General features: G+C 42.6%; 119 protein-coding genes and 1 pseudogene (1 of these 120 running past the window's edge). 13 read left to right on the top strand and 107 right to left on the bottom strand.

The genetic code is table 11. The features are described from left to right. Positions 1–3 precede the first annotated feature (3 nt). From rpmD to thiD, 21 genes are all read right to left on the bottom strand, one after another. Positions 4–183: a 50S ribosomal protein L30 gene (gene rpmD, locus IGI77_RS01410; protein ID WP_003128015.1), complete on the bottom strand. Its 180-nt coding sequence runs from the start codon at positions 181–183 to the stop codon at positions 4–6. 13 nt (positions 184–196) lie between these two features. Then, positions 197–697 (bottom strand): 30S ribosomal protein S5, encoded by a 501-nt coding sequence (rpsE, locus tag IGI77_RS01405; protein ID WP_003128014.1) that lies wholly within the window; start codon positions 695–697, stop codon positions 197–199. Positions 698–717: 20 nt separating this feature from the next. Further along, the gene (rplR, locus tag IGI77_RS01400) at positions 718–1,074 is read right to left on the bottom strand and encodes a 50S ribosomal protein L18 (protein WP_005227097.1); all 357 of its coding nucleotides are present in this window, start codon (positions 1,072–1,074) and stop codon (positions 718–720) included. A 57-nt stretch (positions 1,075–1,131) separates the two neighbouring features. Then, a complete protein-coding gene (gene rplF / locus IGI77_RS01395) occupies positions 1,132–1,668 on the bottom strand; it encodes a 50S ribosomal protein L6 (RefSeq protein ID WP_005227095.1) in 537 nt (178 codons plus the stop codon). Between the two features lie 31 nt (positions 1,669–1,699). Further along, positions 1,700–2,098 (bottom strand): 30S ribosomal protein S8, encoded by a 399-nt coding sequence (rpsH, locus tag IGI77_RS01390; RefSeq protein WP_005227093.1) that lies wholly within the window; start codon positions 2,096–2,098, stop codon positions 1,700–1,702. 32 nt (positions 2,099–2,130) lie between these two features. Next, positions 2,131–2,316 (bottom strand): type Z 30S ribosomal protein S14, encoded by a 186-nt coding sequence (locus tag IGI77_RS01385; RefSeq protein WP_003128010.1) that lies wholly within the window; start codon positions 2,314–2,316, stop codon positions 2,131–2,133. 18 nt (positions 2,317–2,334) lie between these two features. Beyond that, entirely contained in the window at positions 2,335–2,874 is a 540-nt protein-coding gene (gene rplE / locus IGI77_RS01380) for a 50S ribosomal protein L5 (RefSeq protein WP_005227088.1), read from the bottom strand. A gap of 27 nt (positions 2,875–2,901) precedes the next feature. Then, a complete protein-coding gene (rplX, locus tag IGI77_RS01375) occupies positions 2,902–3,213 on the bottom strand; it encodes a 50S ribosomal protein L24 (RefSeq protein ID WP_003128007.1) in 312 nt (103 codons plus the stop codon). Between the two features lie 35 nt (positions 3,214–3,248). Then, positions 3,249–3,617 (bottom strand): 50S ribosomal protein L14, encoded by a 369-nt coding sequence (gene rplN / locus IGI77_RS01370; RefSeq protein ID WP_003128006.1) that lies wholly within the window; start codon positions 3,615–3,617, stop codon positions 3,249–3,251. 60 nt (positions 3,618–3,677) lie between these two features. Next, positions 3,678–3,944, bottom strand: a complete 267-nt coding sequence (rpsQ, locus tag IGI77_RS01365; RefSeq protein WP_003128005.1) for a 30S ribosomal protein S17 — start codon at positions 3,942–3,944, stop codon at positions 3,678–3,680. 24 nt (positions 3,945–3,968) lie between these two features. Further along, complete coding sequence (gene rpmC / locus IGI77_RS01360; RefSeq protein ID WP_002288664.1) at positions 3,969–4,157, bottom strand: 50S ribosomal protein L29; 189 nt, start codon at positions 4,155–4,157, stop codon at positions 3,969–3,971. Beyond that, positions 4,147–4,581: a 50S ribosomal protein L16 gene (gene rplP, locus IGI77_RS01355; protein ID WP_005226918.1), complete on the bottom strand. Its 435-nt coding sequence runs from the start codon at positions 4,579–4,581 to the stop codon at positions 4,147–4,149. Before rplP ends, rpmC begins: the two co-directional genes overlap by 11 nt. Before the next feature lie 2 nt (positions 4,582–4,583). Next, complete coding sequence (rpsC, locus tag IGI77_RS01350) at positions 4,584–5,240, bottom strand: 30S ribosomal protein S3 (protein ID WP_005226916.1); 657 nt, start codon at positions 5,238–5,240, stop codon at positions 4,584–4,586. A gap of 13 nt (positions 5,241–5,253) precedes the next feature. Then, a complete protein-coding gene (rplV, locus tag IGI77_RS01345) occupies positions 5,254–5,601 on the bottom strand; it encodes a 50S ribosomal protein L22 (protein WP_003127973.1) in 348 nt (115 codons plus the stop codon). A 23-nt stretch (positions 5,602–5,624) separates the two neighbouring features. After that, entirely contained in the window at positions 5,625–5,903 is a 279-nt protein-coding gene (rpsS, locus tag IGI77_RS01340) for a 30S ribosomal protein S19 (protein ID WP_005226914.1), read from the bottom strand. Between the two features lie 42 nt (positions 5,904–5,945). After that, positions 5,946–6,779 carry a 50S ribosomal protein L2 gene (gene rplB / locus IGI77_RS01335; RefSeq protein ID WP_005226912.1) on the bottom strand — a complete coding sequence of 278 codons (834 nt, stop codon included), beginning with the start codon at positions 6,777–6,779 and terminating at the stop codon, positions 5,946–5,948. Between the two features lie 39 nt (positions 6,780–6,818). After that, positions 6,819–7,112, bottom strand: coding sequence for a 50S ribosomal protein L23 (locus IGI77_RS01330; protein WP_005226911.1), 294 nt, complete (start codon positions 7,110–7,112; stop codon positions 6,819–6,821). After that, positions 7,112–7,735, bottom strand: a complete 624-nt coding sequence (gene rplD, locus IGI77_RS01325; protein WP_005226910.1) for a 50S ribosomal protein L4 — start codon at positions 7,733–7,735, stop codon at positions 7,112–7,114. The genes IGI77_RS01330 and rplD overlap by 1 nt, the downstream gene beginning before the upstream one ends. Positions 7,736–7,764: 29 nt before the next feature. After that, a complete protein-coding gene (gene rplC / locus IGI77_RS01320; RefSeq protein WP_003127967.1) occupies positions 7,765–8,394 on the bottom strand; it encodes a 50S ribosomal protein L3 in 630 nt (209 codons plus the stop codon). 22 nt (positions 8,395–8,416) lie between these two features. After that, on the bottom strand, positions 8,417–8,725 hold the full coding sequence (gene rpsJ, locus IGI77_RS01315; RefSeq protein WP_003127966.1) for a 30S ribosomal protein S10: 309 nt from the start codon (positions 8,723–8,725) through the stop codon (positions 8,417–8,419). Positions 8,726–9,066: 341 nt separating this feature from the next. Beyond that, on the bottom strand, positions 9,067–9,897 hold the full coding sequence (gene thiD, locus IGI77_RS01310; RefSeq protein ID WP_428216427.1) for a bifunctional hydroxymethylpyrimidine kinase/phosphomethylpyrimidine kinase: 831 nt from the start codon (positions 9,895–9,897) through the stop codon (positions 9,067–9,069). A 107-nt stretch (positions 9,898–10,004) separates the two neighbouring features. Here thiD and IGI77_RS01305 point away from each other — a divergent pair, with 107 nt between their 5' ends. Next, the gene (locus tag IGI77_RS01305; RefSeq protein ID WP_438769263.1) at positions 10,005–11,450 is read left to right on the top strand and encodes a PLP-dependent aminotransferase family protein; all 1,446 of its coding nucleotides are present in this window, start codon (positions 10,005–10,007) and stop codon (positions 11,448–11,450) included. Further along, the gene (locus IGI77_RS01300) at positions 11,434–12,159 is read left to right on the top strand and encodes a nitroreductase family protein (RefSeq protein WP_159161106.1); all 726 of its coding nucleotides are present in this window, start codon (positions 11,434–11,436) and stop codon (positions 12,157–12,159) included. Before IGI77_RS01305 ends, IGI77_RS01300 begins: the two co-directional genes overlap by 17 nt. Positions 12,160–12,287: 128 nt before the next feature. Here IGI77_RS01300 and tuf read toward each other — a convergent pair whose 3' ends face one another. The 4 genes from tuf to rpsL form a co-directional block, all read right to left on the bottom strand. Next, positions 12,288–13,475 carry an elongation factor Tu gene (tuf, locus tag IGI77_RS01295; RefSeq protein ID WP_005226902.1) on the bottom strand — a complete coding sequence of 396 codons (1,188 nt, stop codon included), beginning with the start codon at positions 13,473–13,475 and terminating at the stop codon, positions 12,288–12,290. A gap of 148 nt (positions 13,476–13,623) precedes the next feature. Continuing rightward, positions 13,624–15,708: an elongation factor G gene (fusA, locus tag IGI77_RS01290; RefSeq protein WP_005226900.1), complete on the bottom strand. Its 2,085-nt coding sequence runs from the start codon at positions 15,706–15,708 to the stop codon at positions 13,624–13,626. Positions 15,709–15,788: 80 nt separating this feature from the next. After that, positions 15,789–16,259, bottom strand: coding sequence for a 30S ribosomal protein S7 (gene rpsG / locus IGI77_RS01285; RefSeq protein WP_003127957.1), 471 nt, complete (start codon positions 16,257–16,259; stop codon positions 15,789–15,791). Between the two features lie 70 nt (positions 16,260–16,329). After that, on the bottom strand, positions 16,330–16,743 hold the full coding sequence (rpsL, locus tag IGI77_RS01280) for a 30S ribosomal protein S12 (protein WP_003127956.1): 414 nt from the start codon (positions 16,741–16,743) through the stop codon (positions 16,330–16,332). Positions 16,744–17,047: 304 nt separating this feature from the next. Between rpsL and rpiA the strand changes: the two genes are divergently transcribed. The 4 genes from rpiA (at position 17,048) to IGI77_RS01260 (ending at position 20,084) form a co-directional block, all read left to right on the top strand. After that, on the top strand, positions 17,048–17,722 hold the full coding sequence (gene rpiA, locus IGI77_RS01275; RefSeq protein WP_005226875.1) for a ribose-5-phosphate isomerase RpiA: 675 nt from the start codon (positions 17,048–17,050) through the stop codon (positions 17,720–17,722). A 150-nt stretch (positions 17,723–17,872) separates the two neighbouring features. After that, positions 17,873–18,454, top strand: a complete 582-nt coding sequence (locus tag IGI77_RS01270; protein WP_005226873.1) for a recombinase family protein — start codon at positions 17,873–17,875, stop codon at positions 18,452–18,454. 194 nt (positions 18,455–18,648) lie between these two features. After that, positions 18,649–19,335: a 2,3-diphosphoglycerate-dependent phosphoglycerate mutase gene (gene gpmA, locus IGI77_RS01265; protein WP_005226871.1), complete on the top strand. Its 687-nt coding sequence runs from the start codon at positions 18,649–18,651 to the stop codon at positions 19,333–19,335. Positions 19,336–19,436: 101 nt separating this feature from the next. Beyond that, a complete protein-coding gene (locus IGI77_RS01260) occupies positions 19,437–20,084 on the top strand; it encodes an SGNH/GDSL hydrolase family protein (RefSeq protein ID WP_438769262.1) in 648 nt (215 codons plus the stop codon). Positions 20,085–20,136: 52 nt separating this feature from the next. Here the strand turns inward: IGI77_RS01260 and IGI77_RS01255 are convergent, their stop codons facing one another. The 13 genes from IGI77_RS01255 to IGI77_RS01195 all read right to left on the bottom strand — a co-directional run bounded on the left by IGI77_RS01255 (position 20,137) and on the right by IGI77_RS01195 (position 33,892). Continuing rightward, positions 20,137–21,324: an iron-containing alcohol dehydrogenase gene (locus tag IGI77_RS01255; protein WP_010748609.1), complete on the bottom strand. Its 1,188-nt coding sequence runs from the start codon at positions 21,322–21,324 to the stop codon at positions 20,137–20,139. A 198-nt stretch (positions 21,325–21,522) separates the two neighbouring features. Then, a complete protein-coding gene (deoD, locus tag IGI77_RS01250; protein ID WP_005226852.1) occupies positions 21,523–22,227 on the bottom strand; it encodes a purine-nucleoside phosphorylase in 705 nt (234 codons plus the stop codon). Between the two features lie 25 nt (positions 22,228–22,252). Next, positions 22,253–23,071 carry a purine-nucleoside phosphorylase gene (locus IGI77_RS01245; RefSeq protein ID WP_005226849.1) on the bottom strand — a complete coding sequence of 273 codons (819 nt, stop codon included), beginning with the start codon at positions 23,069–23,071 and terminating at the stop codon, positions 22,253–22,255. Positions 23,072–23,081: 10 nt separating this feature from the next. Beyond that, the gene (deoB, locus tag IGI77_RS01240; protein ID WP_159161110.1) at positions 23,082–24,248 is read right to left on the bottom strand and encodes a phosphopentomutase; all 1,167 of its coding nucleotides are present in this window, start codon (positions 24,246–24,248) and stop codon (positions 23,082–23,084) included. A 194-nt stretch (positions 24,249–24,442) separates the two neighbouring features. Next, on the bottom strand, positions 24,443–25,396 hold the full coding sequence (locus IGI77_RS01235; protein ID WP_005232556.1) for an ABC transporter permease: 954 nt from the start codon (positions 25,394–25,396) through the stop codon (positions 24,443–24,445). Continuing rightward, positions 25,396–26,547 carry an ABC transporter permease gene (locus tag IGI77_RS01230; protein ID WP_005226844.1) on the bottom strand — a complete coding sequence of 384 codons (1,152 nt, stop codon included), beginning with the start codon at positions 26,545–26,547 and terminating at the stop codon, positions 25,396–25,398. The genes IGI77_RS01235 and IGI77_RS01230 overlap by 1 nt, the downstream gene beginning before the upstream one ends. Then, the gene (locus IGI77_RS01225) at positions 26,540–28,150 is read right to left on the bottom strand and encodes an ABC transporter ATP-binding protein (protein WP_005232559.1); all 1,611 of its coding nucleotides are present in this window, start codon (positions 28,148–28,150) and stop codon (positions 26,540–26,542) included. Before IGI77_RS01225 ends, IGI77_RS01230 begins: the two co-directional genes overlap by 8 nt. A 137-nt stretch (positions 28,151–28,287) precedes the next feature. Next, a complete protein-coding gene (locus tag IGI77_RS01220) occupies positions 28,288–29,406 on the bottom strand; it encodes a BMP family lipoprotein (RefSeq protein WP_015508805.1) in 1,119 nt (372 codons plus the stop codon). A gap of 63 nt (positions 29,407–29,469) precedes the next feature. Beyond that, positions 29,470–29,868 carry a cytidine deaminase gene (locus IGI77_RS01215; protein WP_005226837.1) on the bottom strand — a complete coding sequence of 133 codons (399 nt, stop codon included), beginning with the start codon at positions 29,866–29,868 and terminating at the stop codon, positions 29,470–29,472. A gap of 46 nt (positions 29,869–29,914) precedes the next feature. Next, positions 29,915–30,577, bottom strand: a complete 663-nt coding sequence (deoC, locus tag IGI77_RS01210; RefSeq protein WP_005226835.1) for a deoxyribose-phosphate aldolase — start codon at positions 30,575–30,577, stop codon at positions 29,915–29,917. 13 nt (positions 30,578–30,590) lie between these two features. Further along, entirely contained in the window at positions 30,591–31,892 is a 1,302-nt protein-coding gene (locus IGI77_RS01205) for a pyrimidine-nucleoside phosphorylase (protein ID WP_438769261.1), read from the bottom strand. Between the two features lie 123 nt (positions 31,893–32,015). Next, positions 32,016–33,035, bottom strand: a complete 1,020-nt coding sequence (locus tag IGI77_RS01200; RefSeq protein WP_005226832.1) for a LacI family DNA-binding transcriptional regulator — start codon at positions 33,033–33,035, stop codon at positions 32,016–32,018. A gap of 251 nt (positions 33,036–33,286) precedes the next feature. After that, the gene (locus tag IGI77_RS01195) at positions 33,287–33,892 is read right to left on the bottom strand and encodes a class I SAM-dependent methyltransferase (RefSeq protein ID WP_008376416.1); all 606 of its coding nucleotides are present in this window, start codon (positions 33,890–33,892) and stop codon (positions 33,287–33,289) included. A gap of 346 nt (positions 33,893–34,238) precedes the next feature. Here IGI77_RS01195 and coaA point away from each other — a divergent pair, with 346 nt between their 5' ends. Then, positions 34,239–35,162, top strand: a complete 924-nt coding sequence (coaA, locus tag IGI77_RS01190) for a type I pantothenate kinase (protein WP_005226828.1) — start codon at positions 34,239–34,241, stop codon at positions 35,160–35,162. A gap of 80 nt (positions 35,163–35,242) precedes the next feature. Continuing rightward, positions 35,243–36,808, top strand: coding sequence for a glutamine-hydrolyzing GMP synthase (guaA, locus tag IGI77_RS01185; protein ID WP_008376418.1), 1,566 nt, complete (start codon positions 35,243–35,245; stop codon positions 36,806–36,808). A 74-nt stretch (positions 36,809–36,882) separates the two neighbouring features. Here guaA and IGI77_RS01180 read toward each other — a convergent pair whose 3' ends face one another. The 14 genes and pseudogenes from IGI77_RS01180 to IGI77_RS01115 form a co-directional block, all read right to left on the bottom strand. Further along, a complete protein-coding gene (locus tag IGI77_RS01180; RefSeq protein WP_121260291.1) occupies positions 36,883–37,179 on the bottom strand; it encodes a hypothetical protein in 297 nt (98 codons plus the stop codon). Positions 37,180–37,294: 115 nt separating this feature from the next. Further along, on the bottom strand, positions 37,295–38,095 hold the full coding sequence (locus IGI77_RS01175) for a metallophosphoesterase family protein (protein WP_087626773.1): 801 nt from the start codon (positions 38,093–38,095) through the stop codon (positions 37,295–37,297). A gap of 6 nt (positions 38,096–38,101) precedes the next feature. After that, positions 38,102–38,542, bottom strand: coding sequence for an HD domain-containing protein (locus tag IGI77_RS01170; protein ID WP_438769259.1), 441 nt, complete (start codon positions 38,540–38,542; stop codon positions 38,102–38,104). After that, complete coding sequence (locus IGI77_RS01165) at positions 38,529–38,894, bottom strand: hypothetical protein (RefSeq protein WP_438769258.1); 366 nt, start codon at positions 38,892–38,894, stop codon at positions 38,529–38,531. The genes IGI77_RS01170 and IGI77_RS01165 overlap by 14 nt, the downstream gene beginning before the upstream one ends. 11 nt (positions 38,895–38,905) lie before the next feature. Continuing rightward, positions 38,906–39,091, bottom strand: a pseudogene (locus IGI77_RS01160) (site-specific integrase); the annotation flags it as partial. A gap of 14 nt (positions 39,092–39,105) precedes the next feature. Further along, on the bottom strand, positions 39,106–39,318 hold the full coding sequence (locus tag IGI77_RS01155; RefSeq protein ID WP_236596103.1) for a hypothetical protein: 213 nt from the start codon (positions 39,316–39,318) through the stop codon (positions 39,106–39,108). A 518-nt stretch (positions 39,319–39,836) separates the two neighbouring features. Continuing rightward, positions 39,837–40,313: a hypothetical protein gene (locus IGI77_RS01150; RefSeq protein WP_060791603.1), complete on the bottom strand. Its 477-nt coding sequence runs from the start codon at positions 40,311–40,313 to the stop codon at positions 39,837–39,839. A 16-nt stretch (positions 40,314–40,329) separates the two neighbouring features. Next, positions 40,330–41,217, bottom strand: coding sequence for a hypothetical protein (locus IGI77_RS01145; RefSeq protein WP_005226808.1), 888 nt, complete (start codon positions 41,215–41,217; stop codon positions 40,330–40,332). A gap of 19 nt (positions 41,218–41,236) precedes the next feature. Further along, the gene (locus IGI77_RS01140) at positions 41,237–41,530 is read right to left on the bottom strand and encodes a hypothetical protein (RefSeq protein ID WP_438769257.1); all 294 of its coding nucleotides are present in this window, start codon (positions 41,528–41,530) and stop codon (positions 41,237–41,239) included. Between the two features lie 312 nt (positions 41,531–41,842). Next, on the bottom strand, positions 41,843–43,840 hold the full coding sequence (locus IGI77_RS01135; RefSeq protein WP_438769255.1) for an NERD domain-containing protein: 1,998 nt from the start codon (positions 43,838–43,840) through the stop codon (positions 41,843–41,845). 430 nt (positions 43,841–44,270) lie between these two features. After that, positions 44,271–44,882, bottom strand: a complete 612-nt coding sequence (locus IGI77_RS01130; protein ID WP_438769254.1) for a class I SAM-dependent methyltransferase — start codon at positions 44,880–44,882, stop codon at positions 44,271–44,273. A 358-nt stretch (positions 44,883–45,240) separates the two neighbouring features. Continuing rightward, positions 45,241–46,050: a PTS system mannose/fructose/sorbose family transporter subunit IID gene (locus IGI77_RS01125; RefSeq protein WP_034695281.1), complete on the bottom strand. Its 810-nt coding sequence runs from the start codon at positions 46,048–46,050 to the stop codon at positions 45,241–45,243. Then, positions 46,034–46,822, bottom strand: a complete 789-nt coding sequence (locus IGI77_RS01120; protein ID WP_005226797.1) for a PTS mannose/fructose/sorbose/N-acetylgalactosamine transporter subunit IIC — start codon at positions 46,820–46,822, stop codon at positions 46,034–46,036. The genes IGI77_RS01125 and IGI77_RS01120 overlap by 17 nt, the downstream gene beginning before the upstream one ends. Positions 46,823–46,962: 140 nt before the next feature. Then, positions 46,963–47,925 carry a PTS mannose/fructose/sorbose transporter subunit IIAB gene (locus IGI77_RS01115; RefSeq protein WP_438769253.1) on the bottom strand — a complete coding sequence of 321 codons (963 nt, stop codon included), beginning with the start codon at positions 47,923–47,925 and terminating at the stop codon, positions 46,963–46,965. A 190-nt stretch (positions 47,926–48,115) separates the two neighbouring features. Here IGI77_RS01115 and IGI77_RS01110 point away from each other — a divergent pair, with 190 nt between their 5' ends. Then, a complete protein-coding gene (locus IGI77_RS01110; protein WP_060791605.1) occupies positions 48,116–48,823 on the top strand; it encodes a GntR family transcriptional regulator in 708 nt (235 codons plus the stop codon). 24 nt (positions 48,824–48,847) lie between these two features. On the opposite strand, the gene IGI77_RS01105 is transcribed toward IGI77_RS01110, so the two are convergent. The 9 genes from IGI77_RS01105 to IGI77_RS01065 form a co-directional block, all read right to left on the bottom strand. After that, positions 48,848–50,623: a glycoside hydrolase family 35 protein gene (locus IGI77_RS01105; protein WP_438769252.1), complete on the bottom strand. Its 1,776-nt coding sequence runs from the start codon at positions 50,621–50,623 to the stop codon at positions 48,848–48,850. Positions 50,624–50,636: 13 nt separating this feature from the next. Next, positions 50,637–51,800, bottom strand: a complete 1,164-nt coding sequence (locus IGI77_RS01100) for a glycoside hydrolase family 88 protein (protein ID WP_438769251.1) — start codon at positions 51,798–51,800, stop codon at positions 50,637–50,639. A gap of 149 nt (positions 51,801–51,949) precedes the next feature. After that, complete coding sequence (locus IGI77_RS01095; protein WP_438769250.1) at positions 51,950–52,777, bottom strand: hypothetical protein; 828 nt, start codon at positions 52,775–52,777, stop codon at positions 51,950–51,952. Next, positions 52,752–54,518, bottom strand: coding sequence for a DUF2264 domain-containing protein (locus tag IGI77_RS01090; protein WP_438769249.1), 1,767 nt, complete (start codon positions 54,516–54,518; stop codon positions 52,752–52,754). The genes IGI77_RS01095 and IGI77_RS01090 overlap by 26 nt, the downstream gene beginning before the upstream one ends. Before the next feature lie 726 nt (positions 54,519–55,244). Then, positions 55,245–56,702, bottom strand: a complete 1,458-nt coding sequence (locus IGI77_RS01085) for a PTS mannitol transporter subunit IICB (RefSeq protein ID WP_368742019.1) — start codon at positions 56,700–56,702, stop codon at positions 55,245–55,247. A gap of 24 nt (positions 56,703–56,726) precedes the next feature. Continuing rightward, positions 56,727–57,173 carry a PTS sugar transporter subunit IIA gene (locus tag IGI77_RS01080; protein WP_368742020.1) on the bottom strand — a complete coding sequence of 149 codons (447 nt, stop codon included), beginning with the start codon at positions 57,171–57,173 and terminating at the stop codon, positions 56,727–56,729. Then, the gene (locus IGI77_RS01075; protein ID WP_438769248.1) at positions 57,148–58,356 is read right to left on the bottom strand and encodes a mannitol-1-phosphate 5-dehydrogenase; all 1,209 of its coding nucleotides are present in this window, start codon (positions 58,354–58,356) and stop codon (positions 57,148–57,150) included. Before IGI77_RS01075 ends, IGI77_RS01080 begins: the two co-directional genes overlap by 26 nt. Positions 58,357–58,365: 9 nt before the next feature. Next, on the bottom strand, positions 58,366–58,923 hold the full coding sequence (hxlB, locus tag IGI77_RS01070) for a 6-phospho-3-hexuloisomerase (protein WP_438769246.1): 558 nt from the start codon (positions 58,921–58,923) through the stop codon (positions 58,366–58,368). After that, a complete protein-coding gene (locus tag IGI77_RS01065) occupies positions 58,923–59,621 on the bottom strand; it encodes a ribulose-phosphate 3-epimerase (RefSeq protein WP_438769245.1) in 699 nt (232 codons plus the stop codon). The genes hxlB and IGI77_RS01065 overlap by 1 nt, the downstream gene beginning before the upstream one ends. Before the next feature lie 185 nt (positions 59,622–59,806). Here IGI77_RS01065 and IGI77_RS01060 point away from each other — a divergent pair, with 185 nt between their 5' ends. Next, positions 59,807–60,556, top strand: coding sequence for a DeoR/GlpR family DNA-binding transcription regulator (locus IGI77_RS01060; protein ID WP_368742024.1), 750 nt, complete (start codon positions 59,807–59,809; stop codon positions 60,554–60,556). A 196-nt stretch (positions 60,557–60,752) separates the two neighbouring features. On the opposite strand, the gene IGI77_RS01055 is transcribed toward IGI77_RS01060, so the two are convergent. The 27 genes from IGI77_RS01055 to IGI77_RS00925 all read right to left on the bottom strand — a co-directional run bounded on the left by IGI77_RS01055 (position 60,753) and on the right by IGI77_RS00925 (position 88,129). Beyond that, positions 60,753–62,210, bottom strand: a complete 1,458-nt coding sequence (locus IGI77_RS01055) for a glycoside hydrolase family 1 protein (protein ID WP_438769244.1) — start codon at positions 62,208–62,210, stop codon at positions 60,753–60,755. A 20-nt stretch (positions 62,211–62,230) separates the two neighbouring features. Continuing rightward, positions 62,231–64,087 carry a beta-glucoside-specific PTS transporter subunit IIABC gene (locus IGI77_RS01050; RefSeq protein ID WP_438769243.1) on the bottom strand — a complete coding sequence of 619 codons (1,857 nt, stop codon included), beginning with the start codon at positions 64,085–64,087 and terminating at the stop codon, positions 62,231–62,233. Positions 64,088–64,174: 87 nt separating this feature from the next. Continuing rightward, complete coding sequence (locus tag IGI77_RS01045) at positions 64,175–64,990, bottom strand: PRD domain-containing protein (protein WP_270788007.1); 816 nt, start codon at positions 64,988–64,990, stop codon at positions 64,175–64,177. A gap of 382 nt (positions 64,991–65,372) precedes the next feature. Next, the gene (locus IGI77_RS01040; protein WP_270788006.1) at positions 65,373–65,867 is read right to left on the bottom strand and encodes a GNAT family N-acetyltransferase; all 495 of its coding nucleotides are present in this window, start codon (positions 65,865–65,867) and stop codon (positions 65,373–65,375) included. Positions 65,868–66,144: 277 nt separating this feature from the next. Continuing rightward, positions 66,145–67,140, bottom strand: coding sequence for a tagatose-bisphosphate aldolase (gene lacD / locus IGI77_RS01035; protein ID WP_438769240.1), 996 nt, complete (start codon positions 67,138–67,140; stop codon positions 66,145–66,147). Between the two features lie 185 nt (positions 67,141–67,325). Further along, positions 67,326–68,495: an SIS domain-containing protein gene (locus IGI77_RS01030; protein WP_438769238.1), complete on the bottom strand. Its 1,170-nt coding sequence runs from the start codon at positions 68,493–68,495 to the stop codon at positions 67,326–67,328. Between the two features lie 179 nt (positions 68,496–68,674). Then, on the bottom strand, positions 68,675–69,409 hold the full coding sequence (locus tag IGI77_RS01025) for a GntR family transcriptional regulator (RefSeq protein WP_005226773.1): 735 nt from the start codon (positions 69,407–69,409) through the stop codon (positions 68,675–68,677). A gap of 214 nt (positions 69,410–69,623) precedes the next feature. After that, positions 69,624–70,652, bottom strand: a complete 1,029-nt coding sequence (locus IGI77_RS01020; protein ID WP_005226771.1) for a PTS system mannose/fructose/sorbose family transporter subunit IID — start codon at positions 70,650–70,652, stop codon at positions 69,624–69,626. Beyond that, the gene (locus IGI77_RS01015) at positions 70,642–71,448 is read right to left on the bottom strand and encodes a PTS mannose/fructose/sorbose/N-acetylgalactosamine transporter subunit IIC (protein ID WP_005226770.1); all 807 of its coding nucleotides are present in this window, start codon (positions 71,446–71,448) and stop codon (positions 70,642–70,644) included. Before IGI77_RS01015 ends, IGI77_RS01020 begins: the two co-directional genes overlap by 11 nt. 26 nt (positions 71,449–71,474) lie before the next feature. Continuing rightward, positions 71,475–71,957: a PTS N-acetylgalactosamine transporter subunit IIB gene (gene agaV, locus IGI77_RS01010; protein ID WP_005226769.1), complete on the bottom strand. Its 483-nt coding sequence runs from the start codon at positions 71,955–71,957 to the stop codon at positions 71,475–71,477. 19 nt (positions 71,958–71,976) lie between these two features. Then, a complete protein-coding gene (yajC, locus tag IGI77_RS01005) occupies positions 71,977–72,252 on the bottom strand; it encodes a preprotein translocase subunit YajC (RefSeq protein ID WP_008376459.1) in 276 nt (91 codons plus the stop codon). Positions 72,253–72,254: 2 nt separating this feature from the next. Continuing rightward, the gene (locus IGI77_RS01000) at positions 72,255–72,686 is read right to left on the bottom strand and encodes a PTS sugar transporter subunit IIA (protein ID WP_438769237.1); all 432 of its coding nucleotides are present in this window, start codon (positions 72,684–72,686) and stop codon (positions 72,255–72,257) included. A 495-nt stretch (positions 72,687–73,181) separates the two neighbouring features. Continuing rightward, entirely contained in the window at positions 73,182–75,302 is a 2,121-nt protein-coding gene (locus IGI77_RS00995; RefSeq protein ID WP_438769236.1) for a BglG family transcription antiterminator, read from the bottom strand. 113 nt (positions 75,303–75,415) lie between these two features. Continuing rightward, positions 75,416–76,462 carry a 2-hydroxyacid dehydrogenase gene (locus tag IGI77_RS00990; protein ID WP_081117716.1) on the bottom strand — a complete coding sequence of 349 codons (1,047 nt, stop codon included), beginning with the start codon at positions 76,460–76,462 and terminating at the stop codon, positions 75,416–75,418. Next, positions 76,462–77,883 (bottom strand): PTS galactitol transporter subunit IIC, encoded by a 1,422-nt coding sequence (locus tag IGI77_RS00985; RefSeq protein WP_081117715.1) that lies wholly within the window; start codon positions 77,881–77,883, stop codon positions 76,462–76,464. The genes IGI77_RS00990 and IGI77_RS00985 overlap by 1 nt, the downstream gene beginning before the upstream one ends. A 32-nt stretch (positions 77,884–77,915) precedes the next feature. Continuing rightward, complete coding sequence (locus IGI77_RS00980) at positions 77,916–78,215, bottom strand: PTS sugar transporter subunit IIB (protein ID WP_086338927.1); 300 nt, start codon at positions 78,213–78,215, stop codon at positions 77,916–77,918. A gap of 16 nt (positions 78,216–78,231) precedes the next feature. Continuing rightward, positions 78,232–79,065 carry a rhamnulose-1-phosphate aldolase gene (rhaD, locus tag IGI77_RS00975; protein ID WP_438770484.1) on the bottom strand — a complete coding sequence of 278 codons (834 nt, stop codon included), beginning with the start codon at positions 79,063–79,065 and terminating at the stop codon, positions 78,232–78,234. 13 nt (positions 79,066–79,078) lie between these two features. Continuing rightward, positions 79,079–79,543 carry a PTS sugar transporter subunit IIA gene (locus IGI77_RS00970; protein WP_438769233.1) on the bottom strand — a complete coding sequence of 155 codons (465 nt, stop codon included), beginning with the start codon at positions 79,541–79,543 and terminating at the stop codon, positions 79,079–79,081. Positions 79,544–79,795: 252 nt separating this feature from the next. Continuing rightward, the gene (locus tag IGI77_RS00965; RefSeq protein WP_438769231.1) at positions 79,796–80,392 is read right to left on the bottom strand and encodes an alpha/beta hydrolase; all 597 of its coding nucleotides are present in this window, start codon (positions 80,390–80,392) and stop codon (positions 79,796–79,798) included. A 13-nt stretch (positions 80,393–80,405) separates the two neighbouring features. After that, complete coding sequence (locus tag IGI77_RS00960) at positions 80,406–81,014, bottom strand: flavin reductase family protein (RefSeq protein ID WP_438769230.1); 609 nt, start codon at positions 81,012–81,014, stop codon at positions 80,406–80,408. A 15-nt stretch (positions 81,015–81,029) separates the two neighbouring features. Continuing rightward, positions 81,030–81,923, bottom strand: coding sequence for a VOC family protein (locus IGI77_RS00955; RefSeq protein WP_005232639.1), 894 nt, complete (start codon positions 81,921–81,923; stop codon positions 81,030–81,032). A 13-nt stretch (positions 81,924–81,936) separates the two neighbouring features. Further along, positions 81,937–82,899, bottom strand: a complete 963-nt coding sequence (locus IGI77_RS00950) for a ring-cleaving dioxygenase (protein WP_074536639.1) — start codon at positions 82,897–82,899, stop codon at positions 81,937–81,939. 10 nt (positions 82,900–82,909) lie between these two features. Further along, positions 82,910–83,338 carry a MarR family winged helix-turn-helix transcriptional regulator gene (locus tag IGI77_RS00945; protein ID WP_010748593.1) on the bottom strand — a complete coding sequence of 143 codons (429 nt, stop codon included), beginning with the start codon at positions 83,336–83,338 and terminating at the stop codon, positions 82,910–82,912. A 300-nt stretch (positions 83,339–83,638) separates the two neighbouring features. Next, entirely contained in the window at positions 83,639–84,703 is a 1,065-nt protein-coding gene (locus IGI77_RS00940) for a bifunctional transcriptional activator/DNA repair enzyme AdaA (RefSeq protein WP_074934350.1), read from the bottom strand. Positions 84,704–84,998: 295 nt separating this feature from the next. After that, positions 84,999–85,511, bottom strand: a complete 513-nt coding sequence (locus IGI77_RS00935) for a hypothetical protein (RefSeq protein ID WP_015508786.1) — start codon at positions 85,509–85,511, stop codon at positions 84,999–85,001. A 12-nt stretch (positions 85,512–85,523) separates the two neighbouring features. Then, positions 85,524–86,630 (bottom strand): glycosyltransferase, encoded by a 1,107-nt coding sequence (locus tag IGI77_RS00930; protein WP_438769228.1) that lies wholly within the window; start codon positions 86,628–86,630, stop codon positions 85,524–85,526. Between the two features lie 11 nt (positions 86,631–86,641). Continuing rightward, positions 86,642–88,129 carry a phytoene desaturase family protein gene (locus IGI77_RS00925; RefSeq protein ID WP_128432072.1) on the bottom strand — a complete coding sequence of 496 codons (1,488 nt, stop codon included), beginning with the start codon at positions 88,127–88,129 and terminating at the stop codon, positions 86,642–86,644. A 555-nt stretch (positions 88,130–88,684) separates the two neighbouring features. On the opposite strand from IGI77_RS00925, the gene IGI77_RS00920 reads away from it, so the two are divergent. After that, positions 88,685–89,062: a DUF7006 family protein gene (locus IGI77_RS00920; RefSeq protein ID WP_015508783.1), complete on the top strand. Its 378-nt coding sequence runs from the start codon at positions 88,685–88,687 to the stop codon at positions 89,060–89,062. Positions 89,063–89,294: 232 nt separating this feature from the next. Here the strand turns inward: IGI77_RS00920 and IGI77_RS00915 are convergent, their stop codons facing one another. From IGI77_RS00915 to IGI77_RS00880, 8 genes are all read right to left on the bottom strand, one after another. Continuing rightward, entirely contained in the window at positions 89,295–90,788 is a 1,494-nt protein-coding gene (locus tag IGI77_RS00915) for a helix-turn-helix domain-containing protein (RefSeq protein WP_284591508.1), read from the bottom strand. Positions 90,789–91,236: 448 nt separating this feature from the next. Next, on the bottom strand, positions 91,237–91,584 hold the full coding sequence (locus tag IGI77_RS00910) for an LPXTG cell wall anchor domain-containing protein (protein WP_428206960.1): 348 nt from the start codon (positions 91,582–91,584) through the stop codon (positions 91,237–91,239). A gap of 29 nt (positions 91,585–91,613) precedes the next feature. Then, positions 91,614–92,168: a hypothetical protein gene (locus tag IGI77_RS00905; protein WP_325844810.1), complete on the bottom strand. Its 555-nt coding sequence runs from the start codon at positions 92,166–92,168 to the stop codon at positions 91,614–91,616. A gap of 24 nt (positions 92,169–92,192) precedes the next feature. Further along, positions 92,193–92,699: a hypothetical protein gene (locus IGI77_RS00900; RefSeq protein ID WP_428206961.1), complete on the bottom strand. Its 507-nt coding sequence runs from the start codon at positions 92,697–92,699 to the stop codon at positions 92,193–92,195. Between the two features lie 18 nt (positions 92,700–92,717). Beyond that, on the bottom strand, positions 92,718–97,247 hold the full coding sequence (locus tag IGI77_RS00895; RefSeq protein WP_438769226.1) for a hypothetical protein: 4,530 nt from the start codon (positions 97,245–97,247) through the stop codon (positions 92,718–92,720). A 385-nt stretch (positions 97,248–97,632) separates the two neighbouring features. Then, on the bottom strand, positions 97,633–99,147 hold the full coding sequence (locus IGI77_RS00890; RefSeq protein ID WP_438752711.1) for a peptidoglycan DD-metalloendopeptidase family protein: 1,515 nt from the start codon (positions 99,145–99,147) through the stop codon (positions 97,633–97,635). A gap of 371 nt (positions 99,148–99,518) precedes the next feature. Continuing rightward, on the bottom strand, positions 99,519–100,883 hold the full coding sequence (locus IGI77_RS00885) for a helix-turn-helix domain-containing protein (RefSeq protein WP_438769225.1): 1,365 nt from the start codon (positions 100,881–100,883) through the stop codon (positions 99,519–99,521). Between the two features lie 52 nt (positions 100,884–100,935). Then, a complete protein-coding gene (locus IGI77_RS00880; protein ID WP_118215836.1) occupies positions 100,936–101,364 on the bottom strand; it encodes a hypothetical protein in 429 nt (142 codons plus the stop codon). 211 nt (positions 101,365–101,575) lie between these two features. On the opposite strand from IGI77_RS00880, the gene IGI77_RS00875 reads away from it, so the two are divergent. Further along, positions 101,576–103,069, top strand: coding sequence for a helix-turn-helix domain-containing protein (locus IGI77_RS00875; RefSeq protein ID WP_325844816.1), 1,494 nt, complete (start codon positions 101,576–101,578; stop codon positions 103,067–103,069). Positions 103,070–103,238: 169 nt separating this feature from the next. On the opposite strand, the gene IGI77_RS00870 is transcribed toward IGI77_RS00875, so the two are convergent. The 5 genes from IGI77_RS00870 to IGI77_RS00850 form a co-directional block, all read right to left on the bottom strand. Next, positions 103,239–103,502 (bottom strand): hypothetical protein, encoded by a 264-nt coding sequence (locus tag IGI77_RS00870; RefSeq protein ID WP_194193598.1) that lies wholly within the window; start codon positions 103,500–103,502, stop codon positions 103,239–103,241. 16 nt (positions 103,503–103,518) lie between these two features. Continuing rightward, positions 103,519–104,949: a catalase gene (locus tag IGI77_RS00865; protein WP_325844818.1), complete on the bottom strand. Its 1,431-nt coding sequence runs from the start codon at positions 104,947–104,949 to the stop codon at positions 103,519–103,521. Between the two features lie 301 nt (positions 104,950–105,250). Further along, entirely contained in the window at positions 105,251–105,967 is a 717-nt protein-coding gene (gene budA, locus IGI77_RS00860; RefSeq protein WP_016609092.1) for an acetolactate decarboxylase, read from the bottom strand. Between the two features lie 18 nt (positions 105,968–105,985). After that, positions 105,986–107,638, bottom strand: coding sequence for an acetolactate synthase AlsS (alsS, locus tag IGI77_RS00855; protein ID WP_081116132.1), 1,653 nt, complete (start codon positions 107,636–107,638; stop codon positions 105,986–105,988). A 255-nt stretch (positions 107,639–107,893) separates the two neighbouring features. Beyond that, positions 107,894–108,853, bottom strand: a complete 960-nt coding sequence (locus IGI77_RS00850; protein WP_015508776.1) for an alpha/beta hydrolase — start codon at positions 108,851–108,853, stop codon at positions 107,894–107,896. Positions 108,854–109,071: 218 nt separating this feature from the next. On the opposite strand from IGI77_RS00850, the gene IGI77_RS00845 reads away from it, so the two are divergent. Beyond that, complete coding sequence (locus IGI77_RS00845; RefSeq protein ID WP_438769222.1) at positions 109,072–110,001, top strand: methyl-accepting chemotaxis protein; 930 nt, start codon at positions 109,072–109,074, stop codon at positions 109,999–110,001. Positions 110,002–110,088: 87 nt separating this feature from the next. Here IGI77_RS00845 and IGI77_RS00840 read toward each other — a convergent pair whose 3' ends face one another. The 6 genes from IGI77_RS00840 to IGI77_RS00815 form a co-directional block, all read right to left on the bottom strand. Next, a complete protein-coding gene (locus IGI77_RS00840) occupies positions 110,089–110,862 on the bottom strand; it encodes a hypothetical protein (protein ID WP_438769220.1) in 774 nt (257 codons plus the stop codon). Positions 110,863–110,866: 4 nt separating this feature from the next. After that, a complete protein-coding gene (locus IGI77_RS00835) occupies positions 110,867–112,252 on the bottom strand; it encodes a hypothetical protein (protein WP_438769219.1) in 1,386 nt (461 codons plus the stop codon). A 45-nt stretch (positions 112,253–112,297) separates the two neighbouring features. Further along, positions 112,298–113,602: a hypothetical protein gene (locus tag IGI77_RS00830; RefSeq protein WP_438769218.1), complete on the bottom strand. Its 1,305-nt coding sequence runs from the start codon at positions 113,600–113,602 to the stop codon at positions 112,298–112,300. A gap of 443 nt (positions 113,603–114,045) precedes the next feature. Further along, the gene (locus IGI77_RS00825; RefSeq protein ID WP_438769217.1) at positions 114,046–114,546 is read right to left on the bottom strand and encodes a hypothetical protein; all 501 of its coding nucleotides are present in this window, start codon (positions 114,544–114,546) and stop codon (positions 114,046–114,048) included. Positions 114,547–114,786: 240 nt separating this feature from the next. Then, positions 114,787–115,215, bottom strand: a complete 429-nt coding sequence (locus IGI77_RS00820) for a DUF1761 domain-containing protein (protein WP_005226702.1) — start codon at positions 115,213–115,215, stop codon at positions 114,787–114,789. A gap of 107 nt (positions 115,216–115,322) precedes the next feature. Next, a protein-coding gene (locus IGI77_RS00815; protein ID WP_167826600.1) for an amino acid permease crosses the window boundary here: on the bottom strand, positions 115,323–115,343 show its end. 1,326 nt of this gene lie beyond the right edge of the window; the window shows 21 of its 1,347 coding nt (coding positions 1,327–1,347); the start codon falls outside the window, past its right edge; it ends in the stop codon at positions 115,323–115,325.

Here is a 115,343-nt window from a genome sequence, read left to right as displayed (position 1 = left end):
TCCTTAGACCTCTTCAACGTCCACTAAGTGAGAAACAGTGTTAACCATGCCTTTGATTGCATCATTAGCAGGTTTTACAACTGTTGAATTCAACTTTGTAAGACCTAACGCTTTTACAGTATCACGTTGGTTTTGGGGACGTCCGATAATACTGCGTTTTAAAGTAATTTTCAATTCAGCCATTATAGTGTCCTCCTTAACCGATTAATTCTTCTACTGATTTGCCGCGAAGTGCTGCCACTTCTTCAGCGCGTTTTAATTGTTTTAAACCTTCAACTGTTGCGCGAACAACGTTGATTGGTGTGTTAGAACCTAAAGATTTAGATGTGATATCAGCTACCCCAGCTAATTCCAATACGGCACGAACTGGTCCACCAGCAGCTACCCCAGAACCTTCTACAGCAGGTTTCATAAGGATGCGTCCGCCGCCGAATACACCGATAACTTCGTGAGGGATTGTAGAACCAACCATTGGTACTTCCACCAAGTTTTTCTTCGCGTCTTCGATTGCTTTACGGATTGCTTCTGGTACTTCTTGTGCTTTACCAGTACCGAAACCTACGTGTCCGTTTTTGTCACCGACAACAACTAATGCAGCAAAACGTAGACGACGTCCACCTTTAACAACTTTAGTTACACGGTTGATCGCAACAACGCGGTCTTCTAATTCCAAATGTTTTGGATCAATATAAACCATGAATGGTGTTCCTCCTTCTCTTAAAATTCCAGTCCATTTTCGCGAGCTGCTTCAGCTAAAGCTGCTACACGGCCATGGTAAAGGTATCCACCACGGTCAAAGACTACTACTTTAATACCTTTTGCTGCTGCACGTTCTGCGACTAATTTACCGACAGCTTGTGCTTGTTCAGTTTTTGTTGCACCTGAAACTTCTTTGTCTAAGGCAGAGGCACTTGCTAGCGTCACACCCGCTACGTCATCAATTACTTGTGCGTAGATGTTTTTGTTCGAACGGAACACGTTTAAGCGTGGGCACTCAGCAGTACCAGAGATTTTGTTACGTACACGACGATGTCTTTTCTGACGTGTCTTGTTTTTATCTGGTTTTGTAATCACAATTTGTCACCTCTTTTAATTTTGCTAGCCTAAGCTGCTAGTCGTAAAGAATTACGACTATTTACCAGTTTTACCTTCTTTACGGCGTACAAATTCGCCAACATAACGAATTCCTTTGCCTTTATAAGGTTCTGGAGGACGAACGCCACGGATATTGGCAGCCAATTCGCCAACGACTTCTTTATCTGATCCTTTAACGATCACAGAAGTGTTTGAAGGAACTTCGATTTCGATTCCAGCTGGCGCTTCGATTTCAACTGGATGAGAGTAACCAACGTTCAATACAAGTTTTTTCCCTTGTAATTGAGCACGGTACCCAACCCCGATTAATTCTAACGCTTTTTGGAAACCTTCAGAAACACCAACAACCATGTTGTTGAAGTTTGCACGGGTAGTTCCGTGGATAGTTTTCATTTCTTTACTATCATTTGGACGAGTGAATGTTACTTCGTTTCCTTCGATATTCATTGTGATATCAGAAGAGAAAGTACGTGTTAATTCACCTTTAGGTCCTTTAACTGTAATGTCGTTTCCGTTTTGCTTGATTTCAACACCAGCAGGAAGAACGACGATCTTATTACCGATACGACTCACTTAGAGGCACCTCCTTGTGGAATATTTTAAATTACCATACATAAGCGACTACTTCGCCGCCAACATTTTTTGCTCTAGCTTCTTTGTCAGTGATTACACCGTCAGAAGTTGAGATAATCGCGATTCCTAGACCATTCAATACTTTTGGTACTTCGTCAGCTTTGACATAAGCACGCAAGCCTGGTTTAGAGATACGTTTTAAGTTTGTGATAACACGTTCACCGTTTTTACCGTATTTAAGAAATACGCGGATCACGCCTTGTTTGTCATCTTCAATGTATTCAACATCGCGGACGAAACCTTCACGTTTCAAGATTTCAGCGATATCACGTTTGATTTTTGAAGCAGGTACTTCTAGGCTTTCGTGTTTAACCATGTTTGCGTTACGCACGCGCGTTAGAAAATCTGCAATTGGATCTGTCATGACCATGGGATAATTTACCTCCTTTATGCGAGTATAGTTTACCAGCTAGCTTTCTTCACGCCGGGAATTTGTCCTTTATAGGCAAGTTCGCGGAAGCAAATACGGCAAAGATGAAATTTACGATAAACTGAATGTGGACGTCCGCAACGTTCACAACGAGTGTATTCTTGCGTTGAGAATTTAGCAGGGCGTTTGTTTTTAGCAATCATTGATTTTTTAGCCACGTAGTTCGCCTCCTTTTTTTATTTTTGGAATGGCATGCCTAATTGTGTCAACAATTCACGAGATTCTTCATCTGTGTTTGCTGTTGTTACAATCACGATATCCATACCACGTACTTTGTCGATCAAATCATAATCTACTTCAGGGAAAATCAATTGTTCTTTGATACCTAAAGTGTAGTTTCCGCGTCCGTCGAACGCTTTTTTGCTCACACCGTGGAAGTCACGGACACGTGGCAATGACACACTTACTAGTTTATCTAAGAATTCATACATTCTTTCGCCGCGTAGTGTTACTTTCGCACCGATTGGCATTCCTTCACGTAAACGGAATCCTGCGATAGATTTTTTCGCTTTTGTGATCAATGGTTTTTGACCTGAGATCAATTGTAATTCTTCAACAGCTTTGTCTAAGTTTTTAGCATTAGAAACAGCGTCACCGACACCCATGTTGATAACGATTTTATCAACTTTTGGTGCTTCCATGATTGAGCTGTAGTTAAATTTGTCCATTAATGATGGGACAACTTCTTTTGAATATTTTTCTTTAAGGCGGTTCATCTGTTAGCCCCTCCTTCCTTCATCAGATTATTTATCAAGAACTTCTCCGGTTTTCTTAGAAACGCGGACTTTTTTGCCGTCAACTTCTTTGTAACCGACACGCGTAGCTTCACCGTTCGATGGATCAACCACCATCACGTTAGAAACATGAATTGGTGCTTCCATTTCAACGATTCCGCCTTGAGGAGCAGTTTGAGAAGGTTTTTGGTGTTTTTTGACAACATTGACACCTTCAACAACGACTTTGTCTTTTTTAGGAAACGCTGCTAGCACAACGCCTTCTTTGTTTTTGTCTTTACCAGTGATAACTTTAACTTTATCGCCTTTTTTAACAAACATGTTTGTTTCGCACCTCCTTTAGATAAGAATCACTATTACAATACTTCTGGTGCTAGGGAAACGATCTTCATAAAGTTGCCTTCACGCAATTCGCGGGCAACTGGGCCAAAGATACGAGTTCCACGAGGGCTCTTATCGTCACGGATAATAACCGCAGCATTTTCATCGAATTTGATGTATGAACCGTCTGTACGACGAGCTCCTGATTTAGTACGAACGATAACGGCTTTAACGACGTCACCTTTTTTGACAACCCCACCTGGCGTTGCTTGTTTAACCGTAGCAACAATCACGTCACCAATATTGGCAGTTTTACGACCAGATCCGCCAAGGACTTTGATCGTTAGAATTTCACGGGCACCTGAGTTGTCCGCCACTCTTAATCGGCTTTCTGCTTGGATCACGATGTGTATCCTCCTTTCAGATTTTGCAATTCACAATCTATATAGGAAAATCTCGTGTGATTAGATAATCACTGCCTTTTCAACAATCTCTACTAGACGGAAACGTTTCGTAGCTGATAATGGACGAGTTTCCATAATTTTCACGATATCGCCAACTTTTGCTTCGTTGTTTTCATCGTGTGCTTTGTATTTCTTAGAATAGTTCAGACGTTTGCCGTAGATAGGGTGGTTTTTCTTTGTTTCAACGACAACAGTGATAGTTTTATCCATTTTGTCTGATACCACGCGACCTTGGTAAACTTTGCGTTGATTTCTTTCTTCAGTCATACGCTAAATGGCCTCCTTCCACTATTACTTAGCTTGTTCACGCAATACTGTTTTAATGCGTGCAATCGATTTACGTACTTCTTTGATACGTGCAGTGTTTTCTAATTGACCTGTTGCTAATTGGAATCTAAGATTGAACAATTCTTCTTTCAATTGTTTTTCTTGATCTAGCATTTCGGCAGTGGTTAATTCTCTGATTTCTTTAACCTTCATTCGATTCACCACCCATTTCCTCACGTTTTACGATCTTCGTTTTCACTGGTAATTTGTGAGAAGCAAGACGTAGCGCTTCGCGCGCAACTTCTTCAGGTACACCGGCAATTTCAAACATGATTTTACCACGTTTAACTGGTGATACCCATCCTTCAGGAGCCCCTTTACCAGAACCCATACGTACCCCGATAGCTTTGGCAGTATAAGATTTGTGAGGGAAAATTTTGATCCATACTTTCCCGCCACGTTTCATATAACGAGTCATTGCGATACGGGCAGCTTCGATTTGACGGTTTGTGATCCAGTGTGATTCAACAGCTTGTAAGCCGTATTCACCGAATGCTACTTCTTTTCCGCCTTTCGCTTCGCCACGCATTTTTCCGCGGAACTCACGACGGTGTTTTACACGTTTAGGTACTAACATGTTTATTTCCCTCCTTTCTCAGTGTTCTTTTTAGTTGGAAGAACTTCTCCACGATAAATCCACACTTTAACTCCTAGTTTTCCGTATGTTGTATCTGCTTCTTCCCATGCGTAATCAATGTCCGCACGTAATGTATGAAGTGGAACGGTTCCTTCTGAGTAACCTTCTGAACGAGCGATATCCGCACCATTTAGACGGCCAGAAACTTGTGTTTTGATTCCTTTAGCGCCAGAACGCATTGTGCGTTGGATCGCTTGTTTTTGAGCACGACGGAAAGCAACACGGTTTTCTAATTGACGTGCGATTCCTTCGCCTACTAATTTAGCATCTAAATCTGGTTTTTTGATTTCAACGATGTTGATGTGAACTCGTTTGCCAGTTAGGCTATTTAATTCTTTTCTTAGGTTTTCGACTTCAGATCCGCCTTTACCGATAACCATACCTGGTTTAGCTGTGTGGATTGAAATATTCACGCGGTTTGCTGCACGCTCGATCTCAACTGTAGACACAGCGGCATCAGCAAGTTTAGATGCGATAAATTTACGGATTTTCAAATCTTCATGTAGAAATTCAGCATACTCTTTTTCAGCATACCATTTAGCATCCCAGTCACGGATGATGCCTACACGCATTCCAATTGGATGTACTTTTTGACCCACTGATTGTCCCTCCTTATTTTTCTGATACGACTACAGTAATATGACTTGTACGTTTGTTGATCGGTGAAGCTGAACCTTTCGCACGTGGACGGAAACGTTTCATCGTTGGTCCTTCGTTTACGAATGCTTCAGAAACAATCAAGTTTTCAACATCTAAGTCAAAATTATTTTCTGCATTGGCAATAGCTGACATCAAGACTTTCTCGATGATTCCAGCTGCTTTATTTGGTGTGAACTTTAAGATCGCGATTGCTTCAGCAACGCTTTTCCCTCTGATTAAGTCAATAACTAGACGAGATTTACGAGGAGAAACGCGGACTGTTTTAGCAGTTGCTTTCGCTGATGTGATTTGTTCTGCCATTTTTGGATATCCTCCCCTCAAAATTAGCGTCTTGTTTTCTTATCATCGGCAGCATGTCCGCGATAAGTTCTTGTTGGTGCAAATTCACCTAATTTGTGTCCTACCATGTCTTCTTGGATGTAAACTGGTACATGTTTCCGTCCATCATACACAGCAATTGTAAATCCGATAAAATTAGGGAAAATTGTAGAACGACGTGACCAAGTTTTGATCACTTTTTTCTTTTCAGCGCCTTCTTGTGCTTCGACCTTTTTCATCAAATGGTCATCGACAAAAGGTCCTTTTTTCAAACTACGACCCATGGTGTACCTCCTCTCAAAATGTGCGACACACGGTCAAGTATATTACTTAGTTTTACGACGACGAACGATAAGTTTGTCTGATTTTGCTTTTTTGTTACGTGTTTTGTAACCAAGTGCAGGTTGTCCCCAAGGAGAAACTGGTGCTTTACGTCCGATTGGTGCTTTACCTTCACCACCACCGTGTGGGTGATCATTAGGGTTCATTACGCTACCACGTACAGTTGGGCGTTTGCGCATCCAACGAGAACGACCGGCTTTACCGATGTTGATCAATTCGTGTTGTTCATTACCAACAGAACCGATTGTTGCACGACATGATGCTAAGATCATCCGTACTTCACCAGAGTTCAAGCGGATCAATACGTATTTGCCTTCTTTACCAAGTACTTGAGCACTTGTTCCAGCTGAACGAATCAATTGTCCACCTTTACCAGGTTTCATTTCGATGTTGTGGATAACAGTACCGACTGGAATGTTTTCTAGTGGTAATGCATTCCCTACTTTAATATCTGCATCTGGACCAGAAACGACAGTCATGCCAACTTCTAATCCTTTAGGTGCTAAGATGTATGCTTTTACTCCATCCTCGTAATGTACTAACGCAATGTTAGCAGAACGGTTTGGATCATATTCAATCGTTTTAACCGTAGCAACGACGTTGTCTTTGTTACGTTTGAAATCGATCAAACGGTATTGACGTTTGTGACCGCCACCTTGATGACGAACCGTGATACGTCCGTTGTTGTTACGACCAGCATTGTTTTTCAAAGGAGCTAACAATGTTTTTTCTGGTGTTGAAGTTGTGATTTCAGCGAAATCAGAACTTGTCATATTACGACGGCCGTTCGTGGTAGGTTTGTACTTTTTAATCGCCACGTCTTTTTCCCTCCCATGTAAAGTTTATGCGTGAGTTGCTTATTCAGCAGCTTCGAAAATTTGGATTTCTTTAGAATCTTCAGTTAAAGTCACAACAGCTTTGCGACGTTTTTTTGTATATCCTGCATATTTACCCATGCGTTTGAATTTCGGACGAACGTTGATGATGTTCACGTTTGCCACTTTCACTCCGTCAAAGGCAGCTTCTACAGCTTGTTTTACTAAAGTTTTGTTAGCTTTTGTGTCCACTTCAAAAGTGTATTTCTTGTCATCCATGGCAAGCATTGATTTTTCAGTGATCACTGGGCGTTTAATAACGTCTAGTAAGTTCATTATGCAAGCACCTCCTCGATCTGAGTAAGAGCAGTTTGTGTCACTAACATTTTGTCGTTAGAAACGATGTCTAAAACACTAATGTTATCAGCAGTAACTACAGAAACTTTTGGCAAGTTGCGCGCAGATAAAGCGGCAAAGTCGTTTTCAGATTCTAAAACTACCAATACTTTAGAGTCAATTGTCAAGTTAGCTAAAACTTGTTTGAATTCTTTTGTTTTTGGAGCATCAAAGCTTAATCCTTCTACTGCTACCAAGTTATTTGAAGCAACTTTTTCTGACAATACAGATTTCATTGCTAAGCGACGAACTTTTTTAGGAAGTTTGTAGCTGTATGAACGTGGTGTTGGTCCGAAGACTACGCCACCGCCACGCCATTGTGGTGAACGGATTGAACCTTGACGGGCACGTCCAGTTCCTTTTTGGCGCCATGGTTTACGGCCACCGCCACGAACGGCACTGCGGTTTTTCACAGCGTGTGTTCCTTGTCTTAATGAAGCGCGTTGCATGATGATTGCATCATAGACAACTGATTCATTTGGTTCGATTCCGAAGATTTCTTCGTTCAATGTAATTTCGCCATTTTGGCTTCCATCTTGTTTGAATAATGCTACATTCGGCATTCCTTAGTTCCTCCTTTCTTCCTATCTACTTATTTAGCTTTCACAGCTGATTTGATTGTAATCAATGATTTTTTCGCGCCAGGTACATTACCTTTGATCAAGATAACGTTGCGTTCTGCGTCTACGCGTACGATTTCCAAGTTTTGGATCGTGATGCGATTTCCGCCCATACGTCCAGCAAGACGTTTGTTTTTGAATACACGGTTAGGTGCAACTGGACCCATTGATCCAGGACGACGGTGGTAACGAGAACCGTGAGCCATTGGTCCGCGGCTTTGTCCGTGACGTTTGATAACGCCTTGGAATCCTTTACCTTTCGAAGTGCCGGTTACATCGATGATGTCTCCTGCTTCAAAAATATCAACTTTGATTTCTGATCCTACTTCTAAGCCCTCTAGCTCTACATTCTTGAATTCGCGAATGAAGCGCTTAGGAGCCGTGTTTGCTTTTGCAACATGACCTTTCGCAGGTTTGTTAGACAAAACTTCACGCATATCTTGGTAGCCGACTTGAATTGCTTCGTAGCCGTCATTTTCGATTGTTTTCACTTGTAGCACTACGTTTGGTGTAGCTTCTACTACAGTTACTGGAATCAATTCGCCAGATTCAGTGAAGATTTGAGTCATTCCCACTTTTTTCCCTAAGATTCCTTTGGTCATGATTACACCTCCATCTTAATTATTATAGTTTGATTTCGATATTAACACCGCTTGGCAAGTCTAGCTTCATTAAAGCATCAACAGTTTTTGGTGTTGGATTCACAATGTCGATTAGACGTTTGTGTGTACGCATTTCGAATTGTTCGCGTGAATCTTTGTATTTGTGCGTCGCACGGATGATCGTGTACAAGCTGCGTTCAGTTGGTAATGGAATTGGACCAGATACGCCAGCTCCAGTTCTCTTTGCAGTTTCTACGATTTTATCCGCTGATTGATCTAAAATACGATGTTCATACGCTTTTAAACGGATACGAATTTTTTGTTTTGCCATTGTTTTCCCTCCTTCGCCTATTTTGAAAAGTAGACATAGCTCCACGAAAATTTTCCGTCACGCTCGTCCATGGCAAAGCGTCCGGGCGTGTCGCAACCTCTCGTTTCGTAGCCGGCAGAAAATTTCTTTGCTGCCAGTGTGACTTACGTATTTACGTAAACAGCACCTTTATGATTATATTACGGATAAACATTGATTGCAAGCTTTTTTTATGGAAAAACCGGGATTCTTTTGCATTTCTTTCAGAAAATTTTCTTTTGGTTTCGTAACACAAAAAAAGAAGCGTTGACCGCTTCTTTTAAGCACTTCTTCATTTCCTATTTATTATAGAAGAAAACCTGCTATTGCGGCGCTTCCTCCTGCATACGGTCTTGGGCCTGGGTATAGGCACCATGCCACACATGACCCACATAAGGATTGATCACCACTCCTTCTTTGATTGCCGCTGTGACAAAGGCTTTCGCTAACCGAACGCTTTCCACGACGGGTTTGCCTTTTGCAAGACCCGCAGCGATCGCAGCTGAAAAGGTGCAGCCTGCCCCGTGATTGAAATCGGTAGCGATTTTTTCACTTTCTAACAAGAGGAAGGATTGCCCATCATAAACGAGGTCAACGGCTTTTGCTCCTGGCAAGCGATGCCCCCCTTTGATCACGACGTATTTAGCACCTAATTCATGGATTTTTTCAGCAGCTTGCTTCATGGCCTCCACACTCGTCAAATCACCCAAACCCGAAAGAATCCCCGCTTCTACTAAATTAGGGGTGACAACATCTGCTAACGGCAACAAATGCGTGATGATGGCATCGACGCTTTTTGGCTGTAAGATTTCTGCAGTCCCTTTGCAAGCAATGACAGGATCGATCACCACATTTTTGACTTGCTGCTGTTGGATCATCTGCGCAGCTTGGACAATATTGTCTTCATTGCCTAACATGCCCGTTTTTAGAGCATCCATCGGATCACCTGCAAAAGCAGAGATCATTTGTTTTTCGACAAGCGCTGTTTCCATCGCCGTTACTTCATGGCTCCAACCTGCTTGTGGGTCCATCGTGACGATCGAAGCGATCGTGGCAAAACCAAAGACACCATATTCCTGAAATGTTTTTAAATCTGCTTCGATACCGGCACCTCCGGTTGAATCCGACCCAGCAATTGATAGGACTTTTTCCATCTCCCTCATCTCCTTGTGCTTTTTGCTAAGTATAGTCAATCTTCCCCTTGACGAAAAGAGCCATTTGGCTTATTTTTAAACCATCCAATTGAAAAAGGTGGTGCAGGATGGCTTCATCAAGTATCGACAAACAGAAGAAACAACCGATTTACCAGCAGATCGTGACTCATTTTATCGAAGAGATCCAAGCGGGAATCTATGGACCTGGGGATCGTTTGCCACCAGAGCGCAGCCTCGCCCAGACTTTTGGCGTCAATCGTTCCACCGTCGTCAAAGCGTTAGATGAATTGAAAAGCTTAGGATGGATCGAACGAAAACAAGGCAGCGGCTCTCGTGTATTGGAAGGTCGTTGGGGGAACCGCCAAACGCCACTTTCTTATTTGCGCTCGTCTTTAAGCAGCCCTTATCTGCAGCAAGACCCTTACGTTCAACAGATTCAGCATTTGCGCACTGAGAAGGATGTGCTGGATCTGTACACAGGTGATCTACCTGCCGATCTGATCCCCGATTTCACGTTTCCTGCCTTTACCTGGGAAGAGATTCGCAAAGAAAGCACCAAAGTATTACCGACGGGTTATGAACCTTTGCAAGAAATCTTATTGCAGCACCTTGCTGATTCCTTCAATTTGCCCACCAACGGACAAAAACTAGTGATCACTGCTGGATCGACACAAGGAATCACCTTGCTAATGCAAGTCTTATTGCATGCGGGGGATTATATCGCGACAGAGGACCCTTCTTTCTTGTTCTCTCTCCCCTTGTTTTCCACGATGAATGTCCAGTTGATCGGGATCAAGCAAGATAGCGAAGGAATGCGGCCTGCGGCATTGGAAAAAGTGTTGAAGGAAAAGAAGATCAAATTCGTCTATCTGAATCCTACCTTCCAAAATCCAACGGGACATACTATGAGTGACCATCGGCGCCAAGCGATCATCCGCCTTTGCCAGACCTACCAAGTACCGATCATAGAAGACGATGTTTTTAGCGAGTTGGCTTTTGAGAAAGTACCACCCAAGCTAAAATCCATGGCTCCCGAAACCGTCATTTATTTAGGCTCGCTTTCAAAATTACTAGGATCATCCATCAAAATCGGCTGGCTTTTGGTGCCAGAAGCGTTAGCCGACCAATTTGCCCAAGCGAAAAAACGGATGGCGATCGATACCACGATCTTCCCGCAAGTCCTTGCCAACATCGCCTTACGCTCCTCTGATTACCACCAGCAGCAGCGGACACTGCTTGCAGAAATGGCCCAGCGCCAGCAAGACTTACTCCAACTCTTGCAGGCATTTCAGGAGGATTGGCAATGGCAGCCGACGAAAGGTGGTCTTTACCTGTGGTTGACTTGGCGTCACCGCACATTGACTCGCAAAGATTGGTCACTCTTTTTGGCGAACGATTGCTTAGTAGCACCTGCGTTTCTTTTCAGTAACGATACGAATGGCTTGCGTTTGAACTATACCCGCTTAGCCAAAGATGATTTACCGCTATTTCAAGAACGATTCACAAAAATCACCCAACAGTTAAAGGAGCAAACCTATGAACGAAACCATTGAGCTTTTGCACAATCACCGCACTTACCGACAATTTGACCCTGACTACCGCTTGAGCCAAGAGCAAGTAACCGCGATTTTGACTGCGGCTCGTCAAGCACCTAGCTGGATGAACGGGCAAGCCTATTCGATCTTAGTGATCGACGACCCGCGGATTCGCCAACAAATGGTCGAATGGAATCCTGGCAATCCTCATATCGCAGCAAGTTCACTCTTTCTGCTATTTTTAGCTGATTTAAATCGAACCAAAAAAGTTGCTGACGAAAAACAGACTCCCTATCCAATCGATGAGGGCTATCAGCCACTATTGATCGCCACCACTGATGCCAGCATCGCTTTGCAATCTGGTGCGATCGCTGCTGAATCACTGGGCTTAGGCACCGTCATTTCTGGCAGTGTCCGCAAAGACAGCGCCAAAATCGCTGAATTGTTGCACTTACCAGAATATGTCTATCCTGTGGCTGGCTTGAGCATCGGTAAACCAATCGTAGAAATGAAGGTCAAACCTCGCTTGCCAGAAGAAGCGGTCATTCATTACAACCATTATCAGGACTATTCTTATGAGGCGATCGAAGCGTACGATCAAACGATGACTGCTTTTGGAGAAGCCCGCGAGACCAAACCATGGTCAGAAAAATTCGCTGGCTTTTACAGCAATCGTCCTGACCAAGGATTTGACGCCTTCTTGAAGAAGCAAAATCTAATAAAATAAAAAGCACCGCTCTCTTTAGCTTCGATGAACCGTAACGGATTCATCCACGCTAGAGAGAGCGGCTTTTTTTCTACAAGAGTCAAAAAAAGAGCAAAAGCGCGTACGCTTTTGCTCTTCGATCAATCAAATTAAGCTTGGATTGAAGTTACAACGCCTGAACCAACAGTACGTCCGCCTTCACGAATTGAGAAACGAGTTCCGTCTTCGATAGCGATTGGGTGGATCAATTCAACGTCGATTGTTACGTTATCACCAGGCATAACCATTTCAGTTCCTTCTGGTAATTCAACAACACCAGTTACGTCAGTTGTACGGAAGTAGAACTGAGGACGGTAGTTAGTGAAGAATGGTGTGTGACGTCCACCTTCTTCTTTTGTTAAAACGTAAACTTCAGCTTTAAATTTTGTATGAGGTGTGATTGTACCAGCTTTAGCCAATACTTGTCCACGTTGGATGTCTTCACGAGCAACACCACGTAGCAATGCACCAATGTTATCCCCTGCTTCAGCATAGTCTAACAATTTACGGAACATTTCAACACCAGTTACAGTTGTTTTAGCAGTTTCTTCAGCAATACCAACGATTTCAACTTCGTCACCAACGCGAACTTGTCCACGTTCAACACGGCCTGTAGCAACAGTACCACGTCCAGTGATTGAGAATACGTCTTCGACTGGCATCATGAATGGTTTGTCAGTGTCACGTTCTGGAGTTGGAACGTATTCGTCAACTGCAGCCATTAATTCCATGATTTTTTCTTCGTATGAAGCATCGCCTTCAAGAGCTTTCAAAGCAGAACCAGCGATTACAGGAACATCGTCGCCTGGGAAGTCATATTCTGACAATAAGTCACGAACTTCCATTTCAACTAATTCTAGTAATTCTTCGTCATCAACCATATCCATTTTGTTTAAGAAAACAACGATGTATGGTACACCAACGTTACGTGATAACAAGATGTGTTCACGTGTTTGAGGCATAGGACCATCAGCAGCAGATACTACTAAGATCGCGCCGTCCATTTGAGCAGCACCAGTGATCATGTTTTTAACGTAGTCCGCGTGTCCTGGGCAGTCAACGTGAGCATAGTGACGTGCTTCAGTTTCGTACTCAACGTGAGCAGTTGAGATAGTGATTCCGCGTTCGCGTTCTTCTGGAGCGCCATCGATTTGGTCGTAAGCTGAAGCTTGAGCCAAACCTTTTTTAGATAATACAGTTGTGATAGCAGCTGTAAGTGTAGTTTTACCATGGTCAACGTGTCCGATCGTACCAATGTTTACGTGGGGTTTAGAACGGTCAAATTTTTCTTTTGCCATTTTAAAATGTTCCTCCTAAAAATGCAGTTTATTTTTTATATTTGATAGGTAGGGAGCCGCAGCTCCCCATCCCTTATCATCGATAATATTGTACACGAAACTCAGAAAAAAATATAGCTTTTTACTTAATTTCCTATACTTCCATCAATTATTCAGCTTTGCCGCCGTTTTTCTTGATGATTTCTTCTTGAACAGATTTAGGTACATCTTCATAGTGATCAAATGTCATCATGAACGTACCGCGACCTTGTGTTGATGAACGAAGTGTTGTTGCGTAACCGAACATTTCAGCTAATGGCACGATTGCGTTCACGATTTGTGAGTTACCGTGTGCTTCCATTCCTTCTACGCGTCCACGACGAGCAGTTACGTGACCCATAACATCACCTAAGTAATCTTCTGGTACAGTGATAACTACTTTCATCATTGGTTCAAGAATTACTGGGTTTGCTTTCTTCGCTGCAGCACGTAAAGCCATAGAAGCTGCAACACGGAAGGCAGTTTCACTTGAATCGACATCATGGTATGAACCATCATAAAGTTTTGCTTTGATGTCTACTAATGGGTAACCGGCTAAGACACCGTTCGCCATTGAGTCTTCAAGTCCTTTTTCAACTGCTGGGATGTATTCACGAGGAACCACACCACCGACAATCGCGTTTTCGAATTCGAAGCCTTTACCTTCTTCGTTTGGTGTAAATTCGACCCATACGTGACCGTATTGACCTTTACCACCAGACTGACGTACAAATTTACCTTCCGCTTGTGTTGCTGCACGGAATGTTTCACGATAAGAAACTTGAGGCGCACCTACGTTTGCTTCAACTTTAAATTCGCGACGCATACGGTCAACTAAGACGTCCAAGTGAAGTTCTCCCATACCAGCGATAACAGTTTCGCCTGTTTCAGCGTTTGTTTCCACACGGAATGATGGATCTTCTTCAGCAAGTTTTTGTAAAGCAACCCCCATTTTATCTTGGTCAGCTTTTGATTTAGGCTCAACAGCGACTTCGATAACTGGTTCTGGGAATTCGATTGATTCAAGGATTACTGGTGATTTTTCATCACATAGTGTATCCCCAGTTGTTGTGTCTTTCAAACCAACAGCAGCGGCGATATCGCCTGAGTATACTGTTTGGATTTCAGCACGAGTGTTGGCGTGCATTTGTAGGATACGACCGATACGTTCGCGTTTGCCTTTTGAAGCATTCAATACGTATGATCCAGAGTTCAAGATACCTGAATACACACGGAAGAATGTCAAACGACCTACGAATGGGTCAGTCATTACTTTAAATGCTAATGAAGCAAATGGTGCTTCATCGTCAGCCGGACGATCAGTTTCTTCGTCTGTTTTAGGATTGATCCCTTTAATCGCAGGAACATCAAGTGGTGAAGGCAAGTAGTCGATGACTGCATCCAACATCAATTGAACCCCTTTGTTTTTAAAGGCAGATCCGCAAAGAACAGGGAAAAAGTCAACAGTCAATGTTGCTTGACGAATACCAGCTTTCAATTCTTCTTCAGTGATTTCTTCACCTTCCAAGAATTTCATCATTAGTTCTTCATCAGTATCAGCAACAGCTTCGATTAATTTTTCGCGCCATTCTTCAGCTAATTCTACGTATTCTTCAGGAATTTCAGTCTCTTGGATTTCAGTTCCTAAGTCATTTGTGTAGATTTCAGCTTTCATTTTTACTAAGTCGATAATACCAGTAAAGTCATCTTCCGCACCAATTGGTAATTGGATTGGGTGAGCATTTGCTTGTAAACGATCATGTAAAGTTGATACAGAGTATAAGAAGTCTGCACCAATTTTGTCCATTTTGTTACAGAATACAACACGCGGTACGCGGTAATCTGTCGCTTGACGCCAAACTGTTTCTGTTTGAGGTTCTACACCTGATTGTGAGTCCAACACAGTTACAGCACCATCAAGTACACGCAATGAACGTTGCACTTCGATTGTGAAGTCCACGTGTCCTGGTGTGTCGATGATATTTACGCGGTTTTCTTTCCATTGCGCAGTTGTCGCAGCAGAAGTGATTGTGATCCCACGTTCTTGTTCTTGTTCCATCCAGTCCATTTGAGAAGCACCTTCATGTGTTTCACCAATTTTATGGATTTTACCTGTGTAATAAAGGATACGTTCAGTTGTCGTTGTTTTACCAGCGTCAACGTGGGCCATGATCCCGATATTACGAGTTTTTTCTAGCGAAAATTCTCTTGCCATTCTAGGTTGTTCCCCTCTCATTCTTACTTAACTTAAGCTAAGGTTGTCTCAGTACCTTCCAATAAAAAGCAGTGAGGATCTTACCAACGATAGTGAGCAAATGCGCGGTTGGCTTCCGCCATTTTGTGTGTGTCTTCGCGTTTTTTCACAGAAGCACCAGTGTTGTTCGCTGCATCCATGATTTCTTTTGCAAGACGTTCTTCCATTGTGTGTTCGCCACGCAAACGAGCGTAGTTTACCACCCAACGAAGACCTAGAGTTGTACGACGTTCAGGACGTACTTCTACTGGTACTTGGTAGTTAGAACCACCGACACGGCGAGCTTTAACTTCCAATACAGGCATAATGTTTTTCATTGCTTGTTCGAAAACTTCCAATGGATCATTTCCTGTAGATTCTTTGATAATGCCAAAAGCATTGTAGATAATATTTGCAGCAACACCGCGTTTACCATCAACCATTACACGGTTGATCAAACGAGTTACTAATTTTGAGTTATAAATAGGATCTGGTAAAACATCACGTTTTGCAACAGGACCTTTACGAGGCATCCGTAACTCCTCCTTCCGAGATATCAGTTCTGATTTAAATAAGATTCATTTGATCTGTTTGTCTTAAAGATTAAGCTTTAGGACGTTTTGTACCATATTTAGAACGAGATTGTTTACGATCGTTAACACCGGCAGTATCCAATGCACCACGAACGATATGGTAACGTACCCCTGGTAAGTCTTTTACACGTCCACCACGTAACAAGACCACGCTGTGTTCTTGTAAGTTGTGTCCGATACCTGGAATATAAGCTGTCACTTCAATCAAGTTTGACAAACGAACACGCGCATATTTACGTAGAGCTGAGTTCGGTTTTTTCGGTGTCATAGTTCCCACACGAGTAGCTACCCCACGCTTTTGAGGTGAGTTAACATTCGTTTGAGCTTTCTTGAAACTGTTATATCCTTTGTTCAATGCTGGTGAATTTGATTTTTCAACCTTGGATTTACGAGGTTTACGTACTAATTGATTAATTGTAGGCATCCCTAGTTGTCCTCCTTCCTTGATTCGCTTTATAGTCCCACACATCCAGGTGGTTCTTTTTTTGCGATAAAAAATAATGCATTCTCTGCATTCATATCAACTATGCTTTGATAGACAGTCAGCACGTCTCCAACGAGAGACCTGTAGATAAAGCACCTTTGATAGAATATCATGCTTATTCTTACCTGTCAAGTATCCTCCTAAGCTTTTTTCAAAAGAAATCTGTTACGAAAAAATCCGCAAATTTTGCGCTTCTTCCTATATAATAGAGACAAAGCATTTATTTAAAAAAGGCGGGAAGAAAATGAACCTAAAAGAAATGGTCGGCATTGAAGCGGCTAGTTATGTAAAAGATGGCATGGTGGTTGGCTTGGGCACTGGCTCAACAGCCTACTACATGATTGAAGAACTGGGTCGACGTGTAAAAGAAGAAGGTCTATCGATCACGGGTGTCCCAACTTCTTGGGCATCGAAAAAACAAGCAGAAGGATTAGGTATCCCGATTCGCACCATCGATGAAGTGGACGCTGTGGATCTAACGATCGACGGTGCAGATGAGATCAGCAAGGATTATCATGGCATCAAAGGCGGCGGTGCAGCCCTTTTATTCGAAAAAATCGTGGCGTCTAACTCCAAGAAAGTCTTGTGGATCGTTGATGAATCGAAAATGGTCGAAACACTTGGTGCCTTCCCGTTGCCAGTGGAAGTGATCCCTTATGGCAGCCAACAGCTGTTGCGTCTGTTCGAGAAGAAAAACTACCATCCAAAACTGCGTCTGAATGAAGAAGGCGAACCGTTAAAAACCGATTGTAGCAATTACATCATCGATCTTCATCTAGAAACGATCACCGCCCCTACTGAGTTGGCACAGGAATTAGATGCTACAGTGGGCGTGGTTGAACACGGTCTGTTTTTGGATATGGTCCACACGATCATTGTCGGATTGCCTGAAGGCCCGAGTACCAAGCACGTTAGATAAAGGAAACAAAAAAGAGGAGCGATATCGCTTCTCTTTTTTTCGTTATTTTTCTTCAATCGACTTAATTTTTATTATTTTTTGTGCAAATTACCCTATCATTTAAGAAATAATTATGATACATTCAATAAAAAGGGAAAGGTAGGAGGGTTTATGAAAATCATAGGCTATGCTCGTTCAACGATCACCGACAACTCAACAAGTGAACAATTAAACAAGCTCGAAGAATTCGGGTGTCATGAATTTTTCCATGAGACATTTAGCGTGGAAGAAAGTGAAGAAAATCATTCATTGGAGTCAGTGGTGGCACAAATGCAACCCGGCGACACCTTAGTCGTTACGGAACTGCATCGTTTAGGGAAAACCACCAGACAGCTGACCGATCTCACTGATCTATTAAAACAGCGAGAGCTTCATCTGGTTTCACTGGCAGAACAAATCGATACCCGCGGTCCGATGGGACAGGTTTACTTCAATTTAATGGAAGGACTTGCAATCATGGAACGCTCACTCATCAAAGAGCGCACGCTGGTCGGCTTAAATAAAGCCCGCAAAAAAGGCAAAATTGGCGGTCGTCCAAAAATCGATCCGAAAACGATCAAAAAAATCCGTCAATTGTACTACGAGAAAAAAGAAACGATTCAATATATTTCTGAAAAATGCGGTGTTTCTGTAGGTACATGCTATAAATACATAAAATTATCCGAAGAAGAATGGAACAAGTTACGTTCATAGTTGTCGACTCCCCCTAGAACAGCATGAAACAAAAGCGGTCCTCTTTTTAATGATCCCCTTTTGTTTTTCCTTAAGAATGGCGTTTTCCCCCAGCTTTTCCTCCAAAACCATGGAAATTCTTTGAGAAAGAGTGTACAATAAATACGGAATTGAAAATTTCAGAAAAATATCGAATATCTAAAGGAGAGTTTTACATGCCAAAATTAGTATTTTCTCGTCATGGACTAAGCGAATGGAACAAATTAAACCAGTTTACCGGTTGGGCTGATGTTGATCTAGCGCCAGAAGGTGTCGAAGAAGCAATCGAAGGCGGACGTAAAATCAAAGAAGCAGGCATCGAATTTGACGTTGCTTACACATCTGTTTTAACTCGTGCCATCAAAACTTGTAATTACATTTTAGAATATTCTGATCAACTTTGGGTACCAACGATCAAATCATGGCGCTTAAACGAACGTCATTACGGTAAATTACAAGGTTTAAATAAAAAAGAAACTGCTGAAAAATACGGTGACGAACAAGTACACATCTGGCGTCGTTCTTACGATGTTTTACCTCCATTGATGGAAGCTTCAGATGAAGGTTCTGCTGCAAACGACCGTCGTTATGCAATGCTTGACCCTCGCGACGTACCTGGTGGAGAAAACTTAAAAGTTACTTTAGAACGTGCATTGCCTTTCTGGCAAGATGAAATCGCCCCAGCATTAAAAGACGACAAAACTGTCTTAGTTGCGGCTCACGGAAACTCTCTACGTGCATTAGCAAAACATATCGAAGGTATTTCTGACGAAGATATCATGGATCTTGAGATCCCAACTGGTCAACCACTTGTTTATGAATTGAACGATGATTTGACTGTTGCGAAAAAATACTACTTATAAGCCTCGCTTATCGCTGCCCTTTTTTAAAAAAGGGCAGTTTTTTTATTGGCATTTCCTCCCCCCTCTTTTATAATTGAGGGCGTACTCGAAAGGAGCTTATTATGAAACTAGTCAAAAATGATACCGTTTTATTTTTAGGTGACAGCATCACAGATTGCGATCGTGATCGCCAAGATCCCCACGATTTAGGACATGGGTTTGCCCGTCTCGTTGCCGATCAGCTGGCAGAGAAATTCCCCACTGCGGACTTTACCTTTTATAACCGCGGGATCGGCGGCAATAAAGCTGCCGATGTCTTAGCCCGTCTCCAAGAAGATTGCCTTCAATTAGCGCCTGACGTCTTGGTCTTTATGATTGGGATCAACGACACGTGGCACAATGCCGGTGGTCCCGATTTTGGTTCAGAAGAGGCCGCAACGTCCTTTGAGGCAACCTACCGTCAAATTCTGGAACAAGTGACCCAACAGGGGATCACGCGTATTTTCTTGCTGGAACCTTTTGTTTTGCCATATCCTGAAGATCGTCAAACCTGGCGGATCGATCTTGATCCGAAAATCCAAATCGTTCGTCGCTTAGCTGCCGCCTTTCATTGTCAGCTGCTGCCGCTGGATGGCTTGTTTGCCGAAGCAGCCGTTGCTAGCTCCCCGCAGGCACTGACAGGCGATGACGGGGTGCACCCCACTCCTGCTGGACACGCCTTGATTGCGAATCAGCTAATGGCCCGTTTGGCTTTTTCTTCTGAAGGGTAAATAAACAGACCGCTCCGCGACAACCAAGTCGCAGGAACGGTCTTTTTTATGATTAAAGATAGGTTGAAGGAGTCAAGGAATCTTGGTAGATTGCGATCACGTCTTCTTCTTGCAGCGGTACATACGCATTTGTTGCAATAGAGCTGAATTGAACTGCTTGAGCCGCCATTTCAGCAAAATGGGTGTCATCGGCGATCCCTACTTCTGGCAAAGTCATTGGAATATCGCAAGAAGCAAAAAAGTCATACAGTTTTTGAATCCCCATTCGGGCAGCTAATTCTGGCACTGCTTCTTGGACACCAAAGACTTCTCTGGCAAACCGCGCAAATTTCGGCGCCGTTTCTTCATTCAATACATGAAGCATCCAGCGTGGGGTCAGGATCGCTAAGCCGATGCCATGGGTAATGTCATAAAACGCACTCAACTCATGCTCCATCGCATGACAAGACCAAGCACCACCCTTGCCGCTTCCAGTCAAACCATTTAAGGCTAAGGTGCTCGCCCACATCAAATTCGCCCGCGCATCATAGTCTGTGGGGTCATTTAATGCGATGGGCAGATTTTTAATGACTGCTTTTAGCAATCCTTCTGCTACACCGTCTTGGACATCTGTTCCTTCTGTTTTACTGAAATAATTTTCAATCAGATGGCTCATGATATCCGCTGAACCGGCAGCCGTTTGATAGCGACTGACACTAAAGGTCGTTGTTGGATCTAAAAAAGATACTTTCGGTAAAAATTCGGGTCCGTGAACACCAAGTTTTTGTTTCGTTTCTAGATTAGAGATCACCGCACCGCGATTCATTTCACTGCCAGTAGCCGCAAGGGTCAAGATCGTTACTAATGGAATCGCTGGTCCTTGATAGCTTCTGGAAAGAACTAAGTCCCAAGGCTCTTGCTCACTGCAAGCCGCCCCAGCGATCACTTTGCTGCAATCAATTACAGAACCGCCGCCAACAGCTAAAATGACGTCGATCTTTTCTGAACGACAAAGAGCGGCTCCTTGACGAACGGTTTCGATTCGTGGATTTGGATCGACACCAGTCAATTCAGTGACTTGATTGCCGTTGGCAGTCAATTGCGCCATGACTGCATCGTACAAGCCGTTTTTCTTGATACTGCCGCCACCATAGACTAGCAAGACGTTTTTTCCAAATGTATTCAGTACTTCTGGCAGCTCGTTCAGACGGTCTTTTCCAAAACGAATGTCCGTCGTTACATGAAACGTAAAATTATTCATTGTCTCATCTCCTTTTTACACCTTTTCTTTTCATTAAACCATTTTCTGGCAAAAGTGCAACGCTTCTTCGTGGCTTTTTGCCAACAAAAAAAGATAACACATTCTCGGTTGCATGCAAACCAATACGATTTGGCTGCTTGCTCTATCAAAAGCAAGCAGCCTTCGCATCGTTCATGCACCGATCCTGCGGTATCTTTTTTACGCGATCGCTGTTTCTAAGCCAACTTTGATCATGTCGTTAAATGTCGTTTGTCTTTCTTCTGGCGTTGTTTCTTCTCCAGTGATGATGTGGTCGCTGACGGTACAGATCGCTAAAGTTTGAACGTGGAATTTCGCCCCTAAATAGTATAAGGCTGCGGCTTCCATCTCAACACCCATCACCCCAAGGTCTGCCAACTGTAACGTTTCCGTCATGTCATCTTTGTAGAAGGTATCTTCAGATAAGATGTTACCGACGTGAGTCGTAAATCCTGATTCAATCGCTGTATCATAGGCTTTACGCAACAGTGCAAAGTCAGCGATTGGTGGGAAATGGAAACTTTGGAAGTTTTTTGCTACCATCGATGAACTTGTTGCTGCCGCTTGGGCAATCACAAGATCACGCACGTGGACATCTTTTGAGATGGCACCACACGTACCGACCCGAATCAATTTCTTCACGCCGTAAGAGTTGATCAATTCATGGGCATAGATACTCGCTGAAGGCATGCCCATGCCGGTTCCTTGGACAGAGACCCGCTCGCCCTTATAAACGCCTGTATAGCCCAACATCCCCCGAACGTTGTTGTAACAGATCGGGTCTTCTAAAAATGTTTCAGCAATATATTTTGCCCGCAGTGGATCACCTGGTAACAAGATTTTGTCTGCGATCTCGCCTGCTTTTGCTTCGATATGAACGCTCATTCGTTTTTCTCCTTTGGTCTGCTTTTTATAGTACTGCTAACGTTTCTTTGATCAACGCTTTAAATTCTGCCTTGACCCGTTCCGTCGTTTCCACGACTTCTTCATGATTCAAGCTCGCTTGCATACCAGCAGCCAAGTTTGTGATACAAGAAACACCTAAGACTTTCAAGCCACTGTGAACAGCAACGATCACTTCCGGGACAGTCGACATACCGACAGCATCGGCGCCGATCGTCCGAGCAAAGCGGATCTCTGCTGGCGTTTCATACGTAGGACCTGAGAAGCCCATATAAACGCCTTCTTTTAAGTGCAATCCTTTTGATGCACCAACTTTTTGTGCCGCTTCCCGATAAGGCAAATGGTAGGCTTGGCTCATATCTGGGAAACGTGGACCCATTTCTTCTTCGTTTTCACCAATCAGTGGGTTGTCCCCCATAAAGTTGATTTGATCGGTGATCAACATCAAGTCTCCCGGCTGGAAGCTTTCGTTTACGCCGCCACAGGCATTGGTCACGACTAAAGAGTGAGCTTTCAATGCCGCCATCACACGGACGGGGTAAGTAACTGTCTGCATCGAATGGCCTTCATAATAGTGGAATCGTCCTTGCATCGCTAAGACTTTTTTCCCAGCTAATGTTCCATAGACCAATTGTCCTGCATGACCAACCACTGTCGAAACAGGAAAATGCGGGATATCGTTGTAAGGCAACACGATTGGGTTTTCGATCTCATCGGCTAATTCACCTAAGCCAGATCCTAAAATCAACCCAAACTCCACTTCACCGACGCCGCTTTCTTGGATAAATGCCGTTGTTTCTTGTAATTTCTCATGTAACGTTGTCATCTCATCACCTCTAGTTTAAATGTTGTAAAAAGCTTGTTCCGTTTTCTGTAGCTGAAACACCAAAGTTTTCAGCGATCGTTGCGGAAATATCCGCATAGTAGCCTTGTGGCAATTGGCCTTGGCCTTGGAATTTCTTGCTGTACGCTAATAATGGCACATATTCTCTCGTGTGATCCGTTCCCGTAAAGGTTGGGTCATTGCCGTGGTCAGCTGTGATCAACAACAGATCCTCGTCTCCCATTGCTTCTAAAAGTTCTGGAATACGCAAATCAAAATCTTCAATGGCATGGGCATACCCTACGACATCGCGACGGTGACCATAAAGCGCATCGAAGTCGACCAAGTTCGTAAAGCTTAGACCCGTAAAGTCTTGTTTCATCACCTTCAGTAACTGATCCACACCGTCCATATTGCTCTTCGTCCGTACAGAATCGGTGATTCCTTGTCCGTTGAAGATATCATTGATCTTCCCAACGGCGATCACATCTTTTCCAGCTTCTTTCAAGGAATCTAATACTGTATGGCCAAATGGATCGAGTGCGTAGTCATGACGATTGCTCGTACGAGTAAAGTTTCCAGGCTCACCGACATACGGACGCGCGATGATGCGGCCGATCATATATGGCTCATCTTTCGTGATGTCCCGAACGTACTGACAAATACGATACAATTCTTCTAATGGAATGATTTCCTCATGCGCAGCGATCTGCAACACTGGGTCAGCCGAGGTGTAAACGATCAAATCGCCTGTCTTCATTTGATGTTCGCCGAAGTCATCAATGACTGCTGTCCCTGAGTACGGCGCATTGCAGACGATTTTACGTCCAGAGAACGCTTCGATCTGTTGCAACAATTCATCGGGAAACCCATCGGGAAATACGCGGAAAGGTTTTTGGATATTCAGGCCCATGATCTCCCAGTGCCCCGTCATCGTATCTTTCCCAACGGAAACTTCTTCCAATTTGGTTGCATACCCATCATGGTCAGCTACCGCCTTCACGCCTTCTAAAGGACGGATCGTCCCTAGGCCTAATTGTTCCAAGTGAGGGATCGTCAAGCCTGCTTCTTTTGCAATATGGCCTAACGTATCTGAACCGACATCACCAAAAGCTGCCGCATCAGGTGCTTCACCAATTCCGACTGAATCCATCACGATCAAGTGTACACGTTTAAACATTCTATTCCCTACTTTCTTTATTTTATGCTTTTACAAGCGGATCTACTACCTCTATCATACTAAACTTAAGCAAAAATTGCGCTGGGTTGCTTTGGAAATTTCCTGATGCGTTCCTTTCACCCAGAGGATAGAAAAAGGGCAGGACACAGCAACACATTCATGTCCCATAGCCCCACCCTTTCATACTGAAAAAATTATTTAGATTTAATGTAGTTCTTCCCGTTAGCTTTCGGACCAGCGGCTTTTCCAAGGAAAAGAACGAGCACGATGATCGTCAAGGCATAAGGCGCAGCTTGTAAGTAAACCGCTGGAATGGAAGAGATGATTGGCAGTTGACCACCTACGATACTGATGTTTTGCGCAAAACCGAAGAAAATCGCAGCTCCCATCGCACCAAGTGGATTCCATTTACCAAAGATCATCGCAGCCATCGAGATAAACCCTTGACCGGCGATCGTTGTCACGGCAAAGCGACCCGCGATCGATTGAGCAAACAAGGCACCGCCCATCCCGCCAAGGAAACCAGAGATCAAGACACCTGAGTAGCGCATCACGTAAACATTGATCCCTAAGGTATCCGCTGCTTGTGGATGCTCACCGACAGAACGAAGACGCAACCCAAAGCGTGTTTTGAAAATCACGAACCACGCGATCACTGAGATCAAAATAGCGAAGTACGCCGGTAAGAATGTTTGATTAAAGAAAATCGGGCCAATGATAGGAATATCTTTAAGAATCGGGAAATTGAAATACCCCAATGTCCGTTGGATGTTATCCGTTTGCCCTTTGTTGTAGATCGCTTTGACTAAGAACACAGCCAAAGCTGGTGCCATCAAGTTCATCACCGTACCACTGATGATGTGGTCGGCACGGAAGTTGATGGTTGCCACCGCATGCAGCAAGGAGAAAACCACACCGACAAGTCCGCCGACGAGCATCCCTAACCATGGTGTCCACGCACCAAATTGTGACGCAAATTCAATATTGAAAACAATCGAGCTAAAAGCACCCATAACCATGATTCCTTCAAGACCCACGTTAACGATCCCGCTGCGCTCTGAGAACACGCCACCTAGCGCCGTCAAAATCAGAGGAGACGCATAAATCAATGTTTGAGTGACGATCGAAGAAATTAAACTAATATCCATTAGATGGTTCCTCCTTCCTGATCTTGATCGTTTGGTTGGGCTTCAATCTCCTGTACGACCAGCGCTTCTTTTTTGCCGTCAAAGATTTTTGCCAACAAGAAACGAATCACAAAGCTGATCGCTACGAAGAAAATAATAATTGCGATATTGACATCGACTAATTCAGATGGAATACCTGCAAACTGCATGCCTTGTCCACCTAATTTCAAAATACTGAACAAGAGGGCTGAAAGCAAGATTCCGATCGATGAGCCGCTTCCTAACAAGGATACAGCCATACCGTCAAAACCGATGCTCAATGATGACCCTTGAACGAAGAAGTTTTCAAACGTTCCTAGTCCTTGAACGACTCCACCTAATCCAGCAAGCGTTCCAGAGATGATCATGGAGATAATGATCGTCCGTTTGCTGCTCATCCCCGCATATTCAGAAGCGCTTGGGTTCAAGCCCACCGCGCGGATTTCATAACCAAGAGTGGTTTTTTTCATCAAGAACCAAACCAAAACTAAGAAGATCAAAGCTAAGAAGATCCCTAAGTTCAAGCGAGAGTTGCTCGTGATGCTTGCTAGAAACGGCGTCTGCATGGAGGCATTTTCCCCCACCATTTTTGTGACCCCTTTTGTCGTGATCATGGATTCGCTCATCACATTATTGACTAAATGGTTCCCCGTATAAAGCAAGATATAGTTCATCATGATCGTCACGATGACTTCACTTGTTCCAAAGAATGCCCGTAGGAAACCAGGAATCGCAGCTGCGATCGCCCCGCATAAAGCCCCTACGATCACGGCTAATGGCAAGACCACCAACCGAGGCGCATCTGGCATCGCTAGTGCGACCCAGATACTGGCAACCCAACCTGCTAGCGCTTGACCAGAAAGACCGATATTGAAGAATCCGGCTGAGTTTGCAACGGCAAACCCCAGAGCGGTAAAGATCAATGGTCCTGCTGTAACAAAAATCTCACCAATGTTGCGGGCATTTAACCCACCTGTTTGTCCGTTGATAAAAACGGTCCGAAACATTTGTGTATACCCTGTGATTGGGCTGTAGCCGAAGGCCGCCATGATGATCCCGCCAAGGACGAATCCTAACAAGACAGCGATGATCGGCACTAATATATTGCGGATCTTTTCTTTGCGGTTATTCAACCGAACCACCTACTTCCTCCATTTGCAGCTCTCGTCTTGCTTCCTCCAAGGAGTACCCTGCCATCAACAAGCCAAGCTCTTTCTCTGATGTTTCTTTCGGATCAACGACCCCAACGATCTCACCAGCATGAATAACAGCAATGCGGTCTGATACATTCAAAATTTCATCTAATTCAAAGCTGACTAACAATACCGCTTTGAACTTATCCCGCTGTTCAATCAAGCGTTTGTGGATAAATTCGATCGCTCCAACATCCAACCCACGGGTCGGATTGGCAACGATCAATAGATCAGGATCGCGGCTGATTTCTCGTGCGATGATCGCTTTTTGTTGATTCCCGCCGGACAATGCCCGTGCTGGTACGATCTCGTTGACTGTTCGTACGTCAAATTCTTGAATCAAGTCACGAGCAAACTCGTTGATCTCTCCGTAATCCAAGACACCTGCATTACTCAAAGGTTTTTTGTAGTAGGTTTGCAAGGCGATGTTTTCTGATAACATCATATCCAAGACAAGTCCGTATTTATGGCGGTCTTCTGGCACATGACCAACGCCGGCTTCGGTGACTTTCCGAGGCTTGAAGTTGGTGATGTCATCACCATTCAGCAAGACCTTGCCGCTTTCGACTTTCCGTAAACCAGTGATGGCTTGTAACAGCTCTGATTGCCCATTGCCATCGATCCCAGCAATCCCCAATACTTCACCTGCACGTACTTCTAAGCTTAAGTTTTTGACTGCTTCTAAGCCACGGTTTTCTTTTACGACTAAGTTTTCAACAGAAAGCACGACTTCTTTTGGTGACGCTTCTTTCTTCGGTGTCTTGAAGGACACAGAACGACCAACCATCATATCGGCCAACTGTTGCGAGCTGACGTCTTTGACATTGACAGTGCCGATCCCTTGTCCCCGACGGATAACTGTACAACGGTCTGCCACCGCTTTGATCTCATCCAGTTTGTGGGTGATCAAGATGATCGATTTGCCTTCACGCACCAATCCGCGCATGATCTCGATCAGCTCTTCGATTTCTTGCGGTGTCAAAACTGCCGTTGGTTCATCAAAAATCAGTACATCTGCGCCGCGGTAAAGAGTCTTCAAGATCTCTACCCGTTGCTCCATCCCAACAGAGATGTCACGCACATAGGCATCTGGATCAACCGATAAACCATATTGCTCAGAAACTTTTTTGATTTCTTTGCGGGCTTTCTTGCGATCTAACACACCGAGATGATGGGGTTCGCTCCCCAAAATGATATTTTCTGTTACAGTAAAGGCGTCTACCAGCATGAAATGCTGATGCACCATACCGATCCCCAATTTGTTTGCTGCGGTCGGACTCGTGATATTCACTTTTTCACCATTCATCCAGATTTCACCAGATGTTGGTTCCAATAATCCTGACAGCATATTCATCAAGGTCGACTTGCCCGCTCCATTTTCACCAAGCAATGCGTGGATTTCTCCTGGCCTTACTTGCAAGTTGACATCGTCATTGGCTTTGAACGTTCCAAACTCTTTGGTGATATGACGCATTTCTACAACATATTTTTCCTCAGCCAAATTACTCACATCCTTACTTTCTAATTCGCTTATACAAACCATTCGTCATGTCAAAAAAATAATTGCTATTGCTTAGGATGATTACTATCCTCATGAAAACCCGTAGCTTTCATCAACATAGTAATCCAATGACGATCATCTTGCCCTAAACTAGGGCAAGATAACCGAAAAGAACAACTTTATTTTTCAGGTGTTTCTGGTACTTCTACTTTGCCGTCGATCACGTCTTGTTTCGCTGTTTCGATCGCTGCTTTGGCATCATCTGAAAGGAATCCTTCAGTAATGTCTACACCGCCATCTTTCAAGCCGTAAACAATATGTTCGCCGCCAGGGAAGTTGTCTTCCAACGCACGAGTTGAGATATCTTGTACCGCTGCGCCAACACCTTTCAATGTTGAAGCCAATGTGAAGTTATCTTCTTTGCCGTCAGCAGTTGTGTATTTTCCTTCGTCTTGTTGATCGCTATCTACACCGATGACCCAAACTTTTTTATCTTCTAGGTCTGCTTCGTTCAATTGTTCATTGATTGCTTTTGCTTCTTGGAAGACACCTGCACCAGTACCACCAGATGCGTGGAAGATTACGTCAACGCCACTTTGGTACATTGAAGCTGCCAATGCTTTCCCTTTAGCAGGATCACCAAATGATGCTGCATATTGAGGATCAACCGTGATTTCTTTGCCTAATTTTTCAGCTGCGTCTTGAACGCCCTTCATGAAACCAGCTTCGAAACGGTCGATAACGACGCCTTCTTCACCACCGATGAAGCCGACTTTGTTTGTTTTGGTTGTATACGCTGCGGCAAAACCAGCTAAGTAAGCTGCTTCGTTATCTTTAAATGTTGCTGAAACAACGTTGTCTTTGCCTTCGATCACATCATCGATGATCCCGAATTGTGTATCAGGGTTTTGGTCAGCTGCTGCTGCGATTGAATCTTTCAATAAGTAACCTACACCGAAAACTGTTTTGAAACCATTTTGAACGGCACCATTTACGTTGGTTGTGTATTCTGAAGCTTCATTTGATTGCACGTAGTCATAACCACCAGCACCGCGAGCGATCCCGTGTTCCTCACCCCATGCTTCTAAGCCTTCCCACGCTGATTGGTTGAATGAACGGTCATCCACCCCACCGATATCGGTAACGATTGCGACACTATGCGCTGCATCAGTCGTACCGTCTGCAGAACCGCCGCCAGTTGAATCAGTTGAACCTGAATTTCCTCCGCCACAAGCACCAAGTAAAGTCAACCCAGCTACTGCAACAATACCTAAACTAAATAATTTTGCTTTTTTCATTGCTGTAAAGCCCCCTAAAAATATAGTTTTTTTCAACAGCCGCATCGACTGAATGAACATGGTTTATAAATCTTTGTTCGTGAAGTAATAAGGCAATAGGCCTTCTACCGTGGTTTCTTTGATGACACCATCATCGCCGACTAAGGTCACCGGCATATCTGGCGCACAAAATTCCACCATGACCTGGCGGCAAGCACCGCAAGGAGAGATCGGTTCTGGCGTATGACCCGCCACAACCAAATGTTGAAACTCTTTTTCGCCTTCAGAAACGGCTTTGAAAAAAGCGGTTCGTTCTGCGCAATTTGTTAAGCCATATGAGGCATTTTCAATGTTGATCCCTTGATATATCGTACCATTTTTGGCAACGAGACAAGCACCGACCGGAAACTTAGAGTACGGCACATACGCTTTATCTAAGGCGGAAACGGCGGTGTCGATCCACTCTTTTTTCGCTATTGTCATTGTCTTCCCCGCTCTTATTTTTATTTTTTGCTACTTGATGCTAGGCTTAGTAGCCAGCACCTGTTGAGCCAGTCACGATAGCAACACTTGCGCTTGTTCCTAAGCGGTTTGCGCCCGCTTCGACCATAGCTGCAGCTTCTGCTTCGTTGTGGATACCACCAGAAGCTTTGACACCCATTTCTGGTCCTACTGTTTCACGCATCAAGCGAACATCTTCAACGACTGCCCCACCAGTTGAAAAGCCAGTTGAGGTTTTCACGAAATCTGCACCAGCTGCTTTGGCTAATTCACAGGCTTTGACGATTTCTTCGTTGTCTAATAACGCTGTTTCAATGATTACTTTGACAAGCGCTTTGTCTTTGGCTGCTTCAACGACTGCTTCGATGTCTGCTTGAACTTTTTTGTATTGTTTTGATTTCAAGGCACCTACGTTGATTACCATATCGACTTCATCTGCGCCGTTTTTGATCGCATCTGTTGTTTCATAAGCTTTAACCTCAGATGTGTTTGCTCCTAAAGGAAAACCGATCACGGTACAAACAGCCGTTGGTTCGCCTTGTAATTTTTCTGCTGCTAATGAAACCCACGTTGGATTGATGCAGACAGAATAGAAGTGATAGGTTTTTGCCTCTTCGATGATTCGTAAAACATCTTCCTCCGTTGCGTCTGCTTTCAAAATCGTGTGGTCGATCATGCGATTCAATTCCATTTTTATTCGCTCCTTATTCTGTAATAATGTCATGGATCAATGGCGGTTCTGCGCCATCTCCCCCAATTTCAATATTTTGGTCGATCAATGCTTTGACATCCTCGATTGCTTCGGTATTGCTATAGATCGTCAATAGCGATTCTCCTTTGCTTACGGATTCGCCAACTTTCTTATGCAATTTGATGCCCACTGCATGGTCGATGTCTTCGTCTTTGGTCTTACGACCTGCCCCTAACATCATCGCCGCGATCCCTAGCTCATTGGCAACTAATTTCGTCACCACGCCGCTCGTTTTCGCTGGGACTTCCACTTCATATTTCGCTGTCAAAATCTTGCTCGGGTCATCGATCACTGTAGCGTCTCCGCCTTGGTCTGTGATCATCTGTCTGAATTTTTCTAACGCTTTGCCTGAATGCAGGGCTTCTTCCAACAGTTGGCGTGCTTCTTCCAATGAATCAGCTTTTTTCGCTAAAACGACCATTTGGCTGCCCAGTGCATAGCACATTTCTTCCAAGTCTTTCGGTCCTTTTCCTTGCAGTGTCTCAATGGCTTCCACCACTTCCAAACTGTTGCCGATCGCTTCCCCTAAAGGCTGTGACATATCAGAAATGACTGCCATCGTTTGGCGATTTGCCAATTTTCCGATGCGGACCATCGTTTGGGCTAAGCGTTTGGCATCCTCCAAGTTTTTCATAAAGGCGCCATCGCCTGTGGTTACATCTAACACGATCGCATCGGCACCTGCCGCGATTTTTTTACTCATGATCGAGCTGGCGATCAATGGGATCGAACTAACCGTTGCCGTCACATCTCGTAAGGCATACAGTTTTTTGTCTGCAGGAGCTAAATCTCCTGATTGACCGATCACGGCCACTTTGCTTTCGTTGACTAATCGGATAAAGTCGGCTTCAGAAAGCTCGATTTTAAATCCAGGGATCGCTTCAAGCTTGTCTAAGGTCCCACCAGTATAGCCTAAGCCGCGCCCAGACATTTTTGCAACTGGTACGCCAACACTAGCCACTAAGGGCGCTAAGATCAATGTGGTCGTATCACCAACACCGCCAGTCGAATGCTTATCGACTTTGATTCCTTCAATTGAGGATAGGTCGATCACTTCACCAGAATTTGCCATTGCTAGCGTTAAGTTCGTGATTTCTTCATCTGTCATATCTACATAAAAAATAGCCATCAACAAGGCACTCATTTGATAATCTGGAATACTTCCTTCAGTATACGCAGTTACAATGTAGTCAATTTCTTCCTTCGTCAATGACTTGCCGTCACGTTTCTTTTCAATTAAATCCACCATTCGCATCGAAATGACCCTCGCTTCCTTTAACATTATACAATAATTTTTCGTAGGGTAAACCACTTTAGTAAAACAGTTTACTAAATATCGTAAAACTATGAAAACACTTACAAGAAGAAATATACCGCATTATTTCTCGCTTGTCAATGTCTTCACGCTCTCACGAATAATTAATTTTGTATCAAAAATCTTATTTGGAATTCGCCGTGTCGGAAACTCAATGGCGTCCACTAAAAACTTCGCTGCGGTAAACCCGATCTCAAAAGTCGGCTGCATGACCGTGGTAAGCGGTGGTGTGATGTATTCCGATAATTTCAAGGCATCAAAGCCAATCACCGAGTAGTCTTCTGGTACTTTTTTGCCCGCCTCATAAATCGCTTGATAACAGCCGATCGCCATAGCATCGTTGCCACAGAAGAACGCTGTGATCTCTTTATACTTCAATAATTCCTTCGTTGCTTCGTACCCGCCGGTAACCGTTAATTCAGCATTTTCTACATATCGGCCTTTAAAAGGGATCTGATGATCCTTTAAGGCATGGCGATAGCCATTGAACCGTTCCTCTAATTGATAGTAGCCGGTGATTTCTTTGAGCATCGCAATGTTGCGGTGACCATTTTTGATCAAATAGCTGACGGCTTGGTAGGCGCCTTCGTATTCTTTCACGATCAAACGACCATTGTCCCGTTGATTGATCCCACGATCGACTAAAATAATTGGTCGGTCGTCAAAGAACCCGCTCTTCAAGGAATAATCCTCTGGCAGCAAATGCGGCGTCGCTAATAAGATGCCATCTACCGAACGATGAGACAGTTCATTCAAATATTGAACCTCTTTTTCTTGGCTGTGGCGCGAATTGCATAACACTAGCATGTAACCTAGTGGATTGAAATAACTTTCCGCCCCTTCAATGACTTTAGAGAAAAAGAAATCCGTCACATCAGGCACGATCATGCCGATCGTTTTTGAATGGCGGTTGATAAGATTCGAAGCAAAAAAATCCGGCTTATAGTGATATTTATTTACGATATCTAAGACCCGCTTTCGGGTTTCTTCACTAAAACGGCTGCCTTTATTGTTTAGGATCTGCGACACGGTCGTGACAGAGACGCCAGCCATTTCAGCAATCTGTTTAATCGTCAATTTCATCTGCTTCTCTCCTCTCTTGCCTAAAGTGTAGCAAATTTTTCTCAAAAAAAATAGCACACTTTCAACAAGTGTGCGACTTTCTTTTTCGTTGATCAAAAATGGCCCGCTGATACAGACAGCCCTTTTAGCGGAGCTGCGATTGCCCCAAAGGCTGATGACAAAAGGCTTTTTTGAGAAACCAACTGGTCCAGTTGCCGCTAACCAGTGCTTGTCTTGGCGATGCCTTTGATCTGTTGAGAATAAAAGAGCAGCTACGCTTCTTTTACGCTTTGAATGATGTAATAGCCTTTGTCTTTTTTGATGATTTCGGCATTGCCAAAGGTCTCTTGCATTTTCTTTTGAGCACTCGGCGCCCCTTGTTTCTTTTGGATCACGATCGTTAAAGTCCCGCCTGCTTTAAGCAAAGGAAACGCCCCCGTCAAAATCTCATGAACGACTTCTTTTCCTGCCCGAATCGGCGGATTGCTGAGGATCGCCGCATAAGCAGGTTGATTTAATTGGGCATAGATATTGGATTGATGGATATCTACCTGTTCAATGCCGTTACGCTGGGCATTGCCTTTTGCCAAATCCACTGCCCGCTGATTGATATCGATCATCTCAACAGGTCGTTGACTCGCATAAGCTAACGCTAAGCCAACAGGTCCATAGCCGCACCCAACGTCCAGCAGACTTCCTTCTGGCAGCTCCCCCCACTCAAACGCATCGATCAGCACCCGCGAGCCATAGTCCACCGTGTCACGGGAAAACACCCCGCTATCTGTCACAAAATGAAACTTCTTTCCTCTTAATTCAAACGACCACTGCTCAAAATCATGGGCCGTATCAGGATTTTCTGTATAGTAATGATTACTCATGGTTATGCTCCTTTCTTCTATTTCCTCTTCGCTTGTTTTTTCTACTGGTTTCTACTGGTTTCTACTAGTTTTTCCTTGTTTCTTCTATTCGAACAAGTGAACATAGTGAAATCACCAGTAAAAAAGCCCTGCAAGATTTGTCTGCTGCTTCTTTCTAATCATACCGAAAAACAGCCAGAAGTAAACGCCCAGCAAAAAAAACAACGAAAAAACAGTTTTTTGTTGTTTCTGCAAAGGAAATCATGTCTTTTTTCCAAGTTCCGCAAGTTTCTATGGTAAAATACTTTCGAACAGTGGCTTATCGCTTCTAATAGAAACCGATGATGCCGCAAAAAAGGAGCCTACTATGCAAGAAACCATGAATTTTTATCAAATTCCTCGTGAGCAATGGCAAGGGTTTTATACGAACGGCATGATGCCTTTCACTCAAGAAGAATTGGATAATATCAAAAGTTTGAACGACCGGATCTCGGTCCAAGATGTGGAAGATGTTTACGTGCCTTTGTGCCATCTGATCCATCTTTATATGAAAGAGTTTGAATCATTGACCCTCAGCAAGGGACTCTTTTTACACCGCTACGTCAAAATGCCGCCTTTTATCATCGGCATCGCTGGAAGTGTCGCCGTCGGCAAAAGCACCACCGCACGGCTCGTCCAAAATTTGTTGGCCCGTTTGTTTCCCCGTAGAACCGTCCAACTGATCACCACTGACGGCTTTTTGTACCCGAACGAAGTCTTGGAAGAACGCGGCAGCTTGAATCGCAAAGGATTTCCAGAAAGTTATGACATGGAAGCCTTGATCAACTTTTTGAATGCGGTCAAATCAGGAGAACCAGACATTCAGATCCCCGTCTACTCCCATGAAGTCTACAATATTATTCCTGATACGTATGAAACGATCAGTCAACCAGATATCTTGATCGTGGAAGGCATCAATACCCTGCAACTGCCTGCCAACCAACAAATCTATATCAGTGACTTTTTTGATTTTTCAATTTTCGTGGATGCCCAACCAGCACTGATCGAAAAATGGTATTTGGAACGATTTGAATCATTACTAGACACGGCCTTTCAAGATCCCAGCAATTATTATTACCAATATGCGATCGGGGATCGCAAGGAAGCGATTAAAATGGCAAAAGAAGTATGGAAAAATGTGAATTTAAAGAATTTACACGAGTATATCTTGCCTACACGCAGCAGAGCCGATATAATTCTTCATAAAACAAAGCACCATTTGATCGATGAAGTGTTCTTGCGCAAGTATTGACCGCTTCATTTTTATGATTATGCTGTTGAAAAGGCCCAGCCTTTTTTCAATAAAAACTAAAAGAATTGAGGTAATTTATTGTGACAAACGTTGACACTTTGCCAAACGTCGAAAAAATTATCGTACTTGATTACGGTAGTCAGTACAACCAGCTGATTACACGCCGTATTCGTGAGTTCGGTGTTTTCTCAGAATTATTGAGCCACCGCATTACCGCTGAAGAAGTAAAAGCGATGAACCCAAAAGGGATCATCTTATCTGGCGGACCAAACAGCGTCTACGACGAGAACTCTTTCGGCATCGACGAGAAAATTTTTGAGTTAGGCATCCCAGTTTTAGGGATCTGTTACGGCATGCAGTTGATTACTTATAAATTAGGCGGAAAAGTTGAACCTGCCAAAAACCGTGAATACGGCAAAGCAGAATTGGAAGTCACTTCTGATGCAGCGGCCCTTTTCCAAAACACGCCCGCAACCCAAACCGTGTGGATGAGCCACGGAGACTTGGTCACTCAAGCACCTGCAGGATTTGATGTCGTGGCAACGAGCAAAGATTGCCCGATCGCTTCTATCCAAGATGCCGAGCGCAAAATGTACGGTATCCAATTCCACGCAGAAGTTCGCCATTCAGAATACGGCAACGACTTATTGCGTCACTTTGCCATTGACGTTTGTCAATGTACAGGTGATTGGACAATGGACAACTTCATCGATATGGAAATCGCAAAAATCCGCGAACAAGTGGGCGACAAAAAAGTCTTGCTTGGTCTTTCCGGCGGGGTCGATTCTTCTGTCGTTGGTGTTCTTTTACAAAAAGCGATCGGCGATCAACTGACTTGTATTTTTGTTGACCACGGCCTCTTGCGTAAAGGCGAAGCCGAGCAAGTAATGGAAAGCTTAGGCGGCAAATTCGGCTTGAACATCATCAAAGTTGATGCCAAAGAACGTTTCCTATCAAAACTTGCGGGGGTTTCTGATCCTGAAGAAAAACGCAAGATCATTGGAAATGAATTCGTGTACGTCTTCGATGATGAAGCAACCAAACTAGCTGGCGAAGAAGGCGTTTCTTTCCTTGCCCAAGGAACCCTTTATACCGACGTCATCGAATCAGGAACTGAGACTGCTCAAACCATCAAATCACACCACAATGTGGGTGGTTTACCTGAAGACATGCAATTCAAATTGATCGAACCATTGAACACCTTGTTCAAAGACGAAGTCCGTGAATTAGGGACTCAACTTGGTATGCCAGACAGCATCGTATGGCGCCAACCATTCCCTGGACCAGGTCTAGGCATTCGTGTCCTTGGCGAATTAACAGAAGAAAAACTAACGATCGTCCGCGACTCGGATGCAATCTTGCGGGAAGAAATCGCAAATGCCGGCTTAGACCGCGACATTTGGCAGTACTTCACCGTCTTACCAGGCATCCGCTCCGTCGGTGTCATGGGTGATGGCCGGACCTACGATTATACCGTCGGCATCCGTGCAGTCACTTCGATCGATGGCATGACCGCTGACTTTGCCCGCATCCCATGGGAAGTCCTACAAAAAATCAGCGTCCGCATCGTCAACGAAGTCGCACACGTCAATCGGATCGTGTACGATATTACGAGCAAACCACCTGCTACTGTGGAGTGGGAGTAAGAAAAAAGAGCTTAGAACCCTTTATTTATAGGGTGTCTAGGCTCTTTTTCTCGAGGTTACTCAACCATTAGCTTTTACTCTTCTTTTGAGTTAGAATCAGAAAAATCATGTTTTATTTTTCTACATAATTTTAACCCCTTAACTTTTCTTTGTGTAAGTTCTAAAGAATCATAACTTTCTCTACATCCGAAATTATTATGCTCATATTTAGCAACTTCATTTAAGGCTAACTGAAAAGCTCCACATAATGTTTCATATAAATCATTTCCATCAGCATAAACAGACATGACTTGCATATTCAATTCTTTAAACTCATCTGGTATATCTTTGCCAAATCTTTCAATTTTTATAGATACTTGATTTTTCCGCATACAACAACCTCCTAATTATGTTCTAAAAATATTTTCTATTCAAAAAGATTTCTTTATCATCAACAGTCATCGACCATTTTTAAAATCTAATAAAATGCCATATAACTTAGCAATACTATGAATTTTTTTCAAATATTTCGTTCAACTTGTTAAACACTTCATCACTTTGCCAATCCACTTGAATTGGTATTAGTGTGCCATTATCATAAAGTAAAATTTCTCCACTACCAATTTCTTTGAAAAAAGGTTTTCTTTTAATTGGAATAATCGTAAATGTATCAATTCCCACAAGTTCAGACTCTCCCTTATGAACAGTCGTGATTTTCGTTTGCGGTGTATGCCCTACAATTTGTTTTTGATACTTTGGATTTGGCAAACAGCTTAATTCATGGTCAAAGTCAGCCCATAATGGACTACCTAAAAAGTATTTCCCACCTCTTGCTTTGCCGACATGGTCTTCTAAATCATCTAAATTGTCGATTAAATTTTCAGTTATTGTTTCAAAATGCCAATCTTCTAAATTAAAGTCTTGGGTGTAACCAGCATGACTAATCAAATAATCATCTAACTGAAAGGCAATTTGCAGATTTAACTTCAACAGCTTTCGACCGACTGAAAGAAATCCATCTGCACTTTGCAGTGAATACCTTCTAGGTGTAACCGTCAAATAAGACACGTCATGATTTCCTAAGAGATTTATCACTTCGACACCGAAAACTTTCATCTTTGATTTCCATATGAACAAATAGTCTAATTCATTCATGTAGAGATCAACGTTTTTTTCTTGCTCGTATGCGTCTGTATAATCTCCTAGCAAAATCACTTGTTTAATGCCTAATTCTTTAACTTTCTGCTCAACCATTGGCAAGATTATTTGTGCTGTTAAGTGTAAATCGCCCACTAAAAGTGTTCTCATTTTGAATCACTCTCCCTCTAACTCTAATCTTTTAAACGCCTTTTGATATTTCTTAACTCTTTCAAAGTCTTTTTCAGTTGGAGTAGTAATTCTTGAAAGATTCATATTATCTTTTAAGTCTGCAAGTTTAACCATGGTGGCTAGTTTATTTTTCTTAATTTCTACAATATAGTCAAAATAGGGTTGATAACGTTCCTGTGTCAAAACCTGGACTGCCGAAACAATCGTGTCTGAAAAACCTAACTCTTTCAGTTTTTCAATAGTAATATCCGTGTCTTTAACAGTATCATGAAGATAGGCAACAACCTTAGCATTTTTATCTGTTAGTGAATTTGCCACTCGTTGAACATGAAAAAAGTAAGGTTCACCACATTTGTCAGTTTGACCAGCGTGAGCTTTTTTCGCTACCTCGATAGCCATATTTTTAAATTTATCATATTCTGTCATGTTGGCAATCCCGACTTTCTTTTAAAATTTTGGTCTGAATGTCATTGAGGAAATTTATTTCTTGCTGAGAATAATCTTTCTCAAATCCGACAATTGAAAAATGGGTGACATTCTTGAGTAAAGCTGAAACGACACAATCAAAAGAATGTGCATGGTCTCGCCGTACATCTCCGGCTATTAAGGTATTAAAACTATAATGTAACCCATCCTCAATAAATTCCGATAAAACATAATACATATCGCCAAATTCAACACGATTACCTGTATCAACAGCCCAAACACCAGATTTAGAATCATATTTCGGTATTTTTTGCCCTTTAAATTTGTCTGAATCAAAAACAGTATTTTCCATATTGATCCTCGTCATTCTTTATGCTTCACATACTGATTACCTGTAAGTTTCCGTTGCGCATTTTCCTTAGGCATTTCAATAGTATTCGTTAATTTTTTTGCGACTTCTTTGTTAGCGTTTTCGTATAAATGTCCGTAAGTTCCCAAAGTTGTTTGAATATCTTCATGACCTAAGCGATCACGAACGACCAACGCATTTCTTCATAATGTTGTTATTTTCGCTTTAAGCTATCATATTTCTCAATAGTTGGTAGCTCATCATAAGTTCGACGTGTATTACTATCAATTAACCAATCTAATTGACGTGAACCATTTTCATTTTCAACAGAATAACTATAGAAAATAGGTTCATCATACTGATACACCTCAATATAGGTGGAAGTTTCAATAATTTTAGTATTATACGCACGAGTTTCTTTAGACATCACACACCTCTCAGCGCGCGCTCAAACGAGCAGATGTTGTTTTATATATCAAGTTAAGTGTCAGGCAAAAACCGCCCGACTGGCCCCCACAAAGTGAGTGAAAAGACTCGGACACTCCGTTTAGTCGCTGGGGCGACTACCTCCCTATTTCACTCACTTCGAGGGGGTTAATTTGTTGTTGAGGGAACTGACTACGGCTAGTAAACCAAACATTAAGCCAGTCACCTTTGTTATGGCTAGCCCTATACCTAGAGCTAAGAAAAAGTAGAAACGAAAATTATCAGCGTTCATTTTTTTCAATCCTTTCAATTTTTGATAATGCTTTGAGTATGCTTTTTCGGCGTATTCACGTTATAGGGTATCGAATTGTAAGTAGTATTCGATTTCTTTTAGAATAAGGCTTGCTTGTTCCACTTTTTCATAATAACACCCTCTATTCGATATCGTGGTACAACATGTAAACATTTATTTGAAATAAAATTCTAAATAGCGACTAAACTATTTAGAAAAATAACTTTCTAGTCGATTTGACTATAAAAGGCAAAAATAATTAATTTAATGATATAACTTAATCGCGGTAGACGTTTACTAGGCTCATCACTTTTAAAATGGTAACGATATTCCTCTAAGCCATCTAATACATTTTCATCTAAATAAAGTCGGGGCGTAACGGAAGATTTATCTTTATAATTTTCTTTTACAATTGTTCTATCCATGCGATTTTGAATTTTTTCCCAATCGTCATCAGTGAAATTTTGTTTTTTACAATATCTGTAAGCTTGTTCTATAACACTACCAGCTGATACTTTTAACACCACATTGAATGATATCCCATCCAGCAAATCACTGTAATGTTCTTGCATGTCTGTTTCTAGTTTATTAATCAAGCCATTTTTTAGTTCATTTTTTAGTTCTCGTTCTCTATGAATAATTAGTTTGTCTATCCAAATTTTAGCCTCATAAGCCAATCTGACTGCTTTATATACCCTTGCCATTTGTCATACTCCCTATTTACAATTTATCAGAGCTATCTGTTGTGATATTGCTAAGTAAAATCCATAATTGTTCGGCGTATTCTGATTTCGATAACAGTTCCGCTCTATTTTTAATTGCAGTAATCATTCCTGAAACAATGCTAACAGCATCTTTTTCATTCAGTGAACCGAAGTTTTCAGTTTCATCTTTTGGAGATTCTAAATAGTCCGTTTCAATAATAAAATGCTTTTCTATAAATTCGCTGTAATCTTCAAAATTTTTAAAATAGAAATTGTATAATCCTTGTTTTTTCAATCTGTTCCAATTATTCCTAATTTCACTCAAAAACCTTCCCATATAATCTTGTGTTCTAAATTCAAAATTATCTATAGAAATTGTTTTAGAACTCTTTCTTCCCATCTCTATAGGTATTATCCAAAAATTAGCTAAACTATGATACAGTTTATAAAATTCATAAAATATCTTTTGAGTATACTCATCAGCATCACTGTCAAATATCAATCTCATTCGTCCTTTTGAATCATTGGGCATATAGTATTGCTTATTTATTTTTTCCCCATCTATTGATAACTCTTTAATCAATTTCCCAGAAATTGTTTTAAAAGAGTTCATTGTATCACCAGCAAAAGAAACATTGGCAAAATCATTAATATAAATATTTCCTTTATCATCAGATTTTCCAAATACATTAAATTCGCCTTGTTGATTTTTGGGAATAGTATTTTTATAGATGATTTCGTAAAAAGCAATTGATACATCAGACATGTCGGGGTCTTCCACACCTCTATATACTTGAGCGCTTTTTATTGTGTCGCCTTCTTTTTGAATTGTATTGGTAAGTTTATCAACCACAATAGGTGTTAGCAGCATTTGTTTTAATTTTTCTTGTTTTTCAGATAACATTTTTTTTCCTCTCAAATTCTCAAATCAAATCTTTTGCGTTTGCACTTGCAAGTAAGAAAAACTGCACATCATCAATGAAATATTTGGCATCAAAATCATAAAAAACAAAGTTCTCTTTTTCCACAACCTTTTTATTCGCTTCGATTAAAGCATATTTTATACCTCTGCATAATTCTTTTAGTTCATCTCTACTTAAGTATTCATTTAATTGAAGCTTTCCCCAGTTATCAATTAATATTTTAAATTCTGAATCAATTAGAATTCTTAGGTCACTACTTTTAAAAACTCTATCTAGATTTTCTTTGAACAACATAAAACCCCACCTCTTTTGTTTATTTGAATTACTACAACTTACAATAACATAAATTCAAGCATTTTCAAGCATTTCATTCAAAAAAATTTTATTACTGCAACCAATTTGCAACCAACACAAGAAGAACATTACAATTTCTATCACTCCCAAACGATACAAAACTGCATAAACTCAACAAATCAATCCTTATAAATCATCAAGCGCATGGAATGGGAATAGTATAAAAAGCTTTGGAGTTCCTATAAAAAGGCCTACCAAGGCTTTTTTGTGTCTGATATCAATTGTTTTTTTATATTTTTTTATAGTAGAAAATCATTCTGATAAATTTTTCTCATAAGTAGCAAAGACTCTATCTATTGCTATCTTTATTTTCACATCATTTTCTATATAGGAGTCTTCAATGTCTTTTTTACAGTATTTATATTCCACTTTCCTATCTGAATCGTGTGTTTTCACTATAAAGCTTTGCATAATTTTAACTGAAAGCTGTCTTCTTAGAAATACCAACAATTTTTCTGCTGTAATTTTACCTGAATAAATATTTTCTGTATCTAAACATATTCTTTCTTTAATAGCTCCATCAATATGAGAAACCGTTGGAGGATTCCTTAACAAAAATGCGTTAAATGAAGCTTCATCAACTACCAACACATTCTCTTGTTTCCCAGCTTCACCAAGAATAGTAGAGGTAAGTAATACCCGCTGGACTTTTTCTATTGATATTTCTTCACTCAATCCCAATTGCTTTAGAGTTATAGAAATATTCTCCTCAAAATAGTCAGCATTTTTATTTAATTGTTTAATTGCCTCTTTTATTTTCTTATTAGTTTTAGCATGCTCTCTTACCGTATACGGTTGATTGAATGACTTACATTCAAATAAGAAGAGCGTTTTATCTAAAACAAATGCTAAATCAATCTCTCTTTCCAAGTCTTTTTCCTTTGTAATCTTAATATGTAATCGTTTAGCATCTATTTGACTACAAACTTGTAATAAGTGTTTGGTACGTTGTTCAAACATAGCTCCTTTGAACCCTAATGCAATGTCTTCCCTATTTTTTTTGTTCTCTTCTTCATCTCTTGAAAACATAGATAAAATGACAGAAAGTGGTCGAATTTCTTTAGCTAACGTTGGTAACAGTATTAATTTATCTTGAATCTTTATTAATGGAGCATCTATTAAGTCTTTTGATTTGCCAGTAAAAATGAACTTTTCTAAAATCATTTTTGCTTCTTTTTTTGATATATTTTGAGAAAACTTAGACAATTTTTTGATCCAATCATACTTTGTTTTTACAACACATAAATTCTGAACAGAGTAAATATTTCTATTCTTCTTTTTATTGGAATATAGAATAGATTCATGTTGTAAAAAATAGATTCCCTCTATCCACTTTCTAATTTCAATGCCATGAACTTTTTTATCTAAGTTTTCTTGTCCAATATATCTTCGACAAAGTTCTTCTGATAAAAAAGTTGTTAGTTCTTCGTCGATTGCTCCATCAATCCTTCGTCTGTCTTTTTCTAATTTATAATTTAAAATGTCTAATTCAATACTAGTCATAAATCTTTTATATCTAAAATTAGATACTAAAACAGCTCTATTAAAATCCTCATCTAAAAAATCGATAATTACTTTCTCATAAATTTCTTCAATTCGTATATCTGAATACTTCCAATACTCAAAAGCATCCATTAAATTATCTCTTTCTTGATATTTCGAATATACATTTATATTCCATAATAAATTTTTTTCTGAAAATATTCGATTAATTCCACATTGTTTTTCCAGAGAAATGTTATGAAGTAAATACTTTAAGATATTTCCTGAACTAAATACATAAGTATCATAAGTATTAACCCTCTGTTCAAGACTAATATCCAAATTATTTTGTTCTCTTAAAAATCTCAATTGTCTCTCCAAAAAAATTATAAATATAGCCAAAATATGGTTGGGGTTAATCATAGATTCATCAAGCTCTTTGTTGATAGATTTATTAGATTCTACGAACAAATTTTGTAGCTGGTCAACTTGTTTTAAATGTCTATCTAAAACTTTATTCATTCCTGTATCTGTGTTTTTTTTTAGTAAATTATTGTATTTTTCTAAATATGGATTTGGTTTATAGGAACACAGATACTCATTAATTTCTAAGCCAAGTGATTTGATTTTAAGCAGAAAAAGATAAATATCATCAGGCGCTTCTTTAAATAATTTTTCAATATATTTCTTTTTACTTAGTTTTTTCATTTCATCCATATAATCCAAATAGTCAAACTGTTGGTTTTTGGTGTAAAAGTCATTTCCCATTTCTATGCTCTCCTCGTAAATTTAAAATTTGTCTAACGATTTTTTAAAGTTGTCTTTAAAAGCAAAAAAAATTGAACAAGATATTCCTAACGTAATTTATTTCGTTATGGTGTGATTTCTCAGAGTAAAATAGATACATGAGAAGGAGCCAACGGGAATTTATCACTTCCTCCTGGAGGTTTATCTACCACTATAAGTTTGTTATTCGAACCAATGTATTCGCTAACAATACGTTAAGTAACTTACCAGAATTAGCAACACTTTTTAGAAAATCTAACTTACAAGTGAAATAATTGGGGTCAGGAAATGGGCGTCCTATCAACGAGCTTATTTAGCTTTACTGCCATTTTCCTTGTGACTGTAGTGCCTATGCTAGGTGAATTTCAGAACTTTCTTTTGTATAATTTTTCCTCATCAATCTTTTAACATATCATCCTTTCCTCTTCCCATATTTCCGTTGCAGCTTCTTTGACATCTTTTTTTCTTTCTTTTTTACTAACGGCTTTTTCGCCCGCTTTTCTGCGTAAAATACGTAATAGTCGTCAACTTCTGTGACTTTCACGTAACCGAAAACGGAGCGAATCTTGTTCTCATACCATTTTCGGCGCTTGGTCACCATGTATAGCTTTCCGTTGAGTGCCAGTTGACGATAGGCTCGTTCGATAAATTCTTTTGGCACAGAAAAATCTACATGGTACGGCGGATTAGACAGAATAACATCAAACGTTTTGTCGCTGATTTCTTTAAAGCCTTCACTTAAGACGATCTCTGGTGCTACGTCATTTCGTTGCGCATTTTTTGTAGTCAAGTCGATGGCATTTGCTGAAATGTCTGTCATTGTAACTGTTGTGTCAGGATACTTTTTTGCCAGATAAATCCCTACAAACCCATAACCGCATCCCAGATCCAAAATTCTATCCTGGTCATTGATAACTGCTTCTTTTAACATCGCTTTCGTTCCTACATCTAACCCTTTTGGGGAAAATACGCTTTCATTTGTTTCAAACTCTAATGATAGTTCATCATATCTGACTGCAAGCAAATCATACCCACTCCTTTGGCTGTTTTATGAATTACTTGGTGGCAGCTTTATCACTAATAGTAGATTATCACCATAATCACCGTAAGACCCTTGTGAATTGGTCAATTAATTACCAAGCCAAAGATCCTCATTTTTCTAGTCCACTGCCCAAACAAAAAACAGCTTTTCAATCATTATATAATAAAAATAATTAAAATATTTGATTTATAGGAGTAAATATAACGGTTTTTCGTTAAAATCAAATCATTTATGAGTACAAATAAGAAAATTATTTTATAAAAAAAGAGTGCGGAAAAATATTCCACACTCTTTTTCTATTTACATATTCTTATCTATCTATCAGTTGTTACTGCTAATTCTAACCCAAAATACCAAACGCACTCAAAACGATCGACAAGATCAAGATGATCCAAATTACTCGAGTGGAATTTAGTTTCTTTTGGCCTAACATCCAGTAGGTCAGCAAGACGAGCAAGATAGGTACAAGGGATGGCAAGATGGCATCCAACGTGTCTTGGATCACCAATTCGACGCCATCTTTTTTATAGACAAAAGGAACAGTTGCTTTGACCACAGAGGGAATCAAGGCACCAATCACTGTGACTCCTAAAACGGTTGCGGCATTGGTGAAGGCCGATAATTTGTCTTTCAAGGTCGTCACTAATTTGACCCCTTGTTTGTAACCTAGAGGTAGCAACGCTGCCCGACCGAAAAGTAACGCGATGTTGGCGATGATCCAGATGACACAGCCAACGACGGAACCATTTTGCGCCAATGTGCCGGCAACAGAGCCAAAGATCGTTCCCCAAATCACGTGGAACAAGGAGTCACCGACACCTGCTAAGGAACCCATCAAGGCCGTTTTCAAGGCGATGATCGTTTCTTTGGCTTTGTGTCCGTCTTGTTCTTCAATCGCGACATCGATCCCCATGATCAAGTTCCCAAAGATCGCATTGGTATTGAAAAATTGATTGTGGGTCCGCAGCATATCTTGTAGCTGAGCTTCATCGTGGCCATAGAATTTTTTCAAGACGGGCAGGATACCGTAAAGGTAGCCTGAACTCATCATTCGCTCATAGTTCCAGTTTAATTGGCTTGCCAAAATATAGCGCCAGCTAATGGTATTCAACTCTTTTTTTGTCAGTTTTTGATCACTCATCGCCATCATATCCTCCTTCAAAATCTCCAGCAGCTGCCGTTGCAACGGTGCCTTTTTCGCTATCTCGTTTAAAGACTAACATTGCTGCTACGAGCCCAATGATGGAAACGCCGAGCATTGGGACTTGCAGATACGCAGCTAAAAAGAAGCCTAATAACAAATAAGGAATGTAGTGCTTTGTTGGCAAGTAGCGCAATAAGATCGCTACCCCGACGACTGGCAAGACGCCACCAGCGGTTTTTAGTCCAGTCATCAGCCATTCTGGCGTGTTATCGGTAATCGTCGTAACGACTGCATCTCCAGCTAAAAGCATCAATAAAATCGGAATCGCCCGTGACAATCCCCATAAGAAAGAACCCGATAAAACTAACCGTGGGATTCGTTTGACTTGCATGTTGTCGATGGCTCTATCGATCCGGTGTAGTAGAAATACGTTACAAAAACGAGCCACGACGTCCAGTTGCAGCATCAGTAAGGACACTGGAACCGCTAAGCCGATGCCGTATTCCGCGCCGTTTCCTGAGATCACGGCAAACGCCGTTCCCAGTACTGCGCCGGTAAAATAATCTGGGACGGATGCACCACCAAATGCGGCGATCCCTAAACGCATCAACTGCAAGGTACCGCCGACCATCAAACCGGTCTTCAAGTCCCCCATGATCATTCCAGAAATCATTCCGGCGATCGCTGGTTGGGTCAACGTATTGGAAATAAGTGAATCATTAATAGCAATAAAAGCATAAACAGTAATAAGAATGATTTGATACGCTGCTAAATGCATGAATTTTCCTCCTAATTGTATGAACGAGTCTTAACTGGCTGGTTATCGATCGTTGTGTCGCCTCAGATAAATCGTGAAAAACACTCGTTTTTCGACAGATCTTCCGCTACATATTCTCCTCGATCGAAGCGCTGCCTGATTTATCCTCGTAATTTCTTCATAAAGTCGATCGATGGTTCATTGGGTACAAGCTGTGCCGTGACGGTGATTCCTTTTGCGGCGATCGCTTCAAAGATCGGCTCTTCTTCTGGCAGCACTTGAATGCTTTTGGTCACTTCCCGTGCGCCTTCTTTGTAGCTCATGTTACCGACGTTGATCGCTTTGATCGGTCCATCTGCTTCAATATAACGCAAAACATCTTGGGGATTTTTGAAAAGTAAAAACAACCGTTGCTTGCCGTAACGACCAGCGCGAATATTCTTGGCTGCAGTTGCCACTGGAAGGACGGAAAGTCGCATCGAAGTTGGCGCTGCCATTCGTAAAGAAGATTTTTGTAATGGGTCTGCGGCGGCTTCATCATTGGCCACGATGATCCGTTGCGTGTTTAAACTGGTGGACCAGATACCCGCAACTTGTCCATGGATCAAGCGCTCATCGATCCGACTATTGACAATATTTTCTTGTCCAGCATACGCACTGTAATCCCCTAGTTCCTCTTGCTTTTCTTCTAAAATTTCTTGTTCTGCCTGGTTCATCCCTGCTTTGACATCAACGATGTTTTCTTTGGCTAAGCAAAGCAGCTCGTTGATCGTCGCTCGTTGATTGACGACTGCCTCGATCACTACGGACAATGTCATTCCAGCGAAAATCGCCACTTTGTCATCCTCTAAATAATTCTTGACTGCAACGTTGCACGGGGTTCCTCCTAATAGATCCGCAATAATCAATGTTGAACCGTTAAGGGCTTTCATTTTCTCGTTCAAATCTTTTTCAAACTGCAGATTGTCACTATCTGGTCGTAATGAAACGGTGTGAACGTTTGCTTGCTGGCCTACGATCATCTCCAGACTGCTTTTGACCCCTTCTGCCATGCCGCCATGACTGATCAATACAATGTTTTCCACTAATTTCCCTCCTACTCCGTAGGTCGCCCTACTTAACATGTTATGTTCCTTGTAAGCATACTATACCACATGGCAAGCCATCCGTAAACCTAATATCTTAACATATTGAATTTTATTTTTTAGGCCTGTACAGACTGGAAAACAACATATTTTCTACAATAATTAAGTGGCAGGAAAGGATTTAACATGTTATGCTTGATGTATTCATATGGAATGGAGGGAAACCACTGTGTTGCCAAAGTATGAGCAGATCAAGCAAGATCTTTTACAAGAAATCAAAGACCATAAATTCATTCCCGGTGATAAGTTTTATTCAGAGGCGGATATCAAGCGGATGTATTCTGTTAGTTCGATCACGGCAGTCAAAGCGTTGAATGAATTGACGAGTGCTGGCTATCTGTATCGCATCCAAGGCAAAGGGACCTTTGTTTCAAAAGCAAAAGTATCTCAGAGTGTGAAGTTTTCCGACATCGAGCTGCATTCACTGGACCAAGAAAAGGTCAAGGTTCTTGCGGTGGAAGAAGGAAATGATCCTGAGATTTTGAAAGAATTAGGCTTGGCTGCCAGTGCTTCCTACTACCGAATCAAACGGGTCCGCTATTTTGGCGATGTTCCTTTCTTGGTTCACATCACTCATCTGCCGAAGAAGCTGATGAAAGAACCGATCGCCAAAAACCTCAACCGGTATGCCAGTGTTTATGAGCGGGTCCGAAAAGACTTTGCGATCGATCTTTTCTCATTGGCTTCTGTTGAAACCAACGAAATCGTCTTTCCTGATGACGCTGAATTGTTGAACTTATTGCAACTGAGCTTCCGAGAGCCTGCGGTCAAACAAGTCAAGCACTCCTATTTAGCAGATGGAAGTGTCGCTGAATACATCGTCAGCTACAAGCATTGGAAATATTTCAAAACAAAAATAGAAGTAGAGCCCGCGTAAATTTGGGTCTCTACTTCTATTTTTTTATTCCACGACAGGTTGATCACAGAAAACGAGTTCCTTGATCTCCACGCCATCGGTTTCAAATACCACGACTTCGTTGCTGCCTTTTTTCAAAAATTCTTTCGGACAGTATAAGGAATGCACGGGGCCACGTTGCCAATAGCGACCAAGATTGGTGCCGTTGACGATAACGACGCCTTTGCCATACCCACGGCAATCGATGAACGTATCTCCTACCTCTGTCAGCGTGAAGGTCGTTTGATAAAAGGAGGGGTGTGTCGGATTTTTTCCTGCTTGATAATCGATGGCTTGTAGCTGCTCTGCGGAAAGCGTCAATGGGTAATGACGATAGCCTTGATGGAAATGAATATCTTGCATGATGCCCCCACGGATGCCTTTGGCTTGTGTAGGTCCATTCAATTTAAAGCCGTAGTTCACGCGCCCTAAGTTTTCTACTAAGACATCTAGCTCGATGGTTTCTTTATCTGGTGTCCCTTGGATCAACAGCTCCTCACCTAGCGTTTCTTGGTATTGGATCGCCTGTAATTGGCCGTCGGTAAAAATATGCAACCGATCGCTAGCTTCTACCACTTTTAATTTGTTTTCTCGATGATAGTTTTTTAACTGAACCGAATAGAGCAAATAGCCGTAGCCTGTACTGGCAGCTTCCATTGTTAGTGGATACATGCTTTCTTGCGGTGCCATCAGCTGGTCTTTGATGGCCAATAACGAGACACTGTTTTCGATGGGAAAGGTTCCTAACGCCGCTAATTGCTTGGTCCGTGGGTTGGCTTGCCACACTTCAGGACAGGCTTCTTTTATGGCTTTTTGTACCTGATAGTATTTGTCGGTAGGTTCTCCTGCTTCTGTCAGTAAAGCATCGTAATCATAGCTGGACACTTGTGGTAGATCCAGCGCTCCCCGAGCGGAACAGCCATTGTAAAAGCCAAAGTTCGTGCCTCCATGGAACATGTAGAGATTCAAGGAGCCGACCGCTAACATCTCTTTGACTTCATTAGCTAAGTCTTGACCGTCTCGCTTGATGATCGGCTCGCCCCAGCGGTTGAACCAGCCATCCCAATATTCCATGCACATGATGGGCCAGTTTTTGCCATGTTTTGCCATAAACTCTTTCATCACAGCCGCATTTTCCTTGGAACGACTGCCGAAATTTCCTGTGACAAAGACGTCGTCTTCAATCAATGTCCCAGCGTCCAAGACTTCTTCCCATGCCCCATCTGAGGTAAACAAGGGTACATCGATGCCGCATTCTTCCATCAACTCTTTGGTCTGGCGCAAATACGCTTTTTCCATTCCATAAGAGCCGTACTCATTTTCCACCTGCATCATGATCACTGGTCCCCCATGGGTGATCTGCAACGGCACAAGCTTTGGCAGCAAGACCTGGAAATAGTTACGCACCTTTGCCATGAAGCGTGGGTCGGTTGAGCGCAACCGCATCGGTTCGTTTAACAGCCAAGCTGGCAGCCCGCCAAATTCCCATTCAGCACAGATGTAGACAGAAGGCCGCAAAATGACCATCAAGCCTAGCGCTTGGGCTTGCTTTACAAAAGCACAGATGTCTTTCATTCCTTCAAAGTCGTAGACTCCTTCACGAGGTTCGTGGAGATTCCAAGGAATGTAGGTCTCAACTGTGTTGGCTCCCAGTGCTTTTAGATTGTAGAGGCTATCTGTCCATTGCGCCGGTGTCATACGGAAATAATGGATCGCTCCGCTGATCAATTTGATTGGTTTTCCATCTAACAAAAAATCTTCTTTTATCTCAAACGTTCGCATGTCGTCTTCCCCTTTACCAGTATCTTTGCCAATTAGGCAATGCCAATCGGATCAATCCTTCTAAATAGAAATAGTCTCCCCAAAGATTGGGTTCATCGATGCCTTTGCCTTCCGCATGAGCATACACACCATGTAGCAATAAGCCCTCATTTTCTGGCACTTGGCTCGCTGCATACTGCTCGCCTAATTGGTAAAGCATCCCTTTAGCGATTTTTTTTGCATCCGGATACGCCCCCATTTTCTCTGCTTCCAACAAGCCACAAGCTGCGATCGCTAAAGCTGAGCTGTCTTTTTCAGCAGGATGTTGGTCGTTAAAATCAAAGTCCCAATACGGCACGAGATCTGCGGGCAAATGAGCTAAGAACACCTCCACGATCTGCGAATAATTTTCTGGAAAAGGTTGACTATGCAAGTAGCTTTCATTCAAAGGAAGCCCTAAAATCGCCCAGCTTTGCCCTCGTGCCCAAATCGACTGATCGCTATTTCCTTGATGCGTCGCCCCGTGACTTGGCTGTCCCGTCTCTGGATCGAAATAGTAGGTATGAAAGGTGGTGGCGTCATTTTTGATGACAGTCTTTCGGACTGTCTGATAATGCTTACTCGCGGCCTCTGCATAACGAGGCTCTCCCGACAATTGGGTTGCTGCAAATAAAAGCGGCAAGTTCAGTAGCGAATCAATAATCAAGCGGTATTCTTGTGGGTCGCCATAAGTGCCCCAAGCTTGAATAAATTCCCCCTTTTCTTGAAAACGTGCCAACAAAACATCTGCTGCTTGAATGACTTCTTGCTTGCAGTGTTCATCGCCAGTGATCTTGTAGCCCGCACCGGCAGATAAGCTATATAAAAATCCAATATCATGATGATCCAATACAAAATGGTCGTCTAAGCGCGTTTGAAAACTGTCGATATTCTCCATTGCTCGAGTCAAAAAGTTCTTCTCTTTGGTCCACTCATAGGCGAGCCACAACATCCCCGTCCAAAAGCCATTGGTCCAATCATCGTTGCCTTTCAGCCGATATTTGCCATTGGTGGCACAGGCTGAAGGAAACTGTGTGCCAAAGCGCTGACTATTTTTTTCGATCTGTTGGATGCACGCGGTGATTTTATCCGCTAACCACACATCGGTCACTTTTTCTCCTAACAGGATCAAGCGTTGTTTGTTCTCTTGCAGACGCATGTTTACCCTCTCCTTAACTTGTTAACATATTAACTGAAATCATTATAACGTAAATGCATAAAAAAAGCGACCTTCCTTCATTGATTCCTAAAAAAAGAGCATGACAACTGCCCACAAATGCAGACCTGTCATGCTCTTGTCCTCTTTTTTTAACAGTTCCAACCAAATACTTCGATTTGTGTAAGAGCTGGAAATGGGGAATCATCCTCTGCTTTTTGCAGCTCTTTATAGGTTAGCTTAGTCGTTTCTTTTTTCGGAAAACGAACTTCTTGAAATGACGCCATATTTGTCGTTTCCACCACCAGCTCTTCTCCATCAGCAAAGACCAAGGTCCCTTTGGTCCAATAGCTATCATGGGGATAATCTGCCCGTAATAGGAAGCGAACCCGATCGATCAAGACAGGACGACCAAAATCAATGGTCAATGCAGCATCGGCTTGCTGATTGATGCCCCAAGAAGCAAACGGATACGAACCGTGGGATCGGTTGCCATATTTTCCATCGATCGCATTCTTGGCAAAAAAGACGGAATCACCTCGCGTCTCCACATTCGCTGAAGCATGAGGATAAACCCCTGTCGCTGACTTTTGATCATGGGCATTGAAAGATAAATTTTGATAATTCGTGATCTCAAACGCATGGGCTTTACGCACCATCAGGTGATGGCGCTGCGAGGCAAAGGCCGTTTCCACCGAGGACTTTCGATGAGATTCCGTCCAAGGGATCTGATATTCCCAAGTGGATTGGGAAAGATAGATCAGTGATGGTGCTAAGGTTTCATCAAGCTGAAGGACATAATACGGATTTTCCCCCGTTACCTCAACGACGATCTTATCCCCTTCCTCATAGAGATAGTTTTTAATGGCTAATACGGCCAAATCATCACCAGAAACTTGAAACGGCGCGGGTTCTTTTTCATGGTCGATGCGACCGACGATCACCTGGTCCTGCTTATTTTTTATTGCTAGCGTAATCATTTGGATCGCTCCTTTCTTTTTCTACGATACCACCGACTAAACAAATCAAACGGTGCTTCCCTGGCAGGATATGTTGTGCTAAGTATGGAAAACTAGTTCTTGGAAAAAAGACGGAGGTATTGGCTTCTGGCTGAACAATACTGGCTTGTTGATAGCCTTCGATGTTGATGATTTGAGAACAAAAGCCGCCTTCACTGACTCGACTCCAGGTCGATCCTGTTTGGGCCTGAGGCAACCGTCCAGTCAGCGGTACACTAAACCCGCCCTCACGGAGGTCCAACGAAATCGTCGTCGTCAACTCGTGCACGCGCACATGCCACTGACCAAAGGGATAAATCTCAGTTTCAATCACTACCTCCTCAAAGGGTGCCCATTGGTAAAAGACCCCTTTTTCCGTCACTCGATAATCCCTGACTGCGCCCTTCGTGCGAAAATAGCTGCCATCTCGAGCAATAGCTAATGTGCTATCGAAGGCGCCTTCGGCATACGTGACGCCAGCTTTCGGCACACTGAAACCAAGTTTGCTCGAATAGACGAATTTGCTGTATTTTGCTTGAGCATGGGCTTGCTGTTCAAGCATCAAGCCTGCAGGATACCCCAACAGATGATGGCTTTTTTCGTTGTGCACCAGCAACATATTGCCTTTTTCAATCCGTTTTTGCGGCTCTCTTTTGATTGGCTCAGGTTCAGCCCGCCAAAAAGGATGCGTTTCTGCGACCGCTAAAAGCAAAAAGGTCTTCAGCCCCCAATAAGGCGAGCCTGGTGCATTGTACCCTTCTGCCATTACATGATTTTCATAGTGGTACCCGATGGACAAGCGACCATCGAAAGTGAAAATTTCTTGTGCCATCCAATTGCGCAAGTGCTTCGCCAGTAGTCCTCGCACCTGTCCCCATGGGATCGCTTCGACGTCTGCGAAAACCAGTGCCGAGAAAAACGCCCCTTGCGCAAACCGATAAGTCAGGCTGCGGCCATAGGGCAAGGCTTCGCCATCTTCATCAAAATAATAGACGAAGTCTTGCGCAAATAGCGTGGCTCGCTCTTTAAAACGCTGCGCCCATTCTGGATCTTCGTCTTGCATAAATGTAGCGTAAATCAAGCCGTAATAATGAAACGCAAAAGGAATGTAGTAATCTCGCTGCGTCGTTTTCCCGTCTACGTACCAACCATCGCCAACGTACATGGAATCGATCAATGCCAACTCTTGGGACAATTCTTCTTTTGCCAATGGTTCCCCACAGTGAAACAAGGCAACGCGTATCAACACTTTGAAGAATGTCCAGTTGTTCTTAGGAATCTTGCACTCAAGTGCTTGGGAAAGCCAAGCCACTAGCTTTCGCTGGTTCTTCTGCGGCAACGCTGTCCAAAAAGCGTCCTTTTGCAACAATAGGGTCAATGACAATGCGGCTGCTTCCACGATGTATTGATCATAATCCGTGATCCTTCCCCAGTAAAACGCGTGTTCAGGATCTGTCCCTGCTATCACTTTTTCTACGTAAGCTGCTCGTAACGGATCATCTGGGCAAACCCTCCAATAAGGCGCCAGCCCCCACAAAGGACGCACAAGCGCTTCCATCTCAGCCCGTGTTCGATCATATACGGCCCCACTGCTACCTAGATTCAATCCTGGATAGTCATCTGCCAAGATCGCTTCTCGCAAAGGAGCGATCATATCTTCCAATGCCCGCTGATAATCCAGACGCGTCAAAAATGGATTCTCTTTGATTGCCATTTGCTTCATACGCCATCTCCTTCTGTCAATTTACAGAACAGAATAGCAAGCAACGGCTTTTTTATCAAGCGATCTTCTACTGGCAATACTGCTGAAAAATGAGAAAAGATTTCGAGGGATTTTTGACTTAACCTGTTAACAAAAAAAGAGGAATTGAAGCTATGGGAAAGTGATTGGAGAAATGGTGAAAGTTAACTGGTGTAAAATTAAGAAAATGTGATAAACCATGAGAATATTTGGATGAAAATTTAATGCTAGGATTTTTTAAGGACAATCTTAAACATAACTTACTTTCGTCATATAGAATTTTGTTCGAACTAAATTTGAAATTATCCATTCTATATAAAACAAATGTGAACACTCTATTTTTAAACCGCCATGTACAGACAATAATAACTTTTTTAATAAGATATCATGCAACGTAACTACCGATAAAATAAAAGAAGGGAAAAAGGAGTGAATTTCTCCATTAATTTTTCGGACCTCTTGTAAAGCTAACATGTGATTTATTTACTACAAAAATAACTAATGGATATTGTGATGTTCCTAAATATTGTACTGGGCCATAGAAATATAATACGGCGACAATTTGGTTTACAATCGGATTTAATGAATATAAAGAAAAATCCAGAACAGAATTTATTTCTGCTCCAGATCTAAATTATATTCCCTATAAAATTCTAATCCACATTCCCCAAATAATTCTGTTTGTTTCAAAACGACTGATATTCTTTATTAATATTGCTTTTCATGAATCTTTTTATCCTGTAATACTTCTTCAATCAACGCATCGATTTTGGGATCCTGTAGATAGTTAGACAATCCAATGATTCGAGCACTCGGATGAGTCCTTCTTGTCCGCTCTTCTAAATCACGATGAACAACTATCAAATCACTAGTTTCTGGTACATCCTCAATACGGTAGTTTTTAACCTCAATATGTTCGATCCCTAGTTTTTGCAGCTTTCTCTTGAACGTTGTCGCTCCCATCGCACTGGATCCCATTCCAGCATCGCAAGCAAAAGAAATCTTAGTAAAACTTATAGAGCTTTGTTCGTTATTTGCATTTTCTTTTTGCTTTAATAAAGCTTTTCCTTCAGCCTTCATTTGCTTTGATTTTTCTAAATTCGCTTCAAACTCATCAGTATCCACTGTATGTTTTTTATCCGCCTTCAGAATAATCATTGTGATTAAGAAAGATACAATCGTTCCAACAAGCACACCTAAGATTACACCTAAGTAATTCCCTCTTGGTGTCAAAGCTAAATAAGAAAAAATTGAACCTGGACTAGGTCCCGCAACCAATCCCACACCCAACATTTGAAACGTTGCTGTTCCAGCCATACCACCCGCTATCATTGCTAAAATAGTTATCGGCTTCATCAGTACATACGGGAAATACATTTCATGGATACCACCTAAGAAATGAATAATAATTGCTCCTGGAGCAGTACGCTTTGCTGCTTTTTGCCCAAAAAAGGTATAAGCCAAAAGTAGTCCTAAACCTGGTCCAGGATTTGAAGCAACCATAAAGTAAATTGATTTCCCAGCTTCTAAAGTTTGTTGCATCCCTAACGGATAGTAAATCCCTTGATCGATAACATTATTCAAAAATAATACTTTTGCTGGTTCATTGATTAAAGATAATAGCGGTAGAAAGCCAGTAGCTACCAAAGCTTCTACAGCATTTGTAACACCTAAGTTTAGCCCTTCGATAACTGGTCCAATCACTCTGTATGATAAAATCATCAAGCAAAAACCAATAATCCCTATAGTAAAATTGTTAACCACCATCTCAAAGCCCGCAGGAATCCGATCTTCTAAAAACTTATCTGTTTTTTTCATGATCCAACCACCCAGAGGTCCTACGATCATTGCCCCTAAGAACATTGGAATCTCAGCTCCAATTATGACACCCATCGTTCCAATAGCTCCCAGAACAGCTCCTCTTTCGCCTCCGACCATTCGACCGCCCGTATAAGCTAAAAGTAAAGGCAATAAATAAGTGATACTTGGACCAACCAGTTCGTTCAATGAGTCGTTGGGAAACCACCCCGTAGGAATAAATAGTGCCGTTATAATTCCCCAAGCAATAAATGCACCAATGTTTGGTAAGACCATGTTTGTTAAAAAGCCACCAAACGCTTGAACTTTCGCCCTTAACGAAACTTTTTCGTTTACCATTTCTGTCATAATTTTACCTCCTTTTCTAATCGCCTAGTTCTCATCTAACTGTTGAGCAAACACCTGTAAAACTTGCTCCTCGGTCGTAGCCTCTTTTAATAATTGGACTGTTGCAGCTTCCATCAATGCCTCACCCAAATCTGCTAAAAGTTCCAAATGTCCATCATTCGTGTCAGCAGAAAGGACAAAAAATAAGAAAACCGGTTCATTTCCTGGGAAAAAGACAGGACTAGTCGTTTTCATAAAACTAATTCCCGTTTTGAGTGCACCGTACTCATGGCGCGCATGAGGCATAGCCACTTCTGGTAAAATAATTATATAATTCCCATTATCAAGCACATTATTTATCATCGCCTCAATGTATTCCTCATTAATAAACTTCTTCTCCAATAATGGTTTTGCTGCTATTTGAATAGCTTCTTGCCAATCAGATATGCTCTCTCGAAACTGAATATTATTTTTTAGGACTTCTTGTATCATATGTTTCGTCTCCTCCTTCCATAAAAGAAAAAACTTGGTTGAGATTCTCTTTTACTTGAACGTAAGCACCAGCAATTTCTTGTGCGACTAATGGCGGCACCTTAGAAATATGGCAAATTGCGTCTTGTATACCCATCTCTTGAATCATTCTTTGCATTTGAACAGCCTCTACATCCTCTTCGTTCTCATAAAGATAAGCTGCCGCTATAATAAACTTCCCGAAAGAATTAGCTAGTCCCCGCTCCTCTAAGGCCATGACTGGACCTACTAACCGATCATATCTTTCTAACTTCCGAATTGGCGATCTGCCAACTCTAGCAACATCATCTGAAATAGCAGGATTTCCGTGTCTTTCAATCGTTTTATCAATAAAATGAGTTAACTCGGATTCAGACATAGGGTAACTTTTTAGAAAATACTGCTTGTTTTCATTTAGAAACTTCCTGACTATTAAGCAACATTCTTGATCACGAATGGCATCTTGTATAGTTGAAAACCCCAATAACCTACCTAAGTAAGCGAATGCTGCATGTTCAGCATTGACAATAAACAATTTTCTCTCAATAAAAGGTTTCATTTCTTGAACGAGGGTCACATTCATCAATTGAAATTTTTGATTTGGATTTAAGGCAGTTTGATCGATCACCCACTCATAGTATGGTTCGACAACTGCAATAGGACGATCATTCTCAAATTTTGACAATGCCTGTCTATCGATTGCTGTGTTTACAAAATAAGCAATACTCGTAATTTCTTCCCATTCTTTGTCCGAGCATAGTCGCTTAATTGCATCCCTTAAAATATCACTGGCATTTATTACATTTTCATTTGCTAAAACATTAATTTTATTTCCATCCGAATACCGCTTGAGCATAGCGCTCTTCAGCACTGGAGCAATATATTTTAAGTTTCCTGCTCCAACTGAAGTCGTAATCAAATCACAATCAATTAACTCATCAATTACTTTTTCCGTATCGTTGCTATTGATTGCGGATACTTGATCAATCCAGAATTGTGTTTGCATTTCGTCTAATACCTCTATGAAATACCCTTGATCCAAATTGATTTGATCAATAACTTCTTGGTTGGTATCAACAAAAACTAGACTAAAACCGCTATTCCTTAAAACCTGACCAATAAAACCACGACCAATATTTCCAGCGCCAAAATGAACAGCTTTCATCGAACTCACCTACTCTAAATTTGCATGATACTGCCACAAACTTGGCATATCAATTTGAGCTTCTTCAATCATCATCAAAGCGACCGTGTCACCTAGCAATAATAAGCATTGTTCAAAGAGACTTGTCATAGGTTGAACAGAAGCAACTTCATCTGAAAGACTCAACTTACTTTGTACAGGAATTCGAACAAATAAGTCGGCGATGCTCTTCATTGAACTATCAGGATTTGAGCCAATATGAACAACTCTTGCAGAAAAACTCTTTGCTTTTTTGGCAATTGAAAGCGGAAATAGGCTTTCGCCACTTCCTGATCCCACAATTAACAAGTCTTCAGAAGTAATTGCGGGTTCAGTGATTTGACCAACAATAATCGTTTCGACCCCTAGATGAGCTAACCGTTTAGCGATTGATTGCAAGGAGAGTAGGACACGTCCTACACCGACAAAAAATACTCGCTTAGCGCTCTTGATTTCCATGATCAATTCTTCTATCTGTTTTTCAGAAATCAAACGCAATGTGCTTGCGATTTCTGAAACAATTTTTTCTTCAGTTTTTAAATAATTCATTATTGCCCTCCTAGTGTTTGTCCTGTTTCCACGGCTTCCCAAACCAATCGTCGATTTTCTGCTAAACTATTTTCTTTGATAAACAAACTTGTACTCCCTAAGACAAGATTATCAGCCCCTGCATAAACAAGTTCCGCAATACTTTCTAAAGAAACACGCCCATCCACTTGAATAGAGGTAGATAACCCCTTAGATTCAATCATATGCTTTAGTTTAGTAATTTTTTGAGTAGCATAAGGTACTTGTTTTTCATTCTTGTTTGTTGCAAAACCGGGATTTATCAACATTAAGCAAATCATATCTAATTCCTCAATAATGGCATCTAAAACTGATAAAGAAGTACCAGGATTTAACGCGATCGCTGCTCTGGCTCCGGCATCTTTGATCAAACGGACATAACGATCAATGTGTAAACTTGTCTCATAATGGAAAGTAATATTCTGAACCCCAATAGCGAGCATTTCTTTTATAAAGTACTCATTATTCATAGCCATAATATGAATATCAAAATCTAGCTTGGTAATTTCTCTCATTCGTTTGATCGTTTCGATACCCAGTGGCATGCTCGGACTAAATGCGCCGTCGATAACATCGATATGCAGTGTATCAATGCCGATTTCTTCCAATTCCTTTACACTAGACGCTAAATTAACTAAATCTGCACACATAACAGAAGGTGAAAGTACTATTTTCTTCATTTTTTTGCTCCTTTTTTTAAATTTAAGCTTATTGTAAACGCTTATAAACGCACTTGTCAACACTTTGTTGCATTTTTAATGCCTATTTTAGCGTTTATGTGCACGTTTTTGTTGTATTATTAATAATTACGCTATTTAAATTGTCAAAAACATGCATCCATGAGAAAATAAATTGAGGTGATTATATGCTAAAAGAGGAACGGAAACAAAAGATTTTAGAATTGTTGGATTTAGAACAAAAAGTAATTGCCAGCGACTTAAGTCTTCGTTTTAATGTTTCAGAAGATACTATTCGAAGAGATTTGAAGGAGCTCGACAATCAAGGATTACTCAAACGTGTACATAGCGGTGCTTTACGTGTAGGGCCACCACTTACAGATTTTCACTTTCGTGAACAATTATTTAGTGAAAAGAAAGAAAGCTTAGCTACAAAAGCTCTTCCTTTTCTGAAAGAAGATACGGTAATCATTATTGATGGCAGTACAACAAATCTTGCGTTTGTCAGGAAAATCCCCCATGATTTTCGTGCAACGATCATTACAAATAGCCCACCAATTGCAGTCTCGTTAGCACAGCATCGAAATATTGAGGTCATTAGTTTAGGCGGGATCTTATATAAACACTCAATGATCAACTTAGGAGTGCAAACGTACAAAGATTTAGATAAAATACGTGCCGATCTTTATATTATGGGCATATATAATATTGATATTGATACTGGTATTAGTGTGCCCACTGTACAAGAAGCCGAAATCAAAAGTAAAATGGTTTCTATATCAACAGAAGTTCTCTCCATGATTACGAATGATAAATTCGGTACAGTAAGTAACCAAATCGTAGGGCCCGTCGATGATATTAGTTTTTTGATTTCTGAAAATATTCCTGAGAAAATTAAAAGAGAATACAGCAAAAGTAAAATGGTCCTGATTGATTAGGAGCTTCTACTTTACGAACCAACACGTTTAAAAACCGATGAATCACAAATACGCGACAGCAGTTGAAAATGCTGTCGCGTGCTTTTTGGCTTCTGCTTTGAAAGAGTCCGACAAGAGGAAACTTTCCGCTTTTAAAGTTTATCTGATCTTTTCTATTTTTATACTTCGTAAACGAACTAGTAATTCACAGCCTTTTTTATAATTCATCTCCATTAGAAGCAATCACTTTCTTGTACCAATAAAATGAGTCTTTCCGATAACGAGCCAAACTTCCTTGTCCTTGGTCATCTTGATCCACATAGATAAAGCCGTAGCGTTTTGACATTTGAGAAGTTCCGCAACTGATCAGATCAATGCAGCCCCATGGCGTGTATCCCATGAGATCAACACCGTCTCTAACGGCTTCGCGCATTTGTTCAATGTGTTTTTTTAAATAATCGATTCGATACGCATCGTGAACTTCCCCATTGACTAACTCATCTTTCGCTCCTAATCCATTTTCACAAACAAATAAAGGTTTTTGGAAACGATCATATAATTTGATCAATGATATTCTTAACCCAATTGGATCAATTGGCCAGTCCCATTGAGAGAGCTCTAAATATTCATTTTTAATTGGGCTATCAAAAGTACCTGCTAATTTAGAAGCATCTTCTCTAGCCTCCGCAACATGAGACATATAATAACTAATGGCCACAAAGTCCACTGTCCCCTCTTGAAGGATAGCCGCATCTTCTGGTCGGATATCGATGGACAAGTCATTCTCTGAAAAGTAGCTATAAATATAGCTAGGATAATACCCCCGTGCTTGAACATCTGGATAAAACATATTCAACTGATTGGATTTCACCGCTTGCAGTTGATCTTCTGGCTTTGTTGTATGCGCATATGCTTCTATTTGATTGATCATACACCCAATCTTTACATCAGGAATAATTTCTTTCGCAGCTTTTACAGCCAATGCGCTTGCCAAGAATTGATGGTGAGACGCTTGATATGCCGCTTGCAATGAATCATCCACTAAATCTTCTAAGATCCCCGCCCCTGTATATAAGCTATTAAGATTCATATTCATTTCATTGAACGTGATCCAATACTTCACCTTATTTTTATAGCGTTCAAGAATGACTCGGGCATACTTCTCAAACAAGGGAACTAGCTCACGACTGATCCATCCGTTGTACTTCTTCGTCAGCTCGATCGGCATTTCATAATGTGACATCGTTACCAAAGGCTCAATACCATATTTCGCACACTCATCGAAAACAGCATCATAAAAAGCTAGTCCTGATTCATTCGGCTCATCTTCAAGTCCCGTGGGGAAAATCCTCGCCCATGAGATTGATAAGCGAAAACATTTAAATCCCATTTCTGCAAATAAAGCAATATCTTCTTTGTACCGATGGTAAAAATCAATGCCCCAACGTTTTGGGAAAAGATAATATTCAGGATGCATCGTATACTCAGCTAACTCTTTTGAAGTAACGTTAAAAGTAAAATTATTTACTTTTCCAGAAGCATATGGGTCTTTGTATGCAGCAAAATCTGAAGTCGATAATCCTTTTCCGCCTTCTAAATAGGCACCTTCGATTTGGTTAGCAGCGGTAGCTCCTCCCCATAAAAAATCATCTTTAAGTCCTGTAAATTTTTTCATTATTTTTCTCTCCTTTTCTATTATTGGATGCACATCATCAAGCGCGATGTCGTTGACTCCACTTGCCTATCACCAGTAATGATCACGTCTAAAAATTCTGAGCTATTGGTCACAATGATCATTGTTGTTAGATCATACCCACTTCTAGCTATTTTTTCTAAATCGAACCTAATGATGGGTTGTCCTTTTTCGACTGTTTCGTCTGCTGCAACAAGATAATCAAAAGATTCGCCTTGCAGCTTGACGGTATCGATCCCAACATGGATCAAAAGATCGACACCTTCTTCTGAACGTATTCCTACCGCATGCTTCGTCGGAGTCATCATCGTGATTTTCCCAGAAAATGGTGCGTAGACTACGCCTTCTTCTGGAAAAATTGCTACTCCTTTTCCCATTAGTCCTGTTGAAAATGTCTCATCTGTAACGGTCGCTAAATCTCTGACCTCGCCTTTCATAGGAGAATAAACTTCAATCGGATATTTGGTTTCAACTGGAGTATTGGTCATTTTTTCTGATGCTTTTTCTGATGCTTCTTCTTCAAATCCCAAAAACATTGTTAGAACAAACGAAACGACAAAACTAGCGATATAACCGATCAGCGCATAAATAAAATTATTCGAATCCTGAATAATGTATGTTGGTAAAGCAGTAATACCAGGAATAGAAAATGCGGTCACTTTGACAGCAAAAAAGCCAAAAATCGTTCCTCCTACAGCGCCACCTGCCAATGAGGCATAGAAAGGTTTCTTCAAGCGCAACGTTACGCCATAGATAGCTGGTTCAGTAATTCCGAAAATTGCAGGAATCAGAGTAGAAAATGCCAAAGATTTCGTGGTCGCTTTTTTCGCCTTCAAAGCTACCCCTAAAACAGCTCCAGCCTGTGCACTATTCGCAACCAAATTCATCGGCAAAAGCATAATATCGTAGCCTAATTTTTGAAGACTAGCAAATGTTCCAGGAAAGAAAGCATAATGCATACCTGTTATGACGATCAGCGGCATCAGACCTCCCATCAACAAGCCCGCTAAAGGACCTGCAACGGTGAACAACGTGGTAAAGATTTCTTCTAAATATTTACCTAAAAAATTTCCTAGTGGTGCAACGATCGCTAATAGAATCGGTGCCGTGACTAGTAAGGTCAACATTGGACTAAAAACGATGTTAACTGTTTTAGGAACTACTCGATCCATCCATTTATTGATATAGCTCATAAGAAGTACACCTAAAATAATCGGTAATACCGTAGAAGAATAGTTATTTAATGGAATGGCTAGACCAAATAACGATAATGCACTTCCTCCTTCTGCTGCACCATTGATCAGCGTGGGATACATGAGGATCGCTGCTAACGCAGCAGCCAGTGACTCTTTCGTCTGAAATTTTCTAGCTGCTGTGATAGCAACAAAGAAAGGCAAGAAGTAAAATACCGCATCTGAGAAGATGTTCAATACTTCATAGGCTGAGCTCTCTGGTGAAAGCCACCCAACTACAACGAATAATGCCATGAGACCTTTGATCAAACCTGACCCGATGATTGCAGGCATCAGTGGCGTGAAGATTCCACTGATCACATCGAAAATTTTATCCAAGAAGTTCATTTTCTTATTCGAAGACCCTTCCTTAGTAGCCTCTTCCCCTATTTGATCGGCAACTTCTTTGTAGACTTCAGCCACCTTGGCACCAATGATCACTTGATATTGCCCCCCACTAAATTGACTGCCGATCACTCCTGCTAATTCATTGATCTCATTCTTTTTTACTTTCGAATCATCTATCAAGTTAAATCGTAAACGGGTGATGCAATGCCAGCTATGGGATATGTTACTTTTTCCACCAACTAAGGCAATGATTTTTTTCGCTAATTCTTTATTTTCCATTGTTGCTCCTCCTTTACTAAAGAAAAAGCCCAAGTGAAAAAACTTCCACTTAGGCTTATGCTCTTTTCTAGATAACACACCTTATCTTTATTTAGTTGTAATTCGTTCAATATGAATGACTAAATATACCAATTCATCCTCAGAGATTTTCCAATGGTAATCTCTATCTAGCATATCTTTAATGAGCAGACCACAAGCATAACTTTTCATATATCGTTCCTGAATCAGTTCCCGTATTTGCTCGTCCATCTTCAACGACGTTTTTTTGTTTTTTTGGCGCATAATGAAATAACGAATATGAGTAATAAATCGTGAATAATCTGCTGTTGTTTTATCTAAGACTGTTCCATAAAGGGTTTGGACGATTTTAACGATTTTTTTGATCACTTCTGTTATTTGCAATGTATCCGCCATATTCGACTGATCAATCTGTCCATTCACAAAATGAAGCGCAATAAATGCTGCTTCCTCTGGCAATAAGTGCACAGCTAACTCTTGTTGAATAAGTGCCAACGCTTGCTTACCGATTTGATATTCTTTGTAATATAGATGAGGAATTTCCCATTTGATGGGATTTTCATTTTCTACCGAATTGTTCAACGAAAAAGTTAAATGGTCTGCTAAAGAAAACAACAATCCGGTCCCAAACTTTTGATTTAATTCTGCTTCCCCAAGATCAATGATTTTTGCTGCAATACTTAATACTTCCGGCGTATAATTCTCTATCTTATGGCTATGCTGCTCCTCTTCATTGGGAGTAAAAATTTTACTGATCAATGTTTCATCAACCATGTCTCCACGTTTCTTTTTAAACCCAATTCCTGTCCCAAATAAAACTTTCTCAGTCCCTTGATCATCTCGTACCAAAACAATATTGTTATTCAGTGTTTTTACTATAGTCATCATTTCCACCTCCTTAAAGACAAAAAAACACCAAACCTAAAACGAAGCTTCCTGCGCTGTTACGCGAAGAATAACTTTGCTTTTGGACTTGGTGGTGCCTGACTTGTTTATCAGTAACACTCCTGCATCTTTGACAACATCGTACTATCTACAAAAGAAAATGTCAACCCTTACATTTTTCTAAAAATCGATGTTTATGCAAATCGATAAGAGCACTAAGACGCAGTGTTAGTTATAAAAACCAACGATTTTTTATAGCTATTTTTCGTAATGTTTACTCATTTATTTAGGATTATTTCCGAAAAAATCTAATTTAATAAGGAGGTTTTTTAGATTTTCATGCCTGAACGAATCGTTATTTAATTCTTACTTCCCCTGTTGGTTAAGACTTGCTGATCTTTTTCTCAAAGCAGACCACACTTACCTCCTGATCACTGACTGTTGTCACGGCTTTTCGTGTCTCTTTAAATCCTTGACTCTTCCAGAAAGATCTACCTGCTGTATTTTCTTCAATAACAGCGAGAGAAACGAAGGAAAGTCCCTTTAAGTGCCAGTCTTGTTCTACTTGCTGATAAATAGCTTGCCCGTGCCCCTGACGTCTTTCGCCAACCAGCAGCAAGCCAATATACACAGTGCCCTCTTGCGGATAATCAACAAGATAATCCATGATAGCAATAGGTTTTTGATCAGAATAAATGATAGAAAATACCTTTTGCTCTTGAGCCACGGCTGGCGGAAGAACAGTCATGTCTCGCATGAGTTGTTCGATGGAAGGTGTCTCTTTCGTTAAAGCAAAATAGGCCTGGTTTTTCTGATAAATACTATAGGCAGCTTGTTGGTTTTCTGACGTGACGGAATGAAACGTATACTCGTTCATGAATGCTCCTTTATTGTAGGTTTATTGAACTTTATTTCGACCAAAAGTGAAGCAGGTGGATTTGATGGCTCTTACTGCTAGTTTATCCTATTCAAGTCCCCTCGTAAATTACTCTCGCAACCTCTTCCTATTTACGTTGCATTCCTACGATGATAACCGAACTTGTCAAGGCATAAAAAGACACCCTAGAGCCTTAAGTCAGAAGCCTACCACTTCTTCTCAAAAGCCCTTAAGATGTCTGATTACTGGCCATTTCTCTTGTCAAACAGCGAAAAAACTATTCTTCGACCGTGACTTTGTCCCACCAAGAAGTGGCGGTCTTTTGGATCACTTCATTCAAGTCTTCGATGTGCTGTTTTCCAGTACTTGCTAGCCATTCTTGGGCTGCTTCTGTTCCTTGTTTTACAAAGGGTTCAACACCATCTTTCCACGTTGCCCGGCCGCACAAGACGCCATTGAAGGTGGAGCCAGCTTCTTTGGCAAAAACCAGCGTTTCTTGGAATAAGCTGGCCGATACCCCTGCACTGAGAAAAATAAACGGCAGATGTGTCGCGTCGCTTTGCGCTTTGAAATACGCGGCAGCTTCTTCTTTGGTATGCACGGCTTCTCCCTTGGCAAAACCTGCCACATAATTCATGTTGACTGGTACTTCCACTTTTAACACATCGACTTTGTACTGCGGTTTTGAAAATTCCTTCATCAATCCAATGACTTTTTCTGGTTTGCGTTGCGCATATGCTTTTGAGTCGACTTCAGGCAGCTTAGCATCATAGGAAAGGACTTCTAAAAAGAAGGGCAGATCAGCCGCTTGGCATTCACTGCCGAGTCGTTCCACAAAGACATGTTTCAACTGATTGATCTGGGCATCTTCATCTACATCATAGTAAAGCAAAAATTTGATAGCATCTGCGCCAGCTGCTTTTAATCGCTCAACCGACCATTCCCCTAATAAATCAGGCAAACGTCCCGGCGTAGTCGCATCATAGCCGGTTTTTTCATACGCCAGCAAAAGCCCCGCCTCTGGATCACGGCTTTGCGCAGCTGCCAACCCATATTCTGGATCTAATAAAATAGAAGACGCGTAAGGGGTCAATTCTTGTGAGACTAGCGTTTTAAACTGGTTGATTTTTTCTGCATCAGCCTCCACGCCAAGTGCTGCCATCATTTTTTTCAAGGCACCTCGTTGGTCGATCGCTAAAGCTGCGATCACTCCTTCTTTCGTTGACAGGCGATCCATCGCTGCTTTTTTGGCTTTCGTTACGGTTGCTTTCATTAAAATTCCTCCTTTTTTGTCCATGCCAAAGAATCAACCGCTTTCACTTTTTTCAGCGTTGGCGAAACGGTTGTCAGCACGTATAAAAATGTCTATTGATGAAGCCGTTCGACTGATTGACCACCGCACGTATCGACTTCGTACACGAAAAGATACGTGCTCGTGGTGGGCTTTCTCAGTCATCGTTAGTTGTTGTACGGATGAATCGTCACACCTTTGACCACCCGATTGACGGTACGCGTTGGCGAAGGGGTGTCGGGTGTATTCCCGACTTTGATCGATGCCAACAGTGCGATCGTTTGCGCAAAAACAATGTCTGCTAAGGCAAGATAACCGTCTGGCAATGATGTGTCATCTGGAAAGAAAAAGTTTGTTCCTGAGAAATTCACAGCTGTCGGCTGTCCGATAGCAGTCACTGCGGCGGCGATGCCGTCGCTCTTTAATTCTTCCAACATATCAAGATCATACTGCCGCGTGTAGGACGTATTGCTGACAAAGACAAAGACGAGGGTTTGATCATCTACGAATGATTTCGGTCCATGACGGAAGCCCATCGAAGAATCGAACACGGTGGCGATTTTTCCCGCAGTCAGTTCCAATACTTTTAGCTGTGCTTCCCTGGTCAACCCCGACAACGTGCCTGACCCAAGGTAAACGATCCGCTTAAAGGAACGGTCCGTCAGTACTTGGAGTTCTGTTTCTCTGTCGATCACTTCTTGCCCCAATCGGCTAAGGGTTTCAACATAATGCCTCTTTTCTGTCAGAGGCGTCTGGTCAAAAATCAGCAGTGCGGAAAGAGCCATGCAAGAAAAACTTCCAGTCATTGCAAAGCCAGCATCATTTGACCTCTCAGGCATCAATAACAGATAGCTCGTTTCATCAGCGGCAGCTTGTTGTGCCAAAGATCCGTCGGCTGCACAAGTGATCGTCAAATGATAGCTATCGGCAACGAATTGATCGACGATTTTGACCGCTGCTAAACTTTCTGGTGAATTGCCGCTTCTAGCAAAAGAAACGAGCAGTGTTGGTTCATCCGCAAATAAAACTTGTTCTGGAGCTGCGACAATATCCGTCGTAGCAATACTTTCAAAAAGATAATCCGCAGTTGCGCCCGTCTTATTCAAGTAAGGAACGATCATATCTCCAACATATTGCGACGTCCCCGCTCCCGTGAAGACCACCCGAATGCGTTTATCCGTCTTTTGCTTGATGGTACGTAAGAAAGTCGCGATCGCCTCTTGCTTTTCTTGATAGATCGTCAAGGTTTCTTGCCAAAGTTCTGGCTGTTGTTTGATTTCTCTTGTTGTAATCTCCGCACCTAATTCTGCTAATTCCTTTGTTGACAGTTGAAACATCTTTCTTCCTCCTAGCTACTGTTTTTCCAGTATGTATTCCCAGTGACGGTGCGAGGAGCGCTTGTCTTGGATGAATGCTTAGCGATCACCCAAAGGGCAAACTTCCCCGACCTCACTGGTTTTGAATACACGCCATTTCTTTGCTCGAGTGGATCATTTCAGACTGTCTAGGAAATGCGCTACTCGTCGTTACGCAAGTGGCGGACTTTGTATCTAAATTGGTCTGCTCGAGCAACACTCAAGGTGTATTCGATCACTTCATTTTCAATATTGAACGTGCTGCGTACCAGGTTCAACACTGGCGCACCTTCGTGGATTTTCAGCAATGCCGCATCTTTCGCACTGGCAATGCTGGCAAAAAATTCTTCGTCCGCGAGGCGGATCACTTGATGAAAGTCTTCATGGAAGATGTCGTACAATGGTTTTTGCTCGATCATCTCACTCGTTAAATGCATGAAGCGTTTGACCGGCAGATAAGAACGCTCGATCATCATCGGTTGGCCATCAGCAAGACGCAATCGTTTTAACTTGTAGATCGGCTCGCCGATGGAAACTTGCAACTGAGTGGCAAAATATTTTGTCGCTTCCATTTTTTTGAATGCCAATACTCTAGTTTCTGGTTGTTTTCCTAGTGCTTTCATCTGTTCGGTAAAACTATACGAACCTGATAAATTGGTTGCCTGCTTGCGGATATCCGAGACAAAGGTGCCTTTGCCATGTTGGCGATAAATATAGCCTAATTTTTCTAACTCCTGTAGAGCCAAGCGAACGGTGGTCCGACTTAATCCGTAGCGCTTTGACAGCTCTCTTTCTGAGGGAAGCATTGTGTCTGCTTCCATTTCATTTTCGATTTTTTCAATCAGTAAATTTAACAATTGATCGTATAATGGTTGTCGATTTTTATTGATATTCATAAGCCCCTCCAAACTGGTTACTACCACATAACGAGTGTACTATTTCCCGATAGGCGTGTCAAACAATCGTCTACAGGGGCTCTGTTTCCTGAATTTGTGTCTTTTCACGCAGGAAAATGAACCAATTGCCAGCACGAGCTAAGCTGAAAAGTCAGCTGTTGCTTGCTTAGCAAAACTCCTCCTACGTGTTGCGCCGTTTCTTCTGCTAGCTTGCTTATTGCGGCCAAATGGATGGATACAGGCCAAAGCCAGAACCGATCAAGCCGATCACTAGCAGCAAAGCGATACATTTCAACGGCGTCCAGCCGCGTTTTGATAAGAAGAAATACAGCATCAATGTGATGGTCAATGGAATCACTTGCGGCAAGATCCCATCGAGGATTTTTTGAATATCGATCGTCACAGGCACTTCGTTGACTTTGTTAAACGTCAATTCATATTTGCCGTTAGCCAGTTCGTTGACCGCCGCATTTTCTTGCAATGTGTCAGTCAATTGACCATTCTCATCCGTGGTATACAGCATGTCTTCGTAAGCGGCAATGGCTGCTTGATCATCCACGATCGTCGTCGCTTGCGTCACTTCATTGGTAGTGCCATTAGGGATCTGAATATCCAAAGACGTCGCTCCATACACGCAGGTCAAGGAGCCAACAACAAAAATCCCTAAAATACTCGCTGCTCGGGTAAACTCTTTGGCATTTTCCGTTAAGATGCCAATTGCATCTGTCCCTAAACGATAGGACCAGTGCATCAAGAAGTACCGCAAACCAAATTGGGCCGCATTGAATACCAGTAAGAATATAAACGGTGCAGCGATATTGCCGCTGATCGCCATATTGGCTGTGATACCCGCCGTGATTGGTACCAAGGTAAACCAGAACAACGCATCACCGATCCCGCCTAACGGTCCCATCGCGGCGACTCGCACTGCCCGAATCATGGGAATATCGGCTTTGTTTTGTTCCATCGATAAAATGATCCCCATCACAAAGTTCACCAAGAATGGATGAGTATTGAAAAACTCTAAGTTATGGCTCATTGAAGCAGCCAAGTCCTTTTCATTTTTGTGGATCTTTTTCAATCCCGGTAAAATACTGAATAACCAGCCTCCTGCCTGCATTCGCTCATAGTTGAAAGAGGCTTGTAGAAATAAGGAACGCCAGACCATATTGTTCAAGGTCTTTTTATCCAGTTGTTCTGCGGGCGCTTGTTCGCTATAAGAATCGGGAATATTATATGCCATCTTCATCGCCTCCGAAATCATAGGTATTGGCTGCTGCTACTTTAAACTTGGACTGGATTTGATAATCCCAAAAGGCTAATGCAAAACCGATAAAGGCTAGAATGATCAAGGCTGGTCCTTGCAAAGAAGGTGCCGCCATTACGATCGTGGCTAAACCAAACCCCATAAAGAAGAAGCCCCACATTTCTTTGGAAACCATCACTTTTAGTAAAATCGCAAAACCGACATACCGCATCATGCCCCCAGCTGCGCCGAGACCACCCATCAACCATTGAGGGATCGCTGCGACCGCCTGATTCCCGAAAGCAGCACCGCCGATAAAGAATAAGACCACGATCAAGCCGAAGATCGTACCAAGACCCGCCATCGCTAAATAATTGATTCGATCAATCCCCTTCGTATTGGCATCATGGGCGTAGCTGTCGGCTTTTGACATCACTGGCGACATTAGTGAGAAGATAATCGTCACCCCATATTGCCCCAGCAAAGAAAACGGAATCGCCGTAGCAACCGCTACTGTTGGTTCCAGCTGCAGCGTGATCGCTAAGATTGCTGCCATAATTCCGCCAATCACCGCATTTGGTGGTTGCGCGCCGCCCACTGGCATATTGCCGATCGTCATTAACTGATAGGTTCCGCCAACGATCAAGCCGGTTTGAAGATCTCCAAGAATAAGTCCGATAACCATCCCAGTAACAATGGGTTGGTACAATGATTCTAAAAAACTAAATTGATCGATCGCGGCAATGAATGTGACTATGAAGACTAAAATGATTTGAAAAATCGTGTAATCCATTTTCTTTCTCCTTCCTTACCTCTGCATTACTGAAACAATTTCTTTTCATCTTCAACAGGTGTCGTTGGAACCCGCTGGATCACTAATTGCACCCCCATTTCCTTCAGTTTTTTAAAGGCATCGACATCTGCTTCATCGACGGCAACTGTCGTAGCAACCTGTCTTTTCCCTTCTGACATATGCATATTCCCAATGTTCAGTTTCTTGATCGGCACCCCACCTTCAGCTAATTTCAACGCATCTTGCGGATTTTCAACCACCATGAAAATTTTTTGTTTTGGCGATGCTTTATGAATGATCTCGATGGTTTTTTGAAGCGAGAAATACCTCGTTTGGACGCCAGCTGGCGCCGCCATATCCATCAACCCTTGTCTGACTTTGTCTTTGGCGACCTTATCATTTGCCACTAAAATTAGATTTGCCCCCAACGTACCGTTCCATTGTGTGGCAACTTGCCCATGAATCAACCGATTGTCGATTCGCGTCAATAAAATATTTGGTTCTCCCATAAATATGTCCTCCTTCTATTTACTGCATGATTTCTGCAACCGCACTACGTTCTACTTCGATCACCGTTCCCGATTTCACCCTTAGATCCACTGTCTCTTTCCCAAGTGCTTGAATCTCCCCAATAATGCCGCCGTATAATTTGATTTTCTGCCCCTTTTTCAAGGACTGCTGCAATTCAGCAAAATAGCCTTTTTGCTTTTTCAGATGTTTCCCATTCAAGAAAGATGAGACCGCCAAAAAGAGAAAGAGAAAAACAAGCACCACGATTGAGGCTGCTAAGATCATTTCCCACATCGTTAAATCCCTTCTTCCTCATTGATTTCCTCATGGCCTTTGATCTTTCCGTGAAAAATACCGGTCTTGCCAATCTCTGCCAGTTCTTGGCAAAAACGCTCTGGATCAGCTGCTGTATATCTAGTCAACGAACCTTCCACTAGCATCAGTAGATTGCTGCCGCCGATGACCTCGACTTGCAGGTCCTCATTGGCAGCGGTCATCGCAACATTAAAAGGGGTTCCGCCCACAAGGTCTGCACAAATCACGACCCCATCACAGGTTTCCTTTAATTGATCGATTGCTCCTTGCAACTCTTTTTCAAAGCCAGCTAACGGATTTTCCTCTAAAAACGGCACTGCTAGAAACTGTTCTTGCGGCCCTGCAATCATCGCAAGCGCATTTTCCATCCCTTGCGCAAATCCTCCATGACCTGTTAAAACCAAACCAAGCATCTTATCTCCTCCCCTTATCCTCAACTGGTAGTAACCACATATCCAATATAAACGCTTTCATTTTGTCTGTCAATAAAATTTTTGTTTTTATATAAAAATGTCTTTGTTATCTTTAAATACGGAAAAGAGCGTAAATATTGTGTTTATCAAACATAATAATCTATTATTTTTAATGATAAGCAAACTAGACATATATACGATTGTTATTTTTCACAAATTTTAGCATCTGCTTTCAGATACTGGTATTAAAAGAACCATACGCTCATTTTTTTCCGATGAAAACCTCTATTTCCCCTTGAAATAAGCGATCCTAAGAATACCATGCTGAATAAAATAAAAAACCAGTCAGGGTAACTCCGTGACTGGTTTTTTATTTTCGCTCGAAGATATTTTGAACTGCCGCATGATAAATATGGTAAATCACTCGGGAAATAAATAATGAAAAACACAAATCATCCCGATGTGAAACGGTCATTTTTTTCTAGTTCATGTGAATCATTCCCTATCCCTGATTTCGCTATTTTCTAATCTTTTCTTCAGTAGTTGATAAATATCTTTCTCATAGGTTGCCGAAAGGAGTTTTTGTCTAAAGGTAGTGTCACTCACCAAAGCATGTAGGGTCGTTACTGCGTTTAAATGGCTCTTCTTGTCCTTCGGCGCAATCATAATCAATAGTTGAACACCTAACTGCTTAGAAAATTTCACTGGTTTTTTTACACGAAGTAGAGACATCCCTAACTCGTACACTCCGTCTTCCGGTGCAGCATGAGGAATAGCAACACTCGGTGCAATAACAAAATATGGATACTCACTATTATAATTTTTGATGATTGTCTCGATGTATGCTTCTGAAACGAATCCTCGTTTTAGTAACGGCTTTCCGCATTGTCTAATCGCTTCTTCAAAGGACAGCTCGCCTGTATCGTAAGTCTGGATATGGGCGCACGGCAACAGCTCTAACAATTGACTTTCTTTTTTGGGATTATATGGAACTTGCTTTGATGAGGTTTTGTGAAAAATATGTTTTTGCAGTTCTTTTCTCAACTGTTGTTTTGAATGGATCTTTGCATATTTTCCGATCAAAGAAATAAGCTCCTCTATTTCATGCTCACTGCTAGTTCTAATCAAGTTACGGTTCTCGAAAGCGTCTATTTCTACTTTTTCTCGTAATAACTTCTTCTCCGAGTCTGTTAAAAAGTGCTTAATTAAATAGAATGGTTGGTCTGTGTCAATTTCAACAGTAGAGAAAATAAGGTCTACTTGGGGGCCAACATCATAGTATTCTCTTAACGACATAAAGCGAATAAAATTTATTTGAGGAAACAGTTCTCGCAAGCTTTTCAATAAAAGGTGTGACACAGAAATGCCGTGCATACACACGACAACTGCGGTCTTCTTTTGATCATTTCTTTTTTTCGCTTCATGTAAGAAGCTCATAAATAGAATCACTATGTACGAAAGCTCCATTCCTGTGAAGTTAATATTTAGCTCGATCTCAATAAATTTGATCGATTCTTTTACTATCAGTTCAAATGCTTTATATTCATTTTCTATTTTTTCCGATAGTGTATTTTCATCTGGCACCCCAAATCGAATTCGATAACTCGCTGGTACAATATGCTGATACAACACATCTTTCAATTCTTCCTTATTTTCAATCACGGTAATACTACACTCTTCAAATCGTTGGATACTTTTCATGATTGCTGTATCTAATTCTTGATTGTATCGAAACATCATTCTTTTTATAACGTTCATGCTGAGTATATGCATGGTGATGTAGTAGATTTCTTTCGTAACGAGTGTTTTGGGGCTGTCTTTGTATAAGTCTTTAAAACATTTTTCTGCTGTTTCATGAGTTTTCTTATCCAATAATCTATTAACCGTACGAATCGTCGACTCTTCAATCGACTTTTTTTGTTTTGCCCGCTGAATAGATAGATAAATGATCATACTTAAAAAAGATACTTTAATTTCAGAAAAAGATACATTCATCTTTTTTTCTAATTGCTCAACTCTTAGGGAAACTTCATTTATAAGGTCGTGCTCTATCATAAGAACTGATTTAGACTGTAGAAGTGCAGGATCTTTTTCTTGTTCTTTTTTCAATAGGTTCGTCCATAGCTTTCGGATCTCTATTTCTTTCCCATGCAAATAATATCCTGTTTGACGCGCCGATCGAATACCTACGCCGTTTCTGTTAGCTAGTATTTTCAAATTTTTGATATCTGTTAAAATCGTATTTTTACTTACTCTGAATTTTTGGGCTAACCCGCTTAAAGTGAACTTCTCGTATAACGTGATCAAAAGCAAAATATATATTTGTCTTTCCTCAGCAGTATAATAGACGGGTGCTTTTTCTAAGGCTAAAATTTCTTGTCTATATTTCTTTTTTATGTCTAACACATAGTAAGAACCGCTCTTGATAATTACCGGAAATCCTTTTTCTTGTAAAAATTCGTTTACTTTTCCGATTCGATAGTCTAACTGATTTTTACTCAAATAGAATTCTTCCATCAAAACATGTGCAGAGATACTTTGATTGTTCAAAATAAATAGCAATATCCGATGCATCATCGAGTCCATTTGTCCCCGCCCCTTTTCACCTAGATCCATTCAAACAACTTTTGCCGATTCTCCCTAAGTACGTTCTGTGTACTATTAGAAGTCAAGGGCTATAAGAGTTCATCTTATAGCCCAGTTTGACTTTCTTTTGTTACACAACTTGTTTATAATTTAATTAGCATATCACTTATGCCAGTTTCTAAATACGCATTGATCACATCTCTTAAAAGATAAGGAGATTTAGGTATTGCATCGATTGTGTCGCCAGCTATATGTGGGGTGAGAGTCACATTTTCTAGCTGTAAAAGAGGATCATCTTTTTGAATTGGTTCTTTCCAGATGACATCTAATGCCGCACCTGCAATTTTCTTTTCTTGGAGTGCTTTGATCAATGCGTCTTTTTCTAAGACTGCCGCTCTTGCCGTGTTGATTAAGTAAGCACTTGGTTTCATCAACGAGATCAACTGCTCATTCACTAAGTTTTTTGTTTCAGGACTTGCCCGTAAATGCAACGATACAACATCCGCTTCTGAGAATGTCTCCTCAAGTCCTCTGAATTCAATTGCTAATCCCTCTTGTCTTATTTTCTCTTGATCAATAAACGGATCGTACGCAATTACTGAAATACCCAAGTGATTCAGCCGTTTAGCAACAAGTTTGCCAATATACCCTAATCCAATCAAGCCCACCGTCAAATGATTCAATGTGGTTTTATATGGGTCGTTCGGAAATGATTTCGACCACTTGCCATCCATGACATCTCGATGACCTCTGGCAATGTTGCGGGTTTCCGCGTAAATCAACCCTATGGTAAAGTCTGCTACAGGCTCAGCATTTCTTATCACGTGAAGCAAAGGAATATTTCTGCTTTTAATCTCCTCCAGTGCGACATGTTCTAATCCGCCCCGACAGGTACCGATTAATTTTAAGCAAGACGCATGATCAAGCATTTCTTTCGAGATCGGAGCGATATGAACAAATAGATAGTCTGCATCCCTCATTGACTCAACCAGTCCTTCAGGAATCTCTACAGCCTCAGGTCCACCTTTTTCAATCAGTAAAATCTTTTCCTGAAATTGTTCTTTTGTTAAATCCGAGTACCATTCAAACCGCTCAACTTGGATAGAATCTCCTAAATTCATTTGATAGGCCGCTTCTTCTAATGTCTTACTTGCTACCAACCGATCACCAACCACAATCACTTTCGTCATCAAGTTGCCCCCTCATTTAACGTAATTTGTACATTTGATTCTAACTCTGCTTGCTTCTCTAAATAATTATGGATAACCTCTCTCTTCGTTCTTACAAAGAAGTACATGCCGATATAAACTATCACTGACAAGCCGATCAAAAATGGATTCTGAGTTAAAAAAATCAAGAAAAGACCACCCATAATATGGTTTGTCATTACTGCAAAACTACAGATCAATAACGCACCTTCAGGAAGGTTTACACCGACTTCCATGGCAACTTCAGTAAAAATAGGCGCAACAGCTGTAATCATATACAAACCGCCGATACACCAAATTGTTCCAGAAATCAACGATTTAAAAATATTGCCATTTGAAATACAAATAATCAACTCGATCATATAAGGGATCGCAATCAGATCGACCATCGGTAACGTTTCGTTTCCTGGTAAAATGATTGCTAAAATCAAGACGATCGGCATAAGCAGCATTCCTGTTAACAAAGTAGACGTTTCACCATAACCAGCGGCATCATTGATTGCAAGAAACCAAACACGATTTTTGCCTCCACTTTTTGCAGTTTTTTTCGAAGCGTCCGTGATGGTCGTAAACGCTGAAGCAAATATACCCGCAATTTTTGGAAAGATCGCCATGATAGCAGCCGTTGCGATACCGACAGTGGCAATTTCTCCCCAACCTTCAAGTGTATTCAACCGCATAAAGTTTCCTGCTAATCCCAACAGAGAACCAAGTACGAGTCCTAATGAAGTCGGTTCACCTAAAAACCCTAGTTTTTCTTGGATTTTTTCTGGATTCCATTGTACCTTGTTAGCTCCCAACTTCGTTAATATCCAATCGATGCCAATTGCTAAAGGAACTGAGCAAATATGGTGTGGTGCGGTGATCGTGCAGCTTGGATAACCATAATACGTCGACCATCTTTTGGCGACGATCTCGGAAAAAACAAAGCAATACAGATTTGAAAGGACCATCAAACCAATTGAGAGCCATAAATTTCCCGTTGCGATGTAAAGCATCGAGCCCCAAAGCATAAAGGAATAATTATTCCATAAATCAGAAGGCATGAAAATATTGGTAAATTTCAAAACGAATAAAATGAGCTGCATAAGCAATCCCAAACCTAAGAAAATCATCCCAACTTGTGTAGAATAGGCAACAACACTCGTAGCCTGCCAACCAGTATCTAAAATCCTTAAGTTTACCCCTGTTTCTGCTACCATTCTTTGTACGACTGGCGTAACGATCGGCGAATATGCACCGATAATCATATTGAATCCGGTTAAACCGATCCCTGCATTCAGTGCTGCGTTAAACGCTTTTTTGGGTTTTACTTTCATCACTAAAGCAATAAAGAAAATAATCACTGGAACGACGATCGCAGCCCCAAACGAATCCATAATATTCGATAAAATCTCTAACAAAGGTTCCCCCTCCTCTTCTTAGTTCTCTCGAATTACCCAGCAATCGCTGCAACTGTTTTTAGCAGCTCCTCATAGAATTCTTCTTCCCCCATTCCTGTCAACAATCCTACAGAATTGATCGTTGGAATCTCATATTTTCCTTTCAAAGGACTTGTATGGACAATCACATCCCATTGACCAGAAGCCAATTCCCCATCAACTCCCCCTGGATTGACTTCTACCGTTTTTGCCTTATAACCATTTTCTTCTAAAAAGTCTTTAACTTTGCCCGCAACCATCGAACTTGTAACAGTTCCCGAACCACATACTGAAATGACATTGACCTTCTTCATAATTCGTTCCTCCTTTTTATTTTCTTTCGTTTAAGATGCCAGCTTTAGGCGTTACACCAAAGCGATCGGCTAGATACCAAAGTTGTTGATCCGTAATTTTTTGAACGATTCCTGTTGGTGCAGCGATTGCTCGCATATAGATATCAGCTGCTTTTTCAGCAGTTTCAACCAATCCAAAGGCATCGTCCATGGATTGTCCGGCACCCATAATACCGTGGTGCGGCCAAACCACGATTCGTGAGTATGCCATTTTTTCTGCAGAAGCTTCCCCAAGCGCAACTGTCCCTGCGACCATCCACGGTAAGACAGCAACTCCATCGGGAAAAACGACTAAACATTCTGTGATCATTTCCCACAATGTCTTAGTAAAGCGATTTTCATCTAAATCATGAACAAAAGTCATCGCCGAAATAGCAATTGAATGGGTGTGTAGAATCACTCGATGTTCCGAATCTTGACGAAGACGCACTGCGTGACACTTAAGATGAGAAGCAAGTTCACTCGTAGGAATCCCGCCCGTTTCAAGTCCCCACAAAACTTGATAGTGCTTCCCTTCTTTATCGATTTTTAAAATGACCAAATTATCTGCTGGATTTTGCCAAACATTTTTAAAATATTTACCTGATCCTGAAACTAAAAAGATCATACCTGCCAGTTCAGGAATTTCAAAACCCAATGCCGCTTCATAAACCACTCGATTCGTATCAAGGTAAAACTGAACTTCCTCTTCATCTATACGATAACTGATGTTCCCGCCATTTCTTTCTGCCCACCCGTTGTTCCACAAGTTCCTTGTTGCTTCACACATTTCCTTGATAAACGGTGCTTCATAAATATTGTGGATCTTCATCATTACTTCTCTCCTATCTATTTTTAAAATATTGTGTAACTAATTGATACATTTCATCTGCAGTGATATCTTGAGACAGCTTGTTCATAGTGCTCTCATCAGCGAACATCGCCATTAAATTCTTTAACAAAACTAATTGCTGATCACCTTTATCAAATCCTAAAACAAAAATATAACGAACTTGTATATATTCATCACACGAGCCCATCTGTCCAAACTCAATGGGTGTTTTGAGCTTTGTTAAATAAATAAACGGTTTTTTGATATGTTGTGGTTCCGTATGAGGTATTGCAATTCCCATAAATTGGGTCTTTAATCCCGTTGGGTAATCTTTTTCTCTATTGGTGATCGCCAACAAGAAACTATCTTGAACATATCCTTGTTCTTTTAGCTTTTGAAAGATGCAGGTAAAGTATTCTTCTTGATTCCCATTGGTTTCAATCACATCTGTCAATTTTGTGTCAAAGAATTCTTCCATAACTCTCATATTCCTCCTTTCCATTGCGACTGTATTTATAGTTTAAGGTATTTCACAAACTTTTTGTTATCGCTTTCATCACAATTTTTATTTTTATATAAAAAAAAATTGGGTTACTAGAGATAATTCAATGTTTCAGCAAATACTCTTGACTCGATGTAATTAAAGCAAATCTGTTTCCTGTTTTCACGTGAAACAAAAAAACCTAACCAACCAGCAGGATCGCTGTTTGATTAGGAAAGAGGCACTGCTTTATTGTTCGGTCAACCACGTGCGCGAGTGTTCGACTTCTTCATACGTTAACTGATGACTTGGGGTCCAAACGGTTGAAAGGACTGCACCCCGTGAGGTGAAGATCTCTTGGACGTAAGCACTGTCAGCTAGGGAAACGATCGGGTCGTTTCTGCCAAAACTCAGAAACACATGAGTGTCAGGCAAGGAATTCGTCGGTACATTCTCGACTGGATACATGGCGTGGTAGAGGATCGCTTTTTTGAAGTGGTCGCTATCATTTAGTAATAAGCGAATGGCAATGTTGGCGCCATTGGAATAACCCACCAGTACCACTTGGGCTAATGAAAAGTTGTATTCTTTGGCGGCTTGCCGAATGAAATCGGCTAATTCGTCGCCGCGAAGTGCTAAGTCGGCTTCATCATACACCCCTTCAGCCAGGCGTTTGAAGTAACGGGGCGTGCCGTTTTCTAAAACGTTCCCGCGAATACCTAATAGTGATGCTTGGGGATCAAGGGCTTTGCCTACTTCCAGCAACGACTGTTCGTCGCCACCAGTGCCGTGGAGCAGCACCAAAACTGGTGCGTCGGCTGCTCCTTGTTGGTAGATTGCTTTCATCGAAGTTCCTCCTTTAACTTGGTCGTTTGATATCGAAAATCTCCCCAATCGTTGCGTAAGAATTTCCCGCTAGCCGGCTGACTGCTTGTAAGGCACGGGGATCGATCTTGCCGTCTTGATAGACATCCTCTGCAATCTGGTAGCCGACGACTTCCAACAATAAGAGATCGGCAGTGGTCTGCTGGTCTTTTTTGATGGGTACGTGCTGATGCAGAATCGTTTCTAAGCGGACACTGGCTTCGTTCAAGCCAGGAACGGCAATCATTCTCGATGTCGTTGTGGTAAACCCAGAAACCGTCAACTCGCTTTGGTCTGCGGGCAATAATGCCGCGGTTTTATTGGCCTCTTGGACATTTGTTTGATCCAAAATATGCACGACGGCTTCTTTCGTCGCCAACAGATTGCGGGCGGTGTCTTTCAGTTCCCCCTCTTTGCGCTGGATAGCCAACGAGAGGATCACAGGTTCTGAGCTGACGATGTTAAAAAAACTGAATGGGGCGATGTTGACGATACCATCGGCTGATTGTGTACTGACCACTGCCACTGGCCGTGGAATGATGGAGCCAATCAGTAGTTTATAATTTTCTCGTTGGGTCAAATCCTTGGGATCTAAATAGTGCATACAGCGTCTCCTTTTCTAAACCGATAAATCTGGCAAGCGATCCTCGATTTCTGCACGGCGGCTTTCAAATTGGGCTGGCAGCATCAACTGCTGTCCTAACGTTTCTAATGGTTCATCAACGAAAAAGCCTGGGGTTTCTGTTGCGATCTCAAAGACGATGTTGCCCCGCTCTTGGAAATAGACGGCTTTGAAATAGTTGCGGTCTTTGATTTCAGTGACTCCGTATCTTTGATCGTACAAGTACTCTTGCCACTCTTTTTGCACTGCTTCCGTTGGCACAGACCACGCGATGTGATGGACGGTACCGACACCCCAGCGCCCTGCTGGCAGTGCTTCATGGGGCACGACGATCTCATGAGCGAGGGTGCCTGCGGTATGAAGATGGGTGCTTTTCTCTGTTTTGTTAAAAATGTTCAGTCCTAGATCATCTGCCAGCGTTTGAATGGTCGCTTCTGGTTGTGCCGAAAGCAAGACGGCCCCATGAAAGCCTACAATCGCTGGTGTTTCCGCCGATTCTTCGGCTTCGACTAACGCCAAAGACAGGTCATGCTGATCATGAAGTTCTAAAGTTGGCCGGTCAAACAATGTACTTTCTTGGACAGTTACTTGATGTTTCGCCAAATGTTCTTGCCAATAGGCACTGCTACCTTTAGGAATACGAAAGGCGATCGTGCCGACTTGTCCGCTTCCTACTCGTCCAGGATGGGCATTTGCCCAAGGGAAGAAAGTGATGATGGTCCCATTTTCTAACGCTTGATTGCTGTAATAAAGATGATACGTGTAGGGATCATCAAAATTGACGGTTTGTTTGACGAGGCGCAACCCCAACACGTCACGGTAAAAGGCAACGTTCGTTTGCGGATCGCCTACGATGGCTGAAATATGGTGGATCTGTTGAATGGGTTGCATACTATGTGCCTCCTTAGGCGCGTTTTGTATTGAAGGGTTTGATGACTCCTTCGATGTATTCACGGCGATTTTCTAAAAATGGTGCCAATGATAAGGATTCACCCAATGTTTCATATGGCTCATCCCCCATAAACCCTGGTTCATCTGTCGCTAGTTCAAAAAGAATATGGCCGATGCGCACATACAACGATTCAAAATAGTAACGATCGACATAGCCAGAGTTGGCCAATCCCAAGTTATCAAAGACTTCTTGCCAGACTGCTAACGAATCGTGATGGGCTAAGCGAAAAGCCACATGATGCACTTCGCCGTCCCCTTGTTGTGCTTGCGGGCTCGTGGTATCTTCCACTAAAACGATTTGGGCGCCATTGCCGCCTTCACCGACTTCTAGCAAATAGCGATTGTCTACTTGATCAATGGTTTTGAAATCAAAGACGGATTCCAGCAGCCCTTTGAAATCTGCCAAATAAGAAACAGACATTTCAACAGGACCTAAGCCATAAATCGCAAACTCAGTAGGAACGGGTCCTTTTTTCCAAGGGATACCAGCTTTCACGCCAGTATTGTGTTCATCAGAGATCAGTTGATAGGCTTGCGTATCAAAATCCCAAAAGCGCAACACTTTTTTCCCAAATTCGGTGGTGATTGCCTCGTGTTTTACCTCAAATTCATCAAAGCGTGCGGCATAATAATCAAGGGCTGCATCACTGGGTACTCGAAAACTGGTGCGGGTGATCGAATTGGTTCCTTTGCTGCCGCGAGCGGTATTGGGAAAATCAAAGAACGTCATGGTCGTTCCCGGTGTCCCTAAATCATCCGCAAAGTAGGTATGATACGTATAAATGTCATCTTGATTGACAGTTTTTTTCACTAAACGCATCCCTAACACATCCGTAAAGAAATGGTAATTCCGTTCCACATCACTTGTCATAGCCGTCACATGGTGTACCCCTAATAATTGGTCTTGTTTTCTCATTTTCTTTTCCTCATTTCTGATCGTAAGTTATTTTTCGTAAAATTGTTTTTAATTGTTGCAATTCTTCACTGCTGAGTTCGGAAAAACTCGCCGCAATCTTTTGTGCATGACTGGGAAAAATTTTCTCCATCAACGCCCTGCCTGCTTCCGTAATACTGACGTATGTTACCCGTTGATCTTCTTGGCTAGGTTCCCGTTGCACGCAGCCTTTTTTGACTAATTGATCGACCACGTAGGTTGTGGAGCTGCTGGCGATCAAGATTTTTTCCTTGATGGCTTGCGTCGTATGGGTGCCTTTATGGTAAAGCAATTCCAGTACGGAAAACTCTGTGATATTTAAGCCATAACAACGGACATCTTTTTTTGCCACTTGTTCCAAACGACTCGCCGTACGCAGCAAACCGATGTATGCTTTGAGCGCTTCTTCTTGATGCGCCATTTTCCTCACCTCTTTATTTCGAATTCGAGATAATCATAACTTACTTTTTGTAAGTTGTAAAAGGATATGCTTTGGTTATTTAAGAAAATCATTCAATGCTTATTTTTGTAGAGATAAAGAACACTTAGACACTAACGACGGTCCCGCCTTTTCTCTATGAACCCGCCAAATCTAAGAAAAAAAAGCGGAACCTATGAAAGGTTCCATAAGTTCCGCTAAATATATATTTTAATGAAAAGGATTCGATCCATTCCATGTACCGATCAATGAAGCGCTGATTCCGACGCATACTTGTCCTTTTTAGATCATTGTGGTCGGCTGCACCTGCTTTTCCAAAGCCAGCAGCCACTTTTTGCGTTCGATCCCGCCACCATAGCCGCCGATACTGCCATCGCTATTGATGACGCGGTGGCATGGAACGATCAACGCCAATTGATTTTTTCCGTTGGCATTGGCAACAGCTCGGGTGGCTTTTTCATTGCCGATTCGCTGTGCCAATTGTTTGTAAGAGTATGTTTCTCCGATCTTCATCGCCAACAGCTGCTGCCAGACGGCTTTTTGAAAATCAGAGCCGATCAATGCGATGGGTACCGTGAAGGCAGTTCGATTCCCTGCAAAATATTCCGTCAGTTCTTGCTTGAGTTGCTGAATGATTGCTGTTTGCTGGGGAATGATCACTGCATTCAAACGGCTTCTCAAAACAGCAATCTCCGTTTCTAGCCCTCTGCGATCCACGAATTCTAACAAGTAAAGCTGCTGCTGGTCGCTGATCGCCAACATCGACCCCAGCTTGGTCTCAAGCCAAGCAGAAGAAAGAATCGTTTTTTCGCGGCTGTTGGAAGGCAACTCCCCCATAATCCGAGAAAACGCATCTCGAAAGCCGTTGCCAGAATCGAAACCGGCTTCTAATTGCGCTTGGATCAGCGGTTCTCCTTCACGAATCTGCTTAAACGCTAATCCTAAGCGGCGTGCACGGGAGTATTCGATAAAGGTCATGCCAAAATATTTTTTGAATTGTCGGCGTGCGGTATTGGGATGGATCGCTAGTGCTTCAAAATCTTTGTCGGTCCACTTTTTCTCTGGGTTACTCTCCACGGCTTCCACCAGGCTTTTCACGTCAGGGGATAAGTGGCTAGGCGAGCTGAGCGGGCGACATCGTTTGCAGGGACGATATGCCGCCAGCAGCGCTTCTTGTGCCGTCTGAAAAAACTCGCAATTTTTTTTGAGCGGTTTTTTCGCTGGGCAGGTGGGACGGCAAAAGACGCCGGTGGTTTTTACCCCAACGTAAAAAATCCCTTCATATTGGGAATTTTTTTCAATCAACATGTCGTAATAGTGGTCCCGTTGTCGGCTATCTTCAATCATCTTGCGCATCCCTCCCTCTTTTCTACACTTACAAAAATACTTCGTGCCTGTCCAAACACACGATCAACCAATGTAGCAGTCTGCAATGGCAGTTCGAAAATTTGCCCACATCCTTCTGATGACATACGATCACCCTTTCCTCTGAATGACCTTAGTGTACAAAAAACGGTCTTGGCACATCCCATAAAAATTAACACCAATTTTTTAAAAAAGATCGAAGGCAGTTGCCCTCCGATCCTTTTGATTTCCAGTTTGCCTGTTTTTCAGTGAATCTTAAAGCGGCACCTATAGGAACCTAGACCGTCGCCTTCTGCTTGACTTGCAGGGCACTTTTTTTCCGCAAGACTCGCTCCAAACGGGGGCGATTGTAGCGTTGGATCATGATGAATGGGCAATTAGCCAATAACGCATAGACGATCATCACCCAGCCCGCCCACGCAGGATTCCAGAGGAAAAAGAACGGTGCTGGAACCATCAGCAGCCAATGGGTCAGCTCTGCTCGGCGTGTCTCGATGACGAATTTTTCCAGATAGTCCTTTTGCTGTTGAGCCAAGCGGGATTTGTCAAAGCCTTTTTTGGCAATCACAGTGCCGTCGGGCAATTTGTCTTTCCACTGACGAATACGAAACACCTCCGACCAGATCCTACCGCCTTTTTCAAAGGCAAAAGAACGGAACCAGTTGGCATGACGTTCAAAAAAGGCATCGCTGACTTTGCGCAAGCCAAAGGAGATGCCTAGATGAAACAGCAGCCAAGCCAAGCTGTCTGTAATGAGCAAGAGCAGTGGAGATAAGGTGATCAGCGGCATGTGCATCGCCTCCTATAAATTGATTTTGCGTCCTTTCCAGGTAACGGATTTCAACAAATGGGTTTGGAACCACGACCAACCAAATAAGCCTAGGAAAAAAAGAAAGTAACATGGGAAAAAAAGCAGCAGGATTCGGTTGAAGTTGCCGACACGGCGGGCAAAGCACAGAGTTTGTCCAAAATAAGCAGCATAAAAAAGCAGTCCTAGCCAAAGCGGTTCCATCAGAAATGGTGCCGCCAGTACCCCAATGCCGCCGCTGATCCACAAGATGACGCCCGCCATAATCAAAGGGTGAGTGGATTGCGAAGCAGTGGCAAAGTCCTTCGTCCAGCCTTGAACAAGTTGACGAACACCAGCTGGATACATCCGAAAGGCCACCAAGTCTTTTCCACCATACAAGGCGATCGGCAAGCGTTTTTTCTTAAAGCGTCTCGCTAATGCTAGATCATCTAAGATTCCTTGTGGCATGTCCTGATGTCCATTGGCTTGAAGGTACCCAGTTTTGCTGCACAAAATACACGGACCAAAGGCACCGCCAGCTGAGAGTTTTTCGCCTACGATAGAAAAGCGGTTCAACCCGACAGGTAAGACGACATTAAAGACGGCAGACAGTTGTTCATACAGGCGCTTCGTTTGATGATAGGGCTGCACCGAGAGCAGTCCTTGTCCCGATCGCTCCTCATACACAGCGAAAAGACGCTCTAAGCCATCTTCTGCTAGAAAGAAGGTATCGGCATCCAAAAATAATAGATACTTGCCCACCGCTTGTGAGGCGCCTAACCAACAAGCCGCCGCTTTCCCAGCAGAATCAGCAGTGGTTTGCAAGACCGTCGCACCGAAGCCCTTGGCACAGACGATCGTCTCGTCTTCCGATCCGTCATCAACCACCAAAATCTCCACAGGATGAAGGGTTTGCTGCTGCAAGGACGCCAACAATTGCGGCAAATTTTCTGCTTCATTGCGGGCGGGGATGATGATCGACAGTTCTCCCCTCTCCGTCAAGTCTTTGGATGCGGCTGTCTCCTTGCGGGTGGGTATCGTCGGCAGGCGGAAAAAAATCAGCCAGCCTGCTAGCCAAGCAGCGCAAATACCAGCGAGCAGCAGGTACACAGTCATCATCCTTTCTTGTCTTAGTGTTCTCTTTTGGTGATCATCTCACTGACTTGCTGGCCACTGAGGGTCACCATCGGCATGCCGGCACCTGGATTGACCGTACCGCCAACGAAGTATAGATTGTCGTAGCGTTCGCTGTGTTTTGGGTGTTTAAAGCCATGATTTTTCTTGCGGTTAGAGACCGTGCCGTAGATGGCGCCACGATGTGACAAATAATTCTTTTGGATGTCTTCGGGTGTCCAGCGGTCTTCATACACGATGTGCTTACGTAGATCTGTTAAACCCATGTTTTCCAGCTTGATCAAGATCCGTTCACGAAAGGCATCGTATTCCGCTTCCGTAAAGGGTTTATCCTGCAAATAAGGGATATGAGGCAAGATTTTGATGTTCTCATGCCCTGCCACTGTTTGCGAAGGATCGGTTTTGTTGGCATTGACCAAATAGATTGTTGGATCTTCTGGCAGCTGATGCTGATGGAAATTTTGATCAAAGTTTTCTTTTGAGGCATTTGAAAAGAAAAAGTTGTGATGGGCCAATTGCGGATAGGAGGTTTTGACCCCTAAGTGCAAGACAAAACCAGAACTTGCTGGTTCAAATTTTTCTTCCAGTTTTTGAGTAAAGGTCGGCGCTTCTTCTAACAGCTCTTCATAGGCCGGGATCACTTCCATGTTGGAAACAAAATAGTCGGCTTCGATCAACGTGCCATCATCCAAACGAGCGGCACGGATCTGTTCCTGTTCAACGATCAATTTTTCCACTTTGTGTCCCGTGTGGAAGGTCACACCGATCTCTTTTGCTAAGCGAACGATGCCTTCGGCTAAACGATGCATCCCGCCTGGCACGTACCAGACACCTTGGGCATGCTGCATATAGATCATCATGTTCAAGACGGCTGGAGCGTCATAAGGAGATGAGCCGACATACTTGATAAAATAGCTCAGCATGTCTTGCAGCTGCGGATTGCTGACACGTTTTTGAATAGCATCATGCATCGAAGAGAAATAATCAAACCCTTTCAGTGCTTTGATCACGCCATGATACTTCAAGATTTCTTTCGTGGTATCTAAGCCTTTCTCAAAATAGCCTTTTTCTGTGATTGCATAAATCTTTTGCGCATAGTCCAAAAAGTCTTGGTACTCTGCCATGTCTTTTTCCGACAAGTGCGGGTTTTCCTTTGCCATACGTGCAAGATCGCCATAGAGATCGATCTTAGTGCCGTCAGGAAAAAAGGAGCGCCATTCCAATGGCAATCGGCGAATCGCAACATAATCCGCCATATCGCGATTGCTGCCAGTAAATAATTTTTCGAAAATCTGCGGCATCGTCAAAATCGAAGGACCTAAGTCAAAGCCGAAGCCGTTTGTTTCCAGTCGGTTCAACTTGCCGCCTAAGTGTTGATTTTTTTCATATAATGATACATCAAAGCCATTTTGGGCTAATGAGACCGCCGCTGATAGACCACCAAGTCCGCCGCCGATCACTACAACTGTTTTTTTCTCTTTCATTGAATTGCTCCTCGTTTGCTTTAATGAACGTCCCTATTTAGCCAAACCTTCTCGTCAAAACAGATGGTTGCGTCTCACTGCAACTGCGTGTCTTGGCACTGTTTTGGCATTGACCACTTGAATCAAAGGATCGTTTTTCTAGATAATTCTATAGTATCACACCTTTGAAAAAATGACGGGGATGAGCCTATCGGTCAACTGATGCTGCTTTGTCCTCGTCCATGATTTCAGCAAATGAAAAAACAACCTGCTGGCAAAGAATGGAAACCCAGCAATTTCGCCCAATTCGGAAATATTCTTTTTATAACAACAATTATCAGAATATTTGAACATTTTTGACGTTAATACCAGCGAAAAACAAATCTTCGTATGGTTACGAAAAAACGCGTTTGAGCCAATTTGGAATATCCTGTACATTGAATGTAGCGAAAGTCCTTCCCCCAATCATTTTAAAAAAACAAACGGACCTTCTCAGTAAGACATTGCTTAACAGTGACTGTTTTTGATAATGACACGTATTGTCGCTTTTTCCTAACACTTATAAGGAGTATTGATATGAACTTAAAAACGATCCAATCAGCCGAAGAATATTTAAACTTTTTTGACGAAGAATTTATCCACTCGCCCTGTTCTTATACTCATCCGAAAATCTTTAATTTTTATCTCTCTTTGCGCCAACGATTTTTGGCGATCTATGAACAAGAAGAGGGTACTTTTTTCGAAAAAATGTCGTTGCTACTAGATATCGACGCACAGCTGCAAATACTAAAAGAACTTTATGTTTTAAAAATTTCTTCTTTAAATGAGTATGCGGAAGAAGAGATCATTCAGCTGACGGTCAAAGACAAAACCTGTTTCTATCGGGAATTGACCGGCCTTCAGCTAAACCAAAAGGCGCCTTGGAGTTTGATTTACTTAAGTGAAGCCCAATGAGTTCGCCCACATCGATCGATTGAATTGAAAACCGCTGGTTCCAAAGGCTTGCATCCGTACCTGATGCACTCCCCACTTCCCCTCCCCACACTCCTGCACAGCTGCGGAGAGTCAAGCCATTAAAAAAGAAAGCATCTTTCCTTCTCACTGTTTAAGCAGTGAAGGAAAAATGCTTTCTTTTCATGTAAAAGGCCCTTTCTAGCAGCTCTTTAGGTCAAAACATAATGGGAAACTAGAAGAGGTCTTTTAAGGCAAATTGGCGGGTGACGTTAGGATTGATCCGTTCAAGCAGTCGATTCCAGTCAGAAGAAGAAGGAATCGTTTTGAAGACGATGCATTCAACGATATCTCGAAATTCGGTCGCATGCTCGGCATAGTTCGTCACTAGCAAATCGATGGTGTTTTGTTCTAAATACTGAGCATTGACTTCCCCTGAGTCAGGATAAAAGACTTGATGGGATCGGCTAAAATAGCGGTTAGACCAGCCTTCAATGTACTGAACGATATTATTATTTCCTTCGAAGATAAAGGCGATATTTTTTCGGGGAAACCAATGACGTTCTCGAACAGACTCGATATAAATCACTAAGTTTGCACAAAAATCCGTCAGATACTCCTCAGAATAAAGGTTGTGGTACTCGCGACTATTTTCTAAAAACTCTCGGTAAGCAGCAAACTCCTTAGGAAAGGTTTTCTTAATAAACGCATTCACATCATAGATATTGCGATTGGCAGACGTGGATAAGCACTCCTTCAATTTAGCAGAGGTAAAAAAGGATTCAATCAGAATCTGATCCTCTTTGGGCTTTTTCGACGATACATTCAACATCTGATAAAAATTGTTGGTCAACGTGCGGATCTCTGTCCAATGATTATACGAAAGACAAAACTTTTGTTCGACGATCACATTTTGCAGTTTTTTCTTTGTGATAATACTAACAAACAAGAAGATAAGTTCATCGTTCGTCAATCGACATTGAAAGTACTTTTCAATGACCCCATTGATTCGTTGAAAATGCATCAGCTGAATACTGTGTCGCAAGGCGTGGTACAATTCGGCGTTGATTTGCACAGTCTTACCTTGCATAAATCGCTCAAGCGAAATATAGAGCAGATACGTGTATTGTGAAAACGAAACGGTGTGGTAACTATTTTTGTCAAACATCCTGCCGATTTCCGTTACTGCCTGCTGGACCGCAGCTGGCGGAAATACAGTGTGGGGGGTGCTGTCCGTTTCATAAAAAAAGGTACAGAAGAAATTGCGGATATCTGCTTCTTCCCCAACGATATTCACAGGATCTAATGCTAGCTGGAGATCAAAACGTGCCAGCTGTTCATGAATGCGCTGCAAGTACTTCGATAAGGTACTCTTAGATAAAAACAAGCAGTCCGCCCACTCATCGATCGTCTTTAACTCTCCAATAAAAATATTTTCCAATAAAATAAAGAGCGGTTCATTCGCTAAAAGCGAGGCTTTTTTCTTTTCATACTGTGAATAATCAAATAGTTCAAACGAATAGCCTTGATTGGTGGAAGTGATCAGGATCAGCCCACAGAAATACTCGTTGATCTGACTGATGTCTTTGCCAATCGTCCTGGTGGTACTAGTTGTTACTTCAGCCAATTGACTGGCACTGCAAATTTCATTTTTTTCAAATTCACTTAGAATCTGCAGCCATCGGACGGTCGATTTGCTTGTGACAAAACTCAATTGAAAATTTTTCAAACATAAGCTCCTTACTAAAAAATTTCTTTTTTGCGGCTAAATTACGCATGAAAGGCGCCTAAGCAGTCTCATTATATCGGTTTTCATCCTACATAAAAAATCGGTTTTTTCATAGCCTGATGAAAAAAAGCGTGGATTCCAGACTACTGTTGTATAACAATTATTTTATCGGCTATTGAAAATAGTGCAAGGATTTCGCTTTTGCTTTCCTCAGAGACCACCTAGGGCGGATGCGCGTCTTGCTTCATGCTTGAAAAAGCTGCTGCGTGAAAAAGTTGCTGCGTGAAAAATCGACTATGTTTTCTTTATTTGTCTAAATGTGCCTGATGTTCTTCTCCTCTGTCGTTTCACTTATCGCTTGTCGCTTTCGCTTCGTTTGTACCGAAAAAAAAGAAGCAGTTTGGTTCGAGCTACTGCTTCTTTTTGATTTCGGATAGTCCTCTTTATTTCAGTTCTTTTTTAGCTGCCTGTTGCTAAGCAAATAAAAACTAATGCCTAAAAGGAATACCCCTGCAATAGAGGCTATTTTTGCTTGCTCACTGCCGGTTTTCGGTAATGAGCCTTTGTTAATAGCCGAAACATCTGCAACGATTTTGGTTCTCCCATCGTCTCCAACGGCATCCGAATCTAGCTGTTCTTCATCCAGCTTGTCGTCAGTTTCTCCGATACGCCCTTGGACTTGCACAGAGCGAGTGGCTGCATTCCCGCTCGCAGTTTGTGCATAGCTTTGGCTGGGTGTCACAAACAAAACAAACAGGAGGACGATTAGTACGTATTTCCCTTGAACATGTCTCACACAGTTCCCTCCTCGCGTTTTCGTTTGTTTTACTCAACTACTGGGGCAAAGTTTAGAACCAATTTAAAGCTTGGATTGATCTCTTTTGCATCTTGTTGAGGTGTCGCTGTTCCAGAAAAAACAAACTCACCCACATTTGCGTTGGTTTGATTTGATCCTAATTCAAACAGGTCGGTTTCCACAACATCTACGACTCCTTCGGTAATCAAGTCAATGTCATTGACTGCTAATTGATTGATTGGTTCGATCGTTACTGGGTCAATGACATCCGCTACTGTAGCGATCACTCCTTTTGCAGAATTATTAGTGATCGTATACGTAGGCGAAACGATTTCTTGATGGCCTGATTCTTGCGTCGTATAGAACAAAGCAGTCGTCGGAATCGTTACATTGATCCATTCATTAAGGTCACCTGGGTTTGGTCCAGGGGTTGTGTTGTCAAAGCTGCCGATGATCCCGTTGATTTGGACATCCCCGCTGGTTTCTGCATTGATGGATTGTGTCGTCGCTGCTGCGGTCACACCTCCAGCCAATAAAGTCAGTGCTGCGATACTTGCTGATACGATTGAGCTAATTTTTTTCATTCTGTTTTCTCCTTTTCCTGTCAATTAATTATGAATCTTTATCGTCATTGCTGCTTCTGTGACCCCTTGCTTTTCATGTGTCTCGGGGTCATAAATGTTCACCGTCGCCGTGGCTGCATATTCACCTTTTTCTAAGGGACGAGCAAGCTTAGCGGTCAAAATTTGCTGATTTGGATAGATGGCACCCGAAGAATAAATCATTTCCTCGGTTTCATTTAAATGAATGTCGACTGCAATCGGATAAACATTGGTTGCCGGATTGATGATCTCAATGGACCCTTCGCGATCGCCAGCTTCAAAAACCGCAGAAGGATTGATTGTCAGCGTAAAATAATTCGCATCTGCTACCTCTTGCGCTCTTTCAGCGACTTCACGATCGGAAGCATCGCCGATTTCTGGTAAAAGATCGGCACTGATCACAGGAACATTCACTTGTTGCTGATTCCAGTAATAAAAGCCGATACCACCCAAAAAGGAGAGCAGCAACAAAAGGAAAAACAGTTTTTTGTTCTTTTGGTTTTCCACTGTCATTACAACCACTCCTTCGTGTTATTTAGGAACGAATCTTAAGACAAAGCGATATTGCGGGCGCAGATTGTCCTCGTAGTAACCGCCCTCCTCGTATTCCGAATCAACGATCCATAGAGGGTAGTTGCCATAAAATGTGCCGCCTAGCGTCAATGCGGATTGGTTGCGGGCAGGCATAGAAACCAAGTCCGCTTCAGGCATCTGATCGTATAGGCGAACCGTCGCTTGTTCGGTCATGACATTCAATGCCAACAACGGTTGCGAAATGTCTTCTTCCGTTAAGATTGGGTCTTCTTCTTCCGATTCTGGATCTGGTTCAGCATAATCTAACGGATCTTCCCCCTCTTTTAGAAGGACGATCCCAGCAGAATCTTCAACGATTAGTCGATTGACTTTGACAGCTACCCCCACATACGAGTTGTTCCTGATTTCGTATTCAGGGCTCGTGAAGTCACGATTGCTTTCTTGACTGTCGTACATTGATTCGAAAAGCATGCGGGTCGGTATCCGTACGGATAATTGATCCAAGCTGCTTGTAACGTCGATCCCTACGGTAAACTCATAGGTTTTGCTGCCGACTTCTAATACGGCAAAATACGTGCCATCTTCTGTCACATCTGTAGTTAAATTGGTTTCAGCCAGACGAATTTCCTCGGTCAAATCTGCATTGCTTAATACATCTCGCGCCGATGCGTCACTTTCTTTGATGATCAATTTGTGCAATTCTTCTTCCGTGGCCAGTTGATTGATTGTCTGACGATCGAGGGTGATGTTGAATGCCTGGTATTCTATCCCTTGGATGACCGTTACCTCCACATCGATATCAATGTAAAAATCGTGATCCGGTTTGGTAAGAAAGACATTCAGCTTGCTACCCGTTTCTAATCGTTCATTTTCTGCTAATTTGATCGTAAAGTAGCGATAGATTCGGTTTTCGTCACGATAATCTCCCCATTGGATCATGCGCTCGCCACTCTCAGTGACCGTTTCATTGGTGATGATCACCGTTTCCCCCTCAGTATTCTCATACGTGATCCGTGATTGAGCATCCTCATACATAAACCCCGTGATCTCCGTCGATCGGTCACTTAAAGGATCGATCCGAGCCATTAAGCCTTCTGGTTCAGAAAAGCGTAACCGACTGAAATTGTTGCGAGCGATCGCCGTTTCGATCGGTGTCTGATTGCCAGTGGAGGTCACTGACCCCGTGACTGATTCAGCGGTCATCAGAAAAGCCTGCGAAACAGCATTCATTGTTCCTGACCAGACGCCTGCTGGCAACCCATTGGCATTCGTGCCGTTATTTCTGTTGATGCGGAACACCCCAGACAAATTAATGAACTCTTCAGTTGGTGGCGAGGTAGCTGTCTGATTTGCTCCCTGCCATAGGGTGAGCTTCTGATGCGTCACATTGATCCGCAGACCATTTGCCAAGAAATTCGCTTGAGAACGAATCAGCCGTTGCAGGTTGCCGTTGCTCCCCCCAGAAACTGCACTTGGATGCGCTAATTCAAAGGATTTTACGTTTGATAGATTCAACTGGGCATTTGCCTGTCGGAAAAACAGCACCGCACTTGATAGCGATTTATTGATCGTCGTTTCAATCAGCACGGTGGCATCTTCGTCGACGTTAAAGGTACGACCAACATTTACTAACGGACGATTCGTAAATTCTGCCGTTGTTCGTTGGTTTTGATAGCCATCTCTGACAATAAACTCCGCGTTTTTCCCAACGTTGATCGTCCCAAAGGCATTGGTTAGATTGAAACCACCAGCACCACCATTCGCTGTATTCAATCCGCGTTCCGTCAATACGTTGAGTTTGGCACCCTCATCCAAAGTCAAGGTCGAGGTAGTCTGCACTTGGAAGATGCCCCCTGATTGGCTGATGTCAAATGTAGAATTTTTGCCAAGAAAGACCGTGGAATTCGCTGAATTCAATAAAATAAATCGTGAATCTGCGGTTGTTCTCGCTCTCGTCGCTTGAAACGCTGCCTCTTCTCCAAGGACAAAACGCTGTGCGACTCGAATAGAAGCGTAATTGGTCCCTACCGCCGGCGCGGTACTACCGCTGGTTGGCTGTGTGTAACGATACGTTCCTTGATCTTCTAAGACGAACGAACGAATCGTATAATTAGCGGTAAAGCCCCAACCCGTTTGGATCGTATTGATGGAACGCTTCCCAAGGGATACATCGGTCGTTGTTACCCCACGCAACGCCATCCCTAACTGGCTGACCGACAATTTACTACCCTCTAGTGTCGTAAAACGTGAACCTGATCCAGTCAAGCGAAAGGCTGGACCATTTACATTGCTGGTCCGTGTGACAGTCACTTCCGCTTCTTCGCGAATCAAAATTTCTGTCGTAAAGGTAAAATATTGCAGATTCAGCGCATTCGTACTTGGTTCAGTCACATTGATCTTTGCGCCCGGTCCGACGTCTAAACGGCGCATCATGGTGTTGCCAGTAAAGCCGCTCGTCGTATTGAGTGTTAGTTCTGATCGTGCCCCAATAAAGGCGTCAGAAGAGGTATTCCCCACGACCAAGGCACCTCTTTGTGTTAAATGGATCTGCGCCTCTTCTTCTGTCACGAAACGGGCATTTGCCGCAGCAAACTGCACCATTCCTTGAGTTCCGGTAGAACTGCGGGTTGAAGTCAGTTTGGCTCCTCGCTCCATCAAAAACGTGCTTTGTACATTGAATCTTGCCACCGCTTGCTGATTGGCCGTGTGTTCAGAAATCACCATTTCCGCTCCTTGTTTCATGGTGAAGTTTCTGACTGCAAACCCATTGGTGACCCCTCTGCTCAAGACCGCTTCGACCCGACTGTTTTCCTCAAACACCACTTCGCCTAGCTGTGCATGGATCAATGCACCACGATGGTTTGCTTCCAGCGTACTGTGCTTGCCAAAGACGACCCTGCCGCCAGTAACGTTTAAACGGATCACCGCATTAAGGGCTGAGGTATTGATCGTTCTTCTGCGAGGTACAACAATGCTGCTGTGCTCCCCAACCGTAAAGCTGCTTCTGGCAAAGAAGGTATTGTAGTACGAACTAGTCGCTGCATTGGTCGGTTCTTGAATGCTCAGTGACACATGATTGCCAATATCGATCGCATTGATATTGGTATTTCCATTGAAGCCAAAGCTATGGGTATTATCGATCACGGCATGATCGCCGATGGTAATCGTACTGGTGGCAACTCCCGTAAACATAGGTCCTTGCTGTTGAATCCTCGTTTTCGTGTAGCTGCCTAGTTCAGCAATCGAGTTGGCACTTCGCAGATGAATAAACGCCCCGGTGGTTCCTCCAGATCGACTCCCCTCAATGATGACTCCTTGCTCTTCTGATGAGGCTGCTTCAGTTTTAAATAATCGACCGACATTGATTGCTGGAAACGCAGCCACCGTGCCGAATTCACTGAAGGTCAGTTTACTGCGGCTGGCTAAGTGCAGCTCGCCAATCGTTGCTGTGGTATTCCCCGAAAATCCTTGACCTAACCCACCATCGAAGTGCGCACCATTTTCTAGCCGAACGATGCTGTCTTGGGTGGTGTTCGTTACAGTGACAAACATTCCTGTTTGTCGGACATGGACGTGACTGGCTTGTTCCAGCGTCATCATAGGCCCGCTGCCTGTTAAGCGTATAACTGCACCGGTGTTGGCATTGTTGCTCTTTTCTAAGCGAAAATTGGCTTCCTCTGCAAAAGCAACTTGGTTCGCTTCGAAAAGCGGATTCGATCCGCTACCAGCAATCGTTGCGTGAAAATGATCATTGATCGTGATTCGATTGGCGGTAAAAAACACAGGGATCCCTGTCGTGCCCGTCGTTAAGCGATTATTTTCCGTAAAGGTGATCGTCGCTTGATTATTGCTACTGAATCGACCAGTCGCATTGCTGCTCACAAAATTCACGTTCGTAAACCACAGGTTCACCGATCCTTGCGTTTGCACAAGTCCACCGGCGCTCATGATATTTGAAAAGGTCAAATTCTCAAATGTCAGTCGTTGGGCATCAAGAAAGGTCATCGTATTTTCAATGTTGTTTTGCGGGGCTGCTTGGGAAAAGGTGATTCCTTCGCTGCCACCAGCAAACGTAATGACTTTTCTGGCGATCCCGCTGATTGGTTCAGTCAATTGCAGACTTTGGAAGAACGTCAATACAAGATGGGTATCATCACTGATTGAGCCGTAATTTTGACTACTGCCGTTTACTAACGTGTAAACTTCTCCTAATAAGACGGCTCGAAGATGCTCCTGGTTTTCAATAGTAAGATACAAAACAGCTTCATTTTCGGAAAAAAGCTCGGGTTCTTCCGAATCTTCTAGTTCTTCCCGTGAATCGGTAGTCTCTACCTTCTCTGGCTCATCATTTTCTAGTGCTGACGGCAGCTGAGAAAACTCATCCGCTTCATTTTCGGGTGCTTCTTGATTGCTTGCATCATTGATTTGGTTGCTTTCTTGTGTCTCTGGCTGCCATTCCTGCTCCGACTGATCGTCACTGGCGGTATCATCCGTTTCACTGCTAGGCAGCCAGCTTTCCGAATCCACCGTTTGTGCTACTTGCGGGTCGATCTGCTCACTTAAGACTTCTGTTTCGCCTTCATAGGCTTGGAGAGTTGACGTAGTCAGTAAGGGATGCAGTAGTGCAGTCAGGCAAAAACTAAAAATAATGCTCTTCTTTAATTTTTTCGAAGCAATAGCTCATCCTCCTCTCTCAATTCGTTGATAACAAGCCCAACTGCCAGCCATCTGAAAGAGCATGGCCTAGCAACTGTTCTTGTTATGTGAAAAATTATAAAGAATCCGCTTACGCCTTTTTTAAATATTTTTTTTATTTTTGTGAAAAAAATTTTAAAAAGTGGCGATTCTAACAATGACTAGAAAAAGACAAAAAAAAAGAAAGCATCCATGATACTCTCTTTTTTGACTATTCTTATTTTGTTAAAAAAGCGATTGGATCGACCAATTGCGCTTGGCTCAAGCTAGGCGATGCACTGACTTCAAAGTGCAGGTGTGCGCCTGTGCTATTGCCCGTACTACCCATGAGGGCAATCGTTTCTCCTTGTTCCACTTGTTGACCAACCTTCACAAGGTTCTGTTGATTGTGGGCATAGAGCGTCGTCATCCCGTCCTCATGGAGAATCGCTACATAATTCCCCCAAGAAGGATGAACCTCTGAACGGATGACCGTTCCAGATTGACTCGCCAGGATTGGGGTCCCAAACGCTGCGGCAAAGTCAACGCCCCGATGAAAGCTTCCCCAACGTGGGCCAAAAGTAGAAGTGACAACGGCTTTTTCAACAGGAAAAAGATACGTCTCACTTGCGGTCACATCAGGTTTTTTCTGATCATAACGGGTCAACGCATAGGCTTCGATCAAAGCTGTCAGCTTTTGATTATACGTCGTATCTGTGGCATACCGACCAGTCAAATAACGGGCAGCCTCTTGATAAGAAGCCGCTTCTGATTTCCATACGCCTTTATAAAAATCAGACTGCTGCCCGACCCCTTCTTTCAACAAGCGAGCATAGTCCATCAATGACTCTTTGTAGCCAGTATATTGGCGGAACGTTGCCGTGATCGTATAGTGATTTCCCGAACCATCATCTTCTTGTGTCCGAAAAGCGACACCCTGTCCTTGATAGGTTCCTTTGATACCAAAGAGATTAAAGTACGGCGCCTGACTCAGTCTGCTTTGCCCGCCGCCTGACTCTAAAATAGCCTGTGCAATCATGACAGAAGCGTACAAATCATTTTTCAAGCCGATTTCTCGGGCATCTTCACCAATTTCTTGGATAAAATCCCACACTTCTTTTACTGGTGTGACCGTCAAGGTCGTTTCGCTGCCTTGCTGCGGTGTCGGATCGGATTGACTTGGCGCGCTTGGTGCTTGGGTACTTGGTGGCATGATCGGTGACACAGCCGCAGGTGTTTCTTGACTTGCATCACTGTTTGCTTCTGGTGTCGGTTTCGTTTCTACAGGTTTTGACGGTTTGGGCTTCTCTGGCTGCGTCTCAGGTTTGGGTGCTTCAGGCTGTGTTGGTTTTTCTGGTTTCGGTGCTGGCGTTGGTTCTTCTGGCTGAGAAGGCTCTGGCTTACTCGGTAGCTCTGGCTCTGGCTCTGGTTCTGGTTCTGGCTCTGGGGTCGGTTGGGGAACTGGGGTTGGTTCTTCGGTTTGCTCTGTCCCCTCCGGCGCTGTCTCAGATCCTTCTGGTACACTTTCTACAGGTACCGATCCTTGCTCAGAATCGGGCACTTGTCCTTCCACTGCTGGAGCGGTTTCTTCGATCGTCCCAGCTGTGCTGCTGTCACTTGCTTGTGCAGCTGTTTCTGATGTTTGGGTAACGGTCGTACTTTCTGATGCAACAACCGCAGCTGAAACGGGCACACCAGCTAAAAGTTGTCCGCAAACCAAAAGAAGCGCTACCCCTTTTTGCGAATGCTTCATAGGCGAAATCCTTTCTCTTTCTTTTTCCTCTTAACAACCTCTATTGAAAAAACATCTTGCCATCCAATTAGTAAATAAATATCAATTCTCTTTTATTATACTACGCTTCGTTTTTTCGACTCAAGCAAATGACTCCCGCCCTAGCGAAAGAGAACGAGCTTTTGGAGAATGGGTCTACTGGTAAAAGATCACGTTTTGCATCCAACGCATTGTCGATCCTCGGCTTCAGCAGTTTTTTTCTGTTGCCTAAGATCCTCTGGCGTCATCAGAAAAAAACACTGTTGTTCAAATGGGCGGCTGCCCGTTGAACAACAGTGTTTCAATTGTCTCTTCTTGCTCCATTTACCTTCCATCGAGCGTTGGGAGCTTTTCTATTCGTGCTTCATTTTTCGCAAGTCGAGGATTTTTTCTGTGAGAATCGCCCAATCTGCTGGCCTTGGCGGTGTTAACCAACAAACTTGATCGATGCCGCTGTTTTCTGCTAAAACAATATCCGAAAGTATCAAATCGGTTTGTGGCGTAGGGCTACGCTGGAATAAAATATTCAGATTGACGATACGGGAAATCGATTCTTTAATAAAGCGATTGTAGGCTTCCCCGAATGAAAAGTCGACGCAGACATACAATGGTTCAATAATTTCATTCATTGGAATCGTAGTTACTAATAAGAGCAAATAGCGATAAAATAAAAATTCCTTTGCTTCCCATAGTACCTGCTCCTTTTTATTCTTTTCCAAAAATGTTCGACACCATGCCACATATTCAGGATACGCTTCGAAGAAGTACGTCACCTCTGTCATCGTATATTTGTATTTCACGTACAAAGGAAAATGAACCAACTCATAGTGGATCTTCATTAGTTGTTCTTTTAGTCGAGCCTCGTATTGGCGACTGTTCTCTTTCAGTCGTTGCCTCAAAAAATCCATAAACAGCTGATTGAAGCGAAGAATCTCTGGGCAAGAGTCTTGCATGAACCCTTCCTCCTCAAGCCAACCTTCCACAAGCAAATAGCTTAGTAAGCCCAGACTCTCGGATCTGACGATTTCTGCATCCATGGTCTTTCCACTGCGCAGCCACCTTTGTATCGCTTTGAATTTCTGGTTTGCTGGTCGTTTTGCTAAAGCATCATGTGATCGCTTCGTCAAATACGACTGATTTCGAATACGGACAGTCACGATCCCTAAATAGATTTTCAACCGTAAATCCATATAGGAAGAATAGCTACAAGAAAAAGCTGACCCGAAAAAGAGCTGAGCAAAATGATTGATTTCTTTCGCATTCTGAGGGGTCCATAATGGGTCTAAGCGCTTCTTCATACTAAAAAAAAGCAAAGCAACTTCTCGGATGCGCCATTCATCCCCTACTAACTTAAACTCTTTATTGATGTCGATCGCAAATGCCTGCAGCGCTTTTTTCAGCTCCTTAAATTCATTGTAGACGGTTGTATGGCTTAAAAAGTGGTCCAAAGCAAAGCTGTTGATGGAATGCAGCTGTTCACAAAAAATGGCCGTAAACAGTGAAAATTTGATCGATTCCTCAGCGTAATAAGAAAAGAGGAGCTCAGAAGTAAATCGACCATTCGTGTGCAGTTCAATTGATTCCCCGTCCCAGCTGAGTGCTACTTCTTTTTGTAAGCCAAACTGAACGAAATCAGCAGCTAATTCTTCCACTATTTTGCCTACTAAAAATGGAGACATGCCGAAACGATCCATTAATTGCTCCCTTGATCTTGTCATGAAGGGCGCATGCTCCAGTTCTTTGTATACATTCAGCTTACGCTGATCTTTTTTATTCAAAAACGTTGGAAACACAAATAGATGCCTCCTCCCTTCGCTGACCATAAAGAGCGATTCCAGATAACATCATGCTGAGCTGGCCATGATACGTCGTCGGGTAGTTGCTTTGCATCACCTGATGGGACTCCTTTTGAAAAGCTGATGTTCTCGCTTCCTTCCCAAAGACCTCCTCTAGCATGATTGGCTGTAAGGCTTCGGCTGATGGTCTAGCTTTTTTTACGGAAAAGCCATGTTCGTGTCCAGGAAGCTTTCCAGCAATCAAAGCAGCAGCATCGGCAGATCGATCAGTAACATCAGGCATGTTTTTTACTATCTTGACTTGGGGTTCAAAAGAATGTCCTGTATGAGGAAAAGCCAGCGGAATCTTCACCATCCCCAATACAACATAGGTACTTGCTAAAAAAACAATGCGACGGTCCATTCCTTTTTCCTCCTTTATGTATGATTTTTGGCAATTGGTTTCTCAGGTCCTTGCTATAATTACTCTGAAGAATTGATATTCTTAGAAGTTTTCTGCTGGCAGTCAGAGTCTTCAAGGGACTATGACCAAAAACGCCGATCAGTTGAGGGTTTCATTCTCTGTGCAAATGATTATGCTATAATTATTTAAACTTATTTTGTTGGAGGCTGACATGAAAACATTTCAATTAAAATTCATGCGAAACCGCACGTTGATTCGCTGGCTGCAATTGTTAAATGAATTTGAGAAAAGTCCCACCCGTACATTGGGAGAACTTGCTGAAGTGACCGAAAGCAGTACCCGTACGTTGATTACTGACATCGCTAGCCTGCGAGAGCACTTTAACGGGACGATTGCGATCCATACAGCAAAAATCGGGTACCTTTTTGAAGTAATCGATCAGGATAGGTATCGAAAGCAAAAGCAAGAGTTGGTAAAAGATGAACCGATTTTCCAAATTTTAGAAAGTACTTTTTATAATGAGCAGCAGTCACTCTTTGATTGGAGCCTAACGCTTAATATTTCTGAACAAGCGCTGATCAGCTATTTCCGAAAAATACAGCCTTTTTTATCCCCTTTCGGTTTAAAAATCAAAACTGACCCCGTCTCTTTGGCAGGTTCGGAGATCGATATTCGGAAATTTTTCTGTCTTTTTTACTACGAGTCTGACATTAATGTCCACACGCTATTTCCTTCGATCCATGTCCAAGATGCGGTGATGGAAATCACTGATCTTTTGGAAACGAAGGCCTTACAGAGCTCTTCGTTTTCTTATTTTGCTTATATCCTTTATATTAGCGTGGAGCGCAGCAAACGTGGTTTACTTGCTGCCCCCTCCCCTCAACTCAAGGAGCTGATCAAAAAAAATGATCTGCTGTTTGATTATGAGGCGCTAAAAACAATCATTCGGCGTTATTTTCATTATGAATTCCCTCAAGAAGAAGCCGTCTACCTTTTGACGTGTATCATTTGTCGCCGCAAAATCAACACCGACCTAGCAGCCAGCGAAGCGTTTTGCCGCAATTACAACCAATGGCCAGAGATCAAACAGATCACTGCAGATTTTTACGCACAAAATCGCGGGCATAGTTTGGATGAACAAAAAGACTTGCTTTGGCTAGAATCTTTTTTCATCGTTGTCAAACTCCGTGAATTGTTATCGCCAACGATGAATATCAATATTGACGACCTCAATGACTTTGTCCAAGAAAAGTTTGCCGCAGAATTTGCGAAAAATCGCCAGTTTCTCCTTTCCCACCCGCTTGTAAAAAATCTCTATTCTCTCGATCATTTGGATGATTTTTGTACAAGCCTCACGTTCCATATGGAAGCAATTATTGAAGAGAATTGGGGCAAGCCGCGAATCATTGCTGTTATTTTTGAAGGCAATGAATATGTTTGCGAGCATGCCGAAAGCATTATCCGAAAATATCTAGGGTTTTATCATGAAATGTACTACCCTGATTCAAACGAACTTTCCCATGAGTACTTAAAGGAAAAAAATATCAACTTGCTGATCACCAACTACCCTGAATATGCGACGGAGTATTTGCTGGATGTCGAAAGCGTCTTATTAAAATCGATACCTGATGCTGCCGATTGGAATCATCTCTTGAATCGGATCAATCCAAGGATTTTGCGATTAGTTGTACTTGATAATACATGACGATACCAACCATTGAGTGCCGCTTCTTAAAAGCTTTTTTTCAGCTTTCAGTCGCCCCTTACGAATCATCCCTTGTAAGGCTGTTCTCCATTTAGAGAACGCAGCGTTACAAGGGACTTTTTCACTTATTGCCGCACGCTTTTTCCTTCTACGTGGCTGCGATCTGCGATTATTGCTCTTTTGATTGATCGGCACTCAAAAATGTCCGTTTCGTAAAAGCCAATGCGCCTACGAGGGTCACGAGCACGATGATTGGATGAGAGGATGCAGACAAGATCCCCAAAATCGCCGTCAACAGCGTGCCCGTATAACTCAAACCGACTGCCCATTGCTGGAGCCTTGAAAGCTCTCGCAGCTGCCCTTTGAAGGCCACCCCCAGCATCATTGCTCCGACAAAAGATAAAAGGCCAAAAACTACATGTAACAGTAACATTCTTTTTCCTCCATTCTTAAATGTTCACATCGATTGCTTCAGCGATTCGTCTGCCGTAATCTGGGTCCGCACGGTAAAAATGCATGACCTGCCGTTCTTTGATCTGTTGATTTTGAACCTGTCCCAAACTCCCCGCGATCGTTTGAATCAAGCGTGTTCGTTCTTCTTCTGAGAGCAAACGATAAAAATCACCTGCTTGGCTATAATAGTCTTCGTCGTATTCAAAGGAACCGATCTCTCCTTCTAACGAATAGTGGATGCCCTTGGCATGCGGGTTTTCCTTGACGCCATCAAAACTGTTCGGTTCATAATTGATCCCTGAAGAATTCGTTTTGGTATTCATGAAGCCATCTTGTTGGTGATTGTGGACGGGCGCTTTCGGCGCATTGATCGGCAACTGGCTGCTATTGGGGCCAACTCGATAACGATGCGCATCACCATAAGCAAACAGCCGACCTTGCAATAGTTTGTCCGGTGAAAAATCAATCCCTGGAACGATATTGCCCGGTGAAAAAGTGACTTGCTCGACTTCGTTGAAATAGTTCTCTGGATTGCGATTCAAGGTCATGCGTCCCACTTCAATCAGCGGATAGTCTTTTTGTGAGACTGTTTTGGTCACATCAAAAAGATTGACAGCAGCTGACCAGCCTTCTTCAAAGGGAATGATTTGAACATAGAGTGTCCAAGAAGGATACTCTTTTGCCTCGATCGCTTTGTATAGATCTTCAATATGATAATCAGGATTGCTTCCCGCAAGTTCTGTTGCAAGCGCCGCACTCATGTTCATAATGCCTTGATCCGTCCGAAAATGATATTTCACCCAAAAGCGTTCCCCCTCTGCGTTGATCCAAGCAAATGTATGACTCCCATACCCATGCATATGGCGAAAGGTTGCCGGTAAGCCGCGATCCCCCATCAACAGGCTGACTTGATGGAGAGACTCTGGTGAATGGGACCAAAAATCCCACACCGCTTCTGGATTTTTCAAGTGCGTTCGCGGGTCTCTTTTTTGGGTATGGATAAAATCAGGAAATTTCAACGGATCACGAATAAAGAAAATCGGGGTATTATTGCCCACGAGGTCATAATTCCCCGCTTCCGTGTAAAATTTAACCGCAAACCCCCGAGGATCGCGCAATGTATCCGCAGACCCCAGTTCTCCGGCAACCGTTGAAAAGCGAATAAACAGGTCCGTTTCTTTACCGATGGCTGAAAGAAAAGCCGCTTTCGTGTACATCGTTACGTCGTTTGTTACTCGGAAGACACCATGAGCCCCCGCACCTTTCGCATGAACGACTCGTTCGGGAATCCGCTCACGATTAAAATGTGCCAGTTTTTCTAGCAAATGGACATCTTGGATCAACACTGGTCCACGGCGCCCCGCCGTCAAAGAATTCTGGTTATCCGCTACACTGGCTCCTTGCGCAGTCGTCAAATCGTTTTTCATATCCTTCCTCTTTTCTCTATAAAATCAGTCAAGTGCAATTACTCTCAACAAAACACTTCTAATTAGTACAAAAATTATCATTATTCTTCAAATATATCAATTAATTTGCTTATAAGTAAGAATTATTTCAGATTTTTGACTATTTTCCAGCTTTTCTATCGAAGCATCCAGGTTTTGCAGCAATCCGCATGAATAGAAGAAAGCACAAAAAAGCAGCGAAGCGTTGGCTTCACTGCTTTTTTGCGTTCCATTCGATTCAAGACCACTCTACTGGCGATCAATTAATTTTGCTGTCTGCTGCTTATTCGGCAGCTTCAATATCTTTGGCGATTTTTGCGACATCGATCTCCCGCTGCAAGTAGTCTTGGTTGTCGATAGGAAAATGCTGACGAAATTCGGCTAGTTCCATCAATTCGACTTCACCAGCTGCCACTTCAAAGTCTAAGACATGGCCAGCAAATGTCCGATCATCACTAATAAAATGCAGGTGGAAACCAGCAGCCGCAGCACCGTGGAACAACAGCGGGGTAAAGAATCCGACGATCGTTCCGCTGATATTTTCTGACTGAAATTCGGGCTGATGCTGGATGATCTCAATGAATTTTGGATATGGTTTTTCTTGCTTTGGGGCAACGCGGACGTGCATCTTGGTAAATACCCCATGGATTTTGACAGCGGAAAACAAATTCGGGCTGACTTCGGTCAGGACGTGGTTTTTCACTTCTTCATCGGTCATTTCTTGGCTGACCTGTAGGTGCTTCGCTGCAGAAAAATCAACGACTGCCGCATAGGGGGTTCCTTCATTGCCTTGGAGCACTTGCACCTTGCCCGACTCGTCTACATGGTAGATTTCACCATCTAAAATAATCACTTCACCATTGGAACCAGCCAATGTACCGATCCCAAAATCGCCATATTCAAGCATTTTGCCGATTTGCTCCGTGCCATCCATTAAATCCTGCATCAACCCACCTAGGGTGCCATGCTGATATAAATAACTTTTGTTTTTCACTTTCATCTTGCTGCTCCTTTGGTCTTAATAAAATTGATCAGGTAGGATCGTTTTGCCAAGATCGGCATTATCTGAATAATCCACAGGGATATCAATGATCACTGGACCATCCGTTGCAAAGCCTTCTTCGATGGCTGCCATCAATTCTTGTTTAGTAGTTGCCCGTAGGCCTTTGGCACCAAATGCTTCGGCATATTTTACGAAATCAACGGGTCCAAAATCAACCCCAGAAGCACGATCATATTTCATTTCTTCTTGGAATTTCACCATATTGTAAGTACCGTCATTCCAAATCAAGTGAATGATGTTTTGTTTCAAACGGACAGCTGTTTCTAACTCTTGGGCAGAAAACAAGAAGCCGCCATCGCCAGATACAGAGATCACTTGAGTATTTGGTCGCACGAGCGCTGCAGCGATCGCCCATGGCAAAGCGACTCCTAAGGTCTGCATGCCATTACTAAAGAGCAGATGCCGTGGCTCATAACTACGGAAATGACGGGCCATCCAAATGTAATGGCTGCCGACATCCACCGTTACCGTCATGTCGTCGGTCACTTCTTGTTGCAAAGCATCGATGATTTCCAAAGGATGCAAGGTATTGTTGCTGCCTTCGACATCCGCTGGTTTTTCATTGAGTTTGGTTTGCAGCGTCGTTAAATAGTTTTGGGCGTCTTCGCTCAAGTGATACTGATCGATGGCTTTTGATAGTTGTTCAATAATTTTCGCGATACTGCCCATCAGTTCAACTTCTGGCTGCATAAATGGATCGATCTCCATCGGTACTTCATCGATAACGATCACGCGGGCATCTTTTTCCGCATTCCAGTTGCGGGCTTCGTATTCGATTGGGTCGTACCCTACAGCAATCACTAAGTCGCTGCGTTTCAACAGCATATCACCAGGCTGATTGCGGAATAAGCCGACGCGGCCAAAGAAATGCTCTTCTAATTCACGAGAAATGATCCCAGCACCTTGAAAGGTCTCTACGACAGGCAACCCAGTTTTTGCAACTAACTGACGAATCGCTTGTGTTTCTTTCACGCCTGAAGCCCGCATCCCTAAGAGTAAGACAGGCAGTTTGGCTTCTTTGATCCGATCGACGAGTGCCTGGATATCTTCTGCATCGGCACTGCCTAATTTAGGCGAAGATAGTGGTTTGATCGCTGCCCCTTGAACGGTTCCGTCTGTCACATCTTGAGGAATGGATAAAAAGCTCGCCCCTTTTTTCGCTGTTTTTGCGATGCGAAAGGCGTTGGCAATACTTTCAGAAAGGGTTTCAGGATCTTGGACTTCACTGCTGAATTTCGTGATCGGCGCAAACAACGCCGCGTTATTCATGCTTTGGTGGGTCAATTTTGAAAGGTCAGAACGCTTCACTTGGCCTGCTAGTGCCAAGACGGGATCACCTTCGGCAGTTGCCGTGACCAACCCAGTCGCTAAATTACTGGCTCCTGGTCCACTTGTTGCAATGACGACTCCTGGCTCTCCTGTCAGGCGACCGATTGCTTGTGCCATAAAGGCCGCGTTTTGTTCATGTCGTGCCAAGATCAACTCTGGTCCCCGATCACTCAACACGTCAAACACGCCATCGATTTTTGCACCGGGAATCCCAAAGATATAAGGCACCCGATGATTTTCTAAACTTTCAACAATGATTTCTGATCCTCTTGCACTCACTGTATTACCTCTTTTCAAAAACTGTATTAATCACAATACATATAATAGCACTTTTTATTTATTTATCAACGAAAAACACTTATTAAAATCTGTATTATAAAAGCGTGATTTTTTAGAGAGCGTTTGCATCTGCTTCAGACTGCAGGTGTACGTCTTTCCATTTTTCCGACAAAAAAAGGGAGTGGATCGCTCCACTCCATACATCCTTTTCTGTATCAGAACACCGCAAAAAAAGAAGCTGCTTTCGTCGGTTTCTTATTCTGCGGGGACATTTTTTTCCGTCAGCCAACCGACAGCCAGTGTCATGGCCGCTCGTGCGGCTTGGGTCTGATCCATCGCATTGACCATCACAAAATCATGGATGATCCCTTGCATCCGTGCTTGGGTGACTTCCACGCCAGCTGCTCGTAAATGCTGCGCATAGGCTTCCCCTTCATCCCGCAAGACATCTGCTTCGCCTGTAATGATCAACGCTGGCGGCAGATCGGCTAACTCCTCTTTGGTCGCGCGTAGTGGAGAAGCGGTCATTTGATCCCGCTGTGTTTCATCCGTCGTGTATTGATCCCAGAACCATTGCATCCCTTCTTTGGTCAGAAAATAATTTTCACCGAATGCTTCATACGAAGGCGTATCAAAGCGGGCATCTGTCACAGGATAGAACAATAATTGCTGTGCGATCGGAATGCCGCCACGGGCTTTCGTCAACAAGGTCATAACCGTCGCCATGTTCCCACCTACGGAATCGCCAGCCACGGTCAAACGGCTAAGGTCTAAGCCTTTGACATCGACAAATCCCGGTAATTGCTGCAAGACCGCATAATTTTGTTCGATCGCCGTTGGGTATTTTGCTTCTGGTGAACGACTATATTCAGGAAAAATGACGATCGAGTTGGTTCGTACCGCCAATTCACGAATCAATTTATCATGAGTCGCGGCACTGCCGAAGACCCAGCCCGCGCCATGGAGATAATAAATGACAGGGAGAATCGCATGATTTCCTTCAGGACGAACAAAACGAACATTGATGGTCCCCCATTCGCCTGTATCTACGGTCTGATCTTCTATCTCAACCGCCAATTTATTGACGGGTGACTCTTGGACTTGTTCCAATAGTGCGCGCCCTTCTTCTGGCGGTAATTCATAGATCCGTGGGTGCGGTGCATTTGCCTCACTAAATTCAACGGCTGCTTTTTCCAACGAAATTCTATCTGTCATACGATTCTCTCCTTTTGTTTGAAATCGTTCGTGTTGACCTTAAGGGTACCACCAAGTCATTCTGATGCAAAGAATCTTGCTTCCTTCTGCTTCCAGGCATTTCGCTCGACAAAAAAGGTGGTTTTTGCACTCTTAACTGCCTTGCCTTCATCACCGATAACTGTAAGACACTCGCTGTGTAAACTTCCCAAAAAACTGAAAGGCGTAGGTAAGTACGTATGAAATTCACATTAGATGAAACACAAAATAACCGTCTGCTCGCTGCTATTTTTCAAGAACTCGCTGTCATAGTCTTTGATCCGCAAAAAGAAGTTGTTTTCGCCAATGCCAACATGACGGATATCCTAGGTTATAGCCAAGAAGAAATCATTGGCTTGCCGCATCGGACCTTTTGTTTTGACCATTATGCTGCCAGTACGGATTACCAAGCTTTCTGGGATCAACTGCTTTACTCAAAGCAACGGTTTCAAGACAAAATCATTCGGAAAAACAAACAAGGAGAAAAACTGATTTTAGAAGGGATTTACTTCCCCGTCCTCGATGAGCAGCAAGAAGTCGTTAACGTCGTCAAAATCGCTTTTGACATTACCCAAAGAGAACAAGCCTTAGCGGTCACTATCAAAAAAGTGCAAGAAAGTGCTGCTTCCCTGACACGACTTTCTGCCAACGGACACCAGCAAGTCGATCATTTGTCAGAGAACTTGGCGCAAGTCAAACAGCTGTCTGATCAAAATCAAGCAACGACCCATGCCTTAGAAATGGATAGCCAACAGGTGACAGCGGTGCTGCATGACATCGACCGCATTGCGCAACAAACCAAACTGCTGTCCTTCAATGCTTCCATCGAAACGGCACGGATCGGCGAACAGGCAGCTGGCTTTCGGGTGGTTGCGGATGAAATGCAAAAATTAGCTGAACAGACCAAGCAGTTGACCCAAACCATTGCCGCAACCATGCAAGCCATCAACCAACAAGCCTTAGTCGTGTTAGATAGTGCCGATTCGACGACCATGAAAATCAGTGATTCGCAAAAAAGCCTCGCTGCCGTTTTGCATTCTTACGACACGCTGCGAACGACGGCCAGTCTTTTAAACGATGAAGCCGAGTATTTATCAGAAACCAACGATGCTGAGCTAGAAACCACATAAAGTGAAAAAAGAGCGCCGCTGTTTGCGACGCGCTCTTTTTTTTGACCAATAAATTGATCCATTATTTGATTTTATTGATACTCAGCACTAGCCAGCCTCCCACTCTTGCAACAACTGCTGTAATTCTTGCAAAAATGATTGGGTCGCAAAACCCAATGCTTGAAGAGGAACACGATATTCCTGTTGAACCACCAAAAAACTGCCAAAGATTTTATGTTGGACCTCAAAGGCGAGGTTTTTCCAAATACTCCACGAAAAACTGGCTATTCGTTTTTCTTTCTTTTCGTACGTGCACAAATACACTCGCTCGATACCAAAAAGTAGCCCCGCATTCGCTTTCTTGCCAGTCATCTGTGCCGTTAGCAGTGCCAGAGGCGTCTCCGTTTCAGGCACTTGAAAACTGGTAAGGACTTGTCTTTGCCATTGCCGTGGCAGCACTTGTCTTTCCCCAGAAAAATAGAACAAAAAATCTTGCTCTTGCAAAAAAGCATTCAAACGAGTTTGTCGCTCCTTGACTGGATCGCGTGGCGCCCGCTGAATCAAAGACGTCTGATTCATTGCCGCTTGCTTTGACTGCTTGTGATCACTTGAAGCCCCTGCCGCTGAGGAGTTTCCCAGGGGAAGAGGATCCATCGTTTGGTTGGCAGCAGCTGACTGACTGATTTTCTTCAGTAAAAAAGCAAGATGCGTCAACGAAAGCTGTTTTGCTGTCATAGGATTGGCATGCGGGCTTTTGGTAGGATCGAAGGACCGTTTGATCACCATTTTCCCACGACAATACAGACAAATCGCCGTGCCAGCTTCCCAATTGACTTCTAGTTCTCCTAGGCAGTGGGGGCATTGAATCGGAATAATATCCATTGAATCATCCTTTCGTTTCGATACAGGTATCGGAGCTATCCGTGGTAAAGATACGGATCGTATTCCAGCTGACAAACGCCAGCAGCACTAGAAGCGATATGCCATAAAAACCGAAATACCAAATAAGGAATGTTAAAAAAAGGATCAAGGCAAATTCATACGCCATGTTTTCCAGACTGCTGTAAAATACTGTCTGTCGGACGAGTTTCTTCCTACGCGCTTCAAAAGCTTTCTTCACTGCAGCCGTTGATGCATCCGATTGACTCAATGCCTGAGAAAGTTCTGCTTTGAATTTGCCGTACTCTGAGAAAAACTTGACCTCTGGTACGAGCAAGAAATACCAAGTCACGACACAAGCAATCAGCAAGATGATCGCTGAAACAGTCAGACTAAAGGCAACGGCAGGCATTAAAAATCCACCAAAAAAAAGATTCAAGAACGTTCCTGAAAGCATACCTAACAATAAAAATATACAGAAAGAATTTCCAAGGATCCTGCTGGTTTTGGAAAAACTTTTTTTCACTTGCACGAGCTGTTCACATTCAGGAAGCTGGGTTGGAAAAAGACGTTCAGCATCGGTGCCATCAGCCACGAAAGAATAGATTTGGTTTCCGTACTTGAATTCGCCAATGTAATAAGGAAAATACAGTTTTTCCGTATCACATTGTTTCGGAAAAAGAGTCAGTTGAACCTCATTGGCAACCTCTGCTCCCACCAAATGGTCTTTGGCTTTTGCTTCAAAGACTTCCAATAGATGGGTATCAGCAAGTGCTGCTTCTCTGGAAATATCAAAGGGCAGCACCTGAGCGTCTTGGCTAAGTGCCGAAAACTGCTGCATATCCGTGCAATAGGCGGTACCTTTTTGAAGATGCAACGGCAGCTTGCCATTGATACTGTAATCCGCTTCTTTTTGGGTATCCGTAGGAAAATATTCATTGAAAACCGTTGTGTTTCCGCTGTTATGTAAAGAAATGTCGGCAGTAATGCGCCCACGCCCCCTCTGCTGTTCCTCGTGGACATAGCTTCCTCTCACTTGCGCATCATAAGCAATTTGAAAATAATACATCGGGATGAATACACGTTTCAGATGAACCATCTCTAGCTCAAAAAAGATACTTTCCGAGATGGTCTCTTGCCAGGCTAGTTTATTTTTCAACGCAGCTTCACATGCCTTTTCATCATAGGCAAACGGATAAAATCCTTCTTTGACGGTCCCTTGAATGCGTGGCAACTCTTTCAGCGAGACGACTTGCTTTGTTTGTTCCTGTTTTTTTTGTTCCGGTTTGATCAACAGCTCATTCAAGCAATACTGACAGACTGCTTTTCCTGAGTCCCAATCAACTTCTAGACGCCCTAAGCAACTGGGGCATTGGATTTGTGTGATTTTCATTTTTTCTCCTTTTTTATGAATCATTTTTTTCAACAAGATGGCTTATCAAAAAAACCGACGAATGTTCCAAATAAGGGTAGCGATCACGACCACATAAGCGAGCGTATCGAGCCATTCATAAAATTTCCTGATTCTTGCAAGGTGCTTCCCACGCTTCTCATAGTTTGCTAACAAAGCTGCCCCGGCCGTTTTCTTACCTAATAATTCTCTTTTAAGCTCATCTCTAAATTTTTGGACTGTTTTGAGATACTGTTCTTTTAGAAAGTGCAACACTATCCCCGATACTACCCAATAGACGGCAGTTGGCAGGGAACTCATGACAATCCCCCCTATGACAGCCCTGAACACTCTTCCTAGAGGGATCCATTCAGAAATGAATAGTGCAAGGAACAGCAGGAGCACACCTAACGTAAAAAAGAGTACGGAGGACCAGCCAAAAACCTTGCGAGCTTTTGAAAAATTCGCAACCGTTTGTAAGGTTTCATGGCATTGTGGGATAATCGGCAGCTTCATTCGGTCAGGATCTTTGCCGTCGATCGCAAATTCAAAGGATTGCTCTTGGTACTTGAAGGTGCCCATATACAGGGGAAAGTAGAGCTTTTCTGTAGCACAGCTGATCAGGGAAAGATCTAGGTGCAGCTCTTTTAGATGATCGGCAGATTCTTTCTTCTGGATCACCGCATTCGCATGGGCTCTCAGTTCCGCTTGTTTTTCAGAACCAAAGAGCGCCTGCTCTTGCTCAATATCAAAGGGAAAAACATGAATAGCATGTGCTGAGATTAGCTGTTGAAATTCCTTTTGATCGGTACTAAAGTGCGGTTTTCTTTTCATTTCATTATTGACCTCGAAGCTCTGAGGAATTTCTTGCTCGATCACCTCCGAACTGCCGCATTGATAGAGTATGACCGTCTCATCTGGATGGTCGCCGCGCTTCTTTTCCCACGTGGTCGTATGCGAGCCGTCCCAAGCAATGGAATGGGTATCGTAGCCAAAGACCCCCTCCCAGTGCATCGTATAGGTCACCTGAAATTCATAAATCGGAATAAAATATCGTTTTACCTCGCTGACTTCAAGATGAGCGACAATGTCCTCAGGAACTGATTCCTGTTGGATCAGCCATTTTTTCAAGGCATTTGCTACCTCGTCTTCATTAAAGGTAAACGAATAAAACCCTTCTTTGACTTCTTGAAAAACTACGGGAACCTGTTCATTCGAAGCTTCTTGCGTTTGTTTTGGCGGCGAATGTAGGACTGACTTCGTTAAGCAATACTGGCAGACTGCTTTTCCTGTCTCCCAGTCAACGGTTAACTGACCCAAGCAGCTGGGACATTGGATTTGTGTGATTTTCATTGTATCTCCTTTTGCACATACTGATTTTCTTATCAATGAAGTGGCTTGGTTGCAAGTGAGGGGGAATATCTTTTTTATAGTGTTAGTTGGGGGAAGCAGCGAAGGAAAGCTGCTTGTTTGCAGGTAGTTGCTCGCTCTCATCCGTTTGTTCGAAACATTTTTTCCAGTGATGAAGCAAACAAGTGTATTTGTACCAAGAGCTGTTTAGCAAAAAAACAACCGCAAACGAAAAACAACCCTTTATATATCATTTTATAATAAAAAATACCTTAAATCTATTTAATATTGATAAAAATAATTGCTGATTTGCTAGTTGCGTAAAATGTTTTCCGTAATAGCCACTAAATTTTGCAACGAAAAAAGACAAACCTCATTTTTGTCTAAGGTTTGTCTACTGTCTGAAGCGGTTGTCTCGTCGGAGGCAGCCGTTTTTTTGTCACTTGCTAGTTTTCCTCATACGAAAACTCGTACTCGTTTTGTTCGTCATCGATCAGACGCTTGTCATTGTTGTCCGCCATTTTGAATACTTTCTCAAAATCATCGCCAGTCATGCGCACTTCCTTTTTCTCTTGATCAATGATCACTTGGGCATTTGTCACTTCAAAGGTGTGCATAGAACCGATGTCTGCCGCAGTCAGTGCTTTGCTTTTGGGAAACTCTGCTTGTAGTGTTTCGTTGATCTGTGCTAATTGTGTCTCTTGTTCTTCTACCAAGTCCGCAGATTCTTGATTCGGATCGACCAAAAAACTCAGCGTTTTATTAACGGTGAGCTTACCATCTTCCAAAACGTACAAGGCATTTTGTTGATGACTGTTGCTATTGGTCAATACTTGATTCGCAGCTGCAGAGTCAACCCTTGAGCTACTGCAGCTTGTCAAGAAAAATAGTGTCGCTAAACAAACGGCAGCAAATATTCCTCTACCTAACATGCTTTTCGTTTTCATTTTTTCCTCCTCGTTGCCCCTAATTTTGTTTCTTTGATGATTTTTCCGCAATCCGCGGATTTGGTTTCCTACAGATTAAAGTGCTTTTAGTATAGCATAAATTATTTGCTTTTATAGCTATTTTTTATAGTAAGATTAATTTTACGCACAAAAAAACCAACCTTGTTGAAACAAGATCGGCTTTCTTTAGGATTGATTCGTTGAGACCTTTGAACGCTCTCGCTGGGGTATGATCGTTGCTTACTGTCCAATCAAGCCGACAACAAGTCCTAAAACGATCACTCCTAGAAACCCGTTCACAAGGTGCAGCCCGACTAATTTGCGGGACTGTCCCGAGTAAACAGCCATCACGAAGGTGGCGACCCCATAAACCCCTAGCCACAATAAGCAAGCGACTTGCAAGGAGGTCATCAGCCAACCATCATGATCGAATGTTGCAAACCAATAGACGACTTGATAGGTCGCTGCTGATAAGAGAATCCCACCAACGATCGTGCCGCCAAAGGTAAAGAGCATGTCACCGGTCGTCATCTGCTGATCAGCCATCTTCTCTGCCATTCCTGATTCTTTCGCCCAAAACTTGCCCCACTTATGCATCGGATTGTAAAGCAGACTTTCCACCACGACCCAGCTGAGGGTGCCGAAAATCAATGTCCAAAAATTAACCATTTTCGTTTTCTCCTACACTTTATTTTATCGTCACATTCCTGAGAACCGAAGAAACAACCGAACGCAGGGTTCCTTCCCCATCAGTTTATGTCTTAAGGGACGTTTCTTCAACTTTTTTCACTGGTTTC

Origin of the sequence: Enterococcus sp. DIV0213h, assembly GCF_051711285.1 — a bacterium.
Classification (GTDB): domain Bacteria; phylum Bacillota; class Bacilli; order Lactobacillales; family Enterococcaceae; genus Enterococcus_D; species Enterococcus_D casseliflavus.
Note: the sequence above shows the minus strand (reverse complement) of the source record. Positions and strands in the feature narration are given on the sequence as shown.

Bases quoted from the DNA above. Each gene is read 5' to 3' on its own strand.
- rpmD (WP_003128015.1), bottom strand. From the start codon at position 183: ATGGCTGAATTGAAAATTACTTTAAAACGCAGTATTATCGGACGTCCC.
- rpsE (WP_003128014.1), bottom strand. From the start codon at position 697: ATGGTTTATATTGATCCAAAACATTTGGAATTAGAAGACCGCGTTGTT.
- rpsH (WP_005227093.1), bottom strand. From the start codon at position 2,098: ATGGTCATGACAGATCCAATTGCAGATTTTCTAACGCGCGTGCGTAAC.
- rplE (WP_005227088.1), bottom strand. From the start codon at position 2,874: ATGAACCGCCTTAAAGAAAAATATTCAAAAGAAGTTGTCCCATCATTA.
- rplX (WP_003128007.1), bottom strand. From the start codon at position 3,213: ATGTTTGTTAAAAAAGGCGATAAAGTTAAAGTTATCACTGGTAAAGAC.
- rpsQ (WP_003128005.1), bottom strand. From the start codon at position 3,944: ATGACTGAAGAAAGAAATCAACGCAAAGTTTACCAAGGTCGCGTGGTA.
- rpmC (WP_002288664.1), bottom strand. From the start codon at position 4,157: ATGAAGGTTAAAGAAATCAGAGAATTAACCACTGCCGAAATGCTAGAT.
- rplP (WP_005226918.1), bottom strand. From the start codon at position 4,581: ATGTTAGTACCTAAACGTGTAAAACACCGTCGTGAGTTCCGCGGAAAA.
- rplV (WP_003127973.1), bottom strand. From the start codon at position 5,601: ATGGCAGAACAAATCACATCAGCGAAAGCAACTGCTAAAACAGTCCGC.
- rpsS (WP_005226914.1), bottom strand. From the start codon at position 5,903: ATGGGTCGTAGTTTGAAAAAAGGACCTTTTGTCGATGACCATTTGATG.
- IGI77_RS01330 (WP_005226911.1), bottom strand. From the start codon at position 7,112: ATGAACTTACTAGACGTTATTAAACGCCCAGTGATCACTGAAAAATCA.
- rplD (WP_005226910.1), bottom strand. From the start codon at position 7,735: ATGCCGAATGTAGCATTATTCAAACAAGATGGAAGCCAAAATGGCGAA.
- rplC (WP_003127967.1), bottom strand. From the start codon at position 8,394: ATGACCAAAGGAATCTTAGGGAAAAAAGTGGGAATGACTCAAATCTTC.
- rpsJ (WP_003127966.1), bottom strand. From the start codon at position 8,725: ATGGCAAAACAAAAAATTCGTATCCGTTTAAAAGCGTATGAACATCGT.
- thiD (WP_428216427.1), bottom strand. From the start codon at position 9,897: ATGGAAAAAGTCCTATCAATTGCTGGGTCGGATTCAACCGGAGGTGCC.
- IGI77_RS01305 (WP_438769263.1), top strand. From the start codon at position 10,005: ATGGCTTCATCAAGTATCGACAAACAGAAGAAACAACCGATTTACCAG.
- IGI77_RS01300 (WP_159161106.1), top strand. From the start codon at position 11,434: ATGAACGAAACCATTGAGCTTTTGCACAATCACCGCACTTACCGACAA.
- tuf (WP_005226902.1), bottom strand. From the start codon at position 13,475: ATGGCAAAAGAAAAATTTGACCGTTCTAAACCCCACGTAAACATTGGT.
- fusA (WP_005226900.1), bottom strand. From the start codon at position 15,708: ATGGCAAGAGAATTTTCGCTAGAAAAAACTCGTAATATCGGGATCATG.
- rpsG (WP_003127957.1), bottom strand. From the start codon at position 16,259: ATGCCTCGTAAAGGTCCTGTTGCAAAACGTGATGTTTTACCAGATCCT.
- rpsL (WP_003127956.1), bottom strand. From the start codon at position 16,743: ATGCCTACAATTAATCAATTAGTACGTAAACCTCGTAAATCCAAGGTT.
- rpiA (WP_005226875.1), top strand. From the start codon at position 17,048: ATGAACCTAAAAGAAATGGTCGGCATTGAAGCGGCTAGTTATGTAAAA.
- IGI77_RS01270 (WP_005226873.1), top strand. From the start codon at position 17,873: ATGAAAATCATAGGCTATGCTCGTTCAACGATCACCGACAACTCAACA.
- gpmA (WP_005226871.1), top strand. From the start codon at position 18,649: ATGCCAAAATTAGTATTTTCTCGTCATGGACTAAGCGAATGGAACAAA.
- IGI77_RS01260 (WP_438769262.1), top strand. From the start codon at position 19,437: ATGAAACTAGTCAAAAATGATACCGTTTTATTTTTAGGTGACAGCATC.
- IGI77_RS01255 (WP_010748609.1), bottom strand. From the start codon at position 21,324: ATGAATAATTTTACGTTTCATGTAACGACGGACATTCGTTTTGGAAAA.
- deoD (WP_005226852.1), bottom strand. From the start codon at position 22,227: ATGAGCGTTCATATCGAAGCAAAAGCAGGCGAGATCGCAGACAAAATC.
- IGI77_RS01245 (WP_005226849.1), bottom strand. From the start codon at position 23,071: ATGACAACGTTACATGAGAAATTACAAGAAACAACGGCATTTATCCAA.
- deoB (WP_159161110.1), bottom strand. From the start codon at position 24,248: ATGTTTAAACGTGTACACTTGATCGTGATGGATTCAGTCGGAATTGGT.
- IGI77_RS01235 (WP_005232556.1), bottom strand. From the start codon at position 25,396: ATGGATATTAGTTTAATTTCTTCGATCGTCACTCAAACATTGATTTAT.
- IGI77_RS01225 (WP_005232559.1), bottom strand. From the start codon at position 28,150: ATGGTTTGTATAAGCGAATTAGAAAGTAAGGATGTGAGTAATTTGGCT.
- IGI77_RS01220 (WP_015508805.1), bottom strand. From the start codon at position 29,406: ATGAAAAAAGCAAAATTATTTAGTTTAGGTATTGTTGCAGTAGCTGGG.
- IGI77_RS01215 (WP_005226837.1), bottom strand. From the start codon at position 29,868: ATGACAATAGCGAAAAAAGAGTGGATCGACACCGCCGTTTCCGCCTTA.
- deoC (WP_005226835.1), bottom strand. From the start codon at position 30,577: ATGGAATTGAATCGCATGATCGACCACACGATTTTGAAAGCAGACGCA.
- IGI77_RS01205 (WP_438769261.1), bottom strand. From the start codon at position 31,892: ATGCGAATGGTGGATTTAATTGAAAAGAAACGTGACGGCAAGTCATTG.
- IGI77_RS01200 (WP_005226832.1), bottom strand. From the start codon at position 33,035: ATGAAATTGACGATTAAACAGATTGCTGAAATGGCTGGCGTCTCTGTC.
- IGI77_RS01195 (WP_008376416.1), bottom strand. From the start codon at position 33,892: ATGAGTAATCATTACTATACAGAAAATCCTGATACGGCCCATGATTTT.
- coaA (WP_005226828.1), top strand. From the start codon at position 34,239: ATGCAAGAAACCATGAATTTTTATCAAATTCCTCGTGAGCAATGGCAA.
- IGI77_RS01180 (WP_121260291.1), bottom strand. From the start codon at position 37,179: ATGCGGAAAAATCAAGTATCTATAAAAATTGAAAGATTTGGCAAAGAT.
- IGI77_RS01175 (WP_087626773.1), bottom strand. From the start codon at position 38,095: ATGAGAACACTTTTAGTGGGCGATTTACACTTAACAGCACAAATAATC.
- IGI77_RS01170 (WP_438769259.1), bottom strand. From the start codon at position 38,542: ATGACAGAATATGATAAATTTAAAAATATGGCTATCGAGGTAGCGAAA.
- IGI77_RS01165 (WP_438769258.1), bottom strand. From the start codon at position 38,894: ATGGAAAATACTGTTTTTGATTCAGACAAATTTAAAGGGCAAAAAATA.
- IGI77_RS01155 (WP_236596103.1), bottom strand. From the start codon at position 39,318: ATGTCTAAAGAAACTCGTGCGTATAATACTAAAATTATTGAAACTTCC.
- IGI77_RS01150 (WP_060791603.1), bottom strand. From the start codon at position 40,313: ATGGCAAGGGTATATAAAGCAGTCAGATTGGCTTATGAGGCTAAAATT.
- IGI77_RS01145 (WP_005226808.1), bottom strand. From the start codon at position 41,217: ATGTTATCTGAAAAACAAGAAAAATTAAAACAAATGCTGCTAACACCT.
- IGI77_RS01140 (WP_438769257.1), bottom strand. From the start codon at position 41,530: ATGTTGTTCAAAGAAAATCTAGATAGAGTTTTTAAAAGTAGTGACCTA.
- IGI77_RS01135 (WP_438769255.1), bottom strand. From the start codon at position 43,840: ATGGGAAATGACTTTTACACCAAAAACCAACAGTTTGACTATTTGGAT.
- IGI77_RS01125 (WP_034695281.1), bottom strand. From the start codon at position 46,050: ATGATGGCGATGAGTGATCAAAAACTGACAAAAAAAGAGTTGAATACC.
- IGI77_RS01120 (WP_005226797.1), bottom strand. From the start codon at position 46,822: ATGCATTTAGCAGCGTATCAAATCATTCTTATTACTGTTTATGCTTTT.
- IGI77_RS01115 (WP_438769253.1), bottom strand. From the start codon at position 47,925: ATGTTAAGTAGGGCGACCTACGGAGTAGGAGGGAAATTAGTGGAAAAC.
- IGI77_RS01105 (WP_438769252.1), bottom strand. From the start codon at position 50,623: ATGCGAACGTTTGAGATAAAAGAAGATTTTTTGTTAGATGGAAAACCA.
- IGI77_RS01100 (WP_438769251.1), bottom strand. From the start codon at position 51,800: ATGCGTCTGCAAGAGAACAAACAACGCTTGATCCTGTTAGGAGAAAAA.
- IGI77_RS01095 (WP_438769250.1), bottom strand. From the start codon at position 52,777: ATGATTACGCTAGCAATAAAAAATAAGCAGGACCAGGTGATCGTCGGT.
- IGI77_RS01090 (WP_438769249.1), bottom strand. From the start codon at position 54,518: ATGAAGCAAATGGCAATCAAAGAGAATCCATTTTTGACGCGTCTGGAT.
- IGI77_RS01085 (WP_368742019.1), bottom strand. From the start codon at position 56,702: ATGACAGAAATGGTAAACGAAAAAGTTTCGTTAAGGGCGAAAGTTCAA.
- IGI77_RS01080 (WP_368742020.1), bottom strand. From the start codon at position 57,173: ATGATACAAGAAGTCCTAAAAAATAATATTCAGTTTCGAGAGAGCATA.
- IGI77_RS01075 (WP_438769248.1), bottom strand. From the start codon at position 58,356: ATGAAAGCTGTTCATTTTGGCGCTGGAAATATTGGTCGTGGTTTTATT.
- hxlB (WP_438769246.1), bottom strand. From the start codon at position 58,923: ATGAATTATTTAAAAACTGAAGAAAAAATTGTTTCAGAAATCGCAAGC.
- IGI77_RS01065 (WP_438769245.1), bottom strand. From the start codon at position 59,621: ATGAAGAAAATAGTACTTTCACCTTCTGTTATGTGTGCAGATTTAGTT.
- IGI77_RS01060 (WP_368742024.1), top strand. From the start codon at position 59,807: ATGCTAAAAGAGGAACGGAAACAAAAGATTTTAGAATTGTTGGATTTA.
- IGI77_RS01055 (WP_438769244.1), bottom strand. From the start codon at position 62,210: ATGAAAAAATTTACAGGACTTAAAGATGATTTTTTATGGGGAGGAGCT.
- IGI77_RS01050 (WP_438769243.1), bottom strand. From the start codon at position 64,087: ATGGAAAATAAAGAATTAGCGAAAAAAATCATTGCCTTAGTTGGTGGA.
- IGI77_RS01045 (WP_270788007.1), bottom strand. From the start codon at position 64,990: ATGACTATAGTAAAAACACTGAATAACAATATTGTTTTGGTACGAGAT.
- IGI77_RS01040 (WP_270788006.1), bottom strand. From the start codon at position 65,867: ATGAACGAGTATACGTTTCATTCCGTCACGTCAGAAAACCAACAAGCT.
- lacD (WP_438769240.1), bottom strand. From the start codon at position 67,140: ATGAAAGCAACCGTAACGAAAGCCAAAAAAGCAGCGATGGATCGCCTG.
- IGI77_RS01030 (WP_438769238.1), bottom strand. From the start codon at position 68,495: ATGTTTCAACTGTCAACAAAGGAATTAGCAGAATTAGGTGCGGAGATT.
- IGI77_RS01025 (WP_005226773.1), bottom strand. From the start codon at position 69,409: ATGAATATCAATAAAAATCGACAACCATTATACGATCAATTGTTAAAT.
- IGI77_RS01020 (WP_005226771.1), bottom strand. From the start codon at position 70,652: ATGGCATATAATATTCCCGATTCTTATAGCGAACAAGCGCCCGCAGAA.
- IGI77_RS01015 (WP_005226770.1), bottom strand. From the start codon at position 71,448: ATGGATTACACGATTTTTCAAATCATTTTAGTCTTCATAGTCACATTC.
- agaV (WP_005226769.1), bottom strand. From the start codon at position 71,957: ATGGGAGAACCAAATATTTTATTGACGCGAATCGACAATCGGTTGATT.
- yajC (WP_008376459.1), bottom strand. From the start codon at position 72,252: ATGTGGGAAATGATCTTAGCAGCCTCAATCGTGGTGCTTGTTTTTCTC.
- IGI77_RS01000 (WP_438769237.1), bottom strand. From the start codon at position 72,686: ATGCTTGGTTTGGTTTTAACAGGTCATGGAGGATTTGCGCAAGGGATG.
- IGI77_RS00995 (WP_438769236.1), bottom strand. From the start codon at position 75,302: ATGGATCTAGGTGAAAAGGGGCGGGGACAAATGGACTCGATGATGCAT.
- IGI77_RS00990 (WP_081117716.1), bottom strand. From the start codon at position 76,462: ATGACGAAAGTGATTGTGGTTGGTGATCGGTTGGTAGCAAGTAAGACA.
- IGI77_RS00980 (WP_086338927.1), bottom strand. From the start codon at position 78,215: ATGAAGAAGGTCAATGTCATTTCAGTATGTGGTTCGGGAACTGTTACA.
- rhaD (WP_438770484.1), bottom strand. From the start codon at position 79,065: ATGAAGATCCACAATATTTATGAAGCACCGTTTATCAAGGAAATGTGT.
- IGI77_RS00970 (WP_438769233.1), bottom strand. From the start codon at position 79,543: ATGGAAGAATTCTTTGACACAAAATTGACAGATGTGATTGAAACCAAT.
- IGI77_RS00965 (WP_438769231.1), bottom strand. From the start codon at position 80,392: ATGAAAGCAATCTACCAACAAGGAGCAGCCGACGCACCAGTTTTGGTG.
- IGI77_RS00960 (WP_438769230.1), bottom strand. From the start codon at position 81,014: ATGCACTATTTAGATCCCAAGGATTTGACCCAACGAGAAAATTATAAA.
- IGI77_RS00955 (WP_005232639.1), bottom strand. From the start codon at position 81,923: ATGCAACCCATTCAACAGATCCACCATATTTCAGCCATCGTAGGCGAT.
- IGI77_RS00950 (WP_074536639.1), bottom strand. From the start codon at position 82,899: ATGAGAAAACAAGACCAATTATTAGGGGTACACCATGTGACGGCTATG.
- IGI77_RS00945 (WP_010748593.1), bottom strand. From the start codon at position 83,338: ATGGCGCATCAAGAAGAAGCGCTCAAAGCATACATCGGTTTGCTGCGT.
- IGI77_RS00940 (WP_074934350.1), bottom strand. From the start codon at position 84,703: ATGATTGAAGATAGCCGACAACGGGACCACTATTACGACATGTTGATT.
- IGI77_RS00935 (WP_015508786.1), bottom strand. From the start codon at position 85,511: ATGCCGCTGATCACCTTATCTCCACTGCTCTTGCTCATTACAGACAGC.
- IGI77_RS00930 (WP_438769228.1), bottom strand. From the start codon at position 86,630: ATGATGACTGTGTACCTGCTGCTCGCTGGTATTTGCGCTGCTTGGCTA.
- IGI77_RS00925 (WP_128432072.1), bottom strand. From the start codon at position 88,129: ATGAAAGAGAAAAAAACAGTTGTAGTGATCGGCGGCGGACTTGGTGGT.
- IGI77_RS00920 (WP_015508783.1), top strand. From the start codon at position 88,685: ATGAACTTAAAAACGATCCAATCAGCCGAAGAATATTTAAACTTTTTT.
- IGI77_RS00905 (WP_325844810.1), bottom strand. From the start codon at position 92,168: ATGAAAAAAATTAGCTCAATCGTATCAGCAAGTATCGCAGCACTGACT.
- IGI77_RS00900 (WP_428206961.1), bottom strand. From the start codon at position 92,699: ATGACAGTGGAAAACCAAAAGAACAAAAAACTGTTTTTCCTTTTGTTG.
- IGI77_RS00890 (WP_438752711.1), bottom strand. From the start codon at position 99,147: ATGAAGCATTCGCAAAAAGGGGTAGCGCTTCTTTTGGTTTGCGGACAA.
- IGI77_RS00885 (WP_438769225.1), bottom strand. From the start codon at position 100,883: ATGACAAGATCAAGGGAGCAATTAATGGATCGTTTCGGCATGTCTCCA.
- IGI77_RS00880 (WP_118215836.1), bottom strand. From the start codon at position 101,364: ATGGACCGTCGCATTGTTTTTTTAGCAAGTACCTATGTTGTATTGGGG.
- IGI77_RS00875 (WP_325844816.1), top strand. From the start codon at position 101,576: ATGAAAACATTTCAATTAAAATTCATGCGAAACCGCACGTTGATTCGC.
- IGI77_RS00870 (WP_194193598.1), bottom strand. From the start codon at position 103,502: ATGTTACTGTTACATGTAGTTTTTGGCCTTTTATCTTTTGTCGGAGCA.
- IGI77_RS00865 (WP_325844818.1), bottom strand. From the start codon at position 104,949: ATGAAAAACGATTTGACGACTGCGCAAGGAGCCAGTGTAGCGGATAAC.
- budA (WP_016609092.1), bottom strand. From the start codon at position 105,967: ATGAAAGTGAAAAACAAAAGTTATTTATATCAGCATGGCACCCTAGGT.
- IGI77_RS00850 (WP_015508776.1), bottom strand. From the start codon at position 108,853: ATGACAGATAGAATTTCGTTGGAAAAAGCAGCCGTTGAATTTAGTGAG.
- IGI77_RS00845 (WP_438769222.1), top strand. From the start codon at position 109,072: ATGAAATTCACATTAGATGAAACACAAAATAACCGTCTGCTCGCTGCT.
- IGI77_RS00840 (WP_438769220.1), bottom strand. From the start codon at position 110,862: ATGGATATTATTCCGATTCAATGCCCCCACTGCCTAGGAGAACTAGAA.
- IGI77_RS00835 (WP_438769219.1), bottom strand. From the start codon at position 112,252: ATGAAAATCACACAAATCCAATGCCCCAGTTGCTTAGGGCGTCTAGAA.
- IGI77_RS00830 (WP_438769218.1), bottom strand. From the start codon at position 113,602: ATGAAAATCACACAAATCCAATGTCCCAGCTGCTTGGGTCAGTTAACC.
- IGI77_RS00825 (WP_438769217.1), bottom strand. From the start codon at position 114,546: ATGAAAACGAAAAGCATGTTAGGTAGAGGAATATTTGCTGCCGTTTGT.
- IGI77_RS00820 (WP_005226702.1), bottom strand. From the start codon at position 115,215: ATGGTTAATTTTTGGACATTGATTTTCGGCACCCTCAGCTGGGTCGTG.